The 114,555-nt window shown below is 70.2% G+C and carries 102 protein-coding genes and 2 pseudogenes (1 of these 104 cut by a window edge); 30 read left to right on the forward strand and 74 right to left on the reverse strand.

Features of this window, described 5'->3' with window-relative positions; all coding sequences use genetic code 11:
- The 4 genes from ACIBH4_RS12825 to ACIBH4_RS12840 all read right to left on the reverse strand — a co-directional run.
- Window positions 1-172: the start of an enoyl-CoA hydratase/isomerase family protein gene (locus ACIBH4_RS12825; protein ID WP_362514092.1), read on the reverse strand. The gene continues 632 nt to the left of window position 1, outside the view; only the first 172 of its 804 coding nucleotides appear in the window; it begins with the start codon at window positions 170-172; its stop codon lies beyond the left edge, outside the window.
- Between the two features lie 132 nt (window positions 173-304).
- Window positions 305-520, reverse strand: a complete 216-nt coding sequence (locus tag ACIBH4_RS12830; RefSeq protein WP_030904785.1) for a helix-turn-helix domain-containing protein — start codon at window positions 518-520, stop codon at window positions 305-307.
- A gap of 114 nt (window positions 521-634) precedes the next feature.
- On the reverse strand, window positions 635-2,233 hold the full coding sequence (locus ACIBH4_RS12835; protein WP_362514087.1) for an ABC-F family ATP-binding cassette domain-containing protein: 1,599 nt from the start codon (window positions 2,231-2,233) through the stop codon (window positions 635-637).
- A 332-nt stretch (window positions 2,234-2,565) separates the two neighbouring features.
- Window positions 2,566-3,222, reverse strand: a complete 657-nt coding sequence (locus ACIBH4_RS12840; protein WP_362765045.1) for an acVLRF1 family peptidyl-tRNA hydrolase — start codon at window positions 3,220-3,222, stop codon at window positions 2,566-2,568.
- 131 nt (window positions 3,223-3,353) lie between these two features.
- On the opposite strand from ACIBH4_RS12840, the gene ACIBH4_RS12845 reads away from it, so the two are divergent.
- The 3 genes from ACIBH4_RS12845 (at window position 3,354) to ACIBH4_RS12855 (ending at window position 6,838) form a co-directional block, all read left to right on the forward strand.
- Window positions 3,354-4,451: an EAL domain-containing protein gene (locus ACIBH4_RS12845; protein WP_362514081.1), complete on the forward strand. Its 1,098-nt coding sequence runs from the start codon at window positions 3,354-3,356 to the stop codon at window positions 4,449-4,451.
- 159 nt (window positions 4,452-4,610) lie between these two features.
- Window positions 4,611-5,939, forward strand: coding sequence for an aminotransferase class V-fold PLP-dependent enzyme (locus tag ACIBH4_RS12850; protein WP_362765043.1), 1,329 nt, complete (start codon window positions 4,611-4,613; stop codon window positions 5,937-5,939).
- A gap of 50 nt (window positions 5,940-5,989) precedes the next feature.
- On the forward strand, window positions 5,990-6,838 hold the full coding sequence (locus tag ACIBH4_RS12855) for a siderophore-interacting protein (protein WP_362514075.1): 849 nt from the start codon (window positions 5,990-5,992) through the stop codon (window positions 6,836-6,838).
- A 123-nt stretch (window positions 6,839-6,961) separates the two neighbouring features.
- Here ACIBH4_RS12855 and hisG read toward each other — a convergent pair whose 3' ends face one another.
- The 8 genes from hisG to ACIBH4_RS12895 all read right to left on the reverse strand — a co-directional run bounded on the left by hisG (window position 6,962) and on the right by ACIBH4_RS12895 (window position 16,275).
- Window positions 6,962-7,807 (reverse strand): ATP phosphoribosyltransferase, encoded by an 846-nt coding sequence (gene hisG, locus ACIBH4_RS12860; protein ID WP_362514072.1) that lies wholly within the window; start codon window positions 7,805-7,807, stop codon window positions 6,962-6,964.
- A 61-nt stretch (window positions 7,808-7,868) separates the two neighbouring features.
- A complete protein-coding gene (locus ACIBH4_RS12865; protein WP_362514069.1) occupies window positions 7,869-8,138 on the reverse strand; it encodes a phosphoribosyl-ATP diphosphatase in 270 nt (89 codons plus the stop codon).
- Between the two features lie 91 nt (window positions 8,139-8,229).
- A complete protein-coding gene (locus tag ACIBH4_RS12870; protein WP_362765040.1) occupies window positions 8,230-10,608 on the reverse strand; it encodes a glycosyl hydrolase 2 galactose-binding domain-containing protein in 2,379 nt (792 codons plus the stop codon).
- 1 nt (window position 10,609) lies between these two features.
- Window positions 10,610-11,497, reverse strand: coding sequence for an ABC transporter ATP-binding protein (locus ACIBH4_RS12875; protein ID WP_362765037.1), 888 nt, complete (start codon window positions 11,495-11,497; stop codon window positions 10,610-10,612).
- Window positions 11,498-11,514: 17 nt separating this feature from the next.
- Entirely contained in the window at window positions 11,515-12,456 is a 942-nt protein-coding gene (locus tag ACIBH4_RS12880) for an ABC transporter ATP-binding protein (RefSeq protein ID WP_362514060.1), read from the reverse strand.
- A complete protein-coding gene (locus ACIBH4_RS12885; protein ID WP_399172022.1) occupies window positions 12,457-13,362 on the reverse strand; it encodes an ABC transporter permease in 906 nt (301 codons plus the stop codon).
- The gene (locus tag ACIBH4_RS12890; protein ID WP_362514056.1) at window positions 13,359-14,354 is read right to left on the reverse strand and encodes an ABC transporter permease; all 996 of its coding nucleotides are present in this window, start codon (window positions 14,352-14,354) and stop codon (window positions 13,359-13,361) included. Before ACIBH4_RS12890 ends, ACIBH4_RS12885 begins: the two co-directional genes overlap by 4 nt.
- A 139-nt stretch (window positions 14,355-14,493) precedes the next feature.
- Window positions 14,494-16,275: an ABC transporter substrate-binding protein gene (locus ACIBH4_RS12895; RefSeq protein ID WP_362514053.1), complete on the reverse strand. Its 1,782-nt coding sequence runs from the start codon at window positions 16,273-16,275 to the stop codon at window positions 14,494-14,496.
- Window positions 16,276-16,440: 165 nt separating this feature from the next.
- On the opposite strand from ACIBH4_RS12895, the gene ACIBH4_RS12900 reads away from it, so the two are divergent.
- The gene (locus ACIBH4_RS12900; RefSeq protein WP_362514050.1) at window positions 16,441-17,619 is read left to right on the forward strand and encodes a LacI family DNA-binding transcriptional regulator; all 1,179 of its coding nucleotides are present in this window, start codon (window positions 16,441-16,443) and stop codon (window positions 17,617-17,619) included.
- A 239-nt stretch (window positions 17,620-17,858) separates the two neighbouring features.
- Here ACIBH4_RS12900 and ACIBH4_RS12905 read toward each other — a convergent pair whose 3' ends face one another.
- The 10 genes from ACIBH4_RS12905 to ACIBH4_RS12950 all read right to left on the reverse strand — a co-directional run bounded on the left by ACIBH4_RS12905 (window position 17,859) and on the right by ACIBH4_RS12950 (window position 27,847).
- Entirely contained in the window at window positions 17,859-19,550 is a 1,692-nt protein-coding gene (locus tag ACIBH4_RS12905; protein ID WP_362765034.1) for a DEAD/DEAH box helicase, read from the reverse strand.
- 368 nt (window positions 19,551-19,918) lie between these two features.
- The gene (locus ACIBH4_RS12910) at window positions 19,919-20,302 is read right to left on the reverse strand and encodes a metal-sulfur cluster assembly factor (protein WP_362514044.1); all 384 of its coding nucleotides are present in this window, start codon (window positions 20,300-20,302) and stop codon (window positions 19,919-19,921) included.
- Window positions 20,299-20,736, reverse strand: a complete 438-nt coding sequence (gene sufU / locus ACIBH4_RS12915) for a Fe-S cluster assembly sulfur transfer protein SufU (protein WP_362514041.1) — start codon at window positions 20,734-20,736, stop codon at window positions 20,299-20,301. The genes ACIBH4_RS12910 and sufU overlap by 4 nt, the downstream gene beginning before the upstream one ends.
- A gap of 118 nt (window positions 20,737-20,854) precedes the next feature.
- Complete coding sequence (locus ACIBH4_RS12920; protein WP_362514038.1) at window positions 20,855-22,114, reverse strand: cysteine desulfurase; 1,260 nt, start codon at window positions 22,112-22,114, stop codon at window positions 20,855-20,857.
- A complete protein-coding gene (gene sufC / locus ACIBH4_RS12925) occupies window positions 22,114-22,884 on the reverse strand; it encodes a Fe-S cluster assembly ATPase SufC (protein ID WP_386207977.1) in 771 nt (256 codons plus the stop codon). The genes ACIBH4_RS12920 and sufC overlap by 1 nt, the downstream gene beginning before the upstream one ends.
- 1 nt (window position 22,885) lies before the next feature.
- On the reverse strand, window positions 22,886-23,203 hold the full coding sequence (locus tag ACIBH4_RS12930; RefSeq protein ID WP_350947742.1) for a non-heme iron oxygenase ferredoxin subunit: 318 nt from the start codon (window positions 23,201-23,203) through the stop codon (window positions 22,886-22,888).
- The gene (gene sufD / locus ACIBH4_RS12935) at window positions 23,200-24,321 is read right to left on the reverse strand and encodes a Fe-S cluster assembly protein SufD (RefSeq protein ID WP_362765032.1); all 1,122 of its coding nucleotides are present in this window, start codon (window positions 24,319-24,321) and stop codon (window positions 23,200-23,202) included. Before sufD ends, ACIBH4_RS12930 begins: the two co-directional genes overlap by 4 nt.
- Entirely contained in the window at window positions 24,321-25,733 is a 1,413-nt protein-coding gene (sufB, locus tag ACIBH4_RS12940; RefSeq protein WP_344920891.1) for a Fe-S cluster assembly protein SufB, read from the reverse strand. Before sufB ends, sufD begins: the two co-directional genes overlap by 1 nt.
- A complete protein-coding gene (locus tag ACIBH4_RS12945; RefSeq protein ID WP_362514369.1) occupies window positions 25,730-26,509 on the reverse strand; it encodes a metalloregulator ArsR/SmtB family transcription factor in 780 nt (259 codons plus the stop codon). The genes sufB and ACIBH4_RS12945 overlap by 4 nt, the downstream gene beginning before the upstream one ends.
- Window positions 26,510-26,614: 105 nt before the next feature.
- Window positions 26,615-27,847 (reverse strand): multidrug effflux MFS transporter, encoded by a 1,233-nt coding sequence (locus ACIBH4_RS12950; RefSeq protein WP_362514031.1) that lies wholly within the window; start codon window positions 27,845-27,847, stop codon window positions 26,615-26,617.
- A 244-nt stretch (window positions 27,848-28,091) separates the two neighbouring features.
- Between ACIBH4_RS12950 and ACIBH4_RS12955 the strand changes: the two genes are divergently transcribed.
- From ACIBH4_RS12955 to ACIBH4_RS12970, 4 genes are all read left to right on the forward strand, one after another.
- Window positions 28,092-29,000 (forward strand): ABC transporter ATP-binding protein, encoded by a 909-nt coding sequence (locus ACIBH4_RS12955; protein WP_362514028.1) that lies wholly within the window; start codon window positions 28,092-28,094, stop codon window positions 28,998-29,000.
- A 148-nt stretch (window positions 29,001-29,148) separates the two neighbouring features.
- Window positions 29,149-29,916 carry an ABC transporter permease gene (locus tag ACIBH4_RS12960; protein WP_362514025.1) on the forward strand — a complete coding sequence of 256 codons (768 nt, stop codon included), beginning with the start codon at window positions 29,149-29,151 and terminating at the stop codon, window positions 29,914-29,916.
- Between the two features lie 180 nt (window positions 29,917-30,096).
- On the forward strand, window positions 30,097-31,524 hold the full coding sequence (locus ACIBH4_RS12965) for a glycosyltransferase family 39 protein (RefSeq protein ID WP_362765029.1): 1,428 nt from the start codon (window positions 30,097-30,099) through the stop codon (window positions 31,522-31,524).
- Window positions 31,525-31,651: 127 nt separating this feature from the next.
- Window positions 31,652-32,569, forward strand: a complete 918-nt coding sequence (locus ACIBH4_RS12970) for a DMT family transporter (RefSeq protein WP_362765026.1) — start codon at window positions 31,652-31,654, stop codon at window positions 32,567-32,569.
- 122 nt (window positions 32,570-32,691) lie between these two features.
- On the opposite strand, the gene ACIBH4_RS12975 is transcribed toward ACIBH4_RS12970, so the two are convergent.
- The 11 genes from ACIBH4_RS12975 to ACIBH4_RS13025 form a co-directional block, all read right to left on the reverse strand.
- Window positions 32,692-33,408: a GntR family transcriptional regulator gene (locus ACIBH4_RS12975; RefSeq protein WP_362514011.1), complete on the reverse strand. Its 717-nt coding sequence runs from the start codon at window positions 33,406-33,408 to the stop codon at window positions 32,692-32,694.
- Window positions 33,409-33,522: 114 nt separating this feature from the next.
- Window positions 33,523-34,248, reverse strand: a complete 726-nt coding sequence (locus ACIBH4_RS12980) for an ABC transporter ATP-binding protein (RefSeq protein ID WP_362514007.1) — start codon at window positions 34,246-34,248, stop codon at window positions 33,523-33,525.
- Window positions 34,241-35,104, reverse strand: a complete 864-nt coding sequence (locus ACIBH4_RS12985) for an ABC transporter ATP-binding protein (protein ID WP_362765023.1) — start codon at window positions 35,102-35,104, stop codon at window positions 34,241-34,243. The genes ACIBH4_RS12980 and ACIBH4_RS12985 overlap by 8 nt, the downstream gene beginning before the upstream one ends.
- Window positions 35,101-36,108, reverse strand: coding sequence for a branched-chain amino acid ABC transporter permease (locus ACIBH4_RS12990; RefSeq protein ID WP_362513997.1), 1,008 nt, complete (start codon window positions 36,106-36,108; stop codon window positions 35,101-35,103). Before ACIBH4_RS12990 ends, ACIBH4_RS12985 begins: the two co-directional genes overlap by 4 nt.
- Window positions 36,105-36,998 (reverse strand): branched-chain amino acid ABC transporter permease, encoded by an 894-nt coding sequence (locus ACIBH4_RS12995; RefSeq protein WP_362513993.1) that lies wholly within the window; start codon window positions 36,996-36,998, stop codon window positions 36,105-36,107. The genes ACIBH4_RS12990 and ACIBH4_RS12995 overlap by 4 nt, the downstream gene beginning before the upstream one ends.
- On the reverse strand, window positions 36,995-38,167 hold the full coding sequence (locus tag ACIBH4_RS13000; RefSeq protein WP_362513989.1) for a branched-chain amino acid ABC transporter substrate-binding protein: 1,173 nt from the start codon (window positions 38,165-38,167) through the stop codon (window positions 36,995-36,997). The genes ACIBH4_RS12995 and ACIBH4_RS13000 overlap by 4 nt, the downstream gene beginning before the upstream one ends.
- A gap of 216 nt (window positions 38,168-38,383) precedes the next feature.
- Complete coding sequence (locus ACIBH4_RS13005) at window positions 38,384-39,385, reverse strand: proline racemase family protein (protein WP_362765020.1); 1,002 nt, start codon at window positions 39,383-39,385, stop codon at window positions 38,384-38,386.
- Window positions 39,386-39,420: 35 nt separating this feature from the next.
- Window positions 39,421-40,314, reverse strand: a complete 894-nt coding sequence (locus tag ACIBH4_RS13010) for a dihydrodipicolinate synthase family protein (protein ID WP_362513978.1) — start codon at window positions 40,312-40,314, stop codon at window positions 39,421-39,423.
- On the reverse strand, window positions 40,311-41,813 hold the full coding sequence (locus ACIBH4_RS13015; RefSeq protein WP_362765017.1) for an FAD/NAD(P)-binding oxidoreductase: 1,503 nt from the start codon (window positions 41,811-41,813) through the stop codon (window positions 40,311-40,313). Before ACIBH4_RS13015 ends, ACIBH4_RS13010 begins: the two co-directional genes overlap by 4 nt.
- Complete coding sequence (locus ACIBH4_RS13020; RefSeq protein WP_362513970.1) at window positions 41,810-42,163, reverse strand: (2Fe-2S)-binding protein; 354 nt, start codon at window positions 42,161-42,163, stop codon at window positions 41,810-41,812. Before ACIBH4_RS13020 ends, ACIBH4_RS13015 begins: the two co-directional genes overlap by 4 nt.
- A gap of 100 nt (window positions 42,164-42,263) precedes the next feature.
- A complete protein-coding gene (locus tag ACIBH4_RS13025) occupies window positions 42,264-43,508 on the reverse strand; it encodes an FAD-dependent oxidoreductase (RefSeq protein WP_362765014.1) in 1,245 nt (414 codons plus the stop codon).
- 243 nt (window positions 43,509-43,751) lie between these two features.
- Here ACIBH4_RS13025 and ACIBH4_RS13030 point away from each other — a divergent pair, with 243 nt between their 5' ends.
- Window positions 43,752-44,756, forward strand: coding sequence for a COX15/CtaA family protein (locus ACIBH4_RS13030; RefSeq protein ID WP_362513964.1), 1,005 nt, complete (start codon window positions 43,752-43,754; stop codon window positions 44,754-44,756).
- A gap of 200 nt (window positions 44,757-44,956) precedes the next feature.
- On the opposite strand, the gene ACIBH4_RS13035 is transcribed toward ACIBH4_RS13030, so the two are convergent.
- Window positions 44,957-46,198, reverse strand: coding sequence for a PrsW family intramembrane metalloprotease (locus ACIBH4_RS13035; protein WP_362513961.1), 1,242 nt, complete (start codon window positions 46,196-46,198; stop codon window positions 44,957-44,959).
- A gap of 358 nt (window positions 46,199-46,556) precedes the next feature.
- The gene (locus tag ACIBH4_RS13040) at window positions 46,557-47,510 is read right to left on the reverse strand and encodes a heme o synthase (protein WP_350947761.1); all 954 of its coding nucleotides are present in this window, start codon (window positions 47,508-47,510) and stop codon (window positions 46,557-46,559) included.
- 303 nt (window positions 47,511-47,813) lie between these two features.
- On the opposite strand from ACIBH4_RS13040, the gene tkt reads away from it, so the two are divergent.
- The 6 genes from tkt (at window position 47,814) to pgl (ending at window position 56,103) form a co-directional block, all read left to right on the forward strand.
- Complete coding sequence (gene tkt, locus ACIBH4_RS13045; protein WP_362513956.1) at window positions 47,814-49,925, forward strand: transketolase; 2,112 nt, start codon at window positions 47,814-47,816, stop codon at window positions 49,923-49,925.
- Between the two features lie 2 nt (window positions 49,926-49,927).
- Complete coding sequence (tal, locus tag ACIBH4_RS13050) at window positions 49,928-51,031, forward strand: transaldolase (protein ID WP_362513952.1); 1,104 nt, start codon at window positions 49,928-49,930, stop codon at window positions 51,029-51,031.
- Between the two features lie 7 nt (window positions 51,032-51,038).
- The gene (locus ACIBH4_RS13055) at window positions 51,039-52,667 is read left to right on the forward strand and encodes a glucose-6-phosphate isomerase (protein ID WP_362765012.1); all 1,629 of its coding nucleotides are present in this window, start codon (window positions 51,039-51,041) and stop codon (window positions 52,665-52,667) included.
- A gap of 169 nt (window positions 52,668-52,836) precedes the next feature.
- Entirely contained in the window at window positions 52,837-54,360 is a 1,524-nt protein-coding gene (gene zwf, locus ACIBH4_RS13060) for a glucose-6-phosphate dehydrogenase (RefSeq protein ID WP_362765105.1), read from the forward strand.
- Entirely contained in the window at window positions 54,361-55,272 is a 912-nt protein-coding gene (locus ACIBH4_RS13065) for a glucose-6-phosphate dehydrogenase assembly protein OpcA (protein ID WP_362513946.1), read from the forward strand.
- A gap of 57 nt (window positions 55,273-55,329) precedes the next feature.
- Window positions 55,330-56,103 carry a 6-phosphogluconolactonase gene (gene pgl, locus ACIBH4_RS13070; RefSeq protein ID WP_362765010.1) on the forward strand — a complete coding sequence of 258 codons (774 nt, stop codon included), beginning with the start codon at window positions 55,330-55,332 and terminating at the stop codon, window positions 56,101-56,103.
- 57 nt (window positions 56,104-56,160) lie between these two features.
- On the opposite strand, the gene add is transcribed toward pgl, so the two are convergent.
- Together add and ACIBH4_RS13080 are read right to left on the reverse strand one after the other, a co-directional pair.
- Window positions 56,161-57,195, reverse strand: a complete 1,035-nt coding sequence (gene add, locus ACIBH4_RS13075) for an adenosine deaminase (RefSeq protein ID WP_362513940.1) — start codon at window positions 57,193-57,195, stop codon at window positions 56,161-56,163.
- Window positions 57,196-57,405: 210 nt separating this feature from the next.
- On the reverse strand, window positions 57,406-58,437 hold the full coding sequence (locus ACIBH4_RS13080; RefSeq protein WP_362513937.1) for a GNAT family N-acetyltransferase: 1,032 nt from the start codon (window positions 58,435-58,437) through the stop codon (window positions 57,406-57,408).
- A gap of 178 nt (window positions 58,438-58,615) precedes the next feature.
- Here ACIBH4_RS13080 and ACIBH4_RS13085 point away from each other — a divergent pair, with 178 nt between their 5' ends.
- Entirely contained in the window at window positions 58,616-60,016 is a 1,401-nt protein-coding gene (locus tag ACIBH4_RS13085) for an FAD-dependent oxidoreductase (protein WP_362513934.1), read from the forward strand.
- 305 nt (window positions 60,017-60,321) lie between these two features.
- Window positions 60,322-61,935 carry an amidohydrolase gene (locus ACIBH4_RS13090; protein WP_362765008.1) on the forward strand — a complete coding sequence of 538 codons (1,614 nt, stop codon included), beginning with the start codon at window positions 60,322-60,324 and terminating at the stop codon, window positions 61,933-61,935.
- Window positions 61,936-61,953: 18 nt separating this feature from the next.
- On the opposite strand, the gene ACIBH4_RS13095 is transcribed toward ACIBH4_RS13090, so the two are convergent.
- The 4 genes and pseudogenes from ACIBH4_RS13095 to ACIBH4_RS13110 form a co-directional block, all read right to left on the reverse strand.
- The gene (locus ACIBH4_RS13095; protein ID WP_362765006.1) at window positions 61,954-62,553 is read right to left on the reverse strand and encodes a DUF4276 family protein; all 600 of its coding nucleotides are present in this window, start codon (window positions 62,551-62,553) and stop codon (window positions 61,954-61,956) included.
- On the reverse strand, window positions 62,550-63,314 hold the full coding sequence (locus ACIBH4_RS13100; protein WP_362765102.1) for an AAA family ATPase: 765 nt from the start codon (window positions 63,312-63,314) through the stop codon (window positions 62,550-62,552). The genes ACIBH4_RS13095 and ACIBH4_RS13100 overlap by 4 nt, the downstream gene beginning before the upstream one ends.
- A 147-nt stretch (window positions 63,315-63,461) precedes the next feature.
- Window positions 63,462-63,845: pseudogene (locus tag ACIBH4_RS13105) on the reverse strand (AAA family ATPase); the annotation flags it as partial.
- Between the two features lie 70 nt (window positions 63,846-63,915).
- Window positions 63,916-65,289, reverse strand: a complete 1,374-nt coding sequence (locus tag ACIBH4_RS13110; RefSeq protein ID WP_362765003.1) for a helix-turn-helix transcriptional regulator — start codon at window positions 65,287-65,289, stop codon at window positions 63,916-63,918.
- A gap of 220 nt (window positions 65,290-65,509) precedes the next feature.
- On the opposite strand from ACIBH4_RS13110, the gene ACIBH4_RS13115 reads away from it, so the two are divergent.
- On the forward strand, window positions 65,510-66,322 hold the full coding sequence (locus ACIBH4_RS13115; protein WP_362765000.1) for an MBL fold metallo-hydrolase: 813 nt from the start codon (window positions 65,510-65,512) through the stop codon (window positions 66,320-66,322).
- A gap of 163 nt (window positions 66,323-66,485) precedes the next feature.
- Here the strand turns inward: ACIBH4_RS13115 and ACIBH4_RS13120 are convergent, their stop codons facing one another.
- Window positions 66,486-67,721, reverse strand: coding sequence for a beta-ketoacyl-[acyl-carrier-protein] synthase family protein (locus tag ACIBH4_RS13120; protein ID WP_362513925.1), 1,236 nt, complete (start codon window positions 67,719-67,721; stop codon window positions 66,486-66,488).
- A 70-nt stretch (window positions 67,722-67,791) separates the two neighbouring features.
- On the opposite strand from ACIBH4_RS13120, the gene ACIBH4_RS13125 reads away from it, so the two are divergent.
- Both ACIBH4_RS13125 and ACIBH4_RS13130 read left to right on the forward strand, forming a co-directional pair.
- Complete coding sequence (locus ACIBH4_RS13125) at window positions 67,792-68,373, forward strand: TetR/AcrR family transcriptional regulator C-terminal domain-containing protein (RefSeq protein ID WP_399172038.1); 582 nt, start codon at window positions 67,792-67,794, stop codon at window positions 68,371-68,373.
- Window positions 68,374-68,679: 306 nt separating this feature from the next.
- A complete protein-coding gene (locus ACIBH4_RS13130; protein WP_362513918.1) occupies window positions 68,680-69,939 on the forward strand; it encodes an MFS transporter in 1,260 nt (419 codons plus the stop codon).
- Between the two features lie 50 nt (window positions 69,940-69,989).
- Here ACIBH4_RS13130 and ACIBH4_RS13135 read toward each other — a convergent pair whose 3' ends face one another.
- Entirely contained in the window at window positions 69,990-71,945 is a 1,956-nt protein-coding gene (locus ACIBH4_RS13135; protein ID WP_362513913.1) for a Xaa-Pro dipeptidyl-peptidase, read from the reverse strand.
- 198 nt (window positions 71,946-72,143) lie between these two features.
- A complete protein-coding gene (locus tag ACIBH4_RS13140; RefSeq protein ID WP_362513909.1) occupies window positions 72,144-72,305 on the reverse strand; it encodes a hypothetical protein in 162 nt (53 codons plus the stop codon).
- A gap of 218 nt (window positions 72,306-72,523) precedes the next feature.
- Here ACIBH4_RS13140 and ACIBH4_RS13145 point away from each other — a divergent pair.
- Window positions 72,524-72,730: pseudogene (locus ACIBH4_RS13145) on the forward strand (hypothetical protein); the annotation flags it as partial.
- Between the two features lie 37 nt (window positions 72,731-72,767).
- Window positions 72,768-75,389: a BTAD domain-containing putative transcriptional regulator gene (locus tag ACIBH4_RS13150; RefSeq protein WP_362764995.1), complete on the forward strand. Its 2,622-nt coding sequence runs from the start codon at window positions 72,768-72,770 to the stop codon at window positions 75,387-75,389.
- A 109-nt stretch (window positions 75,390-75,498) separates the two neighbouring features.
- Here the strand turns inward: ACIBH4_RS13150 and ACIBH4_RS13155 are convergent, their stop codons facing one another.
- Window positions 75,499-76,239 carry an SDR family oxidoreductase gene (locus ACIBH4_RS13155; RefSeq protein WP_362513899.1) on the reverse strand — a complete coding sequence of 247 codons (741 nt, stop codon included), beginning with the start codon at window positions 76,237-76,239 and terminating at the stop codon, window positions 75,499-75,501.
- Between the two features lie 81 nt (window positions 76,240-76,320).
- On the opposite strand from ACIBH4_RS13155, the gene ACIBH4_RS13160 reads away from it, so the two are divergent.
- From ACIBH4_RS13160 to ACIBH4_RS13170, 3 genes are all read left to right on the forward strand, one after another.
- A complete protein-coding gene (locus ACIBH4_RS13160) occupies window positions 76,321-76,932 on the forward strand; it encodes a TetR/AcrR family transcriptional regulator (RefSeq protein ID WP_362764992.1) in 612 nt (203 codons plus the stop codon).
- Between the two features lie 168 nt (window positions 76,933-77,100).
- On the forward strand, window positions 77,101-78,192 hold the full coding sequence (locus ACIBH4_RS13165; protein WP_362513888.1) for a DUF5685 family protein: 1,092 nt from the start codon (window positions 77,101-77,103) through the stop codon (window positions 78,190-78,192).
- Between the two features lie 523 nt (window positions 78,193-78,715).
- A complete protein-coding gene (locus tag ACIBH4_RS13170) occupies window positions 78,716-79,240 on the forward strand; it encodes an SPW repeat protein (protein ID WP_362513883.1) in 525 nt (174 codons plus the stop codon).
- A gap of 192 nt (window positions 79,241-79,432) precedes the next feature.
- Here the strand turns inward: ACIBH4_RS13170 and ACIBH4_RS13175 are convergent, their stop codons facing one another.
- The 6 genes from ACIBH4_RS13175 to gap all read right to left on the reverse strand — a co-directional run bounded on the left by ACIBH4_RS13175 (window position 79,433) and on the right by gap (window position 83,778).
- Window positions 79,433-79,675, reverse strand: a complete 243-nt coding sequence (locus tag ACIBH4_RS13175; RefSeq protein WP_362513878.1) for a DUF6343 family protein — start codon at window positions 79,673-79,675, stop codon at window positions 79,433-79,435.
- Window positions 79,676-79,930: 255 nt separating this feature from the next.
- Window positions 79,931-80,278: an RNA polymerase-binding protein RbpA gene (locus ACIBH4_RS13180; RefSeq protein ID WP_012892502.1), complete on the reverse strand. Its 348-nt coding sequence runs from the start codon at window positions 80,276-80,278 to the stop codon at window positions 79,931-79,933.
- A 77-nt stretch (window positions 80,279-80,355) separates the two neighbouring features.
- Window positions 80,356-80,586 (reverse strand): preprotein translocase subunit SecG, encoded by a 231-nt coding sequence (gene secG / locus ACIBH4_RS13185; protein ID WP_030905020.1) that lies wholly within the window; start codon window positions 80,584-80,586, stop codon window positions 80,356-80,358.
- Window positions 80,587-80,718: 132 nt separating this feature from the next.
- On the reverse strand, window positions 80,719-81,504 hold the full coding sequence (tpiA, locus tag ACIBH4_RS13190) for a triose-phosphate isomerase (protein ID WP_362513869.1): 786 nt from the start codon (window positions 81,502-81,504) through the stop codon (window positions 80,719-80,721).
- Window positions 81,505-81,586: 82 nt separating this feature from the next.
- Entirely contained in the window at window positions 81,587-82,774 is a 1,188-nt protein-coding gene (locus tag ACIBH4_RS13195; protein ID WP_362513864.1) for a phosphoglycerate kinase, read from the reverse strand.
- Entirely contained in the window at window positions 82,774-83,778 is a 1,005-nt protein-coding gene (gene gap, locus ACIBH4_RS13200; RefSeq protein ID WP_362513859.1) for a type I glyceraldehyde-3-phosphate dehydrogenase, read from the reverse strand. Before gap ends, ACIBH4_RS13195 begins: the two co-directional genes overlap by 1 nt.
- Before the next feature lie 215 nt (window positions 83,779-83,993).
- On the opposite strand from gap, the gene ACIBH4_RS13205 reads away from it, so the two are divergent.
- Window positions 83,994-84,512: a hypothetical protein gene (locus tag ACIBH4_RS13205; protein ID WP_362513856.1), complete on the forward strand. Its 519-nt coding sequence runs from the start codon at window positions 83,994-83,996 to the stop codon at window positions 84,510-84,512.
- 52 nt (window positions 84,513-84,564) lie between these two features.
- Here the strand turns inward: ACIBH4_RS13205 and whiA are convergent, their stop codons facing one another.
- From whiA to uvrA, 7 genes are all read right to left on the reverse strand, one after another.
- On the reverse strand, window positions 84,565-85,545 hold the full coding sequence (whiA, locus tag ACIBH4_RS13210; protein WP_362513853.1) for a DNA-binding protein WhiA: 981 nt from the start codon (window positions 85,543-85,545) through the stop codon (window positions 84,565-84,567).
- Window positions 85,546-85,638: 93 nt separating this feature from the next.
- A complete protein-coding gene (yvcK, locus tag ACIBH4_RS13215; RefSeq protein ID WP_362514361.1) occupies window positions 85,639-86,556 on the reverse strand; it encodes a uridine diphosphate-N-acetylglucosamine-binding protein YvcK in 918 nt (305 codons plus the stop codon).
- A gap of 14 nt (window positions 86,557-86,570) precedes the next feature.
- Window positions 86,571-87,443: an RNase adapter RapZ gene (gene rapZ, locus ACIBH4_RS13220; protein ID WP_362513850.1), complete on the reverse strand. Its 873-nt coding sequence runs from the start codon at window positions 87,441-87,443 to the stop codon at window positions 86,571-86,573.
- Window positions 87,440-89,449: an excinuclease ABC subunit UvrC gene (uvrC, locus tag ACIBH4_RS13225; RefSeq protein WP_362514358.1), complete on the reverse strand. Its 2,010-nt coding sequence runs from the start codon at window positions 89,447-89,449 to the stop codon at window positions 87,440-87,442. Before uvrC ends, rapZ begins: the two co-directional genes overlap by 4 nt.
- Before the next feature lie 233 nt (window positions 89,450-89,682).
- Window positions 89,683-90,153 carry a Rieske (2Fe-2S) protein gene (locus ACIBH4_RS13230; protein WP_362513847.1) on the reverse strand — a complete coding sequence of 157 codons (471 nt, stop codon included), beginning with the start codon at window positions 90,151-90,153 and terminating at the stop codon, window positions 89,683-89,685.
- A gap of 223 nt (window positions 90,154-90,376) precedes the next feature.
- On the reverse strand, window positions 90,377-90,802 hold the full coding sequence (locus tag ACIBH4_RS13235; protein ID WP_362513844.1) for a Rieske (2Fe-2S) protein: 426 nt from the start codon (window positions 90,800-90,802) through the stop codon (window positions 90,377-90,379).
- Window positions 90,803-90,891: 89 nt separating this feature from the next.
- Window positions 90,892-93,732 (reverse strand): excinuclease ABC subunit UvrA, encoded by a 2,841-nt coding sequence (uvrA, locus tag ACIBH4_RS13240; protein WP_350947791.1) that lies wholly within the window; start codon window positions 93,730-93,732, stop codon window positions 90,892-90,894.
- A gap of 291 nt (window positions 93,733-94,023) precedes the next feature.
- Between uvrA and ACIBH4_RS13245 the strand changes: the two genes are divergently transcribed.
- On the forward strand, window positions 94,024-94,665 hold the full coding sequence (locus ACIBH4_RS13245; RefSeq protein ID WP_350947792.1) for an MBL fold metallo-hydrolase: 642 nt from the start codon (window positions 94,024-94,026) through the stop codon (window positions 94,663-94,665).
- Window positions 94,666-94,834: 169 nt separating this feature from the next.
- Here ACIBH4_RS13245 and ACIBH4_RS13250 read toward each other — a convergent pair whose 3' ends face one another.
- The 13 genes from ACIBH4_RS13250 to ACIBH4_RS13310 form a co-directional block, all read right to left on the reverse strand.
- Complete coding sequence (locus ACIBH4_RS13250; protein ID WP_362513839.1) at window positions 94,835-95,104, reverse strand: hypothetical protein; 270 nt, start codon at window positions 95,102-95,104, stop codon at window positions 94,835-94,837.
- Between the two features lie 135 nt (window positions 95,105-95,239).
- Window positions 95,240-96,073, reverse strand: coding sequence for a CDP-diacylglycerol--serine O-phosphatidyltransferase (gene pssA / locus ACIBH4_RS13255; RefSeq protein ID WP_350947794.1), 834 nt, complete (start codon window positions 96,071-96,073; stop codon window positions 95,240-95,242).
- Entirely contained in the window at window positions 96,060-96,665 is a 606-nt protein-coding gene (locus ACIBH4_RS13260) for a phosphatidylserine decarboxylase (RefSeq protein WP_362765099.1), read from the reverse strand. The genes pssA and ACIBH4_RS13260 overlap by 14 nt, the downstream gene beginning before the upstream one ends.
- A gap of 169 nt (window positions 96,666-96,834) precedes the next feature.
- Window positions 96,835-97,824 (reverse strand): TerC family protein, encoded by a 990-nt coding sequence (locus ACIBH4_RS13265; RefSeq protein ID WP_362513834.1) that lies wholly within the window; start codon window positions 97,822-97,824, stop codon window positions 96,835-96,837.
- A gap of 389 nt (window positions 97,825-98,213) precedes the next feature.
- Window positions 98,214-99,374, reverse strand: coding sequence for a glycosyltransferase family 4 protein (locus ACIBH4_RS13270; protein WP_362764988.1), 1,161 nt, complete (start codon window positions 99,372-99,374; stop codon window positions 98,214-98,216).
- Complete coding sequence (gene murJ / locus ACIBH4_RS13275; RefSeq protein WP_362513828.1) at window positions 99,367-101,016, reverse strand: lipid II flippase MurJ; 1,650 nt, start codon at window positions 101,014-101,016, stop codon at window positions 99,367-99,369. The genes ACIBH4_RS13270 and murJ overlap by 8 nt, the downstream gene beginning before the upstream one ends.
- The gene (locus ACIBH4_RS13280) at window positions 101,013-101,891 is read right to left on the reverse strand and encodes a hypothetical protein (protein WP_362513825.1); all 879 of its coding nucleotides are present in this window, start codon (window positions 101,889-101,891) and stop codon (window positions 101,013-101,015) included. Before ACIBH4_RS13280 ends, murJ begins: the two co-directional genes overlap by 4 nt.
- A 5-nt stretch (window positions 101,892-101,896) precedes the next feature.
- Window positions 101,897-102,871 (reverse strand): copper transporter, encoded by a 975-nt coding sequence (locus ACIBH4_RS13285; RefSeq protein WP_362513822.1) that lies wholly within the window; start codon window positions 102,869-102,871, stop codon window positions 101,897-101,899.
- On the reverse strand, window positions 102,868-104,079 hold the full coding sequence (gene steA / locus ACIBH4_RS13290; protein WP_362513819.1) for a putative cytokinetic ring protein SteA: 1,212 nt from the start codon (window positions 104,077-104,079) through the stop codon (window positions 102,868-102,870). Before steA ends, ACIBH4_RS13285 begins: the two co-directional genes overlap by 4 nt.
- Before the next feature lie 170 nt (window positions 104,080-104,249).
- Entirely contained in the window at window positions 104,250-105,962 is a 1,713-nt protein-coding gene (gene recN / locus ACIBH4_RS13295) for a DNA repair protein RecN (protein WP_362513816.1), read from the reverse strand.
- 90 nt (window positions 105,963-106,052) lie between these two features.
- Window positions 106,053-106,958 (reverse strand): NAD kinase, encoded by a 906-nt coding sequence (locus ACIBH4_RS13300; RefSeq protein WP_362513813.1) that lies wholly within the window; start codon window positions 106,956-106,958, stop codon window positions 106,053-106,055.
- 177 nt (window positions 106,959-107,135) lie between these two features.
- Window positions 107,136-107,954, reverse strand: a complete 819-nt coding sequence (locus ACIBH4_RS13305) for a TlyA family RNA methyltransferase (RefSeq protein ID WP_362513808.1) — start codon at window positions 107,952-107,954, stop codon at window positions 107,136-107,138.
- Window positions 107,951-108,289 (reverse strand): hypothetical protein, encoded by a 339-nt coding sequence (locus tag ACIBH4_RS13310; RefSeq protein ID WP_362513804.1) that lies wholly within the window; start codon window positions 108,287-108,289, stop codon window positions 107,951-107,953. The genes ACIBH4_RS13305 and ACIBH4_RS13310 overlap by 4 nt, the downstream gene beginning before the upstream one ends.
- A 627-nt stretch (window positions 108,290-108,916) precedes the next feature.
- Here ACIBH4_RS13310 and ACIBH4_RS13315 point away from each other — a divergent pair.
- A complete protein-coding gene (locus tag ACIBH4_RS13315) occupies window positions 108,917-109,264 on the forward strand; it encodes an SCP2 sterol-binding domain-containing protein (RefSeq protein ID WP_362513801.1) in 348 nt (115 codons plus the stop codon).
- 173 nt (window positions 109,265-109,437) lie between these two features.
- Here the strand turns inward: ACIBH4_RS13315 and ACIBH4_RS13320 are convergent, their stop codons facing one another.
- Both ACIBH4_RS13320 and ACIBH4_RS13325 read right to left on the reverse strand, forming a co-directional pair.
- A complete protein-coding gene (locus ACIBH4_RS13320) occupies window positions 109,438-110,457 on the reverse strand; it encodes an HAD-IIA family hydrolase (protein WP_362513798.1) in 1,020 nt (339 codons plus the stop codon).
- A 226-nt stretch (window positions 110,458-110,683) separates the two neighbouring features.
- Window positions 110,684-111,115 carry a tetratricopeptide repeat protein gene (locus ACIBH4_RS13325; RefSeq protein WP_362513795.1) on the reverse strand — a complete coding sequence of 144 codons (432 nt, stop codon included), beginning with the start codon at window positions 111,113-111,115 and terminating at the stop codon, window positions 110,684-110,686.
- 111 nt (window positions 111,116-111,226) lie between these two features.
- Here ACIBH4_RS13325 and ACIBH4_RS13330 point away from each other — a divergent pair, with 111 nt between their 5' ends.
- Window positions 111,227-112,726 carry a DUF1015 domain-containing protein gene (locus ACIBH4_RS13330; protein ID WP_362764985.1) on the forward strand — a complete coding sequence of 500 codons (1,500 nt, stop codon included), beginning with the start codon at window positions 111,227-111,229 and terminating at the stop codon, window positions 112,724-112,726.
- A 149-nt stretch (window positions 112,727-112,875) separates the two neighbouring features.
- Here ACIBH4_RS13330 and ACIBH4_RS13335 read toward each other — a convergent pair whose 3' ends face one another.
- A complete protein-coding gene (locus tag ACIBH4_RS13335) occupies window positions 112,876-113,328 on the reverse strand; it encodes a hypothetical protein (protein ID WP_362513788.1) in 453 nt (150 codons plus the stop codon).
- 97 nt (window positions 113,329-113,425) lie between these two features.
- Between ACIBH4_RS13335 and ACIBH4_RS13340 the strand changes: the two genes are divergently transcribed.
- Window positions 113,426-114,364, forward strand: a complete 939-nt coding sequence (locus ACIBH4_RS13340; RefSeq protein ID WP_386198217.1) for an MBL fold metallo-hydrolase — start codon at window positions 113,426-113,428, stop codon at window positions 114,362-114,364.
- Window positions 114,365-114,555 lie beyond the last annotated feature (191 nt).

Below are 114,555 nucleotides of genomic sequence, written 5' to 3' on the forward strand. Positions count from 1 at the left end.
GCAGGCCGTCACCGATATGAGCCAGAGCCGACCAGGTAGCGAACGTCTGAGCGTTTCGCTTCTCAGGACGGTCCAGCGTGATCGTCGCGATCTCGCCGTCCACCTCGCAGCGCAGACCGACCTCCTCGAGAGAGATCTCCTCCGCACTCCCCCCGAACATCGCTTCCGCCATCGCCTGTTCTCCCGCCTTCGGTATCCGCCTCGCCCGAGCCTATCGATTCCCCAGAATGAGGTTCTACAGGATCGGGCGGGGGCGGCGTCAGCGTGGGGGACGGCGGCTGCGGTCGCGCGTTCCGAGGCGGGGTCAGCGCTTGGACTTGCCTCGGGTGGCGCCACCACGCCCGCGCAGAGTCACACCGGACTCACTCAGGATGCGGTGGATGAACCCGTACGACCTACCGGTCGAAGCGGCCAGGGCGCGGATACTCTCACCCGCGCTGTAGCGCTTCTTGAGATCGGAGGCCAGTTTTTCACGGTCGGCCCCGGTAACCCGGGTGCCCTTCTTGAGAGTCTCGGCCACGAGTACCTCCTGTAGTGCCAGACTTCCGCAGCGTTACACACGCCATGATCAGTCATTTCAGCGAGATCGGCTACCTACTCCACGGGAAAAGATCCGTACCCGCTCAAATTAAGATCAGGCAAGTGCCACAAGATCGGAAAATTCGTCGCTCCACGCGTCTTCAACTCCGTCAGGCAGCAAGATCACCCTATCGGGTCGTAGAGCCTCTACAGCACCTTCATCATGCGTGACGAGCACAATCGCCCCAGAATAGGACGTTAGCGCCGAAAGAACCTGCTCTCTGCTCGCCGGATCGAGGTTGTTCGTGGGCTCGTCGAGGAGGAGGACGTTCGCCGCGGACAACACCAGCGTGGCCAGCGCCAGCCGCGTCTTCTCCCCGCCCGACAGCACCCTCGCGGGCTTGTCCACGTCGTCTCCGGTGAACAGGAACGAGCCCAGAACCTTGCGCAGCTCCACGTCGGGGAGCTCTCCCCCGGCCGAGCGCATGTTCTCCAGCACGGTGCGCTCGGGGTCGATCGTCTCGTGCTCCTGCGCGTAGTAACCCAGCTTGAGCCCGTGTCCGGGCTTGACCGCGCCGGTGTCGGGCTCCTCGATGCCGCCGAGAATCCGCAGGAGAGTGGTCTTGCCCGCGCCGTTCAGGCCCAGGATGACGACCCTGCTCCCCCTGTCGACGGCCGCGTCGACGTCGGTGAAGACCTCCAGGGAGCCGTACGACTTCGACAGCCCCTCCGCCATGATCGGGGTGCGCCCGCACGGGGCCGGCTGGGGGAAGCGCAGCTTGGCGACCTTGTCGCTGCGCCGCTCCACCTCCAGGCCCGACAGCAGACGCTCGGCGCGGCGCTGCATGTCCTGCGCGGCCTTCGCCTTGGTGGCCTTGGCCCGCATCTTGTCGGCCTGCGACATCAGGGCCGAGGCCTGCTTCTCGGCGTTGGCGCGCTCACGCCTCCTGCGCTTCTCGTCGGTCTCGCGCTGGGTCAGATAGGCCTTCCAGCCGACGTTGTAGGTGTCGATCACCGCACGGTTGGCGTCGAGGTGCAGGACGCGGTTTACCGTCGCTTCAAGAAGCGAGACGTCGTGGCTGATAATGATCAAGCCGCCCTGGTGAGATCGTAAAAAATCACGAAGCCACCCGATTGAGTCCGCATCCAGGTGGTTTGTCGGCTCGTCAAGCAGGAGAGTCTCCGCCCCGCTGAAGAGGATCCTGGCCAGTTCCACCCGCCTGCGCTGCCCCCCGGAGAGGGTCTCGAGCGGCTGGCCGAGCACCCGGTCGGGCAACCCCAGGCTGGAGGCGATGGAAGCGGCCTCCGACTCCGCGGCGTATCCGCCCAGGACGTGCAGCCGGTCCTCCAGGCGCCCGTAGGCGCGGACCGCGCGGTCCCTCGTGCGGTCGTCGGCCGAGGACATGCCGAGCTCGGCCTCACGCAGCTCACGCAGCACCTGATCGAGTCCCCGCGCCGACAGGATGCGGTCGCGGGCGAGGATGTGCAGATCACCCGTGCGAGGGTCCTGCGGCAGGTAGCCGACCTCGCCGCTGATGGTGACCGCGCCCGAGGCGGGCGATCCCTCTCCGGCGAGGACCCGGGTCAGCGTGGTCTTCCCCGCCCCGTTCCGGCCGACGAGCCCGATCTTGTCACCGGGGTTCACCCGGAAGGACGCACCCTCGATGAGCAACCGGGCCCCGGCCCGCAATTCGATGTCAGAAGCTACGATCATGGTTGGAGAACACTCCCAGCAGGAAATACACAGGCTCACATCACTGTGGCCGAACCCGCCGCGCCCTGTGTCTCCCGGCTCTCGGCTCGGCCGTCTCGCCTTCATGGGGACGACGGTCAATCGGGAGTGCGCATACCGATCAGTGTACGGCGCGACACCGGTCGGCTTCTCCACGATTACCCGAGCCCCGGCTCCAGCGGGACCGGCTCACACCGGCCCCCGTCACCACACCCGCCCCACGGGGCCCGTAGTGTCCCTCCACGCGACGCCCGCTCACGCGGGAGCCGCTCACCGCACCCACCTCACCGCACGCCCGGCCACGCCGGCCCCGGTCACAGTGGGTCGCTCACCCTGATGCGTACCGCGCGGAACTGGGCGGGGGTGTCCTTGAGGATCACCAGCCGAGGATCGGGGACCGTCAGAAAGGGCTCGGTCTCCAGCGCGAAGACCGGGGCGAGCCTGCGGTCGGGCCGCAGCGCGTCCACCGCGCGCCGGTCCCCGCCCAGCACGACGGCCTCCAGCTCGCCCACGTGCGGGCCGAGGACGCGCAGCGCCACCTCCGCCGCCGCCTCGTGCGCCTGGTCCACCTGCTTCTCCCTGCGCCGGGCGAAGCGCCGCTGTGACCAGCCACCCGCCGCGCTGCGCCCGTGGACCTGCCGTGAGCCGACCTTGGAGGAGAGCAGTTCCTCGCCCTGGAAGATGCCCGCCGCGTAGCCGCCCAGCCGTACGAGCAGCACGCCGATCCTGCGCTCGGTGCGCACGTGGGTGACCAGGCGCGCGATCGGGCCACCCCCGGCGCCGGTGAGCGGAGGGAACGGCACCTGGCACTCGGCGACCGCGCCGTCCGCGCCTTCGAGGCGTACGACGGAGGCCGAGACCGTCACACTCGGCGGACCGTGCCGGTCGACGAAGCCGTCGATCCAGCGGTTCAGGCGTTCGGGCGCCACGGAGACCCAGCGGCCTCCCCCCTTGGCCGGTCGCGACGTCATGGAACGCGACACTACCGGCCGACCTCGCCGACCACACGATCTCCCCGGTCAAGTCCAACGAACGGCGAAAAGTCGGTGAACATCACAGTGCGTCACTTTTGCGCCGTCAAAGGATGTCCCATGCTCGAAACGTGACAACCAGAGCGCGAGCCGTCCCGCAGTCCTCCGCGGCAGGCACGGGTGTCACGCCCGTCGTCGATCTCGACACCGGGGGCGTCATCGCCTTCCAGGCCGACGGCGGAAACCGCGGAAACATATCCTCCACCGTCCAGACGGTGCGCGACGTCGCCGCGAGCGAGATCCTGCTCCCCCTGGTGCTCACCCTGCCGGCGGCCGCGGTGATCGGCGGCTCGGCCGCGCTCGCGCCGCTCCACGAGGCCCTGCGCGCCTCAGGCCGGCGACCCCGCGAGGTGATCCTCACCGTGCGAGGTGACTTCGCCCAGTTCGAGCGCCGCTCCCTGCTCACCGGGCTGGACGGCCTGCGCGCCATCGGCTACCTCATCGCGGTCGGTGACCTGGGCACCGGGCACGTCCCGCTGGACCTGGTCGCCGACGCGGCGCCCTACCTGGCGGTGATCTCACCGGACCTGATCGCCCAGGTTGCCCACGACCCGCGCCGCGCCGCGATCGGCGAAGGCCTGGCGAGGCTCGCGCGGGGGACGGGGGCGCACGTGCTGGCCCCGGGGGTGAGGGACGAGGCGCAGCTCTCCGCGATCCGCGGCTGGGGGGTGCGGCTGGCCCAGGGGCCCCTGCTGGTCCCCGGCCCGTCGGGGCGGGTGCACGTACCGCTCCCGGTCGTCGAGCAGGAGTCCTCCCGAGCAGTCCTCGGGCCCCGCGTCCACGAGTTCCTGCTGCCCGCGGTGACCCTCCCCTACGACGCCACCTCCGAGGCCGTGATCGACGCCTTCGGCAGCGAGCCGTCCATCACCAGCGTGATCCTCGTCGACGAGTACCAGCGCCCGAAGGGCAGTCTCGACCGCAGCCGCTTCCTGCTGTCGATCGCCGGCCGCTTCGGCCACGCCCTGCACGGCAGGAAGGCCGCCGGACGACTGGCCGACCCCGCCCGCACGGTTCCCAGGACCACCCCCGCCATAGCGGCCATGCAGGTCGCCGGCCGTGACGCCGAGCGCGTCTACGACGACCTGGTCGTCACCGACGAGGTGGGCCGCTGCATGGGCGTCGTCCGGGTCTCCGACCTGATTCGCCAGGTCGCGGCCATGCAGAGCTGAGGAGGTCGCGTCCGCGGGCGGTGCGATCTCTTCGATCCGGCCCGGTGCCTTTACATTGTAGATCCGAATATTCGCCGCGATCGCACCGCGCCCCCTTGGCAGACGGGCATGATCACGATAGGAAGGGGCACAGGGCGGGACGACGGCTAGGGGTGCCAGATGGGCGAGCGCGGACCTCGGGTCGGGCGGCGAGGGCTGCTCGGCGCGGGCCTCCTGGCCGGAGCCGGGGCCGCACTGTCCGGATGCACCCCAGGCGAAGAACCCGCCGCCCCCGCCGCATCGCGGCCTCCGTCGTTCGACCCCGCCAGCTGGGAGTCGGTGCGTGCCCAGTTCCCGCTCGACCCCTCCTACGCCCAGTTCGCCGCCTACGTCCTCGCCGCCCACCCGGCCCAGGTGCGGCGGGCGATCGAGGAGCACCGGCGCGGCCTCGACACCGACACCGACGCCTACCTGCACGGCGAGAACAGGGAGAGGGCGGTGCGCGAGGCCGCCGCGGCCTACCTGGGCGCCGACGCACCCGACGTCGCCCTCACCGACAGCACCACGATGGGCCTGGGCCTGCTCTACAGCGGCATGCGCCTGCTCCCCGGTCAGGACGTGCTCACCACCGAACACGACTTCTTCGCAACCCACGAGAGCCTGCGGCTGCTCGCCGCGAGGACCGGCGCCAAGGTCGCCAGGGTCCGCCTGTACGACGATCCGGCCAAAGCCTCCGCCGACGAGATCGTCTCCCGGCTGAAGGCCGCGCTCACACCGAGGACCCGGGTGGTGGCGATCACCTGGGTGCACTCGGGCACCGGGGTGCGGATGCCGGTCAGGGCGATCGCCGACATGGTCGCCGAGGCCAACCGCTCCAGAGACGCCGAGGACCGGGCTCTGTTGTGCGTGGACGGGGTGCACGGCCTGGGCGCGACGGCCGACGGGGTGGAGGAACTGGGCTGCGACTTCTTGGCCAGCGGCACCCACAAGTGGCTGTTCGGACCCCGGGGCACCGGCGTCCTGTGGGGAAAGGGGCGGGCCTGGGACGCGCTGCTACCGGTGGTCGCGAGCTTCTCCAACGTGACCGTCGACCCGGGGACGGGCGACGAACCGTACGGTCCGGGCGGGCTCCTGCACACCCCCGGCGGCTACCACAGCTTCGAGCACCGCTGGGCGCTGGACGAGGCGTTCGCCTTCCATCGGGCCATCGGCAAGGAACGGGTGGCGGCCAGGATCGCCGAACAGGCCACCCGGCTCAAGGCGGGGCTCGCGGCCCTGCCCAACGTACGCCTGATCACCCCGGTCTCCCCCGAGTTGTCGGCCGGCCTGATCTGCTGCGCTATCGACGGCGTGGACGCCCCCACCGCGGTGGGCAGGCTCCGCAGGGAGCACAGGATCATCACCAGCGCCACCCCGTACCGGGACGTCCACCTGCGCTTCGGCACCGGGATCGTCACCACCCCCGAACAGGTTGACCGGGCGGTGAAGGCCGTCGCCACGCTCCGGTGACATATGGTACGAGTTAGGTTCACCTAACTTAGATCCCCACGGAGTGACAGATGGCAGACGAGAAAGCCGAACGCCGCACGCGGAAGGTGACGAGCGGCCTGGTCCGGCGGGTCGAGCGGCTCACTCCCCACATGATCCGGGTCGTGGTCGGCGGCGAAGGGCTCTCCGGGTTCCGCACGGACGGCTACACCGACCACTACGTCAAGCTGCTGTTCGCCCCGGCCGGGGTGAGCTACCCCCGGCCGTTCGACATGGAGGCGGTCCGCGAGCTGCCCCGCGAGCAGTGGCCCACCACCCGCACCTACACCGTCCGCCGCTGGGACGCCGAGGCGGGCGAGCTCACGCTCGACTTCGTCCACCACGGCGACGTCGGCCTGGCCGGACCGTGGGCCGAGCGGGTCCAGCCCGGTGAGGAGGTCCACTTCTTCGGCCCCGGCGGTGCGTACGCGCCCGACCCCGAGGCGGACTGGCACCTGTTCGCGGGGGACGAGAGCGCGCTGCCCGCCATCGCCGTCTCCCTGGAGAACCTCCCCGCCGGCGCCCGCGCCTGGGCCTTCATCGAGGTCGCGGGCCCCGAGGAGGAGCAGAGGATCGACTCCCCCGGTGACGTGAAGATCGTCTGGCTGCACCGGGGTTCCGCCCGGTACGGCGAGAGGCTGGTCAGGGCGGTCCGCGAACTCGACTTCCCCGAAGGGGACGTGCACGCCTTCGTCCACGGAGAGGCGGGCTCCGTCCGCGACCTCAGGCGCCACCTGCGCACCGAGCGCGGCATCCCGCTGGCGAGACTCTCCATCTCGGGCTACTGGCGCCTGGGCCGTGACGACGAGGCGTGGCGCTCCTCCAAGCGCGAGTGGAACGAGCGGATCGAGGCCGAGGAGGCCGCGGCGCTCTCCTCGTGAACCCCGCTCAGAGCCGGCCCTGGGTGCGGGCCCGCTCGACCGCCTCGATGCGGTTTTTGTCAGGTACACCGACACCGCCACGGGGTGGGCGTCCCCGTGGCGGGGAAGATCACGGACGACGGGTCAGAGACGGCAGGCGAAGATGGCGGTCACCAGGATGGCCTTGGCACCCATCTCCCAGAGCTGGTCCATGATCTGCTGGTGTCCCTTGCGCGGGACCATGGCCCGGACCGCGACCCAGCCCTCCCGGTGCAGCGGGGAGACCGTCGGCCCCTCCATGCCCGGGGTGAGGGCGATGGCCTCCTCGATCCGCTCGGCGCGGATGTCGTAGTCCATCATCACGTAGTCGCGCGCCACCAGTACGCCCTGCAGGCGGCGGATGAGCTGCCGCAGGCCCGCGCTCTCCTCGGTGCCGACCCCCTTGATCAGCACGCCCTCTGAGCGGGTGATCGGCTCGCCGAACACCTCCAGGCCGATGTTGCGCAGCGTGGTGCCCGTCTCCACGACGTCGGCCACGGCGTCGGCCACGCCCAGCCGGATCGCGGTCTCGACCGCACCGTCCAGCTTGATCACCCGGGCCTCGACGCCCTGCTCGGCGAGGTATGCCTCCAGCAGGCCCGCGTAGGCGGTGGCGATGCGCCTGCCCTTGAGATCGGCGACGGCGTCGAAGTCACCGGGGTTGGCGGCGAAGCGGAAGGTGGAACGGCCGAAGCCCAGCGGGATGATCTCCTCGACCCGCGCCCCGGAGTCGTGGAGCATGTCGCGGCCGGTGATCCCGGCGTCCAAGGTGCCCTCGCCGACGTAGACGGCGATGTCCTTGGGCCGCAGGAAGAACAGCTCGCAGGAGTTCTCGGGGTCGGCGACCACGAGCTCCTTGCTGTCCTTGCGGACGCGGTATCCGGCTTCCTTGAGGATCGTCTGGGCACCCTCGGTGAGGGCGCCCTTGTTGGGTACGGCGAGACGCAGCATGGCGGGATTTCCTTACGTGTGGACGAGATTGCCTACGAGACCGGGAGCCGGGCGCACCGGCTCACAGATGCTTGTAGACCTCGTCCAGCCCGATCCCCTTGGCGATCATGAGGACCTGCACGTGGTAGAGGAGCTGGGAGATCTCCTCGGCCGCCCGCTCGTTCGACTCGTGCTCGGCCGCCATCCAGCTCTCGGCGGCCTCCTCCACGACCTTCTTTCCGATGGCATGGACCCCGGCGTCCAGCGCGGCCACGGTGCCCGAGCCCTCGGGCCGGGTGCGCGCCTTGTCGGACAGCTCGGCGTACAGCTCTTCGAAGGTCTTCATGATCACTCTCGGAATCGTCGGATGTGCCCGTCAAGCCTAATGGGCCACCGGCCCCGCCGCGCGCAGGTCCACTCTCTGGGACACGCGCCGCCCGCGCTCAGTCGTTGACGCAGCGCAATACCGGGCGGGTGACGAGGGCGGCGGGGTCGGGCGAGCCGGTGACGTGCAGGGTGACGCTCTCGCCGGGAAGCAGGGTGATCAGCATGTCGTCGACCGAGGAGGCCGGATCGAGGCGGTCGGGGAAGAGGGCGAGGTCGCGCAGGAGGGTGCGGGCGGTGACGGTGACGTCCAGGCCGCCGCCCTCCGCGGGGGTCACCTCGGTGTCGTAGACGGCGGCGGGGAAGGCGACCTGTGGATCCTCGGCGAAGAAGCGGAGCGCGCGGTGCCCGTCCAGCCGTACGGACAGCAGCTCGGCCGACGGGTCCCGGGGGACGGCCACCGGGTCCGGGAGCGAGATCCTCGCCACCGATCGGGGCGCCACCTTGACCTGAACGCTCTCCGTGGCCAGCGGCTCCCCGTCCAGGGCGAGCCGCTGGAGCTCCAGCTCGCCCGTCCAGGGCTCGGGGCCGTCGTTGACCACGGCCACCGCGCCGTCCTGGACGGTGAGCAGGCGGTCGGCGTAGACGCGGCGCAGCGCGTACCACAGCGGCTTGCGCCGTCCGCGCCCGTCGACGGCCGACCAGGAGGTGACCGGCCAGCAGTCGTTGAGCTGCCAGACGATCGTGCCCGCGCAGTAGGGCGCCAGGGAGCGGAAACGCTCGATACCGAAGGTGATGGCCCTGGCCTGGTTGAGCTGGGTCAGGTAGTGCCAGTCGTCGTAGGTCCGCGGGGCGGGCAGGTGGTCGCCGAGACCGCGCAGCAGCTTGGCGTTGCCCTCGTGCGCCTTCTGGTGGTGCAGGACCAGGGGCGCGTCGGGGGTGAGTTCGCCGCTGACGGCGTCGCGCAGGGTGGTGTGGACGGGCGGGCCCTGGAAGCCGAACTCGGCGACGAAGCGGGGGCGGTAGGCGCCGTAGCGGGTGTAGTCCTCGCGGTTCCACACGTCCCAGATGTGTATGGTGCCGCGCGAGGGGTCGTTGGGCGCCAGGTCGGGGCGCCCCGAGTAGGGGCTGCCCGGCCAGTAGGGGCGGGTGGGATCCAGCTCGGCCACCAGGGCGGGCAGCAGCTCGTAGTAGAAGCCCGCCCCCCAGGTGCGTCCCTCCAGACCGTCCTGCCAGCCCCAGTCGGCGTGGCCCTCGATGTTCTCGTTGTTGCCGCACCACAGCACCAGCGAGGGGCGCCAGGACAGCCGGGTGACGTTCTCGCGCGCCTCGGCCTCCACCTCCGCGGCGAACGGCTCCTCCTCCGGATAGGCCGCGCAGGCGAACGGGAAGTCCTGCCACACCAGCATGCCGAGCTCGTCGGCCAGGTCGTAGAAGTCCTCGCTCTCGTACAGGCCGCCGCCCCAGACGCGCAGCAGGTTGACGTTCGCGTCGGCGGCCTGGCCGAAACGCTCGGCCAGCCGCTCGCGGGTCACCCTGGCGGGGAAGCAGTCGTCGGGGATCCAGTTGGCGCCGCGCACGAAGACCGGCACGCCGTTCACGACCACGGTGAAGGCCTCGTCCGTACGGTCGAGGCGGACGTCGCGAAAGCCGATCCGCCGCGTCCACGGCTCCCCCAGCGCCTCGCCGGTCCGCTCGGACAGGCGTACGGCCAGCTCGTAGCGGTCCTGACCGCCGTAACCGCGCGGCCACCACAGCCGGGGGTCGGGCACCCGCAGCGCCAGCACCGCCTCGCACTCGCCGGGGGCCAGCACCGCCTCCACCGGGATCCCGGCCACCTCCGCGGTCAGCGTGAGGGGCGCGGCCGACATGTCGTCGGCGCGCTCGACCGTGACGTGCACCTCGACCCGTCCGTCCCCGCTCACCAGCGGACGCACCGACGCGAGCCTGGCCACGCTCCAGCTCTCCAGGCCGATGGGGCGCCAGATGCCGGAGGTGACGACGGCCGGCCCCCAGTCCCAGCCGAAGTTGCAGGCCATCTTGCGGATGAACTGGTAGGGCGCCTCGTAGGCGCCCGGCCGGTCGCCCAGCTCGGCCCTGCGCGCCTCGGCGTACTCCACCGGAGAGGCGAAGCGCACCCGCAGCGAGTTCTCGCCCTCGCGCAAAAGCTCCCGCACCGCGAAGCGGTAGGAGCGGTGCTGGTTGGCGACGCGGGCGACCTCCACGCCGTTGAGCTCGATCGTGGCGACGGTGTCGAGGCCCTCGCAGACCAGGTCGGTACGGTCGTGCCCGTCGGCCTGCCAGGCGAAGACCGTCTCGTAGTCCCAGACGGAGTCGCCTATCCAGGTCAGCCGACTCTCGTTGTCGTCCAGGTACGGGTCCTCGGCGAGCCCGGCCGCCAGCAGGTCGGTGTGCACGCACCCCGGCACCGTGGCCGGGACGCGCGAGAGGCTCCCGCCCACCTGGTGAAGGGTCCAGCCGTCGTGTAGTGCCCTCAACTCACGCTCCCGCGGATGCCGTGGATGTGCCCTCGCCCCGCCGGACGAGGTGACCGGGTTCGGCCTCCACCAGCGTGGAGGGTCCCTCTCCTGTGTCCCCCGCGGGGGCGGTGGCGGGTTCGCCGTCCCACCGGGCGGTGAGTCTCGGCACCGACGACAGCAACCTGATCGTGTACGGGTGGAGGGGATTGCCGAACACCAGGTCGGTGGGGCCGGACTCGACCACCTGTCCCCGGTACAGGACCACGGCCCGCTCGCTGATGTAGTTGCCCAGCGACAGGTCGTGGGTGACGAACAGCACCCCGAGGCCGCGCGACTTCAGGTCGGCGAGCAGGTTGAGGACGTCGATCCTGGTGGACGCGTCGAGCATGCTGGTGATCTCGTCGGCGACGAGGTATCTGAGGTCGAGCAGGAGCGCTCTGGCGATCAGCAGGCGCTGCAGCTGGCCGCCGCTGAGCTGGTGCGGATAGCGGCCCAGGATCTGTCCGGGGTCGAGGCCGACGTCCTTGAGCGAGGTGTCGATCCTGCCGGCCCACTCGGAGTCGGCGACGCCGGGGAAGTACTCGTTCCTGATCATCTGGAGCACCCGGTCGGCCTTGAAGACCGGGTTGTAGCAGCTGAACGGATCCTGGAACACCCCCTGCACGTGCCGGTAGTAGGCCTTGCCCGGCCTGGCCTGCGCGCCGTCGAGGGTGATCCGGCCCTTCGTGGGGCGGACCAGCCCGAGTACGGTCTTGCCGAGGGTCGTCTTGCCGCTTCCGCTCTCACCGATGAGGGAGACCACCTCCCCCGGTGCCAGGTCGAGACTCACGTCGTCCACGGCGGTGAGGGTCGCGGTGCCGAAGGCACCCACCCGGTAGGTCTTGGTGACCCCTTCGAGGCTCAACATCGTCCGAATCCTTCGAGTCAGGCCTTCCAGCAGGCGACGTGATGGCCGGGGGTGACCTCGACCGGCGGAGGGTCCTCCGCGCACCGCTCGAAGGCGAGCGGGCAGCGGTCCCTGAAGCGGCAGCCCGAGGGCGGGTCGAGCAGCGAGGGCGGTCTGCCGGGGATGCCCGACAGCCTGCGCTCGGCGTGGCGGACACCGACCTCCGGCAGCGAGGAGATCAGCATCCGGGTGTACGGGTGGCGCGGCTCGCCGACGATCACGCCCGCCGGCGCCTTCTCGGCCAGCCTTCCCGCGTACATGACCATGATCGTGTCGGCGATCTGGTAGGTGAGCGAGATGTCGTGGGTGATGAAGATCATGCTGCGCACGAAGCCCCGGTCCCTGAACTCCACCAGGGTCCTGGCCACGGCCTTCTGGGTCGACACGTCGAGCGCGGAGGTGATCTCGTCGGCGATGAGCAGGGACGGGTCGAGCAGGGTGGACACGACCATCACCATCCGCTGTTTCATCCCGCCCGACAGCTCGATCGGGTAGCGATCCAGGACGTCGCGGGGCAGCTCGACCAGGTCGAGGCGTCGCTCCAGCTCGGCGACGTCGAGGCGCTCCCCCCGGGAGGCGAGCAGCTCGGTGACCATCCGGCCGATCTTCCTGGTGGGGTTCAGCGCGCTCATGGAGTACTGCGGGATGAGGGAGACCCGGCTGAAGCGGAAGGGGTTCATCCGGCGGTCGTCGCCGATCGGCAGCTCCTCGCCGTCCAGCTCGGCTCCGCCCCCGGCCAGCCGCATCCGCCCGTCCATCCTGATGAGGCTCTTGCCGAGGGTCGTCTTGCCGCAGCCGGACTCACCCGCCAGGCCGAGGATCTCACCGTCGCCGACGTCGAAGCTGACGCCGTCGAGCGCCTTCACCTCGCCGCGCAGAGTCCTGTAGTGGACCCGCAGGTCGTTCACACGCAGAGTCATCTACAGCTCCCGCAGTTTCGGGTTGAACACCTCGTCGAGACCGACGTTCATCACGTAGAGGGCTCCGACGATGGCGGTGATCCCGGCCCCCGGCGGAATGAACCACCACCACATGCCCAGGTGAAGGGCGCTCCAGCGAGCCGCGTTGTTGAGCATCAGGCCGAGCGAGACGCCCTCGCTCGGACCGAGCCCGATGAAGTCGAGCGAGGCGGCGATCAGGATCGACCCGCCGAACAGCAGGATGAAGGTCATGAAGAGGTAGGAGCTCATGTTGGGCGCGATCTCCCTGGCGATGATCTTCCAGGTGCGCACGCCGCTGAGCCTGGCCAGGTCCACGAAGTCACGTGAACGCAGCGAGAAGGTCTGGGCCCTGATCGCCCTCGCCGCCCAGGGCCAGGAGGTGAGCCCGATGAAGAGCGCCTGCACGCCGACGCTGCGGACACCGAGGTAGGCGTTGACGATCAGCAGCACCGCCAGCGCGGGCAGGACCAGGACGATGTTGGTGATCATGTTCAGCACCTCGTCGACCAGCCCGCCCCGGTATCCGGCGGTGAAGCCGACCGCCATGCCGATGATCGCGGCCAGCCCGCCGCCGAGCACCCCCACCTGGAAGGTGAGACTGAGGCCGTAGACGAACTGGGCGAAGATGTCCTGGCCGAACATGGTGGTGCCGAACCAGTGCTCGGCCGAGGGCGGCGAGGCGGGGGCGGCGACGTAGGCGTTGGGGTCGCCCCCGACGATCACGGGGGCGGCCACGGCCAGGACGAGCAGCGGGACCAGCACGGCGAGCCCCGCCAGCAGTTTTCCGTTGCGCATCGCGAAGTACAGACCCTCGCGGCGCCTGGCGGGCACGACCGTCACGACGGCCTTCCCCTCCTGGCGCGGGTCCGCGGGCACGGCGGTCACGCGGCCTCCCCTCCCATCCCGGTCCTGGTACGCGGGTCGACCAGGACGTAGACGATGTCGATGATGAAGTTGGCGATCAGCACTCCCACGACGATGAACAGGAAGGTCCCCTGCAGCAGGAAGAAGTCCTGGTTCTGGATCGCCTTGAGGATGAGGTGCCCCAGTCCCGGATAGGAGAAGACGATCTCGGTGACGAGTGCCCCGGCCACGAGCACGCCGAGCTGCAGCGCCAGGCCGGTGATCTGCGGCAGGACCGCGTTCCTGAACGCGTAGCGCCGGATGAGCCGCTGGGACGCTCCGAGGGAGGACAGGTAGGTGGAGTAGTCGGCCTCCAGCTCATAGATGATCATGTTGCGCATCCCGATCGCCCAGCCGCCGAACGCGACGAGGAAGAGCGAGACGAACGGCAGGAACCAGTGCAGCGCCAGGCTCCCGAGAAACTCCCACGACCAGTTGGGCCGCATGGAGAAGCTGTAGCCGCCGGAGACGGGGAAGATCCCGGCCACGATGCCCAGTCCCCAGGCCATCAGGATGGCGAGCCACATGTAGGGCGTGGCGGTGAGCACGTACCCGATCGGCAGGGCCGTGTTGTCCAGCCACTTGCGCCTGGCCGCGAAGGCGCCGAACCTGTTGCCCGCCCACCAGCTGAGCAGGATGGAGGGGATGAGCAACGCCAGCGTGTACGGCACCGCCCGCACGATGACGTCGGTCACCGGGGTGGGGAACAGCCAGATACTGGTCCCCAGGTCGCCCCGGAAGAGCGCCGCCCAGAAGTTGGCGTACTGCTCCCAGAGCGGCAGGTCGAGCCCGAACAGGTTCGTGTAGTGGGCCCGCATCGCCTCCACGGCGGCGGGCTGTGACACGTTCGCCCTGGCCAGCATGCTCTGGACCGGGTCGCCAGGCATGAAGCGCGGGATCATCCAGTTGATCGTGACGGCCACGAGGAAGGTGAGCCCGTACACGAGCAGCTTCCGGCCGAAATAGCGTCGCACGCGATCCTCCAGAATCGGCGAGATGGGCCCCTCCCCGCGCGGCCACGGAACCGGGCGGCCGGTCGTCCCGCCCGGAGACCGGGCGGCGCGTCCGGCCGGGCGGCCGGGCGGCGTGGGGAGGGGGCGAGGATCGCGGGGATCAGCCTCCGGCGGGCTTCAGCTCGGTCAGGGTGAGCACCCCGCCCAGCTCAAGCCAGTTGCGCCACATGGTCGGCGGGCTCTTGGGCGTCGCGGCGTCGGAGGAGGGCCAGTTGGTCCAGACCGCGTTGCTGGTCTGCGCCCACAGGCCGTTGTACCAGAGCGGGATCACCGGCAGATCGTCCAGCTGGATCTTCTGGATCTCCGAGGCGACCTGCTTCATGCCCTCAAGGTCGTCGGCCTTCTTGCCGTCGAGATCCTGGACCAGGTCCCAGACCTTCTTGTTCTCGTAGCGGCCGAAGTTGACGGTGTTCTGCTGCTTGTTGATCGGCAGCCGGAACATGTAGTCGTAGTACATCCAGGGGGTGTTGGACAGCTGCCGCTCGTTGTTGAGCAGCAGGTCGAACTTGCCGGACGTGCGCTGGTCGACGAGCGCGTTGTAGTCGGGGAACTCGGGGGTGAGGTCGATCCCGGCCGCCTTGGCGCCCTCGGCGATCACCCGGCTCGCCTCCATCCAGTCGGTCCACCCCGCCGGGACGATGACCTTCAGCGAGACCTTGGAGCCGTCCTTGTTCTCCACGAACCCGTCGCCGTCACCGTCCTTGTATCCGGCGTCGGCCAGCAGCTTCTTCGCCTTCTTCGTGTCGAAGGAGAAGCCCTTCTCGCTCACCACGGCCTGGTCGACGTACTTGTCCCACTGGGGCAGCAGCCCGGTGGGGCCGGCCGCCTTGACCAGGTTGCCGTAGACACCCTCGACGATCTTCTTGGTGTCGACGGAGTTGGCGATCGCCTTGCGGAAGGCGGGGTCGTCCAACGGCTTCTTCTTGGTGTTGGGCACCAGGAAGGCGGTGTTGGCCGAGAGCATGTAGGGCGGCTCCGGATAGTAGGTCTTGATGCCGAAGTTGCCCTTGACCAGGTTGGCCACGCCGGGCAGGAAGTTGTTGCTGAGGTCCAGGCCCTTCTGCAGCAGCAGGCCCATCGCGACCTCGTTGCTGGAGTTGACGATGTCGACGATGTACTTGGGCTTGACGTCCTTGCCCAGCGCGGCGGTGGCCCACCAGCCGTCGCGCTTGACCAGGGCCATCCGGTCCTGGTCGTGGCTGTGATAGGCGTACGGCCCGGTGCCGACCGGCTTCTCGTTGACGCCGTTCAGCACCTCCTCCTCGGAGAGGCCCTCCCAGATGTGCTTGGGGACGATCGCGTTGCCGTAGACCCAGTTGGCCCACTGCTGGTAGTTGGCCTTGGAGAAGGTGAACCTGACCGTGCTCTGGTCGACCGCCTCGACCTTCTCCAGCCAGTCCCACAGGTTGGCGTAGGGAATGGTCTTCATCTTGCCGAGCTCGACCGTGAAGACCACGTCGTCGGCGGTGAAGGGCTTGCCGTCGGCCCAGGTGACCCCCTGCCTGAGCTTGAGGTCGTAGGTCTTGTCATCGGTCCAGGTGCCGCTCTCGGCCAGCCAGGGGGTGAACTCGTCCGTCTGGGGGTCGTACAGGAACAGGGTCTCGTAGATGAGCCCCTTGGTGCCGACGGCCGAGTCCCAGGTCCGCAACGGGTTCCAGTTCGCGGGGGGACCCCACTGGGTGCCACTGGTGTACAGGGTCTCGTTGCGGGGGAACGCGGCGTCCGCGCCGCCCGCACCACCCGCGCCGCCGGACGGGGCCGCGGCGCCGGAACCCTGCGGCGCCGCGCTCGGGGCGGACGGCGTCGTGGACCCTCCGGTGCACCCGGTCGCGACCATGCAGGCCGCCATCCCGAGGATCGCGAACCTTCGTCGAATCCGCATCGACAGTCTCCTCTCCAGCATGGGAGCGCTCCCAACCGATCTAGACGCGACCGCATGCGCTGGCTGAACCGGATAAGTAACGCGACCGTAAAGTCAATGTGTCGGCACTGTCAATAGGTGACTGGACCGGTTCAGTTACAATCACCCCGATCGGGGAGAGTGGACATGAGAAGACCGACGATCACGGATGTCGCCAGACAGGCAGGGGTCTCCAAGGGGGCGGTCTCGTACGCCCTCAACGGGCAGCCCGGCGTCTCGGAGAGCACCCGTGCCAGGATCCTGGCGATCGCCGAGGAGATCGGCTGGCGCCCCAACAGCGCGGCCCGCGCCCTGAACGGCGCGCGGGCCAACACCGTGGGCCTGGTCCTGTGCCGCCCGGCCCGCGCCCTCGGCATGGAACCCTTCTTCGTGACTCCTCCGCTCCCCGAAGGGAGCGGCTTCTCGCCTCCCCCGGTCGAGGTAGGCGACGGCCAGGCCCTGACCGTTTCAACCACGGAAACGGCAACAGGGAGGCGACCCACCTGCCGGGTAAACCCGGCAGCCCTCTCGCTTGGAACGCTGGAGCTGATCAGCGGCATCGAGAGCGAGCTGTCCGCCCGCTCGTACGCGCTCACGCTGCAGGTGGTCGCCGACCACAGGCAGGAGGTCTCGGTCTACCGCCGCTGGTGGGCGGAGGGCCGCGTCGACGGAGCCATCCTGGTCGACCTGCACGTGGACGACCCGCGGATCCCCGAGTTCGAGGCACTGGACCTGCCTGCCGTGGTGGTCGGCCATCCGTCGGGGTCCGGGTCGCTGGTCTCCGTCTGGTCCGACGACGACGGCGCCGTCCGCGAGACGGTGCGCTACCTCGCCGCGCTCGGCCACCGCAGGATCGCGAGGGTCGCCGGGCTGCCACGCCTGCTCCACACCGTGCTGCGCGACCGTGCCTTCGCCCAGGCCTGCGAAGGCGTCGCCGAGCACGTGACCGTGCACACCGACTACACCGGCGAGGAGGGCGCCCGCGCCACCCGGCGACTGCTCAGCTCCGCCGACCGGCCCACCGCGATCGTCTACGACAACGACATCATGGCCGTCGCCGGGCTGTCGGCCGCCCAGGACCTGCGCCTGGACATCCCCGGCGACCTGTCCATCGTCGCCTGGGACGACTCCCCCCTCTCCCGCGTCGTCCGCCCGCCGCTCACCGCCCTGAGCCGTGACATCTCCGCCTACGGCGCCCACGCCGCCCGCAGGCTCCTCGCCCTCGTCACCGGGGAGGCCGGGGAGGAGGCGGGCCCGTACGAGGACGAGATCGCCCGCCTCACCCCCAGGGCCAGCACCGCTCCCCCGCCCTCCGAGGCCCCCTGAGGGGCCTTCGGGTCGGGGCCGCGAGCTCTTTCAGGGCCTGGTCAGGGTGACGAGCGGCGCCGGATGCCCCGTACCTCGGTGCGTTCGAAGCCCATGCTCGCCGCGAAGACGTGCCCGTCGCCCTTCCCGCACAGGATCCAGCGGCTGCCCCCGCCCAGCACAGCAGAAGGGCCGGTACGACGGATGTCGTACCGGCCCTTCAGGGGCTCGCGGTGGAACCCTCGGGTCCTACTTGATGATCAGCGCCCGTAGCGGCCGCGCGAGGAGGAGCCGCGACCGTCGGCGCGGAACTCCCCGCCGCGGAAGCCGCCCTGGCGCTCGCCGCGGAACGACTCGCGCTCGCCGGCCGGACGCTCGGAACGGTGACCGCCGGCCGGAGCCGAACGGTCGGCGCGGAACGGCTCGCGCCGCTCGCCACCGCGGTAGCCACCGGCGGGACGCTCGGAACGGAAACCGCCGCCCGAGGGACGCTCAGAACGGTAACCGCCACCGGCGGGGCGCTCGGAGCGGTACTGGCCGCCGCCGGAGGCGCCACGGCTGTCGTCACCGAAGGAACGCTCGCGGGACTGCTGGCCCTCGCCGCCGTGGGCGGGACGGTCGGAGCGGAAGCGGCGCGGGCCACGCCCACCACCGTTGCCACCGAAGCCACCGCGCCCCTGACGCTGCTTGGCGGCCGGCGCCGAAGGCTCCCAGACCGGGATCGGCTCGCCGCTGGGCATCCGCGCGCCGGCGACCTCTCCCAGGCGCGGGTGGCCCGGGGTGGCCTTGATGCGGAACGGCTTGATGCCCGCGCGGCGGGTCATCGCGTCGGTGGAGCGGCGCTCGTTGGGGAGCACCAGCGTCATGACGGTGCCCTTCTCCCCGGCGCGGGCGGTACGGCCACCGCGGTGCAGGTAGCTCTTGTGGTCCTGGGGCGGGTCGACGTGCAGCACGAGGCTGATGTTGTCGACGTGGATGCCTCGGGCCGCGACGTCCGTGCAGACCAGGACGTTGATCGCGCCTTCCTTGAACTCGGCCAGGATGCGGGTGCGCTGGTTCTGGCGCTTGCCGCCGTGCAGGCCGCCGGCACGGATGCCGACCTGGGCGAGCTGCTTGCACAGCCGGTCGACCCCGTGCTGGGTGCGCACGAAGATGATGGTCCGGCCCTCGCGGTTCGCGATCTCGGCGGTCACCGGGAACTTGTCGTCGCGGTGCACCTCCAGCACGTGGTGCTCCATGGTGTCGACCGAGGAGGCGGCCGGAGCCATGGAGTGGGTCACCGGGTTGGTGAGGAAGCGGCGGACCAGCTTGTCGACGTCGCCGTCGAGGGTGGCGGAGAACAGCAGGCGCTGGCTGTCGGCCGGGGTCTGCTGCAGGATCGCGCTGACGACCGGGAAGAAGCCGAGGTCGCACATGTGGTCGGCCTCGTCGAGGATCGTCACCTGGACCTCGTCCAGCATGCACTCACCCTGCTGCATGAGGTCGGTGAGGCGGCCCGGCGTGGCGACGATGACCTCGACGCCGCGGCGCAGCGCCTCGATCTGGCGGCCCATGGACATGCCGCCGACAACGGTCTTCATCCGCAGCGACAGGCCGCGGCCGAGCGGCTCGAGGGCGTCGGTCACCTGCATGGCGAGCTCGCGGGTCGGCACCAGGACGACGGCGAGGGGGTGGCCGGGACGGGCCTTGGCGCCGGCGATGCGGGACATCATGGGCAGACCGAAGGCGAGCGTCTTGCCGGAGCCGGTCTGGCCACGGCCGAGAACGTCGTGACCGGCGAGAATGTCAGGGATCGTGGCCCGCTGGATGGGGAAGGGACTGTCGATGCCCGCACGGGAGAGACCGGTCACCAGCGGCTTCGGCAGACCGAGGAGGGTGAACTCGGACGGACCTGCGGGGGCCTGGGAGATCTCGGTGATGTCGGTGATTTCGGGCAGAACAGCGTCAAGCATGGTCACGAAGACTCGTGCCTTTCGATAGAAGAACGGGGCACGTCACTTCTGCGAAAGGACGAGCCTGGAACGCACGGCCTGAGGCCGCGCTGGATCAACGCCCACATGAAGGGCGGTAGTGCGGTGCAAGTCGAGGCGCACCGCACGGGGCGGGTCTAGCTTACCCGCACGCAGTCAAACCACGATCAAGCATACCCGGCGTTCGCAGTGCCGAGTTCGGTCGGGGCGTCCGGCATGGGCCGTCCGCTTGTCCGTCGGTTGGAGTCAACACTCCGAGGCCGGGCTTTTCTTCCCGGCCTCGGAAATCCTCTCACACAATTGGCCACAGCCCGAACCGAGGGGGTGCGAGCCGTGCCGCGAAGCGCCGCTCAGACGTTGAAACCCAGCATCCGGAGCTGCTCGCGCCCCTCGTCGCTGATCTTGTCCGGGCCCCACGGCGGGAGCCACACCCAGTTGATCTTGACGTCGGAGACCATGCCCTCCAGGGCCGAGTGCGCCTGGTCCTCGATGACGTCGGTGAGCGGGCAGGCCGCGCTGGTCAGCGTCATGTCGATGGTGGCGACCGGCAGGGCGACCCCCTCGCCGCCCTCGGCGCCCTCGGCGGCGTCCAGGTGGAGCCCGTAGATCAGGCCCAGGTCGACGACGTTGATGCCGAGCTCGGGGTCCACGACGTCCTTGAGCGCCTCCATGACCTCGTCATGGGTGGCGTCGCCGTCGTACGCCGTGGTGGGGGTCTCTACAGCCTTGCTCATTTGGTGCTCCTCACGACCGCGTCCTTGTAGGCCATCCACGCCAGTAGCGCGCACTTCACCCGGGCGGGGAACTTGGCGACCCCGGCGAAGGCGACGGCGTCGCCCAGCACGTCCTCGTCCGCCTCGATCTTTCCCCTGCCCTGCATGAGCCGGGTGAACTCGTCCACGACACCGAGGGTCTCGTCGACGGTCGAGCCGGTGGCCAGCTCGTGCAGCACGGAGGCCGCGGCCTGACTGATGGAACAGCCCTGCCCGTCGTAGGAGACGTCCTCGACCTTGCCGCCGTCGCCCAGCTTCACGCGCATGGTGATCTCGTCACCACACGTCGGGTTCACGTGGTGGACCTCGGCGTCGTACGGATCGCGGAGTCCCCTCCCCTGCGGGTGCTTGTAGTGCTCCAGGATCAGCTCCTGGTACATGGACTCGGCGATCATAGGGTCGAGCTCACCTTCTCGTTCGCTGCGCCGTGCGCTCGTGCGTCGCCGGACGCCGTGCGGCGGGCGTCCGCCGCCCGCCGTCCGCCCGTACGCCGTCTCGACTGCTCGGGCATGGCTAGGCGAACACCTTCCGCACGTGGTGGAGGCCGCGGACCAGTGCGTCGATCTCGGCCGGTGTGTTGTAGAGGTAGAAGGACGCCCGCGTGGTCGCGGGAATCCCGAATCTGAGGTGGAGCGGGCGGGCGCAGTGGTGTCCCACGCGCACGGCCACCCCGAAGTTGTCATCCAGGATCTGCCCGACGTCGTGCGGGTGAATCCCCTCAAGGGTGAAGGAGACCGTACCGCCCCGGTCGGCGAGGTCCAGCGGGCCGATGACCCGCAGCCCGGGGATCTCCCCCAGGGCGCCGAGCGCGTACGCGGTGAGCTCGCGCTCGTGGCGCACGACGGCGTCCATCCCGATCTCCGACAGGTAGTCGACCGCGGCACCGAGGCCGATGGCCTCGACGATCGGCGGGGTGCCCGCCTCGAACTTGTGCGGCGCGGGCGCGTAGGTCGAGTGGTCCATCCAGACCGCCTCGATCATCTCGCCGCCGCCCATGAACGGGGGCATCGCCTCGAGCAACTCGCCGCGGGCCCACAGCACGCCGATCCCCGAGGGGCCGACGACCTTGTGACCGGTGAAGGCGAGGAAGTCGACGCCCAGCGCGGCCACGTCCACCTTCTGGTGGGGCACCGACTGGGAGGCGTCGAGCATCATCAGCGCGCCGACCTCGCGGACCCTGGCGAGCACCGGGGCGACCGGGTTCACCGTGCCCAGCACGTTCGACTGGTGCACGATCGAGACGATCTTCGTGCGCTCGGTGACGAGCTCGTCGAGGTTGGACAGGTCAAGGCGGCCCGAGTCGGTGACGGAGAACCACCGCAGGGTCGCGCCGGTGCGCTGCGCGAGCATCTGCCACGGCACGATGTTGGAGTGGTGCTCCATCTCCGAGACGACGATCTCGTCGCCGGGGCCGAGCCGGAAGCGGGGGTCCTCGCCGGCGGGGTTGCCGAAGGCGTACGCCACCAGGTTGATCGCCTCGGAGGCGTTCTTGGTGAAGACGACCTCGTCGCGGTCGGGCGCGCCGATGAAGGCTGCGACCTTGTCGCGGGCGTTCTCGTACGCCTCGGTGGACTCCGCGCCCAGCACGTGCATGGCCCGGCCGACGTTGCTGTAGTGCATCGCCATGTGCTCGCGCATCACCTCGACCACCTGGGTCGGCTTCTGCGCGGAGTTTCCCGAGTCGAGGTAGATCAACGGCCTGCCGCCGGGAAGCTCACGGGAGAGGACGGGGAAATCCTTCCTGATCCTCTCCACGTCAAGGCCGGTGTCCATCAGGCCGACGCCTTCGTGTAGGCCTCGTAGCCCTCCGCCTCAAGCTTCTCCGCGAGCTCGGGGCCGCCCTGCTCCACGATCCGCCCGGCGGAGAAGACGTGGACGAAGTCCGGCTTCACATAGCGCAGGATGCGGGTGTAGTGGGTGATGAGCAGCACGCCGGTCTCGCCGGAGCGGAAGCGGTTGATGCCCTCGGAGACCACGCGCAGCGCGTCGACGTCGAGGCCCGAGTCGGTCTCGTCGAGAACGGCGATCTTCGGCTTGAGCAGCTCCAGCTGGAGGATCTCGTGGCGCTTCTTCTCACCGCCGGAGAAGCCCTCGTTCACGTTGCGCTGGGCGAAGGCCGCGTCGATGGACAGGGCGTCCATGCCGGACTTGAGGTCCTTGGCGAACTCGCGAAGCTTGGGAGCCTCGCCGCGGATGGAGGTGACGGCGGTGCGCAGGAAGTTGGAAACGCTGACACCGGGGACCTCGACCGGGTACTGCATCGCGAGGAACAGACCGGCGCGGGCGCGCTCGTCGACCGTGAGCTCCAGCAGGTCGACCCCGTCGAGCAGGACCTGGCCGCTCGTGATGGTGTACTTGGGGTGGCCCGCGATCGCGTACGCGAGCGTGGACTTGCCCGAGCCGTTGGGACCCATGATGGCGTGGGTCTCGCCGGCCCGCACGGTCAGGTTCACGCCGCGCAGGATCTCCTTGTCGGCGACGGTGACGTGCAGGTCGCGGATCTCCAGGGTGGACCCCGAGGGGACTCGGCTCGTGTCAGACACTTTATGACTCCTTCGAGAGCGAGACGAGGACGTCATCGCCGTCGATCTTCACTCGGTATACGGGAACGGGCTTGTTGGCGGGCGGGCCGGTGGGCTTGCCCGAGCGCAGGTCGAAGCACGAGCCGTGCAGCCAGCACTCCAGGGTGCCGTCGTAGACCTCCCCCTCGCTGAGTTTCACCTCGGCGTGGGAGCACACGTCGTGGAGCGCGTGGACCTCCTCGCCCTGGCGGACCAGGGCGACGGGGGTGCCGTCGACCTCAAGGCCGATGACTCCCTCGTCGGGGATGTCCGCGAGCTTGCAGACCTTCTCGAACGTCACTTCTCAAGCTCCGCCTCGACCCGGGCGAGCACCCGCTCGCGAAGCTCGGGAACCTCGATCTTCTCCAGCAGCTGCGCGAAGAAGCCCCTGATGACGAGTCGGCGCGCGTCCTCGAAGGGGATGCCGCGGGCCTGGAGGTAGAAGATGTGCTCGTCGTCGAGACGGCCCGAGGCGCTGGCGTGGCCGGCCCCGGCGACCTCACCGGTGAGGATCTCCAGGTTGGGCACCGAGTCGGCACGGGCGCCGTCGGTGAGCAGCAGGTTGCGGTTGAGCTCGTAGGTGTCGGTGCCCTCGGCCTCGACCCGGATGATGACGTCGCCGATCCAGACCGCGTGGGCGTCGGTGCCCTGCAGCGCGCCGCGGTAGTCGACGTTGCTGCGGCAGCCGGGCTTGGAGTGGTCGACGAGCAGGCGGTGCTCCAGGTGCTGGCCGGCGTCGACGAAGTAGAGGCCGTTCAGCTCGGCGTCGCCGCCGGGGCCCTCGTAGGCGACCGACGGTGACAGCCTGACCAGGTCGCCGCCGAGGGTGACCACGAAGCCGCGGAAGGTCGCGTCCTTGGCCAGCAGGGCGTGGTGGTGGGAGACGTGCACGGCGTCGTCGGACCAGTCCTGCAGGCTGACGACCTTGAGCGTGGCGCCCTCGCCCACGACGAACTCGACGTTGTCGGCGTAGACGGCACTGCCCTGGTGGTCGAGCACGACCACGGCCTCGGCCATCGGCTCCAGCCTCACGACCGTGTGGCCGTACGCGGTGCCCTGACCCGACCCGAGGAAGGTGATCACGGTCGGCTTGGAGGCGACCGCCTCGCGCGCGACCGTGAGCACGGTGGCCTTCTCGAAGGAGGAGTATGCCTGGGCGCTCACCCGGTCGGCGGGCACGTAGGCCTTACCGACCCGCTCGTCGTCGCGGCCGACGGTCTCCACGGTGACCTCAGGGGCGGCGTCGACGTGCACGACCACGTTCGCCGAGGCCGCGGCGCCCTCGTGCAGACCCTTGAGCCGGGAGAGCGGGGTGAAGCGCCACTCCTCCTCCCTGCCGGTCGGTACCTCGAAGTCGGCCACGTCGTACGAGGCCTTCTCGTGGAGGGTCGACAGGGGCTTTCCTGTGTCGAGACCCATCAGCCGACAGCCCCTTCCATCTGCAGCTCGATCAGGCGGTTCAGCTCCAGGGCGTACTCCATCGGGAGCTCGCGGGCGATCGGCTCCACGAAGCCCCGGACGATCATCGCCATCGCCTCGTCCTCGCCCAGACCGCGGCTCATCAGGTAGAAGAGCTGGTCGTCGGAGACCTTGGAGACGGTGGCCTCGTGCCCCATGGAGACGTCGTCCTCGCGCACGTCCACGTAGGGGTAGGTGTCGGAGCGGCTGATCTGGTCGACGAGGAGCGCGTCGCACTTGACGGTGCTGGCGCTGCCGTGAGCGCCCTCCTCGATCTGGACCAGGCCGCGGTAGGAGGTGCGGCCGCCGCCGCGGGCGACGGACTTGGAGATCACCGAGGAGCTGGTGTTCGGCGCGAGGTGCACCATCTTGGCCCCGGCGTCCTGGTGCTGGCCCTCACCGGCGAAGGCGACGCTGAGGGTCTCGCCCTTGGCGTGCTCACCCATGAGGTAGACGGCCGGGTACTTCATGGTGACCTTGGAGCCGATGTTGCCGTCGACCCACTCCATGGTCGCGCCCTCGTACGCCACGGCGCGCTTGGTGACGAGGTTGTAGACGTTGTTCGACCAGTTCTGGATGGTCGTGTAACGGCAGCGCGCGCCCTTCTTCACGATGATCTCCACGACGGCGCTGTGGAGCGAGTCGGAGGAGTAGATCGGCGCGGTGCAGCCCTCGACGTAGTGGACGTAGGAGTTCTCGTCCACGATGATCAGGGTCCGCTCGAACTGCCCCATGTTCTCGGTGTTGATCCGGAAGTAGGCCTGGAGCGGGATCTCCACGTTGACGTTCGGCGGCACGTAGATGAAGCTGCCGCCGCTCCAGGTGGCCGTGTTCAGCGCGGCGAACTTGTTGTCGCCGACGGGGATCACGGTCCCGAAGTACTCCTTGAAGATCTCCTCGTGCTCCTTGAGGGCGGTGTCGGTGTCGACGAAGATGACACCCTTCTCCTCAAGGTCCTCACGGATCTTGTGGTAGACCACCTCGGACTCGTACTGGGCGGCGACGCCGGCGACCAGGCGCTGCTTCTCCGCCTCGGGGATGCCGAGCTTGTCGTAGGTGCTCTTGATGTCTTCCGGCAGGTCCTCCCAGGAGGCGGCCTGCTTCTCCGTCGAGCGCACGAAGTACTTGATGTTGTCGAAGTCGATGCCGCTGAGGTCGGAACCCCAGTTGGGCATGGGCTTCTTGCCGAAAAGGCGCAGCCCCTTCAGACGAAGGTCCAGCATCCACTCCGGCTCGCTCTTCAGCGCGGAGATGTTGCGGACGACCTCTTCGGACAGGCCACGCCGGGCCGTCGCTCCCGCGGCGTCCGAGTCGGCCCAGCCGAACTTGTAATTCCCGAGGCCTTCCAGCTCCGGGCGGTCGGTGACAGTCACCTTCCGGTCTCCTTGCTCGATGTGTCGATCGTTTCGTGGATTGCCGGCGATCGCGCCGGATCAGGTGCCGGGGGGTCTCCTGCGCCCGGCCCCGGTGTTCTGTGGGGGCTGACGTGCGTGGTGCACACGCCGTCGCCGTGGGCGATGGTCGCGAGCCGCTGCACGGGGGTGCCGAGAATGCGCGCGAACGCCTCCGTCTCGGCCTCGCACAGCTGCGGGAACTCCGCGGCCACGTGCGCGACCGGGCAGTGGTGCTGGCACAGCTGCTCGCCGCCCAGGCTCGCCTTGCTCGCCGAGGCGGCGTAGCCGTCGGCCGACAGCGCCTCGGCGAGGACACGGACCCGCTGGTCGGCGGGGACCTCGCTCATCCTCGGTCTCAGGCGGTCGACCAGGCCGGCCACCTGGGAGTGGGCGAACTCCGCCACGGCCTCGGGGCCCACGCGCTCGGCCAAGAAGCGCAGCGCGCTCCCGGCGAGGCCGTCGTAGGCGTGCTCGAAGGCGCTGCGGCCGGCGTCGGTTATCGCGAACAGCTTCGCCGGTCGCCCGCGCCCGCGCTGGCCTCGCGGCCTCGCGGTGCGGGCCTCGGCCATCCCCTCGGCCAGCAGGGCGTCGAGATGCCTGCGAACGGCGGCGGGGGTGAGGCCGAGCCGCTCGCCGAGGGCGGCGGCGGTGATGGGCCCGTGTTCCAGGATGAGCCGGGCGACACGCGCTCGCGTGCTGCGCTCGGCGGACACGCCGGAGGGCCGCGCGATGGCGGCTCCCTCGGTGTCCTGCATCCCGGTCACGTATTTCACAACATCAGTGTGCCGTAATTGCTTCCCGAGTTACAAACCCGATGTACGGTCGTCCGGAATGTGGTTCATCACGCAGGTAAGGCTTACCTAAGCTGGGGAAACGCTCCGCGCGGTCCCGCGCAGCCCGGCGAAGGCGGCGAGCGCGGCGAGAGTGAAACCGGCCAGTACGACGGCCATCGGCAGAGCGGATCCCTCCCCGCCCAGACCCACCAGCGGTGCGGCGACGGCGCCGAGCGCGAACTGCAGCACGCCCGTCAGCGCGGCCGCGCTCCCGGCGATCCGCGCGGGCTGACCGGCCAGGGCGAGCGCGCCGCTGCCCGGCAGGACGAGGCCCGCCCCGCACATCATCACGAACAGCGCGGTGACCAGCACCGGCAGAGGCAGGTGGAACAGGGCCGCGGCGAGCACCCCGGCGGCTCCGGCCACGCCCAGGAACAACCCGGCGAGGATGAGCCCGGCCGGGTCCAGGCGCCCGGCGAGGCGCCCGCCGACCTGGGCGGCGATGGTCAGGCCCAGCGCGTTCAGCCCGAACACCAGCGAGAAGGTCTGCGCCGAGGTGCCGTAGACGTCCTGGAGCACGAAGGGCGACCCGGAGATGTAGGCGAACATGGCCGCGAAGTTCAGCCCCCCGGCGAGGGTCGCGGCCATGAAGGGGCGGTCGCGGAGCAGGTGCCAGAAGGTGGTGAGGGTGTGCCTGAGCCCGCCCCTCTCGCGCCGCTCGGCGGGAAGCGTCTCGCGTACCCCGGACAGCGCGAAGACCAGCAACAGCAGGCCCGCGACGCTCAACGCGACGAACACGCCCCGCCAGGAGGTGTGGGCGAGCAGTTGCGCGCCCGCGATCGGGGCGAGGATCGGGGCGAGGCCGGTCACCAGCATGAGGGTGGCGAAGATGCGGGCGATGGCCGCCCCCTCGTACAGGTCGCGGACGATCGCGCGGACGATCACCAGCGCGGCGCCGCCCGCGATGCCCTGGAGCAGGCGGAAGCCGACCAGCCCGTACACCGAGGGCGAGAAGGCGCACAGCAGGGAGGCCGCGGCGTAGGCGGCGATGCCGATCAGGAGCGGGCCCCGACGGCCGCGCGTGTCGCTGATCGGGCCCGCGATGACCTGCCCGACCGAGAATCCGATGAGACAGGCGGTGAGGGTGAGCTGCACCTGCGCCTGCCCGCTGCCCAGGTCGGCGGCGATGGAGGGGAAGGCGGGAAGGTACATGTCGATCGCGAGGGGGCCGACCGCCGACAGCGCTCCCAGGATGGCGAGCAACAGCCCCCTGCGCCGTACGATCGGCGCCACCTCCGGCTCAACGGCGGCCGCGGTCATACCCGTATCCCCTTTTTGGTCGCAGGCCACGCCCTCCACTTACGGGCGATGACGGCCCACAGGGGCCGAAACCTCCCAACCAACAGCTGTTCATCCGAATTCCTGCTTTTCGGAAATTTTCTCGGAAAAACCTTTAGGTGGGAGCGAGGGGCGGCCGGGCACCGCGCGGAAAACGGGTTCCCGGCGGCTGCGGACGCGTGGTCCGGGAGCGTGACCGGCGGACACAGTCCCTAAACTCGTGGCCATGGACTCCCCAGCCGTCGAGATCGTCGACCTGGTCAAGAGATACGGCGGGACGACCGCGATCGACGGCCTGACCTTCAACGCCGCCCGCGGCGCGGTCACCGCGGTGCTGGGCCCCAACGGGGCCGGCAAGACCTCCACCCTGGAGATCTGCGAGGGGTTCCGCCGGGCCGACGGCGGCACCGTGAGGGTGCTCGGGCTCGACCCGTCGAGGCCGGAACTGCGGGCCAGGGTCGGGGTGATGCTCCAGGCGGGCGGCGTTCCCCCCGCGTCCCGTTGCGGGCAGTGGCTGCGGCTGATGGCCCGCTTCCACGCCCACCCGCTCGATCCCGCGGCGCTGCTGGAACGGCTGGGGCTGAGCGAGCACGCCCGCACCCCGTACCGCAGGCTGTCGGGTGGCCAGCAGCAGCGCCTGTCACTGGCCGGAGCGGTCATCGGCCGTCCGGAGCTGGTCTTCCTCGACGAGCCGACCGCGGGCCTGGACCCCCAGGCCAGACACGCCTGCTGGGAGCTGGTCAAGGACCTGCGCTCAAGCGGGGTCTCCGTGGTGCTCACCACCCACCACATGGACGAGGCGGAGAGGCTCTCCGACCAGATCGTGATCATCGATCGCGGCAGGGTCGTCGCCGAGGGCACGCCCTCCTCCCTCACCGGCGCCGAGCGGCAGCTGCGCTTCCGCGCCCGCCCCGGCCTCTGCCTGGACGAGTTGCTCGCCGCCCTGCCCGCCGGCAGCGCGGCCAAGGAGTCGCCGGCCGGGCACTACATCATCGAGGGGCAGGTCGTGCCCGGTCTCCTGGCCACGGTGACGACCTGGTGCGCCGCCGAGGGCGTGACCGCCGACGACCTCAGCATCGAGCGGCGCACCCTGGAGGACGTCTTCTTGGAACTGACCGGGCGTGAGCTCCGGTGACGCCCCCGAAACCCGCCCTCGAACCCACCGTCGCGGCGACGCCCCCGGAGCCCTCCGCCCCGGTGACACCTTCACACCCCCTTCGCCACCCCTCACGCGTCCGGGCGCGGCCCGAACCGGAGCGCGCATCAGACCGCTGGAGAGCCCCATGACGACCCTGGACCTCACGCCGGCCCCCGGAGCCGCGCCGCTGGGCCGGATGGTGGCGGCCCAGACGGGAGCGGAGATCCGGGCGATGCTCCGCAACGGCGAACAGCTGCTGCTCACGATGATCATCCCGGTGCTGCTGCTCGTCGGCCTCTCCTCCGCCCCGATCATCGACGTGGGCGGCGGTTCCCGGATCGACTTCATGACCCCCGGCGTGCTCGCGCTCGCCGTGATGTCCACCGCCTTCACCGGGCAGGCCATCGCGACGGGCTTCGAGCGCCGCTACGGCGTGCTGAAGCGGCTGGGCGCGACCCCGCTGTCGCGGACCGGGCTGATGCTGTCCAAGACGCTCGCGGTGATCGCGGTGGAGGTCGTCCAGGTGACGGTCATCTGCGCGGTGGCGCTCGCCCTGGGCTGGCACCCCACGGGCTCGCCGCTCGCGGTCCTGGCGCTCATCGTGCTGGGCACCGCCGCGTTCAGCGGGCTCGGCCTGCTGATGGCGGGGACGCTGCGCGCCGAGGCCACGCTCGCCGCGGCGAACCTCGTCTACCTGCTCCTGCTCGCCTGCGGTGGGGTCGCCTTCCCGCTGGCGAGGTTTCCCGAGGCGGTGCGGCCGGTGCTGGAGCTGCTGCCGATCTCGGCGCTGACCGGAGGGCTCCGCGCGGTCCTGAGCGACGGCGCGGGGGTGCCGCTCGCCGCCGTGGCGATTCTCGCGGCGTGGGCGGTGGTGTCGCTCTTCCTCACCTCCCGGACGTTCCGCTGGGAATGATCCGTCCGGAAATCGGTTACCGGGGATCGCCTAAATCAGGATTTTCTCCACCTCTTCCCCGCAAAAGATCAACCAGGGTGATCGTCAAGATCTACCATCCTCCAGGTGATCATTACCGGAACGCGATCTTCATCCCGGCCGGCGACACGGCATACGGGGCGAATCTGGCCAAGTTTGGCCATGGGGATCGTTGCCACGCTTGTCTCCGTCGCCGGCTCGTCCACGGTCTCCCAGTCGGGGGACGAACTCGCCACTCTCAGCGCGGCCCGCCGCGGCGCCGGAGGACTCTGGGAGCTGGCCCAGCACATCGACGGGCACTTCCTGCCCTACTACGGCTTCATGCACCTGTGGCTGGAGTTCGGGCAGGCCGAGTGGTGGATGCGCCTGCCCTCGGCGCTCGCGACGGGCGCGGCCACCGCGCTCATCGCCGACCTGGGCCGCCGGCTGAGCTCGCAGCCCGCCGGACTGGCCGCCGCCGCCGTCTACGTCTTCCTGCCCTCGGTCTCCTATCACGGGCAGAACATCCGCTCCTACGCGTTCGCCGCCGCCGCCGCGGTCCTGGCCACCTGGACGCTGTACCGGGCGATCGAGGAGCCGGGACGGCGCGGCGCCTGGTGGAGGTACGCGGCCGCCGTCGCGCTGCTGGGCTGCACGCAGGTGTTCGCGCTGCTCGTCCTCGCCGCCCACCTGCTCGCGGTCGGGTCGTACGGGCGGGGCGTCCTGCCCAGGGTGCTCGCCTGCATGGCCGTGGGCTGCGTCCCGGGGGCCGTCTGGACGGTAGTCGGCTTCGCCGAGCGGCACGCGATCAGCTGGATCACCCTGCCGGGACCCGACGTGTTCCTCGCCCTGCCCAAGATGGCCGGGGGCACCGCCCTGGCCGGGTGCGTGCTGCTCGCCGTCGCCGCGGCCGCCCCGTTCCTGGGCCGGAGACACGGTGCCGACCGGCTCTGGATCGTCCTGCTCGGCTCATGGGCGATTCTGCCGCCCCTGCTGCTGTTCGCCCTGTCCCACCTGGTCTCGCCGGTCTACGTCGACCGCTACCTGTTCGCGACGGTGCCCGCGTACGCGCTGCTGGCCGGACTCGCCCTCGCCGCGCTGCCCCACCTCGCCACCGGGATCGCGCTGGCGGGCGTCCTGGCGGCCGGGCTCCCCGGTCAGCTGGACCTGCGCGGGGAGGACGGGCACCACGAGAACTTCCCCCGGGCGGTACGGATCCTCGCGAGCGAGGGCCGGCCGGGCGACGCCCTCCTCTACGGGCGCTCCTCCCTGCGCGAGGGCTTCCGCTACTACGACCAGACGCGGCACGGCGGCAAAGGGCTGCCCGACGACGTGCTGCTCGCCGGGCCCGCGCCCCTGCCCCACTCCTTCGGCTACCCGGAGCGCTCCGACGTGGCCGCCGCCGTGGCCGGGCGCGAACGGGTCTGGGTGATCTGGCGGGGCGGGTCAGAGGCGGCCTCGCGCGTCGGCCGGGTGGTCACCCTGGTCAAGGAGGGATTCGTCCGGACCAGGTCCTGGCGGACGGGCCGCGTACCCGGCATGACCGTCGCGCTCTACACCCGCGCGCCGGACGCCGGACGCCGCACGACCGGCGAGACTCCCCTCCCCTGACCTTTCGGCGGGGCGAACCCTCGGAAGGGCCCTCCACGGAGCCGTCTCGCATCACGGACAGCCGTGAAGACGGCGACCTCGGCAAGTAAGGTGTCACTTGTTATTTTGCACATGACCGAGGAGAGTCGTGACCGCCGACGCCCTGGACGGGCCCGCCGAGCCGTACAAGCCGAGGCTGCCCAGGCCCGGAACGCTGCTGAGAGCGGCCTCCGACGCCATCCCGCCGTCGGGGCTGGTGCTGCTGGCCATCATGTCGGTGCAGGTGGGCGCGGGTCTGGCCAAGGACCTGTTCTCCCAGCTGCCGCCGAGCGCCGTGGTGTTCCTGCGGATCGCGACGGGTGCCCTGATCCTGGGAGCGGTCGTCAGACCCCGGTTGCGCGGGCTGTCCAGGGCGGACATCGGCGCCGGGGTGGCGTTCGGCGTGACGCTGGGCGTGATGAACCTGTCGTTCTACGAGGCGCTGGCCCGGCTGCCGATGGGCATCGCGGTGGCGATCGAGTTCCTCGGCCCGCTCGGCGTCGCGGTGGCGGCCTCGCGCCGCCGCCTCGACCTGTTCTGGGTCGTGCTCGCCGGGTCGGGCGTGGTGCTGCTCGCCCCGTGGGGCGGGGGCGCCTCCAGGATCAGCTGGGCCGGGATCGCCTTCGCCCTGGTGGCTGCGGTCTGCTGGGCCGGCTACATCCTGTTGTCGGCCTCGGTCGGCAGGCGTTTCCCCGGAACGAGCGGCCTCGCCCTGGCGATGATCGTCTCCTGCCTGCTGGTCGCCCCCGTCGGGGTCGCCTCGGGTGGCGCCGACCTGCTCCAGCCCGAGCTGCTGCTGATCGGGCTCGGGGTGGGACTCCTGTCGTCGGTCATCCCCTACTCGATCGAGCTGGAGGCGCTGCGCAGGATGCCCAAACGGGTCTTCGGCATCCTGATGAGCCTGGAGCCCGCGATGGCCGCGCTGGCCGGGCTGCTGATCCTGGGCGAGGTGCTCCAGATGCGCGAGTGGGCCGCCATCGGCTGCGTGGTCATCGCCAGCGTCGGCGCCACCCGCAGCACCGGCTGACCCTCGGCTCCGGCATCGGTTCCACAGATCCGGTTACGGCGCCACCCACGGCCCTCCTGCCCCGCCCCGAGGCCTCTCCGGAGCATCGCCACTCCCGGCGGCCCGCTCTCAGGCCGCTCCGTTCATTCCTCGGGCCCCTCCGGCCCGCTGGCCCAGATGCCGCGGACGTGCCGGATGTGGTCGCGCATCAGCCGCTCGGCACCGCTCGCGTCTCCTTCGGAGAGCAGCGCGAGCAGCGTGAGGTGCTCTCGGGCGGAGTCGGTGAGGGCGCCCCGCCGGTGCAGGGAGGACAGGCCGTACAGACGGGCCCGGTTGCGCAGGTCGCGGACCACCTCCACGAGGCGGGAGTTGCCCGCCAGGGCGAGCAGGTCCAGGTGAAAGCGGATGTCTGCGTCGACGTACGCGAGAAGGTCGCCGCGCTCGGCGGCGTCGACGATCGCCTGGGCGAGCGGGCGCAGTGTCTCGAAGCTCGGCGCGCGCCCGGCGTCGGCCAGCTGGGCCACCGTGGGCACCTCGATGAGCCTGCGGATCTCGGTCAGCTCGTCCAGATCCCTGTCGGAAAGCTCCGTGACCCGGAAACCCTTGTTGCGTACCGCCTCGACCAGGCCCTCCTTGGCCAGGTCGAGCATGGCCTCGCGCACCGGGGTCGCCGAGACGCCGAACTGGGCGGCGAGCACCGGGGCCGAGTAGACCATGCCCGGCCTCATCTCACCGGTGATCAGGGCCGCCCTGAGCGCGTGGGCCACCTGCTCCCGCAGGCTCTGCCGCTCGCTCACGGTCGGCAGATCGAGCCGGCCGTCCGCCCTAGGAGCCATACCGGAGCCTCTCGTGTCGCTCACGTCCACGCCTGATCGGCGGAACCCGCCACCCTCCCATCCTCCCAGGCCATACGCCTGCCTCCGAACACCCGGGGGCCGATCTCCGGGGTACGGCGCCGGTGGTGGGTCCGCCGGTCACCCGCGTTCGCTCCCTCCGGTTCCGCCGAGGTAGGCCTCGACCACCCGAGGGTCTCTGCGCAGCTCGGCGGCGGGCCCTTCCAGGACGCACTCCCCGCTCTCGATCACGTAGCCGCGGTGGGCGATCCCGAGGGCGGCGACGGCGTTCTGCTCGACGAGCAGTACCGAGGTGCCCTGGGCGTTGATGCCCGCGATGAGCTCCATGATCGAGGCGACCACCAGGGGCGCCAGCCCCATGGAGGGCTCGTCGAGCAGCAGCAGCCGGGGGCCGGTGACGAGTGCCCTGCCGATCGCGAGCATCTGCTGCTCGCCGCCCGACAGCGTGCCCCCCTGCTGTGCGCGCCGCTCGGCCAGGCGCGGCAGCAGTTCGTAGACGCGGTCGATCCGCGTGCGGACCTCCGCCTGGTCGCGGACCAGATAGCCGCCCAGCTGGAGGTTCTCGTGGACGCTGAGCGTGCTGAAGATCCTGCGGCCCTCCGGCACGTGCACCAGGCCTCGCGCGGTGATCCTGTGCGGTTTCCGCCTGGTGATCTCCTTCCCTTCGAAGAGCACCCTGCCGCCGCTGGGCCGCAGCAGTCCCGAGACCGCGCAGAGCGTGGTGGTCTTGCCCGCGCCGTTGTTGCCCAGCAGGGCGACGATCTCGCCTTCGGCGACGCCGAGGGACAGGCCGCGCAGGGCGTGTACGCCGCCGTAGTGGACGTCCAGCCCGTCGATGTCAAGCATCGGTGTCTCCCCCGGCCGCGCTGTCCTTCCCCGTGACCTCTTCGCCCGCGCCGTCCTTCTTCACCGTCACGGCTTCGCCGGTCCCGTCGTTCGCGGAGGTGTCGCCACCGAGGTAGGCCTCGATGACGGCCGGATCTCGCCGGACGTCCTCTGGCCGGCCGTCGGCGATCTCCCTGCCGAAGTTGAGCACGACCACGCGTTCGGAGACCTCCATGACCAGGCCCATGTCGTGTTCGATGAGCACGATGGCCACCCCCAGCGCCTGGATGCGCCGGATCAGGTCGAGCATCTCGGCCTTCTCGCCGTGGTTGAGCCCGGCCGCGGGCTCGTCGAGCAGCAGCAGGTCGGGACGCCGGGCGAGCGCACGGGCTATCTCGGTGCGGCGCTGCTCACCATAGGGAAGGTTCCTCGCCTGTCCGTACCTGTCACCGCGCAGGCCGACGAAGTCCAGCCAGTGGTGGGCCTGCTCGGTGCACTCGCGCTCGGAGCGCCGGTAGCGCGGGGTGTGCAGCAGGGCGTCCAGGACGCTCTGACGCAGCCACAGGTGCGATCCGGCGCGTACGTTGTCCAGGACCGACAACTCGCCGAACAGCCGCAGGTTCTGGAAGGTCCGCGCGACGCCCAGACCCGCGATCGCCGAGGGCCGCAGCCCCGGCAGGTCCCTGCCGCGCAGGGTGATCCGGCCCGAGGTCGGCCGGTAGAAACCGGTGACGCAGTTGAAGGCCGACGTCTTGCCCGCCCCGTTGGGCCCGATCACGGAGACGATCTCCGCCTCGCGCACCGAGAACGACAGGCCGTCGATCGCCACCAGCCCGCCGAAGGTCAGGCGCAGGTCGGTCACGCTCAGCAGGCTCACGGGACCTCCTTGGAGCGGGCCGGCCAGATGCCCTGCGGCCGCAGCAGCATGAAGGCGATGAGCAGTACGCCGAACAGGAAGAACCGGTAGTCGGCGAGGTCGCGCAGGATCTCCGGCAGGATGCTGATCACCACGGCCCCGACGACGACGCCGGGCGTCGATCCCATGCCTCCCAGGACCACGGCCATGAGCACCAGCGCCGACGACAGGAAGGTGAAACTGCCCGGCGAGATGGCCGACAGCTGCGCGGCGAACAGCACCCCGGCCATGCCGCCCCAGACCGCCCCGGCGATGTAGGCGGCGAGCTTGACCCGGTAGGTGTGCACGCCCATCGCCTCGGCGGCGTCCTCGTCCTCCCGGACGAAGCGCCAGGCCCTGCCCAGGCGGGAGCGGCCCAGCCGCGCCGCGCCGAGGACGGCCAGCGAGACGACGGCCACGGTGACGTAGTAGAAGAGCGCCGGGCTCTCGACCAGGTGCGGGATGCCGTAGATCCCCGAGGGGCCGCCGGTGACGTCCAGGTTGTTGGCGGTGATCCGGATGATCTCGCCGAAGCCGAGGGTGACGATGGCGAGGTAGTCGCTGCGCAGGCGCAGCGTGGGGGCGCCGATCACGATCCCCGCGATGACCGTGGCCACGAGCACGGCGGGCACCGTGGCCAGCAGCGGCAGGTCGAAGCGGGTGGCCAGCACGCCGCTGGTGTAGGCGCCGACCGCGAAGAAGGCGACGTAGCCCAGGTCGAGCAGGCCGCAGTAGCCGACCACGATGTTCAGCCCGGCGGCGAGCATCACGGCGATGGCCGCGCTGGTCATGACCGACAGCGCGTACGGCGTGGCGTTGACGAAGGGCGCCAGCAGCGCGATCAGCAGCCCGGCGAGCCCTGCCCACCGGTTCTGCATCAGCTTCGACGCCCGGCTGGGCGGCCTGTCGGTGCCGAGGCGGCGGACCTTGGTCGTCCTCGCTCCCGCAGGCCCGGCGGGTCCGGTGGGGCCGACGGTCCCGGTCATACGCGCTCCGTGACGCGCTCGCCGAGCAGGCCGGTGGGCCGCACCGTCAGGAACAGGATCAGCACCCCGAAGGCGAACACGTCACGCCACTCACCGCCCAGCCAGAACGTGCCGAACGACTCCAGCAGCCCGAGCAGCAGGCCGCCGAGCATCGTGCCCGGGATGTTGCCGATACCCCCGATGACGGCCGCCGTGAAGGCCTTGAGCCCGATCAGGAAGCCCATCATGAAGTCGATCTTGCCGTAGTAGGCGCCTGCCATCACGCCCGCGGCCCCCGCCAGCGCCGAGCCGATGAAGAAGGTGCGGGAGATGACCGCGTTGACGTCGATGCCCATCAGCGCGCTGGTGCGCGGGTCCAGCGCGATGGCCCGCATCGCCCTGCCCTCGCGGGTGCGGGTGACCAGCAGGTTGAGCCCGGCCATGAGGAGCACCGCCACGCCGATCAGGACGACCTGCTGCACGGTGAGCCTGGCGCCGAGGATCTCCAGCGAGGTGCCGCCCAGCCGCACCGGGTAGACCCGCGGGTCGGCCCCGGCCACCGCGCGCATCCCGTACTCCAGCGCGAAGGAGGCCCCGACCGCGGTGATCAGCAGGGACAGCCTCGGGGCGCGGCGGAGCGGACGGTAGGCGATCCGCTCCAGCGCCACCCCTGCCAGGCCGGTGGCGAGCATGGTCGCCAGGAGCACCGCGAGCAGCAGCGGCAGTGCCATCGAGGAGGACACGCCGCCGACCGCGCCGAGGATGGCGAAACCGGCGAACGCGCCGAGCATGTACAGGTCGCCGTGGGCGAAGTTGAGCAGCTTGATGATCCCGTAGACCATGCTGTACCCCAGGGCGACCAGGGCGTAGAACGAGCCGACGAACAGCCCGTTCCAGACGAGCTGCGTCATTTAAGGGCGTCCTGCAGGGCGAACCTGTCGTCCTTGACGACGAGGATCTGGAAGCCGCCGTTCGCCAGGGTGTGCTCCGGGGTGAACTTCAGCGGCCCGGAGAACATCGAGAAGCCGTCGATCGCCTCAAGCGCCGCGATGACCTTGTCGCCGTCGGTGGCGCCCGCCTTGGTGACCGCCTCGGCGGCGAGCCGCACCGCGTCGTAGGCCTGGTTGGAGTACGGGCCCGGCTCGGAGGAGTACTTCTTCTTGTACGCCTCGATCCAGCCCTCGGCGCCCTGGAGGGTGTCGGGCGTCTGGGTCATCGTCGCGTACAGGCCCTCGGCGGCCTCGTCTCCGGCGATCTCGACCAGCTTGGGGGAGACCGAGCCGTCGCCGACCATGATGGAGCCCTTGTATCCGGCCTGCCTGAGCTGGCGCGCGATCAGTCCGCCCTCCTGGAAGTAGCCGGTCCAGTAGACGAAGTCGGGCTTCTTGGCCAGCACGTTGGTGATGTTGGCGCTGTAGTCGCTCTCCTTCGGGGTGACCGCCTCGGTGATCACGGCCTCGGCTCCGCCGGGGGCCTCCAGGAGTGCCTGGGTGCGCAGCGCGATGTCCTTGGAGTAGCTGGTGTTGTCGTGCATGAGCGCGACGCTCTTGGAACCCTGCTTGGTGATCCACTTCTCCGCGGCCGCGGCCTGCTGGGAGCCCGTGCCGTTGATCAGGAAGACGTGCTTGAGCTTCTGGTCGACCAGTTCCTGGGAGTTGGCGGCCGGGATGATCATCGGGATTCCGGCCTTGCCGAAGATCGGCAGGGTGGGGAGCGTCGCACCGGAGCAGTAGCCGCCCACGGAGACGTCGATCCCCTCGGTGACCAGCTTGTTCGCGCCCGCCGCCGCGGACTGGGCGTCACAGGCGTCGTCGGCGGTCTTCAGTTCCAGTTGGCGGCCGAGCACGCCGCCCTTGGCGTTGATCTCGTCGATCGCGAGCTGCGCCGCGTTGCTCATATAGGGGCCGATCGCGGCCTCGCTGCCCGACTGCGGGATCAGCATGCCGAGGACGATCGGCTCGTTCTTCTCCGCGGTCGCCTGGCCCGCGCCTCCGTCACCGAGCAGCCCTTGGCCGCATCCGGTGACCAGGAGACCGAGGACGGCCAGCGACGTGAAGCACTTCAGGGGGGTGGCACGCATGTGCGGCTCCTCACATCTAGTGATGTGTGATATTGCACGTGTAATGCAAGTGCACGTCAAGGGCCGAAACAAGACCGTTAACGTTGAGACGTCGTTTCCCCGCGATGCGGCACCCAGCGTGAGGAGCGCCGGGAAAGGCGGCGTATCCGCAGCTCAGGCGGCTCGTATCGAGCCGGCACGCTCCGGTGTCACAGCCCTGGCGTCACAGCCCTGGCGTCACAGGAGGAAACCTTCGGGGAACGGGTCGCGGGGGTCGAGGAAGTACTGGGCGGTGCCGGTGACCCACGCACGCCCGGTGATCGTGGGAACCACCGCGGGCAGGCCCCCCACCTCCGTCTGGGCCACGAGCCGCCCGACGAAGCGGGTGCCGATGAACGACTCGTTCACGAAGCCCACCTCCAGGGGGAGCTCGCCCCTGGCGTGCAGCTGGGCCATCCGGGCGCTGGTGCCGGTGCCGCACGGCGAGCGGTCGAACCAGCCGGGGTGGATCGCCATCGCGTGCCGCGAGTGCCGGGCGTCGGAACCTGGCGCGGTGAACTGCACGTGGTGGCAGCCGCGGATGCCCGGGTCCAGCGGATGGACGGGCTCGTCCCGCTCATTGATCGCCTCCATGATCGCCAGGCCCGCGTCGAGGATCCGCTGCTTGTGCGAGCGGTCGAACGGCAGGCCCACCGACTCGATGGGCAGGATCGCGTAGTAGTTGCCGCCGTAGGCGAGGTCGTAGACGACCTCCCCGACGCCGGGCACCTTGACCGCGCGGTCCAGCCCGGCACTGAAGGAGGGCACGTTGGTGATGGTCACCTCCGCGGCGGCGCCGTCCTCGACCCTGACCTCGGCGACGACCAGCCCGGCCGGGGTGTCCAGCCGGATGACGGTGACCGGCTCGGCGACCTCGACCATGCCGGTCTCGACCAGGACGGTGGCGACGCCGATGGTGCCGTGCCCGCACATGGGCAGGCAACCGGAGACCTCGATGTAGAGCACGCCGTAGTCGGCGTCGGGCCGGGTGGGCGGTTGCAGGATGGCCCCGCTCATCGCCGAGTGGCCACGCGGCTCGTACATGAGCAGGGTGCGGACGTGGTCCATCTCGGCGAGGAAGTACTCGCGCCGCTCGGCCATGGTCGAGCCGGGGATGGCCCCCACTCCCCCGGTGATCACCCGGGTGGGCATGCCCTCGGTGTGGGAGTCCACCGCGTGGAAGATCCTCTTCGTTCTCATCGACGCTCCTCGCGGGAAGGGGGTACGGGGACGATCTAGCGCAGTCCCTCGGCGAGGGCCTTCTCCGTCGCGGCGCGTACGGCGGCCTCCTGCTCGGGGACCAGGGCGAGCCTGGGCGGGCGGCACGGGCCGCCCCGGCGTCCGGCCAGGTCCATGGAGAGCTTGATCGCCTGGACGAACACCGGCCTGGAGTCCCAGCGAAGCAGCGGGTGCAGCGCGCGGTAGAGCGGAAGCGCGGTGGCCGTGTCCCCCGCGGCCGCCGCCCGGTACAGGGCGACGGTCGACTCGGGCAGCGCGTTGGGGAATCCGGCCACCCAGCCGACCGCCCCGGCGGTGACCAGCTCCAGCAGTACGTCGTCGGCCCCGGCCAGCACGTCCAACTCGGGGGCGAGCTCGGCGATCTCGTAGATCCGCCGGACGTCACCGCTGAACTCCTTCACCCCGACGATCAGACCCTCGGCGTGCAGGGTGGCCAGCAACCGGGGGGTGAGGTCCACCCGGGTGTCGAAGGGGTTGTTGTAGGCCACCACCGGCAGACCGGCCGCGGCCACCTCGCGGTAGTGCTCCACCACGGTCCTGTCGTCGGCGCGGTAGGCGTTCGGCGGGAGCAGCATCACCGCACGGCACCCGGCCTCCCCCGCCTGCTCGGCCCAGCGACGGGCCTCCAGGGCGCCGTAGGCCGCGACACCCGGCATGACGCGGTCGCCGCCCACGGCCGCGACCGCGGTCTCCACGACCGAGGCCCGCTCCCGGGGGGTGAGCGTCTGGTACTCGCCCAGCGATCCGTTCGGCACGACGCCGTCGCACCCGGAGGCGACCAGCCACCGGCAGTGTTCGGCGTAGCCGTCCAGGTCGACGGAGAGGTCGGCGTCCAGGGGCAGCGCGGTGGCCACCGTCACACCGTGCCAGGGCTTCGCGGGGGTCGTCATCGTTCGTCCTTCCGAGGGGGTTCGGGCCGATCCGTCGCCGGGGCCGAGGGAGGTTCGGCACGTGCCGGACGCGAGAGAACCTCCGGTGCGCCCGTCTCCGCCTCCTCCGGGGCCGGGAGTGCCTCCCCTCGGCCGGGGGAGGCGAACGTCGCCTCGGCGAGGTCGCCGAGCCTGACGGGCTGGGCGATCGGGCGCCGGGGCGGCGCGGGATCCTCCCCGACGAGGCACGCGACCGCGTAGCCGCACATCCTGCCCTGGCACCATCCCATCCCCGGGCGCGCGAGAAGCTTGACGGAGCGCGCGTCGACGGCACCCATGGCCTGTGCCTGACGTACGGCCGCCAGGGGCACCTCCTCGCAGCGGCACACGAGGGTGTCGTCGCGGAGCCAGTCCCGCCAGCCGGCCCGTACCGGGTAGGCCTCCTGCAGGGCGTGCGCGAAGGCGGAGAGCCGGGCCGCGCGCCGGGTCAGGGCCGGATCGGGAGCGACCGGGCGGCCCAGGTCGGCGGCGGCGGACCGGCCCGCGACGCGTCCCTCCACCTCGGCGAGCACGGCTCCGCCGACACCGGTGGACTCCCCCGCCGCGTAGACACCGGGCACGCTGGTGCGCATGCCCGCGTCCACCGCGACGACCGGGCTGCCGTCGGGGTCGCGGCGGGTGGCGCAGTCCAGCTGGACCGGCAGGTCGAGCTGGGGGACGAATCCGTAGCCGCAGGCGAGGGTGTCGCACTCGACGGTTCTCGTCGAGACCGGCCGCCAGTCGCCGTCCAGGCTCGCCACGGTGACGTGGGTCAGTGCGCTGTCGCCGTGCGCGGCGACCACCGCCTCGCGGCGGCGGTACGGGATCCGGTGGCGGGCCAGGCGCGCCCCGTACCCGAGGGCCTCCCCTACCCGGCCCGCGGCGAGCAGCGGGTGCCTGGCGAGCCCGAACCCGCCGTTCGCCTCGTGGACGCCGAGCACCCGCGCCCCGGCGTCCGCCAGGCCCGCGGCGACGGGCAGCAGGAACGGGCCGGTGCCGGCGACCACGACCCTGCTTCCCGCACCGACAAGGTCGCCCTTGAGCAGTGCCTGCGCGCCGCCCGCGGTGAGCACCCCCGGCAGGTCCCAGCCGGGGAACGGCAGCGGCCTGTCGTACGCGCCGGTGGCGATCAACAGCCCTCGCGCGGTCACCGTGCGGGGCCGCTCCTCGCGGTCTCCCTCCAGGCACCGTACGGTGATCGCGCCGTCCGTGCGTTCGACCGCCCAGACCCGGTGGCGCAGGAGCAGCTCGGCGCGCTCGCGAAGCGTCTCCCACTGGCGGGTGAACCTGTCGAGCCCGCGGTGGAGCGCGCCGGGCCGTGCGGCGCGGAAGCCCTCGGCGGGGTGCCGGAAGTACTGGCCGCCCGGCCTGGCGGCCCCGTCGACCAGCACGACGTCCAGTCCCGCGAGGGCCGCGGTGAGCGCGCCCGCGACCCCGGCGGGACCCGCGCCGACCACGGCGAGATCGTAGATCCGCGTCATCGGCCGCTCACCCCCGGTCCGGCCTCGCCCTCCGGGGCCTCCGGCAGGTCCTGGGACGCAGGTGGGGAGCCGCCGGTGGTCACCCGGTCTCCCGGGAGCGCCTCGGTCAGGCAGGCGCGCAGGGAGGGGGTTCCGTTCACCGTGACCAGGCAGTCGAAACAGACCCCGATGCCGCAGAACAGCCCGCGCGCTCTCCCGCCGAACCTGGTGGTGCGCCAGGAGCGGATGCCCGCGCCGTGCATGGCGGCGCCGACGCTCTGGCCGGGGATCACCGGGACGGGAGCGCCGTCCACGCTGATCTCGAACTCCGGCTCGGGCCGCGCTCCCACCAGGCGGTACGGATCCCTCATCGGGCACCTCCGTGGGAAGGATCCCGGTTGTGGCTTCGGTTCGAGCTCGGACTCCGCTCCGGCCCCGGACCTCGGCTCCGGTTCAGGCTCGGGGAGCAGGTCAAGACGCCTCCCGGGTGAAGCGGTCAGGACGGAAGGGAGTGAGGTCCAGGTCGGGGCTGAGGCCGGCCAGGAGCTGGGCGATCAGGTGGCCGGTGGCCGGGGCCAGGCCGATGCCCGCCCCCTCGTGACCGCAGGCGTGGTAGAGCCCCCGAGCTCGGGGATCCTCCCCGATCACCGGGAGATGGTCTGGGCAGTAGGGGCGGAAACCGCAGTAGGCGCGGATCACCCGGTACGCCGCCAGGGCGGGGAACAGCTCCACGGCCTGACGGGCGAGACGTTCGAGCACCGGGACCGACATCGTGCGGTCGAAGCCGACCCGCTCGCGGCTGGCGCCGATGAGCACGGGCCCCGGCGGGGTGCTCTCCACGACGGCGGACGTCTGCAGCCCCTCCGAGTCGCTGGCCACCGCGGTGACGTAGGCGGCCGTGTAGACCTTGTGCCTGATCAAGGGCCCGGCGAGCGGCTCGGTGACCATGATGAAGCCGCGCCTGGGCAGGATCGGGACGTGCGCGCCGGCGAGCGCGGCGAACTCGCCGCCCCAGGTGCCCGCGGCGTTGACGACGGCTCCGGCGAGAATGTCACCGTGGTCGGTGGTGACCCCGGCGATCCGGTCGCCGTCGCGGACGAAGCCGGTCACCGTAACGCCCGTGCGCAGCATCAGGGCGCCGCGACCGAACCGTTCCGCGCCTCTCCGGATGAGGGAGGCCGCCGCCAGCATGGGCTGGACCTGGGCGTCCTGCGGGTAGAACACGCCTCCGGCGAGTCCTTTCGCCAGGTGGGGCTCGTAGTCGCCGAGCTCCCCCGCGGCGACGGCGACGTGCTCGACCCCCTGTTTTCCCGCCAGGTCGGTGAGCGTCTCCAGGATCTCGTCCGTCTCGGCCACCACCAGGCCGCCCTTGGCCTCGAACTCGAACCCGCCGCCCGTGACGGGCCGGTCCATGACGCCCGCTCCCCCGCCGCCCGGTCCGGCGTCGACGCGCTCGTCCCTCGGCGCGCCGTTTCGGACCCCGCCCTCTGGCGCGGCCCCCGCCAGGTCACGCCAGAGCCGGTTGGAGAGCAGTGCCAGGTCGAGTTCGGGTCCCGGCTCCTTGTCGGAGACCAGGATGTTGCCCTCGCCCGCACCCGTCGTACCGCCCGCCACCGCCCCCCGGTCGACGACCACGACGTCCAGGCCCGCGCGGGCGGCGTAGTAGGCGCAGGCGGCCCCCACGACCCCGGCACCGACGACCACGACGTCCGGCATCTCTCACCTCGCTCCCGCACCTCGGGCCCGCCAGTAATATGTCACATACCTTTTAACGGATCAAGGCATCTAAACGGACATCACACGCAAAACTTCGGTTCAAGCCCACCCCTACCCCCGGGGGCGTACGGCACGCCGTCCCATGGCCCGCGCCTCGCACCGGTGGCCGCCATCCGGGGTCCCCCCGGGGTCCCCCCGGGGTCCGCGGCGGGACCACCCCCCTCGCCGCCTAGCATGTGAGCCGTGAACCACCTCCTTGACCAGGCTCGCCGTCATGCCGCCGGATCGGCGCGAATCGTGGGGCCGCCGACCTTCCTCACCCTGCGCCGCTGGGCGCTGGCGGCGGTCGTCGTCAACGTCGGGATCACGGTGACGGGCGCCGCGGTGCGGGTCAGCGGGTCCGGCCTGGGCTGCCCCACCTGGCCACGGTGCACGCCGGAGAGCTTCATCCCGGTGGCCCACGACGAGATCTCACCGCTGAACATGGCGATCGAGTTCGGCAACCGGATGCTCACCTTCCTGGTGCTCGCGGTCGGCGTGGCCTGCCTGATCGCCGCCCTGCGGCTACCGGCCCGCCGCCCCGACCTGGTGAGGCTGGCCTGGCTGCAACCGATCGGCGTGGCCTTCCAAGGACTTTGGGGCGGCCTGGTCGTGCGCAGCGCGCTCAACCCGGTCACCGTGAGCGTGCACTTCCTCGCCTCCATCGGCATGATCGCCGCGGCGTACGCGCTGTACGCCCGCGCCGCCCTGAACGAGAGCCCGGGCGACGACTCCCCGCCCCGGCAGCGGATCCACCGCCATGTCCGCACGCTCGTCTTCGGGCTCGTCGCCGCCGTGTTCACCCTGCTCGTCGTGGGCGTGGTGGTGACCGGCACCGGGCCGCACTCGGGCGACGAGATGGCCTCCCGGTTCGGCTTCGACATCGAGACCGTGGCGAGGATCCACGCCGACGTCGCCTACGTGGTGATCGGCCTCACCTTCGCGCTGGCGTTCGCGCTGCACATCACCGACGCGCCCGGGTACACCCGGCGGGCCGCGTGGACGCTGCTGGGCGTGGAGGCCGCGCAGGGGGTCATCGGATACGTCCAGTACTTCCTGGGCGTGCCCGCGGCTTTGGTCAACCTGCACGTGCTCGGCGCGACCCTGGTCTGGATCTGCACGCTGCGGGTGGTCTTCGCGACCGGCTCACATGGGCCGCGAAAGGCCTCGGAGGCGGTCACCGGCGAGCTCGATCCCGTCCGCGTCTGAGGCCCCTGTGACGCGCGCCCGCGACGCGCCCCCCGCAGGCGAAGGCCCCCCATGCATGAGCCGACCGTGACACACGTCCGCGTCTGAGCCGATCCGAGGCCCGACCCCGCGCTCCGATCCGGTACGGAGAAGATGATCCTCCGCATCGGATCGAACACGGCCCCCCGACGAGAGGGCGGGTTTCGCGGGTGCGAACGCGCCTAGTGGAACGGCCCGCCCGGCGGCGGGTGACCGGGGAGGCCACCCTGCGGATAAGGAGGGCCGTCCTGCGGGTGGGACGGGCCGGAGGCGTGGCTCGCCGGAGCGTTCCCCGTGACGGGCGGCCCGGGAAACTGGGCGCGGGCACCGGCCATGCACTCCAGCAGCGCCCGCTGCTCCTCGTTGAAGGTGCGCTCGTCGATCACGTGGCCCCTCGCCCGCTCGTGGAGCAGGCCGAGCTCGGTGGCCGCGAGCTGGTAGTCGCTCATCGCCCGCAGGGACGTCCTGCCCCCGTGCTGCTTGGCCCACTGCCGGGCGTGGCGGCGCCCCTGCAGGGAGGAGAGCATCACCACGTCGCCCGAGGACACCAGCCCCGTCGCCCAGTAGGCGGGCAGGTAGGTCTGGATGAGCCCGATGATGCGCTTGCGGTCGCGGAAGATGATCCAGATCAGCACGAACAGCACGACCATCAGCAGCAGGTAGGCGACGGCCAGGCCGCCGAGGCCGACGTAGGAGACGAAGCCGTTCCAGATGCCGTGCAGCAGCATCGCACCGACCCACCCGGCCGCGATGACGAAGATCCGCCCAGGCCCCCGGCGCTGCGCCGCGTAGGCCACCGCGACACCGATCATGGAGGTGAACAGCGGGTGCGCGAACGGCGAGAGGACCCCGCGCAGCACCACGGTCACCGCCAGGCCCTGCGCGCCCAGCTCGTTGAGCGCGGCCACGTAGTAGCTGACGTTCTCGCTCATGGCGAAGCCGAGGCCGACCATGCTGGCGTAGATGATGCCGTCGGTGGGCCCGTCCAGCTCGGCGCGCCTGAACCTGAGCAGGCCCAGCAGGACCAGGCCCTTCATCGTCTCCTCGACCACGGGTGCGCCGAAGGTGGCGGCGATGTTGCGCGCGTAGTCGTAGCCCAGCTGGACGGTGTTCTCGATGTAGACGAGGTTGAAGGAGTTGATCACTCCGGCGACCAGGACCGCGACCCCCGCGCCCCAGGCGAACGCGAAGATCAGGTTGCCGCGCGGCTCGGGCTCGATGCGGTCGAGCGCCAGCACCGCGGCCAGCAGCACCGGGACGGGCGCCAGCGCGAGGCACAGGGCGATGAAGAAGTAGACCGGATCGCCGTTCAGCACGTCGAAGGAGAACGACACCAGGGCGCACACTCCGGTGAGGACGAGCCCGACGATCAGTCCGACCGACGGACGGTCCCTGAGCACCCAGCGGGGGTCACGGCCGGCCATGTGGCCACCGTAACCCTTGGTGTCCACCCTACGACTCGAATCGGGAGATTATCGGCCGAAGGTTGACACACCTCGCCCCACCGCCACCCCTCGGCCACCCTCCGCCGAAAAGCAGGTGAGGCCCGCGAACCGGGCCGGCCACCTCGGATCCGTAGACCATGCCGAGCGATGAGCCGCGCTCGCGGCCGGAACCGGAATCAGGCTCCCGGGATTTACCGAAGACCACGAAACACCCTCCCCACGGTCAGGCCCACCCCAGGCCGGTCAAGAGAACATCTTCCCCCGGGAGACGTCTCCCCCGCCGCCGGGGCACGGAAACGGGCACAGCCCGAGGAGACCGCGCGAGACGATCCGGGTCTCAGACGAGCATCGAGTCGATGGCGACGGCCAGGAAGAGCAGCGCCAGATAGGCGTTGGACCAGTGGAAGAAGCGCATCGGGCGCAGGTCGACACCGGTCTTGCCCGCGTTGACCCGGGCCAGGAGGCGGTGGACCTCCCACAGGCAGGCGGCGCCGAGGACGACGGCCACCGCGGGGTAGAGAAGGGTGGTCCCGGCCACCGGCCACAGCAGCAACGAGCACAGCACCGTGGCCCAGGTGTAGACGATGCTCTCCAGCACCACGCGGCGCTCGGTGGCGACCACGGGAAGCATTGGCACCTTCGCCGCCGCGTAGTCCTCCCTGTAGCGCATCGCGAGGGTCCAGGTGTGCGGCGGCGTCCAGAAGAACACCACGCCGAAGAGCACCACGGGGGCCCAGTCGAGGCGGCCGGTGACACCCGCCCAGCCGATCAGCACGGGCATGCAGCCGGCGAGGCCTCCCCACACCACGTTCTGCGAGGTCCGGCGCTTGAGGATCATCGAGTAGACGAGCACGTAGAACAGGTTCGCGGCCAGCGACAGGCCCGCGGCGAGCCAGTTCACCGCCAGGCCGAGTCCAACGGTGGACACCACACCGAGGATGAGCCCGAAGATCAGCGCGTTCGTCGGCGGCACCAGGTCGCGGGCGAGCGGGCGGCGCCGGGTGCGGCGCATGGCGGCGTCGATGTCGCGGTCGATGTAGCAGTTCAGCGCGTTCGCGCTGCCGGCCGACAGGGTGCCGAACACCAGGGTGTTGACGGCGATCCACAGCGGCGGCAGCCCCTTGGCGGCCAGGAACATCACCGGCAGCGTCGTTATCAGCAGCAGCTCGATGATCCGCGGCTTCGTGAGGGCGACGTAGGCCTTCACGACGTCGCCGAAGGAGCGCGGCGCGGCCTCGGTGGCCGTGCCCGCCTCGGGCGGGGCCGTCGATTGCTTGTCGGTGAGCACCATCTAAGGTGCTTCCAGCACGTGCGGGGTCAACGCGTAACCTCTGATTAGAGCGGATCCGAGAATGCGGGCACCAGCCGGCCCTGAGGACTCACTGTAGTTGCAGGGGAGGCCGGTCCCGGCACGGGGTGCGGAAGCGGCGCGAGAGGACTCCCCGAGGGGGAGGCACGCCGCCTGCCGATCCCCCGGACCCGCCTCGGGCCGACCTACGCCCCGGTAGCCAGGTCGAACCCGTTAGGGTCCGGTGTGGGCGGGAAATACCAGACCGGCGCCACCATCACACGATTAGATCCGGAGATCGAGCACTTGAGCACTGAACTCGTGCCAGCCCTCGAATGGAGCGACCTGGACCGCCGTGCGGTCGACGTCGTACGCACCCTGGCCATGGACGCGGTAGAGAAGGCGGGATCGGGTCACCCCGGCACCGCGATGAGCCTGGCGCCGGCCGCTTACCTGCTGTTCCAGCAGGTGATGCGACATGACCCGTCAGACCCCTCGTGGGCGGGCCGTGACCGGTTCGTCCTTTCGGCGGGTCACAGCAGCCTGACTCTCTACATTCAGCTCTTCCTCTCCGGCTACGGTCTGAGCCTCGACGACATCAAGGGGCTCCGCCAGTGGGAGAGCCTCACGCCCGGCCACCCCGAGCACGGCCACACCGTCGGCGTCGAGACCACCACGGGCCCGCTCGGCCAGGGCCTGGGCAACGCGGTCGGCATGGCGATGGCCGCCCGCCGCGAGCGCGGCCTGTTCGACCCGGACGCCGCCCCGGGCGCGAGCCCGTTCGACCACAACATCTGGTGCATCGCCTCCGAGGGTGACATCGAGGAGGGCATCAGCCACGAGGTGAGCGCCCTCGCGGCCCACCAGAGGCTGGGCAACCTCACCGTCGTCTTCGACAGCAACCACATCTCGATCGAGGACGACACCCAGATCGCGCTGAGCGAGGACATCGTCGCGCGCTACGAGGCGTACGGGTGGCACACCCAGACGGTCGACTGGACGCGGACGGGCGAGTACGTCGAGGACGTCCAGGCGCTGTACGAGGCCCTGGAGGCCGCCCGCGCCGAGACCGGCAGGCCGTCGTTCATCCGGCTGCGCACGATCATCGGCTGGCCCGCGCCCAACAAGCAGAACACCGGCAAGATCCACGGCTCGGCGCTGGGCGCCGACGAGGTCGCCGCCACCAAGAAGGTCATGGGCTTCGACATCGAGAAGAGCTTCGACGTCCCCTCCGAGGTGCTGGAGCACGCCCGCGAGGTCGTCGAGCGCGGCCGGGCCGTGCGGGCAGAGTGGGACAAGCTCTACCAGAGCTGGCGTGAGGCCAACCCCGAGCGCGCCGCCGAGTTCGACCGCATCTCCGCGCGACGGCTTCCCGCGGACTGGACCGGGGCGCTGCCGACCTTCGAGATCGGCTCCTCCGTCGCCACCCGCAAGGCCTCCGGCGAGGTGCTCAGCGCCCTCGCGCCGGTGCTGCCCGAGCTGTGGGGCGGCTCGGCCGACCTCGCCGAGTCCAACAACACCACGATGAAGGGCGAGCCGTCCTTCATCCCCGAGGAGTTCCAGACCAAGGACTTCCCCGGCGGCCCCTACGGCCGCACGCTGCACTTCGGCATCCGCGAGCACGGCATGGGCGCGATACTCAACGGCATCGCGCTGCACGGCGGCACCCGCCCGTACGGTGGCACGTTCCTGGTGTTCAGCGACTACATGCGCCCGGCCGTGCGGCTGGCCGCGCTGATGAAGCTGCCGGTCACCTACGTGTGGACGCACGACTCCATCGGCCTGGGCGAGGACGGCCCGACGCACCAGCCCGTCGAGCACCTGTGGGCGCTGCGCGCCATCCCCGGTCTCGACGTGGTCCGCCCGGCCGACGCCAACGAGACGGCCGCCGCCTGGCAGGTCGTGCTGGAGCACAACGACCGCCCTGCCGCGCTCGCGCTCACCCGCCAGAACCTTCCGGTCTACGAGGGCACCCGCGACGCGGACAAGGTCGCCCGCGGCGGTTACATCCTGCGGGACGCCTCCGACGGGCAGCCCTCGGTGATCCTGATCGGTACCGGCTCCGAGGTCGAGCTGGCCGTCGAGGCCCGCGAGCTCCTTGAGGCGCAGGGCATCGCCACCCGGGTCGTGTCGATGCCGTGCGTGGAGTGGTTCCAGGCCCAGGACGCGGCCTACCGGCAGACGGTGCTGCCGTCGGCGGTGCGCGCGCGCGTGGCGGTCGAGGCGGGAATCGCGCTGGGCTGGCGGGAGTTCGTGGGAGACGAGGGTGTGGTGGTGAGCCTGGAGCACTTCGGTGCCTCGGCCCCCTACAAGACCCTCTACGAGCAGTTCGGCCTGACCGCCGAGCGCGTGGCCGCCGCCGCCAAGGCGAGCCTCGCCAAGACCGGAGCCGACAAGGGCGAGACGACGGGAAACTGATCATGAGTGAGATCCTGAAGAAGCTCTCCGAGCAGGGTGTCTCCATCTGGCTGGACGACATCAGCCGCGAGCGCCTGCGCACGGGCAACCTGCAGTCCCTGATCAACGACAGGCAGGTGGTCGGCGTCACCTCCAACCCGACGATCTTCGCCTCGGCGCTGAGCAAGGGCGACGCCTACGACGGCCAGTTGCACGACCTGAAGATCCGCGGCGTCGACGTGGAGGAGGCCGTGCGGGCGATCACCACCTACGACATCCGCTGGGCCGCCGACGTGCTGCGGCCGGTCTACGACACCACCGGCCAGGTGGACGGCCGGGTGTCGATCGAGGTCGACCCCCGCCTGTCCAAGGACACCGACAAGACCGTCGCCGAGGCGCGCGCGCTGTGGTGGCTGGTCGACCGGCCCAACCTGTTCATCAAGATCCCCGCCACCGTCGAGGGCCTGCCCGCCATCACGCAGGCGATCTCCGAGGGCATCAGCGTCAACGTCACGCTGATCTTCTCCCTTGAGCGCTACCGCGCCGTGATGGACGCCTGGCTGACCGGCCTGGAGAAGGCCAAGGAGGCCGGCCTGGACCTGTCGGCCATCGAGTCGGTCGCCTCGTTCTTCGTCAGCCGCGTGGACGGCGAGATCGACAAGCGCCTGGACAAGATCGGCACGCCCGAGGCGCTCGCGCTGAGGGGCAAGGCCGCGGTCGCCAACGCCCGCCTCGCCTTCGCCGCCTTCGAGGAGGTCGTCGCGTCCCCGCGCTGGCAGGCGCTGGCCGAGGCCGGCGCGCGGGCGCAGCGCCCGCTGTGGGCCTCCACCGGGACGAAGAACCCCGACTACCCCGACACCCTCTACGTGGACGAGCTGGTCACCTCCGGAACGGTCAACACGATGCCGGAGAAGACCCTGGAGGCCACGGCCGACCACGGCAACATCACCGGCGACACGGTCCGCTCCTCCTACGAGGAGGCCTGGAACACCATGGCGGCGCTCAAGGACGCCGGCATCGACTACGACGATGTGGTGCGCTTCCTGGAGGAGGACGGCCTGAACAAGTTCGAGGCCTCCTGGAAAGAGCTGCTGGAGACCGTCTCCTCCGAGCTGAAGAAGGCGTGAGGACCATATGTCAGTGTCCGTGACGTTCAGCGAGGACGACTTCACCGAGCAGGCCTCGGAGACGGCAGGACAGCTCGCCTCCGAGGGGGTCCCCCAGGCCCTCGCCTCCGGCGACTCCACCCTGTGGGGTCCCGAGGCGGAGGCCGAGGCGGCGATCCGGCTCGGCTGGCTCAACCTCCCGCTGACGAGCAGGCAGCTGCTCCCCGAGATCGGCGCGCTGGTGGAGCGGGCCCGCGCCGAGGGCCTGGACCACGTGGTCCTGGCCGGCATGGGCGGCTCCTCCCTCGCCCCCGAGGTCATCACCACCTCCGACGACGTACCCCTCACCGTTCTCGACACCACCGACCCCGGCCAGGTGCGCCGGGCGCTCGAGGACCGGTTGGAGAGCACGATCCTGGTCGTCGCGAGCAAGAGCGGCGGCACGGTCGAGACCGACAGCCACCGGCGGATCTACGAGAAGGCCTTCCGTGACGCCGGGATCGACCCGGCGAAGAGGATCGTCGTCGTCACCGACCCCGGCTCGCCCCTGGAGGCGAGCGCCCGCGAGGCGGGTTACCAGGTGATCCTCGCCGACCCGAACGTGGGCGGCCGCTACAGCGCCCTGACGGCGTTCGGCCTGGTGCCCAGCGCGCTGGCGGGCGCCGACGTCGAGCGGTTGCTCGACGACGCGGCCGAGGTGGCGCCGCTGCTGTCGCGGACCGAGGGCAACCCCGGCCTCGACCTCGGCGCCGCCCTGGGCGCCGCCGCCGAGGCCGGGCGCGACAAGCTCGTGATCGAGGACAGCCTGTCGGAGATCAACGGCCTGCCCGACTGGATCGAGCAGCTGGTCGCCGAGTCCACCGGCAAGTCCGGCAAGGGCATCCTGCCCGTCGTGGGCGCCGACCCCGGTGACGCCGACGACGAGCTGCTCGCCGGGATCGACACCGACGGCGTCGTGACCGTCGCCGGCCCGCTGGGCGCGCAGTTCCTCGTCTGGGAGTACGCCACGGCCGTCGCGGGCCGCGTCCTCGGCATCGACCCGTTCAACCAGCCGAACGTGGCCGAGTCCAAGGAGAACACCGCCAAGCTGCTCGACCAGGCCGAGCTGCCGGTCGGCACCCCGATCCTGGTCGACGGCCCGGTGGAGGTGTACGGCGAGTTCCCCGGCTCCGAGGACGTCAAGGACCTGTCGGACGTGTTCACCCGGCTGCTGGAGGCGATCCCCGAGCGCGGCTACCTCGCGGTGATGGCCTACCTCGACCGTGAGGCGGCCTTCGACGCCCCGTACGCCGAGGGCGCCTCGTTCGAGGAGATGACGGACGTGTGGAGCGGCGCCGACCCGGCGACGCTGCGCGGGCTGCTCGCCGTCCGCACCGACCGCCCGGTCACCTTCGGCTGGGGACCCCGCTTCCTGCACTCCACCGGCCAGTACCACAAGGGCGGCCCGCAGAACGGGGTGTTCCTGCAGATCACCGGCGCGGTCGAGGATGACGTCGAGGTCCCCGGCAAGCCCTACACCCTGGGCCGGCTCCAGCTCGCCCAGGCCCTGGGCGACCTGGGCGCGCTGGCCAGCCGCGGGCGTCCCGCCGTACGGCTGCACCTGACCGACCGCGCCGCCGGAGTCGCGCGCCTGCTCGCCGCCTCACGGGAGGTCTGATGGACCGCCGGAGGTTCGCATGAGCAAGGGGAGCCCCCGGACGGGTGACGCGGCCGGTGCCCCGGCATCGGCCGCCGACACGGTCGTCCCCGCGACGGACGCGCAGGGGGAGAAGACACCCACGACCACCACGGCCACCGACGTCGCAACCGCCGGCGTCACCGAGGCCATGATCGAGGCCAACCCGCTGCGCGACCCGAGCGACAAGCGCCTGCCCCGCGTGGCCGGGCCGTGCGTGCTGGTGCTGTTCGGCGTGACCGGCGACCTGGCACGCAAGAAGCTGCTGCCGGCGATCTACGACCTCGCCAACCGAGGGCTGCTGCCCCCGGGCTTCTCCCTGGTCGGCTTCGCCCGCCGCGACTGGAAGGACCAGGACTTCGCGCAGCTGACCCACGACGCGGTCAAGGAGCACGCGCGGACGCCGTTTCGCGAGGAGGTCTGGAAGCAGCTGTCGGAGGGCATCTTCTTCTGCCGTGGCGAGTTCACCGACGACGGTGCGTTCGACACGCTGGCGATGATGCTCAAGGAGATCGACCAGACCCGGGGCACCGGCGGCAACTACGGCTTCTACCTCTCGGTGCCGCCGAAGTTCTTCCCGGTCGTGGTCCAGCAGCTGAAGCGGACCGGCCTCGCCGACGGCCCTCCCGGATCCTGGCGCCGAGTGGTGATCGAGAAGCCTTTCGGGCACGACCTGCAGAGCGCCCAGGAGCTCAACGCGATCACCAGTGCGGTCTTCCCGGAGAGCTCGGTGTTCCGCATCGACCACTACCTGGGCAAGGAGACCGTCCAGAACATCCTGGCGCTGCGGTTCGCCAACAACCTGTTCGAGCCGATCTGGAACCGCGGCTACGTCGACCACGTGCAGATCACGATGGCCGAGGACATCGGCATCGGCGGCCGGGCGGGTTACTACGACGGCATCGGCGCGGCCCGCGACGTGATCCAGAACCACCTGCTGCAGCTGCTCGCCCTGGTCGGCATGGAGGACCCGACGTCGTTCGGGGCCGACTCACTGCGCAGGGAGAAGGAGAAGGTCCTCAAGGCGGTGCGGCTGCCGTCCGAGCTGTCCCAGGCCACCGCGCGCGGCCGCTACGGGCCCGGCTGGCAGGGCGGCGAGCCGGTGATCGGCTACACCCAGGAGGAGGGCATCCCGCCCGACTCGATCACCGAGACCTACGCGGCCATCAAGCTGGAGATCGCCAACCGGCGCTGGGCCGGGGTGCCGTTCTACCTGCGCACCGGCAAGCGGCTGGGCCGCCGGGTCACCGAGGTGGCCGTGGTGTTCCAGCGGGCGCCGCACCTGCCGTTCAGCAAGGACGACACCGAGATCCTGGGGCAGAACGCGCTGGTCATCCGGGTTCAGCCGGACGAGGGCATCACGGTGCGCTTCGGCTCCAAGGTGCCGGGCACCGCGATGGAGGTGAGGGACGTCTCGATGGACTTCGCCTACGGCGAGTCGTTCATGGAGTCCTCCCCCGAGGCCTACGAGCGGCTGCTGCTGGACGTGCTGATCGGCGACCCGCCGCTCTTCCCGCACCAGCGCGAGGTCGAGCTGTCATGGAAGATCCTCGACCCGATCGAGGACTTCTGGAGCTCCCAGGGCCCGCCGGAGGAGTATCCCTCGGGCACGTGGGGGCCGGCCTCGGCCGACGAGATGATGGCCCGCGACGGGCGCGTCTGGAGGCGGCTGTAGATGACCAGCTTCATGCTCAGCGGCACGACCGCCTCGAAGATCTCCTCGCAGCTCACCCATCTGCGCCACCAGATGGGCACCCCGGCGGTCGGCATGGTGCTGACCCTCGTGGTGGTCTGCGGCGAGAGCGACCAGTACGACGCGGTCCGGGCCGCGACCGAGGCCGCCAGGGAGCACCCCTCCCGGATCCTGGTCGTCATCCCCCGCGACTCCGAGGAGCCGAACCGGCTCGACGCCGAGATCCGGTTCGGCGAGTCGACCCCGGGCGAGGTGATCCTGCTGCGCCTGTACGGGGAGCTGACCAGGCACGCCGACTCGGTCGTCAGCCCGCTGCTGCTCACCGACACCCCGGTGGTGGCCTGGTGGCCCACCGACGGCCCCGAGGTGCCGTCCAAGGACCCGATCGGCATGCTGGCCCAGCGTCGCATCGTCGACGCGCGGTCGGCGGCCGACCCGGTCAAGGCGATCGTCGGCCGGGCCCGCGGTTACGTGCCCGGTGACACCGACCTGGCCTGGACCCGGCTGACGACGTGGCGGAGCCTGCTGGCCGCCGCGTTCGACCAGCCGGTGGGCAAGGTCAAGCGGGGCGCCATCGATGCCGTGCCCGGCCATGCCAGCGCCCTGCTGCTCGGGGCCTGGCTCGGCGAGCGCCTCGACGCTCCCGTGAAGGTCTCCGACTCCGCCGGGCCCGGCCTGACCATGGTCAAGCTGATCGCGGCGGACGGCGACATCACCATCACCCGCCCTGACGGCCGGCTGGGCACGTTGTCGCGTCCCGGTCAGCCTGACCGCAGGGTCGCCCTGGCCCGGCGCCCGACGTCGGAGCTGCTCTCCGAGGAGCTGCGGCGGCTGGACCCCGACGAGATCTACGCGTCGGCGATCCGGCGACTCGCCCGGACCCACAAGTCCTGAGCCGTGAGCGCCCCGCGGCGATCGCCGCGGGGCGCCTCCTTTCGAAAGAGAAGCCCCGTGAGCGTTCCCACTGTGATCACCCACCGCGACGCCGACGTGCTCGCCAAGGCCGTCGCCGCCCGGGTGATCGTCCGAGTCGTCGACGCCCAGTCGGCCAAGGGCTCGGCCCACCTGGTCCTGACCGGCGGGACCGTCGGCATCGCCACCCTCGCCGAGATCGCCGCCTCCCCCGCCAGGGACGCCGTCGACTGGCGCAAGGTGGACATCTGGTGGGGCGACGAGCGTTTCCTGCCGGATGGCGACCCCGAGCGCAACGAGACCGGTGCCCGCGAGGCCCTGCTCGATCAACTCGACCTCGACCCCGAGCGGGTCCACGTGATGCGCGGCCCCGACTCCGGTATGACCGCCGAGGAGTCGGCCGAGGCCTACGCCGAGGAGCTCCGCAAGGCCGCGCCTCCCGAGGAGCACGGCCCGGCCCCTGCGTTCGACCTCATGATGCTGGGCATGGGCCCCGACGGCCACGTCGCCTCGCTCTTCCCCGGCATGCCCGCCCTGCACGACACCCGGCCCGTGGTCGCGGTACACGACTCCCCCAAGCCCCCGCCCACCCGTATCTCGCTCACGCTGCCGGTGATCCAGGGTGCCCGCGAGGTGTGGGTGATCGCCGCCGGCGAGGAGAAGGCCGAAGCGGTACGGCTCGCGCTGTCGGACTCGGGGACGATGCAGGTCCCCGCGGCCGGCGCCCGAGGCAGCCGGAACACCCTCTTCCTGCTGGACAGGGCCGCCGCCTCCAAGATCCCCTCCTCCCTGAGCCGGATCTCCTCCCCCTGAGCCGCGCGTCTGTCGCGAATCGGCATGACCTGACGATCGCGATCTTCGAGATGGCCGTCAGGGTGCGGTCTCGGAGTGCTGGGCGGCGACGGCGTCGATCTCGGTGAGGATCTCCTGCTTGCCCGCCGGGTCCATGGACGAGGCCTCGACGGCGTTGCGGGCCAGGGTGGCGAGGGTGGCGCGGTCCAGGCCGAGTTGGTCGGCGGCGACGCGGTACTCGCGGCTCAGGGTGGTGGCGAACATGGGCGGGTCGTCGCTGTTGAGGGTGACGAACAGGCCCTCCTCGATCATGCGGGGCAGGGGGTGCTCCTCGATGCGGGCGACCTGGCCGGTGCAGACGTTGGAGGTGGGGCAGACCTCCAGGGGGATCTGCGTCTCGCGCAGGTGGGCGACGAGGCGGGGGTCGTCCATGCAGGCGATGCCGTGCCCGATCCGCTCGGCGCCCAGGAGGTCGAGGGCCTCCCAGATGGTCTCCGGGCCGCTCATCTCGCCCGCGTGCGGCAGGCTGCGCAGCCCGGCGGCGGTGGCGGCGCGGAAGGCGTCGGCGAAGACGTCCCGATACTTCGGGCGGTCCTGTTCGATGCCGGCCAGCCCGAAACCTACCAGCTCCTGGGGAGGTTCGCCGAGCGCGTGGTCCAGGGTGACGCGGGCCGCCTCGGCGCCGTACTCGCCGGGGATGTCGAACACGTACGCCATCCGCACCCCGTGCTCCTCGTGGGAGCGCCGGGCGGCGAGGTCGAGCGCCTCGGTGACCTCGCGCATCGGCATGCCCACGACGTGGTGCGCGTACGGCGTGACGGTCAGCTCGACGTAGCGGCCGTTCTGCGCCGCGAGGTCGGAGGCGAGGCCGAGCACCAGGGTGGCCACGTCCTCCGGCTCGCGGACGAGGGCGTTGATCGCCTGGTAGATGCGGGCGAAGTGCGGGAAGTCGGTGAACCTGTAGAAGGCGCGCAACTCCTCCTCGTCCGTGGGGACGCCGCCGCCGGGGTGGCGGCGGGCGAGTTCGAGCACGGTGGGGACGGAGGCGGAGCCGACCAGGTGGACGTGGAGTTCGACCTTGGGAAGCGCGTCGATGAAGGCGTTGATCGTCATGCGGGGACCCTACGCACGCCGCCCTCGGCCGCGAAAGGCATTTACCATGAAGCTGACACTAAAATGTCATCTTTCCCCGGGAGAGGCCGAGGCCGCGCACCCCGACCTCTCCCGGGGAGGACTGTGGTCCCACGGAGAAACCGAAAAGTGCGACCTCCCCGCTTCGGGACCCCTGAGCGATCTCGAAACGGGAAGGTCGCGTGATGGGGTTCAGCTCGGGGATGCCGTCGCCATCACGCCCACGGCCAGCCTGGCTTCCACCACGCCGGGGTCCTCGGTGTAGTTCAGGGTCGCGCCGAGCGAGACCAGGAGCCTGCGCATGCGGATGTTGTCGGACAGCAGCGTCGCCCTGACCTCGGCGAAGCCCAGGTCGCGGGCCTGGCGGACGAGCATCCCCGCCAGGGCCGTCCCCAGGCCCCTGCCCTGCCAGCGGTCCTCGATCAGGAACGCCATCTCGGCGGTGCCCGGGTCGGAGGTGAACATCAGGTTGGCGAGACCGACGACCTGGCCGTCGTGTCCGGCGACGATCGACTGGCCCCGGGCGCGGTCGCAGAGCCGCTCGAAGACCTTCGGCGGCAGCACCGGCGCCGAGGTGAAGTAGCGGAACCTGCGGGCCTCGGGCGAGCAGCGGTCGTGCAGGTCGCGTACGGCCTCGCGGTAGAGGCGGGTGAGCGGGCGGACGTTGACCTCGACGCCGTCGGAGAGCGTGATGTCGCGGTCGGCCCCGGACTCCTCGACGGGGGGCTGCGCCAGGCGGACGAAGGAGGCCGCGCGGGCGGCCTCGGTCAGGGTGAAGGGCAGCTCGGCCCTGCGGACCCTGATCGCGCGGCGCGGGGCCACGGGTACGGTCAGCAGGGTCGGGTCCGGAAGATCACTCATCTCCGAACCGTAGACCCAGCGGGAGTCGTCGGCGCGCAGCAGCTCTCCCAGCAGCTCCGGCAGGCGCCAGGGCGTCATGCGCAGCCGGGAGGCGAGCAGCAGGACGCGGGTGGGCTCGTCGGTCAGCTCGTGGGCGGTGGCGGCGACGACCTGGACCTGCCGTCCCCCGGCGGCCTCCAGCGCCTCGCGTACCGCCTCGGCTCCCGCGGGGATGTCCGTGACGAACTCGTCGACCGTGCCGTCCACGTCGGTCTGCACGCTCAGGCCCAGAATGTTGCCACCCTTGGCGGCGAGCGCGGCGGTCAGCGAGGCCAGCCGTCCCGGCCTCTCGTCAACGGTCGTACGAATCCTCAGAAACCCCATCAGAATGCCCCTTCCGTCAGGGCATAGCCTGTCCCGGAGCTGTTACGGGACTGCTACACATGAGTGAGCCCATCGTTACGTTTGAGAAGATCGCTCATTACGCGGCCGGACGGCGTTTCTACAACGGTTTCCGTTGACAGGTACACCCATATAGACGGATACAGCAGAATGTGAGGCCATGAGCACGCGCGTTCCCCTGGCCGGGGACTTCGTCAACGGAGACGTCTCCTTCTGGTACCGCTCCCTCGGCATCCCCTCCCCCGGCGCCCCTCTCACCGGAGACCTCGACGCCGACGTCGCCATCGTCGGCGCCGGATACACGGGCCTGTGGACCGCCTACTACCTGAAGAAGGCGAGCCCTGACCTGCGGATCGTCGTGCTGGAGAAGGAGTTCGCCGGATACGGCGCCTCCGGACGCAACGGCGGCTGGCTGGTCGGCGAGCTGGCCGGCACCCCCGAGCGCTACGCCAGGACGCACGGCGTGGACGCGGCCAGGCGGCTGCAGCGGGTGATGTTCGACACGATCGACGAGGTCGTCGCCGTCGCCCAGGACGAGAACATCGACGCCGAGATCGTCAAGGGCGGCGTCACCACGGTCGCCACCAACGCCGCCCAGGACCGGCGGCTGCACCGGCTGCTCGCCCACGAGCGCCACTGGGGCTGGACCGAGGAGGACGTGCGGCTGCTCGACCCCGCCGAGCGGGAGGGACGCCTGCGGGTGAACGGCGCGGTCAGCGCGATCTGGAGCCCGCACTGCGCCAGGATCCAGCCCGCCAAGCTGGCCAGGGGCCTGGCAGAGACCGTGCGAAACCTCGGGGTGGAGATCTTCGAGCGCACCCCGGTCACCGAGATCGCCCCTCGCGAGGCCCGCACGCCGCACGGGACAGTCCGCGCCGAATACGTCATCCGCGCCACCGAGGGCTTCACCGCCGAGCTGAGGCAGTATCACCGGACGTGGCTGCCGATGAACAGCTCCATGATCGTCACCGAGCCGCTGGGCGCGCTGTGGGACGAGATCGGCTGGGAGGGCAACGAGCTGCTCGGCGACATGGCGCACTACTACATGTACGCCCAGCGCACCGCCGACGGCCGGATCGCGTTCGGCGGGCGCGGCAAGCCCTACCTGTACGGATCCCGCGTGGACGACCGGGGCCGCACCCACGAGTGGACGATCGAGGCGCTCTGGGAGCTGCTCACCGGGATGTTCCCCGCGGTCAGGGCCTCCCGCGTGGCGCATGCCTGGTCCGGCGTACTCGGCGTGCCCCGCGACTGGTGCGCCACCGTGCACGTCGACCACGCCACCGGCATCGGCTGGGCGGGCGGCTACACCGGCCACGGGGTGACCACGACCAACCTCGCCGGCCGTACCCTGCGCGACCTCGTCCTGCGCGAGGACACCGACCTGACCTCCCTGCCCTGGGTGGACCGCAAGGTGCGCGGCTGGGAGGTGGAACCGCTGCGGTGGATCGGCGTGCACGCCATGTACGACCTCTACCGCCGGGCCGACGCCAGGGAGAAGGCCGGGCTCGGCCGCACCTCGGTGCTGGCCCGCGTCGCCGACTCCATCACCGGACGCTGAGCGCCGGGGAGAGGTCCCCGGACGGCACCGCCCGTCGAACGCCCGACGCCCGCGTACGGGCGATGGACGTCGGCGGACGTCGGCGAGTGTCGGCGAGTGTCGGTGAACGGGCGCCGGACATCGGCGCACATCGGCAAGACGAGCAGTGGACGTCGGCGAGTGTCGGCGGACGTCTCCGGGTCTCGGCCGACACCCGGGGAAAACTCACGCTGGACCTCGGCCGGTCGAGCGTGCAATGTAGGTGATCAAGCGGCATCTCGGGGCGCCAGCGGCCTCCGGGACATCGGCAGAAGGATGGTACGAAAGTGAGCGACCTGCTCTTCCGGGGCGGCCGGGCCTTCCTCGCCGCGGACGCCTTCGCCGAGGCGGTGCTGGTCCGTGACGGCCGGATCGCCGCCGTCGGCACGGAGACCGACGTCATGCGGCTCGCCGCCCCCGGCCACGAGGTGGTCGACCTGGACGGCCGCCTGCTCACCCCGGCGTTCACCGACGCGCACATCCACCCGGTCCAGGCGGGCCTGGAGCGGGCCAGGTGCGACCTGTCCGGGGTCTACGGCCTGCCGGAGTATCTGGAGCGGATCACCACCTACGCCGCCTCCCACCCCGGCCACGAGTGGATCGACGGCGGCGGCTGGGACATGTCGGCCTTCCCCGGCGGCCTGCCGCACCGCTCCCAGCTCGACGTCGTCGACCGCCCGGTCTACCTGATCCAGCGCGACCACCACGCCGCCTGGGTGAACAGCCGGGCCCTGGAACTGGCCGGGATCACCCGCGACACCCCCGACCCCGCCGACGGCAGGATCGAGCGCGACGCCGACGGCACGCCGAGCGGCGTGCTGCACGAGGGCGCGATGGACCTGGTCGGCCTGCTCACCCCCCGCCCCAGCGCCCAGGACATGCACGAGGCACTGCTGACGGCCCAGGACCACCTGTTCTCCCTCGGCGTCACCGGCTGGCAGGACGCCATCGTCGGCTCCTACGCGGGCTACGACGACCAGCTGCCCACGTACGTCTCGGCGGCGGCCTCCGGCGCGCTGCGCGCCCGCGTCGTGGGCGCGCTGTGGTGGGACCGGGCGCGCGGCGCCGAGCAGATCCCCGAACTGCTGGAGCGGCGCCGCTCCGCCGAGGGCCTGGAGCGGTTCCGCGCGACCTCGGTGAAGATCATGCAGGACGGCATCGCCGAGAACTTCACCGCGGCGGTGATCGAGCCCTACTGCCGCTGCGGCGGTACCGGCCTGTCGTACGTGGACCCCGTGCTCTTGAAGGAGTGCGTCGCCGAGCTGGACCGGCACGGCTTCCAGGTGCACTTCCACGCCATCGGCGAGCGGGCCGTCCGCGAGGCGCTGGACAGCTTCGAGGGGACCGACCCGGCCAACCGGCACCACATCGCGCACCTGCAGATCGTCGAGCCGTCCGACGTGCCGCGCTTCGCCAAGCTCGGCGTGACCGCCAACCTGCAGCCGCTCTGGGCCACCCACCACGCCCAGATGGACGAGCTCACCCTCCCCTTCCTGGGCGAGGAGCGCTCCACCTGGCAGTACCCGTTCGCCGACCTGCTGCGCAACGGCACGCTGTTCTGCGCGGGCAGCGACTGGCCTGTCTCCGAGGCCGACCCGATCCAGGGCATGCACGTCGCCGTCAACCGCACCGAACCCGGCGGCTCACTGCACGCGGGCTACCCGACGGCGCAGACCCCGTTCCTGCCCGGCCAGAGACTCACGCTGGACACCGCGCTCACCGCCTACACCGCGGGCTCGGCCAGGATCAACCGCGACGACGACGCCGGCACCATCGTTCCCGGCAACCGCGCCGACCTCGTCGTCCTTGACCGCGACCCGTTCACCGAGCCGGAGTCCGACATCTGGCGCACCAAGGTCGCGATGACCTTCCTCGACGGCGAACAGGTCTACCAGCGCTGACCTCGCGAGCTCGGTCGCCTACAGACCGCTCCGTATGAGGCGTTCGACATCCCGCCAGAACTTGTCGAAGGAAGGCGCGTTCTTGCGCGCCTGTGCCATGTCGAAAATCGCGGTCAGGGCCGCCTGATCAGCCGTTGGACGGTAGGAGGTGCCGTCGGTCTTACGGGCCGAGAGCCATCCCTTCGCATCGCGAGGCCCCTCGGGATCAGCGGGTGGTTCGAGAGAGTCCGCCAGTCCTCGTCGGCCCGCGAGCGAGGTGGCTGCGGCGAGGAACCACGCCTCGAACTCCCGGTTGGCGAGGACCATCGAGATCTCCTGATCACCCCGCGCCCGCCGGGCCCGCTCCAGGAGCGCCGGACCGGTCGTCGCGGGACAGTCGTCGTCAGCATCGATCAGCAGCAGGATCCCGCCTCGCCCGTCGACCTGGTAGGAGGCCTGGAGTACGGCGCTCTCGATCCCTCCCGGAGCGACCAGCTTGGAGCGCGGAACCCGGCGCGGTGTCGGAATCCGTACCGCCCAGACCGAGAGTTCCTCCGCGATCCTGCGGAGCAGGACGGGAAGCGCGGCGACCTCCCCCTCTCCCTCGACGATGGCGGCGATGGTGACCGCCCCGGTCATTCGGCCTCCCCGGTGCTGGGCCGGAGCTGGTTGCCGCGCATCAACTCTCCGATGGTGGCTCGCCGGTCGTTGACGAGGCGGCGGCTCACGTCGTCGATCTCGCCGATCGTCGTGAGCCCGTCCGTCATGGTCACGACGCGTACGGACGCCGGATCGAAGTCGTCGCGGTCGAGCAGGTCCGCGCTCTGCGTGGTGACCACCACCTGGACGTGCTCGCTCGCCTCGCTCAGCGCGTCGAACAGCACTCCTGCCGCCGCCGGGTGCAGTGAGGTCTCCGGTTCCTCGATTCCCAGCAGGGTCGCCTCACCTTCGAGTACGGCAGGCTGGAACAGTGCGGCCAGCAGCCCCGCCGCACGCAGCGTCCCCTCGGACATGGCCTCAGGACCGAACACCGTCTCTCGGTCCGCGTGACGGGTGAGAAGCTCGACGGTGGAGTAGGTGTCCAGAAGCCGCTGATCGACTCCGGTGGCCCCGGGAACGATGGCGCCCATGTAGTCGTCGATCCGCGCCTTGAACGCCGGATACCGCTGTGTGAGAGCCCCGAGCACCGATCCCAGTTGCCTTCCGGCGTCGTCCAGCGTGATCCCGGCGGACCTGGACTGAACCTGTCGCATCAGGCCCACGTCCAGGTGATAGAAGAGCATGCGGCGCAGGCTGCGGTAGACCTCGCTGAAAACGCCCTGGGTGGCGGCCAGCGGGAGATAGAGCCGGTCCGGCTCGACACCGCCCTCGCCTTTCTTGTTGAAGAAGCCATGGGTCATGACGAAGCCGGCTTCTTTGAAACTCGACTGCGGTCGCGTTCCCCGGACGAGGCACTGCTCTCCGAGCACCAGAAGTGGACGGCGACCGGCAGGGTCCCGGTTGATGGTGAAGCTGTACGTGACTGACAGCGGCTCTTCATCCGGCTGGATCACGAACTCCAGCAAGATACCGAAGCCCTCCGTATCTCCCTGACCTCGTCGGCTCACCTCATCCAGGCCACCGCGCCTCATCAGGGCGTCGGCTGGCGTCATCTCCAGCGCGTCCGCCACAAAACTGAGCATGTCAAGGAAATTGCTCTTCCCCGCCGCGTTGGGGCCGAGCAGCACCAGAAGGGGTGTGAAGGTGACATCACACGACGCGATGCTCTTATAGTTCTTCGCCTTCACACGTCGCAGAAACGGTACGGCCTGCCCCATCACACCCCCGCCATCTCGATCTGTCCTGCGGCGGCGGCCACGACCGGCGCCCACCTGCGTTCCGCCAGGAAACCGGCACCACGATAGCGGTTCGACCGGTCCGGAGATCGGCATGGCGGTCTGGTTCCAGGCTCCCTTGGATCTCCCTCCGGGAACGATGCGCGCCGGATCGGAGGACACCTCCTCAGGAGGCGAGTTCACTGTCCAGATAGGCGCGAAACTCCCGGACCTGAATGGTGTCGTACGGCTCAAGGCGCTTGGCGAACTTCCGGATGCGTTCGACGGAGCGGGCCGAGGTCAGTGATTTGGCCATCGGGATCGCGGCCCGAGCCGAGTCGACCGCCTGTTCCAGCTCGCCCATGCCGAGGTATGCCTCAGCCGCGCTCATCCGGTTGAGCTGGGCCGAGCGAGGGCGTTTTTCCGTGAACTCACGTACCGCCGACTCCGCGCAGCCGACCGCTTTCCGGTAGTCGCCGAGCAGCTTCCAGCACCTGCTCATCCTCGCGGTCAGCTCGAACTCGTTCTCCCAGGCAACCCAGGCCGGGTCACGGTCGGTGGCTCCCTGAGCGTATGCCCGCTCGGCCTCGGTGAGCAGCCGCTCGACCTGCTTGGCGCTGTGCCCGTCACCGGTCTCGGCCGGTCTCGCCTGCATGGCCGTCGCCCGCGCCTCGTCGACCAGCAGCATCGCCATCACTCGGGAAGGCGCCTGTGCCCGGCGGGCCGTGTCAGTGGCAGCTCTGGCCAGCCAAACCCCCTGGGCATCCTGCTCCAGGTGAATCGCTTGGTGCGTCATGGTCGCCAGCACCCAGGCACCCGTCAACGAGTCGTCACCGGCCTTCGCCAGTTTGAGCGCCTGACCGAAGTAGTGCTGGGCCTGGCCGTGGCGGTTCAGATCGAAGGCGGTCCATCCTGCTTGGAGAGTCATCCCTGCCGCTGCCGTCATCAACTCGGCTCCGACCTTGTCGTCGTAACGACCTCGCAGCAGCGGTGCGACGGCGGTGTTCAGATAGTCCACCACCGCCGGACGCACCAGCCCGGCACCGAACTGATAATCCATCTGTGTAAAAGCCCGCTGTGCCTCGACGATCCGCTGGACGTCGGAGAGCCCGACAACCGGCCCCGCCCCCTGATACGCCGCCGATGCCTCCGGGACGCCATAGCTCCACGCCGACAGCCAGCTGGCAAAGGCCGCGGGCACGAACGGGAGTGCGGCCAGCACATGACGCCGCTCCGGATCCACGTCACACCTCCACAGACGGTCCGCCGTCCTGACCGTAGTCCCGAGCGAGAAGTCGCTGAAGTCCGGAATCAGCCAGGCTTCCGTATCGACCGGGGCAGTGCCCTCGATCCACCGCTCGACCTCGGCCGGGTCCACCCCGAACACCTCGGCCATCCGCGCCCGATACACCGGACGGATCTCCTGGCTCCCCCGCTCCCAGCGGCTCCACGTCGTCGCCGACACCCACAGCGCCGCCGCGATCTCGTCCTGGCTCATCCCCATCCGCTTACGGGCCCGCACCAACTCCGGACGCCCCTCACCGCGACCCGCCTCATCCATGACGACTCCTGTCACCCAGAGCGATGAATCATCAACCCATTGTCAATAAAAGCGTCCCTCACACCTAGCCCGCCAATGGAAACGACCAGAAAACGACCAGCCGACACGACGACCCCCGCGACGGGCGGCGACGCCCCCTGCGCCACACGGAGCGGCGTAACGACGACTGCCACAGGAGGGCGCCGTACCATTCCCCAACAGCCGATCAGCGGAGGACGTCGTGAACGATCTGCCCATCTGCCTCACCTGCGGGGTGCAGTACGCCGAGGCGCGGGACGACTGCCCGATCTGCGAGGACGAGCGACAGTACGTCGGCTGGGAGGGCCAGCGCTGGACCTCCCTCAACGAGTTGCGCGAGAGCGGGCACAGGGCACACCTCGCCGAGGAGGGCACCGGGGTCGTCGGTATCGGCACCGATCCCGCCACCGCCATCGGGCAGCGCGCCCTGCTGGTCCGCACCCCCGCGGGCAACGTGCTGTGGGACATGGTCACCCACCTCGACGACGACCTGATCAGGCAGATCGGCGAGCTCGGCGGTATCGACGCCATCGCGATCAGCCACCCGCACTTCTACGGCTCGATGGTCGAGTGGGCGCACGCCTTCGACGCGCCGATCCACCTCCACGCGGCCGACCGCGACTGGGTGGCCCGCCCCGACGAGTCGGTGCTCTTCTGGGAGGGCGACACCCACGAGATCCTCGAAGGGGTGATGTTGGTCAACGCGGGTGTGCACTTCGTCGGCGGCCAGGTCATGCACTGGCGCGACGCCGAGGAGGGCCGGGGCGCCCTGTTCTCCGGCGACATCCTCCAGGTCGTCCAGGACCGCCGCTGGGTCAGCTTCATGTACAGCTATCCGAACCTGATCCCCGAGCGTCCGGCGACCATCCGCCGCGCCCTGTCGCTGCTGGAGCCGTACGCCTTCGACCGCGTCTACGGCGGCTGGTGGAAGCGGATCGTACGCGCCGACGGCGCCGAAGCCGTCCGCCGCTCCGCCGACCGCTACCTCTCCTACGCCCTGGACGACTCCCCTTAGCCCTGCGCTTCTGCAAGAGGTTCAGCCTCAAGCCGCACCTGCGGGAATCCTTCAACTCTCCACCGATCCATTGAGCCGGTACGACTCCGGCACTGCGGATGTGCATCGCAGCGCCAGGTGAGGAGCGGGTCCGCTCTACGGACCGTTCCTCGTCCGGACACGGTCAAAGGGCGGTGAAGAGCAAAGAGACGTTCTGGCCGCCGAACCCGAAGGAGTTGCACACCGCCGCGCCGAGATGCTGCTTGCGGGGCTCGCCACTGACGACCTCAAGCTCGACTTCGGGGGATTTCCGGTCAAGGTTGAGGGTGGGCGGGATGACGCTGTTGGCGACCGACAGCAGGGTGATGATCGCCTCGACCGCGCCTGCGGCGCCGACGAGGTGACCGAGGCCGGACTTGGGTGCGGTGAGGACGACGTCGTTCCCGAGCGCCCGCTGGATCGCGGAGGCTTCACCGACGTCGCCCACGACGGTGGACGTGGCGTGACAGTTGACGTGATCGACGTCCGCCGGTCGGAGTCCGGCGGACGAGACGGCCCTGAGAATCGCCCGGGTTTGGCCGGAGCCCGCCGGGTCCGGGCCGGTGATGTGATGGGCGTCCGAGGTGATGCCGAACCCGGCCAACCGGCCGATCGGGCGGGCGCCCCGCGCGGCCGCGAAGTCCGCCCGCTCCAGGATCATGACACCGGCGCCCTCACCGAGTACGAAGCCGTCACGGTCGACGTCGAACGGCCGTGAGGCGCGCTCGGGGTCGTCGTCGCGCTTCGACAGCGTGCGCACCTGGGCGAAACCGGCGATGGTCAACGGCGTGATGGCGGCTTCCGTGCCGCCGGCAATGACGACGTCGACCTCGCCGGATCGAATGAGCCGGGCGGCGAAGGCGAGGGCTTCGGCGCCCGACGCGCACGCCGAGACAGGTGTGTACGCACCGGCGCGGGCACCGTACTCCAGGCTGATCCAGGCGGCCGGTCCGTTCGGCATCAGCATGGGGACCGCGAGGGGAGAGATCCGCTGAGGCCCCTTCTCCTCGATCAGATCGTCCTGGTCCAGGAGGGTGTTGATGCCGCCGATGCCGGTGCCGATCACCACCGCGAGGCGGTCCGGATCGACCTCGGGCGTGGCGGCGTCGGCCCAGGCCTGCTGGGCGGCGACGAGCGCGGCCTGCTGGCAGCGGTCCATGCGCCGGGTCGTGACACGGGGCAGCACCTCGTCGGGGGAGACCGCCATGGGAGCGGCGATCTTCACGGGCAGTTCGCCAGCGTGGGCGAACGGAGCCACGAGGTCGTCGATCCGGCGGACACCGGAGCGCCCGGCGAGGAGCCCCTCCCACAGAGAGGCGACGTCCCCGCCGAGAGGTGTGGTCGCTCCCAGGCCGGTGACAACGATGTCCTGAACGCTCATGTCGATCTCCTCACCACGGAAACGGTGTCCGAGCTTGATCTCGCGGAGTTGTATCGCATACAAATATAGGATGTCCACGAGCGATCCCCCCCGAAGCCGCGGTCGACGCACCCGGGCGCAGCTTCTCGAACAGGCCGTGACGATCTTCTCCGGACGGCACTTCGGCTCCGTGAGCGTGGCCGAGATCGCGGCCGCGGCCGGCGCCCACCCGAACCAGATCACCTACTACTTCGGTTCCAAGGACGCCTTGTTCGTCCACGCGGCGTTCCTGATGCTGCTCCGCGACGCCGAACGCCTCAAGCCGGTCGGACACCGGCAGCGCACCCCCAGGGCGTTCCGCGAGGCGATGGCACGCACCGCGCTGGCGCTGCCGGCCGTACCGATCGCCGTCCAGGCGATGTCGATCACACGGCATCGACCCGAGTTGCAGCCGCTGGCGCAGCACGACCTCGATCTGCTCTTCCGTCTGGCGGAGCGTTACCTCACCGCGGTCCTGGAGCGCCATGACTGGGTCATCGATCGCCCTGCCCTCGTGGAGGCACGGACCTTCTGGAGCGCCGTCCTGGGGGCTCGGCTGATCTCGGAGTCCGGTTTCGGCGGCCGCTCCAGCGACATCGATCTCGCCGGGGTCCTGACGGTTCGCACGAGGTAGACCCCGGGAAATCCACCGTTCACAACCACGAACATCACGTCACCCACCGAGGTGGAATGCGAGGGTGTCGCGCTGCCGATAGCGCTCCGGATCGAAGACGAGGAAACGACCGGATAGCCGCCACCGGCGGATACGGCTCGACCAACGCCCGCTCGGCATCCGTCACCTCAAGGCGCGCCACATCCGGGTTCCACCGGCCACGGCCGGATCGCCACCGGGCCTCACCCAGATCCACACCCAGGAACAGCTCCCAAATGATCCTTTAATCACTGGAAAGGCCCGCCCGAGATGAGCGATAGTCGCTTCGTGGCACAGGCAGGGGGGCCGGGGAGCGGGGGCGGGCGCCCGCTGTGGCGCGATCGCAACTTCAACGTCTTCTGGGTCTCGCAGACGCTCTCCGTCGCCGGGGACTCGTTCGCCTACATCGCCATCCCGCTGCTGGTGCTGAACGTGACCGGGTCGGTCGCGCAGATGGGCCTGCTGACCGGTGTGGCCGGTGCCGCGTCGGTCTTCGCCGGGATCTTCGCCGGCATCCTGGCCGACCGGCTCGACCGGCGGACCCTGCTCATCTGCTGCGATCTCGCCCGCCTGGCGCTGTACGGGCTCATCCCGCTCGTCTGGGCGTTCGGCCCGCAGGTCTGGCTGCTGTACGTGGTGCTGCCGCTCAGCGAGGCGATCGGGATGGTCTTCCAGGTCACCTACGTGACCGCGGTGCGCAACCTGGTCGAGGGCGACCGCATCACCGAGGCGAACGGGCGGCTCTACGCGACCGCGGCGGCGGCCGGTGTCGGCGGCCCGCTGCTCGCCGGCGTGGTCTCCGGACAGTTCGGCCCGACCGCGGCGATCGCCATCAACGCGGCGAGCTTCGCGCTGTCGGCGGCGGCCCTGTACTTCGTCCGGTTCAAGCGGCCCGAGGCCGGTGCGACGGCGCCGCCGCGCCAGCGGCCCTGGCAGGAGATGCTGGCCGGTGCCCGGTTCCTCTGGCGGCACCCGGTGCTGCGCTCCCTGACGATCCTGCTCTCCTTCTTCATCTTCTTCACGCTCGGCATGACCGATGTGCTGATCTACCACCTGAAGCACGACCTGGGCCGCTCCGACGGCACCGTCGGCACGGTCCTCGCGGTCGCCGCGGTGGGCACGATCGCCGGGGCCGTGCTCGTGGCGCCCGTCCGCCGCAGGCTCGGTTTCGGCGTCACCTGGATCGGCGCCCTCGCGACGAGCGGGCTCGCGATGGCGGGCGTCGGCCTCTCGGGCCGCGTCCCGGTGATCGCCGCCCTGATGGCCGTCTATCTCTGCGGCGTCAGCGTGGCCGGGATCTGCTCGATGTCCCTGCGCCAGCAGGTGACCCCCGACCATCTGCTCGGCCGCGTCACCTCGGCGTTCTGGACGATCCACTTCTCCCTGGGCCCGGTGGGCGCGGCCGTCCTGACCTGGGGCGCGGGCGGCTACGGCGTCACCGTGATCTGCCTGCTCGCGGGCACCGCCTGCCTCCTGCTCGCAACGGTCGCGCTCTTCACTCCCATCCGCCGGTCCGCCCCCGAACACCCGGGGCCCGCCACCTCATGAGGCATGCTCCCGTCGACAGGGCGGGCCGCCCTGTCGACGGGAGCGACGGATCAACCGTTCGCCGCGGTGAACGAGGCCGCCCCGCCGACGAGCGGCAGCGTGACCGTGCTCTTCGTCGTGTCGAGGTGCAGCTTCGCCCCGGGGGTGGGCCGGATGGTGTACTCGTAGTCGCTCGACAGCAGCACGACGCCGATGCGGTGCCCCGCCGCGAACACGTAGTCGTGCGGCTGCATGTCGAAGTCGAGGCGGTACGGGCTGCCCGGCTTGACCGGCTCGGTCTTCGAGATCGACTTACGGTTCTGCGGGTCCGTCCAGCCGCGAGTGATGATCTTCGCCTTGCCGTTCTGGTCGTAGTCGACGAGCAGCGCCGTGACGTTGGCGGCCGGCTGGCCGAAGGACATCCGCAGTGACACCTGCGGCGTGCCGCTGAGCCGGACCGCGTCGGTCAGCGCCCCCGACTTGTAGGCCAGGCGGTTGGGGGACGTCACCGCGTCGGCGAGGGCCAGTGCCCGCTTCGAGGCGTCGTCGACGATCGTCTCGGTCACCGGCTTGCCCTGGCGGGTCTTGTCGGCGGTGAGGGCACCCGCGGTGCCGTCCGTGCTGGGCGCCAGGTTGAGCTCGGTGTCCGCCGCGGTCGGTTCCGGCCACTCGGGGTATTCCACCAGCGTCCTGTTCTCGCGCTGGATCAGCGCCCGCTGGTCGTTCTCCACGCCGTTCTGCTGGCCCCACAGGTAGCGGGTGAACCAGCGGTTGAGCACGTTGACGCTCGGGGAGCCGCCGTGCCCGCCCTGGTGCAGATAGATCTTGTGCGGCACTCCGCGCGCCTTGAGCGCCTCGTACCACTGCGCGGCGTGCTTGGTCTTGACGTTCCAGTCGTTGAGCCCGTGCGCGACCAGCGTCGCGGCGCGGACCTTGTCGACGTCGTTCAGGTAGTTGCGCTCGTCCCAGAAGGCGCTGTAGTCGCCGGTGACCCGGTCCTGCTCCTTGGCGAGCCCTTCGATGACGCTCCGGCAGACCTGCCTGTCCGCGCGGGTGTAGACGTACTCCGCGAGCACGTCGGCGTCCTCGCCCTGGTAGCCGCCTGGGGCGACGACGGCGCCGTTCGCGCGGTAGTAGTCGTACCAGCTGGAGATCGCCGAGATCGGCACGATCGCCTCAAGTCCCTCGACGCCGGTGCTCGCGACCGCGTTGGGCAGGGTGCCGTTGTACGACGTGCCGATCATGCCGACCTTGCCGGTCGTCCAGGTGGCGCTGACCTCCCTGCCCGCGGCGTCGTACGCCTTCGCGCGACCGTTCAGCCAGTCGACGACCGCTTTCGCGCCGATGGTCTCGTTGCGCCCACCGGTGGTGGGACAGCCGTCGGACTTACCGCTGCCCAGCGACTCGGCGTGTACCACCGCGAAACCGCGAGGCAGCCAGTTGGCCTCGTGGCTGGTGCTGATGACGGGCTGCGGCCCGGTGCCCGTGACGGCCTCGTCATCCCTGGCCGCCTCGGCCACACCGGCGGCGGCGAGCCGCTCGTCGGCCGCCGGATCCTTCACCGAACCACCGCGGTTCATCCAGCCCTTGCCGGGGCGGAGCGCCTCGTGGAGCTCGTGATCGACGTTGTGGTTCGCGACCGCGTTGCCGCCCGCGTAGTAGGGGCTCACCTCGTACACGACGGGCGATTTCAGACCCGCCGTCTCCGTCTCCCGCAGTCGGGTGACCTCGGCGTGTACCCGATCGTTCCGCCCGTCGCCGTCACTGTCGATCGAGGTCTCGACCCACATCTCCTCGCGGATCCAGTCGTTGCGGTTCGACGAGAACACCGGCTGGGCCATGCCGTCCACGAAGACCGGTCCGACGGAGGGGTCGGCGACCGCGCCGACGGAGACCGAGGGCGCCGCGACCCCGGCCAGGGTCATGGCGACGGCGAGACCCAACGCCGCCGCGCCGCGACGCACCGATCTCGAACTACGGAGGGTGGCCGGCGCCTCAGGGCCCGTCACCAGAGGTGGTACAGACATCAAAAACCTTCCAGAACGATCAGTTCGGGGCGGGAAAAAACCCCGACCAAAGTTCAAGGGACAGTAAAGACTGCCCCAAGAAGGCTTGATGTTATGGGCAGGAAGTACGAAATGTCTATGGATGGGCACCCTGTCTTGATCAAGATAATTTCGATACATATCGAGCTAGATATCAGCGAATCGGCCACCCCGTGGAGATCAGGAACCGAGCGCGCCCGAGGTTGAGCGGGCCGTCGCCTTCGAGGCGCCCGCGGCCCGTGCCGCGGCCGTGAGCTCCCGGGAGAACGAGGTCGCGCCGGCGGGAACGGGAGCGGCGGTGACCATCACCGCCGCCGCGATCCCGGTTACGCGCTTGAACATGAGATGCCCTTCCTGTCGCGTGAGGATCAGCGGGACGTGCCGCCCCGCCGTCACGCACACCGTCCTGCACACCACTCACCCGATGGCCACCTGACGATTACTCAGAGTTACGATCAACCTTCGCCGGAGCCCGTCCCGCCAAGCGATTGCCGCGCACCCAAGGCGCATTTGACGTACACCCCTGATCGCGAACAGCGATTTTATGATTACATTGAGTAATGGAAACGGGAGGCTCGGATCTCGAGTTCAGGATTCTGGGGCCGTTCGAGGTGCTGCGGGACGGCGTCCCGGTGCCGATCCGGGCGGCCAAGCTGCGGACGTTGCTCGTCTCGCTGTTGCTCGACGCCAACAAGACGGTCTCCGTCGAGACGTTGACGAACCATCTGTGGGGAGACGACCCGCCGGGCGGGGCGAGAAACACCCTGCAGAACTACGTGCTGCGGATCAGACGCCTGCTGGGGTGTGCCGGGGACGAGGGCCCGCTGCTCACCTGCCCGCGAGGTTATCTGCTCAAGGTGGCCGACGACCGGCTCGACCTGCACCGCTTCGAGACCCTCACCCTCCGCGCCAGAGCCGCCTCCGCCGCGGACGCGACGGAGGCGGGCCGCCGCGCTGCTGGCCGAGGCACTGCGGTTGTGGCGCGGGGAGCCGCTGCAGGACGTGCCGTCCGAGACCCTGCGGCGAGAGGTCGCGCCCGTGCTGGCCGAGCGCGGGCTGGACGCGCTCCAGTCCCGCATCGAGGCCGACCTCGCACTGGGCCGCCACGAGGAGGTGCTCGCCGAGTTGCGCCGGCTGACCGCCGCGTATCCGCTCAGGGAGCGGTTCTGGGCGCAGCGGATGCTCGCGCTGTGCAGGTCGGGACGCCAGGCCGAGGCTCTGCGCTGCTACCACTCCCTCAGCGAGGTCCTCGTCGAGGAGCTCGGCGTCGACCCCGGCGCGGAGGTACGGAAACTGCATCAGCGGATTCTCGACAACGATCCCGCGCTCACCGCCAGGAGATCTTCCGGCAACCTCCCCGGCGAGATGACCACGTTCGTGGGCCGACAGCGGCAGCTCGACGACGCCGCGCGGCTGCTGGAGACCAGCCGCCTGGTCACGCTGACCGGGGTGGGCGGGGTGGGCAAGACCCGGCTGGCGCTGCGACTGGCCGCGCGGGTGTCGCCCGCCTTCCCCGACGGGGCGTGGATCGCCGACCTCGCCCCGCTGACCGACCCCGCTCTGCTCGACCGGACCGTGGCCCAGGCTCTCGGAATCCGCGACCAGTCCGCGCGCCCCTGTCTGGACATCCTCGTCGAGCACCTGAGCGACGGCAGGGCGCTGCTGGTGCTGGACAACTGCGAGCATCTGGTGAACGCCGCCGCGACACTGGTGACCGCGCTCCTGCGCGCGGCGCCCGGTCTGCGGGTGCTCGCCACCAGCCGACAGCGGCTCGGCGTCCAGGGCGAGCACGTCCTGCCGGTGCCGCCCCTCTCCGTACCGCCCATGACGCCGGCGGACGCGGACCCCGAGCCGGCGCTGACCCGCTACGAGGCGGTAAAGCTGCTCGCCGACCGCGCCGCGGCCTCGGCACCGGACTTCCGGATCACGCGGCACAACCGCGACGTCGTCGCACAGCTGTGCGGACGGCTGGACGGCGTGCCACTCGCGATCGAACTGGCCGCGGTCCGGCTGGGAACGCTCTCCGCCCAGGAGATACTCGACCGGCTGGACGACCGGTTCCGGCTGCTCGCCGACACCGACGCCGAGAACTCCCCCCGCCACCACCGGACCCTGGGCGGCGTCGTCGACTGGAGCCACGACCTGTGCACCGAGCACGAACGGCTGCTGTGGGCCCGGCTGTCGGTCTTCGCCGGCGAGTTCGACCTGGAGGCGGCCGAGGCGGTGTGCTCGGGGACGGGCGTCGACCGCCACGAAGTCCTCGACATCCTCACGGGCCTGGCGAACAAGTCGATTCTCGTCGTGAACGGCCAGGACGGCAGCACGCGCTACAGCCTGCTGGAGACCATCCGCCAGTACGGCAGGCGGCGTCTCATCGACCTCGGCCAGGAGACCGTGATGCGACGGCGTCACCGTGACCACTACCGGAGCACCGCCGCACGGGCCGCGGCCGACTGGTGCGGCCCCCGCGAGGTCGGGTGGCTGTCGCGGCTGCGGCAGGAGCTCCCCAACCTGCGGGCCGCGCTGGATTTCTGCCTCACCGAGCCCGGCGAGGCGCGGAGCGGGCTGGAGATCACCGTCAACCTCACCCGGACCCGGTTCTGGTTCTTCAGCAGCACCATCGGCGAGGGCCGCCACTGGCTGGAGCGCGGACTCGCGCTCTCTCCTCGCCGGCCGGACCCCCTCCAGGTCGGCGCGGTGGCCATGGTCGCCTGGATCGCCCTCTGCCAGGGCGACAGGCAGGGTGCCGACGCCTTCATGGCCCGCTGCCGCCGCCTCGCCGCACAGCTTCCCGACACCGACGTCCCGGCCGCCGTCACCTGCGTCGAGGGCGCCCACGCGATGCTCGTCCACGGCAGCCCTCGCTCCATCCCGCTGCTGGCGCAGGCGAGAGACCGGTTCCTCGCCGACGGCGCGATCGGTGACGCCCACATGGCGACCATGCTCTGGGCGATGGCCTGCGCCTTCCTCGGAGACCGGGAACTCGCCGTCACCGCCGCCGAGGCCTACCTCGCCGACGCCGAAGCCCTCGGCGGGACCTGGGCCCACTCCTGGGCATTGTGGGGCCTCGGTCTCGCCGAGTCGCGCCACGGCGACCCGGTACGTGCCGCCACCCTGTTCCGCGACTCGCTGCGCCGCCAGTACGACATCGACGACCGCTGGGGACCGGTGTGGGGCCTTGAGACACTCGCCTGGACCATCGCCGCCACCGGCCGTCACGACCGCGCCGCCGAACTACTCGGCGCCGCGCACCGGCTACGGCGCACGACCGGGGTGGCGCTCATCGGCCTGCGGCCGTTTCACGACGCCCACGCCGAGGCCGAACGGCTGATGAAGAACGCGCTCGGGGCGTGCGGATACTCCCTGGCCTTCGAACGGGGGGCGAGGAACACCGACGTCATCGGCCTCGCGTGCGCACCCCCGTGAGCCGGCACGGCCGACGACCACCACGGTGATGAGCGGTGTCGTCTCCGCCCTGGATCGATGTACGACGAGCGGCAGGTCCTCCGCTCAGCCCTTCCGGACCGGTTTCGGCTCAGACGAGTCCGCCGTTGACCCGCAGCACCTGACCGTTGACCCAGCGGGCGGGGCCGGCGAGGAAGGCAACCGCCTCGGCGATGTCCGCAGGTCGGCCCAGCCGCTCCAGCGGCGGCTGGGCGGCCAGCCTGGCGACGGTCTCCTCGTCCTTGCCCTCCAGGAAGAGGTCGGTGGCGGTGGGCCCGGGGGCGACCGTGTTGACCGTGACGTCCCTGCCGCGCAGCTCGCGGGCGAGGATGAGGGTCAGACCCTCGACGGCGCCCTTGGATGCGGCGTAGGCGCCGTAACCGGGAGCGGCCAGTCCGATCACCGAGGTGGAGAAGGTGATCAGCGCGCCGCCCTCGCGCAGCCTCCTGGCGGCCTGCTGGGCCACGGCGAAGGTGCCGCGTACGTTGACGCGGAGCACGCGGTCCAGCACGTCCAGGTCGAGTTCGGCGACCGGGGTGGGCGGGTTCATGATCCCGGCGGCGTGCACGACGACGTCGACGCCGCCGAAGGTCTGCTCGGCCGTGTCGAAGAGCTCCGCGACCGCCCGCTCGTCGCCGACGTCGGCTCGGACCGCGATCGCCTGGCCACCCTTGTCGGCGACCTCCGCGACGACGGCCTTGCCCTCGGTGTCGTTGCTCGCGTAGTTGACCACGACCGCGTAGCCGTCGGCGGCGAGCCTGCCCACGACCTGACGCCCGATGCCGCGTGAGCCTCCGGTGACGACGGCGACGCGGGCTGCTGTGCTGCTCATGATCGGTCACTCCTCCAAGAGTTTGTGTACACTATGTATATATATGGATATAAACACAATGTCCATATCTCGTGGAGGTAGATGGTGACGCAGCAATCCCCCGCACCCGCACGTCGCGGACGCGGACGCCGTCCGGCCGCCGAGGTTCGCCGCGAGATCCTGCGGGCGGCCGGCGAACTCCTGCTCACCGAGGGGATGGCCGCCTTCACCATCGAACGGGTCGCGGCGCTGGCGGGCGCGAGCAGGGTGACGCTCTACAAGTGGTGGCCCTCCAAGGGGGCGCTCGCGTTGGACGGCTACTTCGACGCCGTCGGCCCAACCCTGGCCTTCCCCGACACCGGCGACATCGCCGCCGACCTCACCGCGCAGTTGCGGGCCTTCGTCCACCTGATGCGCGACACCCAGGCCGGGCGCGTGATGCCCGAGCTCGTCGGCCACGCCCAGACCGACCCCGAGCTGTCGGCGCTCCTTCGCGAGCGCTACTCGGCACCGCGCAGAGCACTCGCCGTCGAGGCGCTGGAGCGCGCCAAGCGGCGCGGGCAACTCCGCGAGGACGTCGACCCCGAGGTGGTCGTCGACCAGCTCTGGGGCGCCTGCTACCACCGTCTCCTCATCCCCGACCAGCCCCTTACCGACGAGTTCGCCGAGGCCCTCGTCCGGAACCTGCTGGCCGGGATCGGTGGTGCCCGATAAAACGGCTTACAGGAAACATCAGCCCGATAATGTACGTTTTGCGGCCCCGATAATGAGTCCAGGCAACCGAGCGGCATGGGCGCTTCAGCGGGCTGATCCGCCATCCGCAAGTGTGTGACAAGTGGGGACCGTCAGGCTGGGCACCGGTCGCAGGCGGAAGAGGGGCATATGTTTGGAATCGTTCGCCCATGCAGGCACGGGATGTGCGGCGGGCTGTTCAAGGAGTGGATGGCGCACCTGTGCGGGCTCTGCCTGGCCCTGCGGGATGAGCACGGGCACGCCTCCCGGCTGGTGACCAACTACGACGGTCTGCTGGTGTCCGTACTCACCGAGGCACAGGCACCGGCCCCCTCACCGTACCGACGTGCGGCCGCCTGCGCGCTGCGCGGGTTCAAGGGCGCGGACGTCGCCCAGGCCGAGGGGGTACGGCTGGCCGCCGCGGTCTCGCTGATCCTGGCCGCGGGAAAGGTCAAAGACCACGTCGAGGACGGCGACGGCATCTACGCCCGCCGGTTGGTGGCGGCCGGTGCGGGGCGGGTGGCCGCCCGCTGGTCGGCCGCCGGATCGGGTACGGCCGCCGCCCTCGGATTCGATCCCACCCCACTCCTCACCGCGGTCGAGGAGCAGACCCGGCTGGAGCGCCTGCCGAACCCGAGCCTGCTCCAGCTCACCGCCCCCACCGAGGCCGCGGTCGCCGCCGCCTTCGGGCACACCGCCGTACTGGCCGGCAAGCCGCACAACCGGGAGACCCTGGAGGAGGCCGGACGCTACTTCGGCCGCCTGGCACACCTGCTGGACGCCGTCGAGGACCTCGCCCGCGATCGCGAGCGCGGAGCCTACAACCCGCTGACGGCCTCGGGCACCGACCTGGCCGCCGCGCGGCGGCACTGCGACGACGCCGCGCACGGACTGCGCCTCGCGGTGGCCGAACTGGACCTGGAACGACGTCGCCTCGTCAACGCCCTGCTGGTCGCCGAGACCGGCCGTGCCGTCGACCGGGTCTTCGGCGAGGCCGAGCGGGAGAGCCCCGAGGCACCCCCTCGCGACCCGCGGCTGAAGCCGGATCCCGGCGGGTTGCTGTCGCTGCTGTGCATGTCGGCGGCCTGCTGCACCTGCGGACTGTACCGGCCGCCGTGGGACGAGGACCGCTACAGGTCGTGCGGCGAGCGCTGCGACGGCAGCGGCTGCGACGCCTGCGGGCAGTGTTGCAACGGCTGCTCCGGGTGCTGCGAGTGCTGCAACTGCAGTTGCGACTGCTGACAGACGCCTCCACCCGCCCGGCCCCCCAGTTCGGTCCGCCAGACCGGCGCGCTGCTTTCTGGACCCGGGGCGGTGTTTTAGCCGTCCCGGTCGTGTCCGGTTGCGGCAGAGGGGTCCGTCAGCAGGAGACGGGCTGAGTGGCGGCCCAGGCGGAGGCGACGAGGACAGGCCAAGCCAGGTCACCTCCTTCGCTTCGCCTGCGGAGTCCTGATCTCCCCAGGAGGGGTCACAACGTGCTTCCCAGGGCCATGTACTCGTTGTACTCGTTCAGCTTCGGCCAGGGTCCTCATCGCCCCTGAGAGGGGTCGCAACGTCGGTTCCCGGAGCGCCGCCGATACCCGGTCCATGGGTGTAAGACCGGAACAGCGCGCCTGAGGACTACTTCGGATCTCCGTAACCTAAGGATTTCATTATCTAGATTTGTGGCCATTTGGGCTGTTTGGAGCTTATGTCGGGTATATCGGTAGGAGTTCGCTTTCACAGCGGATCGTATTTCGCGTGAAACCGGAAGGGGGCATGGGTCATGACGAGACCCGCAAGCCTGGAACATCACCCCGATCTCATCGAGATGCGGGAGAGGTACGAACGAGCGGGCTCCAGTTCGGTGGCCCAGGCCATCGAAGGACTGGGCCTTCTGGCGGGCCTGTATCTGGCGATCTCACCCTGGGTGGTCGGCTTCAACGGCCTGTCCAGGCTCTCGGTGAGCAACCTCGTCACCGGTATCGTGGTCGCCGCGCTGGCCCTGGCCTTCGCGTCCGCCTACGGCCGGACCTACGGGGTCAGCTGGGTCGCGCCGGTCATCGGAATCTGGACCATCATCGCTCCCTGGATCACCGGCTCGGCGACGAGGGGGAGCATCTGGAACAACGTCGTCACCGGCATCGTCATCCTCCTGCTCGGCCTGGGAGCGGTGGCGATGGGTACCAAGAAGATGGCCGGAATGTCACACAAGGGAAACACCTCCCACCGAGGAGACACTTCCCACAGGACAGACATGCCCGGTCGGGCGGACATGCCCAACCGGCCGGACTTCCCCAACAGGCCATAAACAGATGGATGTGAGATCAGCGCGACGGCTGCTCAACCCGGCCAGGGACCGGGTTGAGAGCACCGTCTCCGGATAAGCCCGGCCTCGGCCGGGCTTCCGTCGTCTTCGGGCTCATCCGTCCCCGGCCGCGAACCCACCAAGAAGGCCCACCAAGAAGGCGGGGAGCCCGGCGAAAAGGCCGGGGCGGACGGTTCACTCGAACAGAGTGTGCCGCTCACCGCGTCGGCGCCTGCGGACGATCCTGATCCCGACCACCACGATGTCCACCACCGCGACGGCCGCCAGGACGGCGAGGGCCACGGTGAGCAGGGTGAATCCGCCCTGTGCCGCGAACACCGCCAGAACCGTGCAGACCACCAGGCCGAAGATCGCCAGAATGAGCCGCAGGTTCAGCGCGCTCTTCGGATGGTCGTGCGTACCTGGCTGCTCCTTCATGGGACCACCTCCGGGGCGATGTCGACCCCCCCACCTGCCCATATCTGCGCAAGGGGGTATCTCTTTCAGGCCCTACCCAGGACATCCCTGACCATCCACGGCACCAGAGCTCGCCGAGAAAACGCGGCGGCCGGCCCGGCAGCCGGTTTCCGGCGATCGTGAAAGCCACCCGGAACGCAAAAAGACCTCCGCGGGTGATTTCACCCGCGGAGGTCTTTCCGCGTGCTCGCCGTCGAGCCGTACCCGAGGGTCCGGCTAGTAGATCGGGCGTGAGGAGGAGCGCAGCCGCTCCAGGGCCTCGGCGAGGATCTGCGCACCATCCTTGTCGCTGCGGCGTTCCTTCACGTACGCGAGGTGCGTCTTGTAAGGCTCGTTACGCGGCGGGGCGGGCGGGTTCGCCTCGTCCTGACCGGCGGGGAGACCACACCGGGGGCAGTCCCAGAACTCGGGGACGGCCGCGTCGCTGGCGAAACTGGGGCGCGTCTCGTGCATGTTCGCGCACCAGAAAGGCACCCGCACACGGGGGGCCGCCTCGCCGCGCTCCGCCTCCCCCATCGGGCCGGCACCGACACGGCTGCCACGGATCGCGTTGCCACTACCCACGGATGAACTCCTTGCTCGATGGCCCCGCCGCTTGGGGATGCGGGGACTGAACCACTGTCACGCCTGTCGAAGCCAGGTCAGGGCCGCAGAAGCAGGCCCAGCGCGATGATGCAGACGAACCAGACGACACCGGTGATGACGGTGAGTCTGTCAAGGTTGCGCTCCACCACCGAGGAGCCTCCGAACGACGACGAGAAACCGCCACCGAACAGATCCGAGAGGCCACCGCCCTTGCCCTTGTGGAGCAGGACGAGCAGCATCATCAGCAAGCTCGACAGGATGAGGGCGATGGAGATTCCGATTGTCACCGTTGACCTGTTCCCTATGTGCGCGTGACCCGCGTCCGGGCACGACCCTTGTGTACGCCGATGGCGTGACGATTCAAACCTGCTCTAAGAGGGTATGACGTGCTGTCAAGTCGCACCCACCGAATGGCTCAGTCAGTTCGACAATTCGCCAAAACGGCAAATCTTGACGAACTCCCCGGGGTCGAGGCTCGCGCCACCGATCAGGGCACCGTCGACATCAGGCTGCGCCATGATGCCCGCGATGTTGTCAGACTTGACCGACCCACCGTAAAGGATACGGACACCGGCGGCCACTTCTGCGTCGTACAGCTCGGCGAGTCGCGCCCGGAGTGCCCCGCAGACCTCCTGCGCGTCGTCCGGGGTGGCCACCTCGCCGGTGCCGATCGCCCACACCGGCTCGTAGGCGAGCACGATGGAGGCGACCTGCTCGGCGCTCACCTTGCGGAGCGCGCCGTCGAGCTGCGCGACGCTGTGGGCCACCTGGTCGCCCGCCCTGCGCACCTCCAGGCCCTCACCCACGCACAGAATGGGGGTGAGCGAGTGCCGGTAGGCCGCCTGCACCTTGGCGTTGACGACGTCGTCGTCCTCGCGGTGATACTGGCGGCGCTCGGAGTGACCGGCGAGCACGAAGGTGCAGCCGATCTTGGAGAGCATCGCCCCGGAGATCTCGCCGGTGTAGGCGCCGCCGTCGTACTGCGACAGGTCCTGCGCACCGTAGACGATCCGCAGCTTGTCGCCGTCCACCAGGGTCTGCACGCTGCGCAGGTCGGTGAACGGCGGCAGCACGGCCACCTCGACCCGGTCGAAGTCCTTGTCGTTCAGCGCGAAGGCGAGCTTCTGGGTGTGCGCGATGGCCTCAAGGTGGTTGAGGTTCATCTTCCAGTTGCCGGCCATGAGCGGCTTACGAGGTGTGCTCATCGTTCGCTCACCACTCCTTGTTCACTGGGCGGGCGGCGTCGGTCGTCGACCGGCCGCTCCGCTCGTCGCGTGGGTTCACTTTCTACCGCTCCAGCGCCACGAGTCCGGGGAGGGTCTTGCCCTCCAGGTATTCGAGGCTGGCCCCGCCACCGGTGGAGATGTGGGAGAACCCGTCCTCCGCCAGGCCGAGCCTGCGCACGGCCGCGGCCGAGTCTCCCCCGCCGACGACGGTGAAGGCCTCAGAGGCGATCAACGCCTCGGCGACCGCGCGAGTTCCCCCGGAGAAGGCCTCGAACTCGAAGACGCCCATCGGGCCGTTCCAGAACACCGTCCTGGCGTCGGCCAGCCTGCCCGCGAACAGCTCGCGGGTGCGCGGGCCGATGTCGAGCCCCTCGCGGTCGGCCGGGATCGCGGTGGCGTCGACCACCTCGTACTCGGCGTCCTCGGCGAACTCGACGGCCGCGAGCACGTCGACCGGCAGGACGATCTCGACCTCGCGCTTGCGCGCCTCGTCGAGGAAGCCCCGCACCTTGTCGAGCTGGTCCTCCTGGAGCAGCGACCTGCCGACCTCGTAGCCCTGGGCCTTGAGGAAGGTGTAGGCCATGCCGCCGCCGATGAGGAGCCGGTCGACCTTGGTGAGCAGGTTGCCGATCACGCCGAGCTTGTCGGAGACCTTGGCGCCGCCGAGCACCACGGCGTACGGCCGCTCGGTCTCGTCGGTCAGCTTCCTGAGCACCTCGACCTCGGCCAGGACGAGCCGGCCCGCGGCGTGCGGCAGCAGGCCGGGCACGTCGTAGACGCTGGCGTGCTTGCGGTGCACCGCGCCGAAGCCGTCGCCCACGTAGACGTCGGCGAAGGCGGCGAGCTTGGCGGCGAAGGCGGCCCGCTCCTCGTCGTCCTTGGACTCCTCGCCCGGCTCGAAGCGCAGATTCTCCAGAAGGGCCACCTGACCGTCCTGGAGGGCCTCCACGACGGCCTGGGCGGACTCGCCGACCACGTCGGTCGCGAAGGCGACGTCGGCACCCAGGAGCTCACCCAGCCGCTTGGCGACCGGGGCGAGGGAGTATTCCGGGTTCGGCTTGCCCTTGGGGCGTCCCAGGTGCGCGACGACGACCACGCGGGCCCCCCGGCCCGCGAGCTCCTTGATCGTCGGCACCGAGGCGCGGATGCGGCCGTCGTCGGTGATGACGTCCCCCTCCAGGGGGACGTTGAGGTCGGCGCGCACCAGGACGCGCCGGCCGTCCACGTCGAACTCGGAGATGTCCTTCATCAGAGGTCGGCGCCGACCAGCTCGATGAGGTCGACGAGGCGGTTGGAGTAACCCCACTCGTTGTCGTACCAGCCGACGACCTTGACCTGGTTGCCGATCACCTTGGTGAGGGGCGCGTCGAAGATGCAGGACGCCGGGTCGGTCACGATGTCGGAGGAGACGATCGGGTCCTCGTTGTAGGTGAGGTAGCCCTTGAGCTCGCCCTCGGCCGCGGCCTTGAGCGCGGCGTTGACCTCCTCGACGGTGGTCTCGCGGCCGACCTCGACGGTGAGGTCGGTGGCCGAGCCCGTGGGGATCGGCACGCGCAGCGCGAAGCCGTCGAGCTTGCCCTTGAGCTCGGGCAGCACCAGGCCGATGGCCTTGGCGGCGCCGGTCGAGGTCGGCACGATGTTGATCGCGGCGGCGCGGGCGCGACGCAGGTCGCTGTGCGGGGCGTCCTGCAGGTTCTGGTCCTGCGTGTAGGCGTGGATCGTGGTCATCAGACCCTTCTCGATACCGAAGGTGTCGTTGAGGACCTTGGCCATCGGCGCCAGGCAGTTGGTGGTGCAGGAGGCGTTGGAGATGACCGTGTGGTTCGCCGGGTCGTACTTGTCGTGGTTGACGCCCATCACGACGGTGACGTCCTCGTTCTTGGCCGGAGCCGAGATGATGACCTTCTTCGCGCCGTTCTCGGCGTGCACGCGGGCCTTGTTGGCGTCGGTGAAGAAGCCGGTCGACTCGACGACGACGTCCACGCCCAGGTCGCCCCAGGGCAGCTTGGCGGGGTCGCGCTCGGCGAACGCCTTGATGGTCTTGCCGTCGACGATGATCTCGTCGGCGGTGCTCTTGACCTCGTACGGCAGACGGCCGAGGATGCTGTCGTACTTCAGCAGGTGGGCGAGCGTGGCGTTGTCGGTCAGGTCGTTGACCGCCACGATCTCGATGTCCTTGCCGCTGGCAGCGACCGCGCGCCAGAAGTTGCGGCCGATGCGGCCAAATCCGTTGACGCCTACGCGGATGGTCACGGTGCCGATCTCCTCGTACATCGATGCGCCGGTCTCTCGGATCCGGCGACTTGGTGCTGGCTGAAACCTCAACCACGAACCTTATCGGACCCAAATTGGCCTAGACCACTTGAGGGGGTGCTCCGTTATTCGCTAACCCACGAACAGGTATCGCACCATTCAAGTAAAGTGCCCGACTCGTCACTACAAACACCACAACCCCGGGAGAACCCGCTGTGACAGATAACGACCCACACCTGGCGAACGGGCTTCTACCCGGCATCCTCACCGGTCTGCTGGGCACCGCCGTCGGCGCCGCGGCCTACGGCGCGCTCATCGCCTTCAGCGGGTACGAGATCGGCTTCGCCGCCATCGGCGTCGGTCTCCTCGTCGGCCTCGCCATGATCGCGGTGAAGCCGACCAGCCCGGTACTGCCGCCGCTCGCCGCCTTCTTCTCCCTCGCCGGCGCCGCGCTCGGCCAGGTCGTCGGATCCACCATCGCCTGGGCGCAGGTGTCCGGCGAGGACTACGGCCCCGCCCTCGCCCGGGTGCTCGACGCCTTCCCCGAGCTTCTGCGCCAGGACCCCATCTCGCTGCTGTTCTGGGTGGTCGCCGCCTACGCGGGCTTCAGCTTCGTGAACAGGCGCGTCAAGGCCGCCCGAGAGGCCCACGACGCCCGCGCCGCCTCGCCCGTCCCGCAGCCGGGCGAGGCCGCCGACCACACGAACTACTTCGAGCCCAGGAAGCAGCCCTGAGCCACGGGCCTTCCGGCCGAACGACCGCTGCCGCCGGCGCGATCCCGACGACCTAGGGGGCCAGCATGTCGACGGTGAGATTGGCCTCGGTGTTGGGAACGCCGATGTCCTGGGCCCGCTTGTCGGCCATGGCCAGCAGGCGGCGGATGCGACCGGCGATGGCGTCCTTGGTCAGGGGCGGGTCGGCGAGCTGACCCAGTTCCTCCAGGGACGCCTGCTTGTGCTCCACCCTCAGGCGACCGGCGATCACCAGATGCTCGGGGGCCTCCTCCCCGAGGATCTCCAGGGCCCGCTGGACCCTCGCCCCCGCCGCGACCGCGGCACGGGCCGAACGGCGCAGGTTGGCGTCGTCGAAGTTGGCGAGCCGGTTCGCCGTCGCGCGAACCTCGCGGCGCATCCGCCGCTCCTCCCAGGCGAGCACGCTGTCGTGGGCGCCCAGCCGGGTCAGCAGCGCGCCGATGGCGTCGCCGTCGCGGACCACCACCCGGTCGACGCCGCGCACCTCCCTCGCCTTGGCGTGGATCTTCAACCTCCGCGCGGACCCGACCAGCGCGAGCGCCGCCTCGGGCCCCGGACAGGTGACCTCGAGCGACATCGAGCGCCCCGGCTCGGTCAGCGAGCCGTGCGCCAGGAACGCCCCCCGCCAGGCCGCCTCGGCGTCACAGGTCGCCCCCGCGACGACCTGGCGGGGCAGGCCCCTGACCGGGCGCCCGTGGTTGTCGATCAGACCGGTCTGGCGGGCGAGCGCCTCCCCGTCGCGGTAGACCCGCACGAGGTAGCGCGAGCCCTTGCGCAGCCCGGCCGGGGCCAGGACGAGCACCTCGGCCTTGTGCCCGAAGACCTCGCCGATGTCCTTGATCAGCCGCCGAGCGGTGACGTTGGTGTCGAGCTCGGCCTCGATCACGATCCGGCCGCTCACCAGGTGCAACCCGCTCGCGAACCGCAACAGCGTCGACACCTCGGCCTTACGGCAGCAAGGCTTCAGGATCTGCAGCCTGCTCAGCTCGTCCTTGACCACACCTGTCATCGCCATGCGTGTTCGTCCTCCCCCATACAGACCCCTTGCGACCCGAGATAAATCGGGCTCACAGAAGTTTCTCGCACTCCTGAGCACCGCTGACCAGGATCAACGCTTCTCACGGAAAATCTCGTCCAGGACGGAGGCAAGACGTTGTGCATCGTGTCGCGGGGAGCCGTCCTCGTCCGCCACGGAGGCGAGGACCAGCCTCCCCCCGAGATCGGCCGCGGCCTTGTCCAGCTCATCACGGTCGTCGATCACCCCGGTGTCGGCGACGACGACGTCGATCTCCAGGGAGGGCGCGTGCTCGCGCAGCACCTCCAGGTGCTTCTGGGGGGAGAATCCGTCGGTCTCCCCCGCCTGCGGGGCGAGGTTCAGCGCGACCAGGCGGCGGGCGCGGGTGGCGTGCAACGCCTCGGCCAGCTCGGGCACCTTCAGGTGGGGCAGCACGCTGGTGAACCAGGAACCGGGACCGAACACCACCCAGTCGGCGTCCAGGACCGCACGGACGGCCTCGGGGCACGCCGGCGGGTCCTCGGGGAGCAGCGAGATGGCCCGGACCCTGCCGGGCGTGAGCGCGCAGGCCACCTGACCGCGTACCGTGCTCACCTCGCCGTCCAACTCGACCTCGGCGGCGATGTCGAGCGGCACCGAGGCCATCGGCAGCACCCGCCCGTGCGCGCCGAGCAGCCGCCCGAGCCAGTCGAGTCCCAGCACCGTGTCGCCGAGCCGCTCCCACAGCGCCACGATCAGCAGGTTGCCGATCGCGTGGCCGTGCAGGTCGCCCTCGCTGCGGAAGCGGTGCTGGACGACCTCGCTCCAGGTGCGCCCCCACTCGTCGTCACCGCACAGGGCCGCCAGGGCCATCCTCAAATCCCCCGGGGGGAGCACACCGAGCTCGCGGCGAAGACGGCCGCTGGAGCCCCCGTCGTCGGCGACGGTCACCACCGCCGTCAGCCGGGAGGTGACCCTCCGCAGCGCCGACAGCGAGGCGTACAGCCCGTGTCCCCCACCCAGCGCGACGATCTTGAGACCTTCGTTCACTCCCGGCCCACATCCCGATGGCTCACCTGCACCTCCATGCCACCCCTGTCGCGCAGCCGCCCGCCGATCTGCTCGGCCATGGCGACGCTGCGGTGCTTGCCGCCGGTGCAGCCAACGGCGAGCGTGGCATAGCTCTTGCCCTCGCGGGTGTAGCCGGAGGCGATGATGGTGAACACCTCCTCGTAGGCGTCGAGGAGCTCCTTCGCACCCGCTTGGTTGAGAACGTACTCCCGTACGGGAGCGTCCAGTCCGTTCATCGGGCGGAGTTCGGGGACCCAGTGGGGATTGGGCAGGAACCGGCAGTCGACGACCAGGTCGGCGTCGACGGGCAGGCCGTACTTGTAGCCGAAGGAGACGACGTTGACCCGCAGCCCTGGGCGGTCCTCGCCGCCGAAGAAGGCGACGATCTTCCCCCGGAGCTCGTGGACGTTGAGGTTGGAGGTGTCGATCACCAGGTCGGCGTTCGCCCGCACCTCGCGCAGTATGCCGCGTTCGCGGGCGATCCCGTCGACCAGGCGGCCGTCGCCCTGCAGCGGGTGCGGGCGGCGGACGTTCTCGAACCTGCGGACCAGCTCCTCGTCACTCGCCTCCAGGAACACCACGCGCACTGCGACGCCGCGCCCCTCCAACTCCTCGATCGCACTGTTGAGGTCGCTGGTGAAGGCGAGGCTGCGCACGTCGACCACCGCGGCCACCTTGTCCGCGGCCAGCTTGACCCGCCCCGCCTCCTCGGCCATGGCGAACAGCAACCCGGGCGGCAGGTTGTCGATGACAAACCACCCCAGGTCCTCCAGGGCCTTGGCGGCGGTGCTCCGCCCCGCCCCCGACATTCCGGTGACGAGGACGAACGCGGGCTCTCTTTCGCTCATGGGTTCTGCCCCTTCAAGGCCGACACGATCGTCTCGGCCGTCGAGGGGCCGATCCCGGGAACCTCGCAGATCTGTGCCGCGGTCGCCTCCCGCAGCCGCTTCACCGATCCGAAATGCTTGATCAACGCCTGCCTGCGGGCCGGGCCGAGACCGGGGACCTCGTCCAGAGCGCTTTCCTTGACACTCTTCGACCGTTTGGATCGATGGTAGGTGATGGCGAAGCGGTGGGCCTCGTCGCGTACCCGCTGGAGCAGGTACAGGGCCTCGCTGGAGCGGGCGAGGATCACCGGCAGGTCCTCGCCGGGCAGCCAGACCTCCTCCAGTCGCTTGGCCAGCCCGCACACCGCCACGTCGTCCACGCCCAGCTCGTCGAGCGCCCTGCGGGCCGCCGCGGCCTGGGCTGGACCTCCGTCGACGACGACGAGGTTGGGCGGGTAGGCGAACTTGCGCGGCTTGCCGGTCTCCGGGTCGATGCCCGGTGACGTGCGGGTCGGCGGCCCGTCGCCCGCGCCCGGCCCTCCGCTCGCGCCCTCGGCCGCCTCCTCGGCAGGGCCTGCGGCCGGCCCGTCGGCGGGATCGGCCCCGGTGTCCGTGTCGAGCTCTCCGGTGGCCGAGCGCTCCTCCAGGTAGCGCTTGAACCGGCGGGAGATCACCTCGTAGATGGAGGCGACATCGCCCTCGGTGGAGCGCACGGAGAACCTGCGGTATTCGCTCTTGCGTGCCAGGCCGTCCTCGAAGACCACCATGGAGGCCACCACGTCGGTGCCCTGGATGTGGGAGACGTCGTAGCACTCGATGCGGAGCGGCACCTGGTCCAGGTCGAGGGCGTCGGCGACCTCCTGCAGCGCCCTGCTGCGCGCGGTCAGGTCGCTGGCCCGCCTCAGCTTGTGCTGCTTCAGGGACTCGACGGCGTTGCGCTCGACGGTCTCCATCAGCGATCTCTTGTCGCCGCGCTGGGGGACCCTGATCTCCACCCGCGCCCCGCGGTGCTCGCCGAGCAGCTCGGTGACCGCTCCGGCGTCGGGGGGCAGGACCGGAACCAGCACCTCCCTGGGCAGCGCCTCGGCGGCCGCCTCGCCGTACATCTGCAGCAGGAACTGCTCGACCAGCTCGCCCGGCGCGGCATCCTCGACCTTGTCGACCACCCAGCCGCGCTGGCCCCTGATGCGCCCGCCGCGGACGTAGAACACCTGGACGGCGGCCTCCAGCGGATCCTCCGCGAGGGCGACCACGTCGCAGTCGGTGTTGTCGCCGAGGACCACGGCCTGCTTCTCCATCGCCTGCCGCAGCGCCTGGATGTCGTCGCGCAGCCTGGCGGCCCGCTCGTACTCCTGCTCGACGGCGGCCTCGCGCATCTCACGCTCCAGCCGCTTGATGAACCGGCCGGTGTTGCCCGCCATGAACTCACAGAAGTCGTCGGCCAGCGCCCGGTGCTCCTCGGCCGTGACCCGGCTCACGCAGGGGGCCGAGCACTTGTCGATATAGCCGAGCAGGCAGGGGCGGCCGATCTGCGCGGCCCGTTTGAAGACCCCGCCCGAGCAGCTCCTGATCGGGAAGACCCGCAGCAGCAGGTCGACGGTCTCCCTGATCGCCCAGGCGTGGGAGTAGGGGCCGAAGTAGCGGGTGCCCTTGCGCTTGGCGCCTCGCAGCACCTGGACCCGGGGGAACTCCTCCCCCATCGTGACCGCGAGGTAGGGGTAGGACTTGTCGTCGCGGTATTTGACGTTGAACCGCGGGTCGTACTCCTTGATCCAGGAGTATTCGAGCTGGAGTGCCTCGACCTCGGTGCCGACGACCGTCCAGTCGACGTCCACGGCGGTGGTGAGCATGGTCTGGGTGCGCGGATGCAGGCCCGCGAAGTCGGCGAAGTAGGAGTTGAGCCGCTGGCGCAGGCTTTTGGCCTTGCCGACATAGATGACCCGGCCTTCCGCGTCCTTGAACCGGTAGACGCCGGGGGACTCGGGGATGGACCCCGGCTTCGGCCGGAAACTCACCGGACCACCCACAGATCTCGCCACACGGAAAGCCTATCGGCCCGGACCGACACGTTTCCTTACAGCTTTCCGCTCAGACAAGGTCGGTGGCCGGGCCGTACCCCGGCCCCCGCCCGGGACCGGGGTACGGCCTCACGCGACGCCCGTCGCTTCCTACAGGTGCTCCTGGCCGTACTGGAACCGCCGCGTGAGACGCCCGCCACCGCCGGGACGTTCCCCGGCGGCAGGCTCGCGGCGGACGGGGATCAGGCGAGGACGATGGAGTCGCCGTCCACCTTGATCGCCTTCTCCTCCAGGGGGTCGGTGGCCGGGCCGTTCGCCACGGAACCATCGGTGATCTTGAACTTGCTGCCGTGGCAGGGGCAGTCGATGGTGTCGCCCTCGATCTTGTCGACGTCGCACCCCTGGTGGGTGCAGACGGAGCTGAACGCCTTGAACTCGCCCGCGGCCGGCTGGGTGATCACGATCTTCTGGTCCTTGAAGATCTTGCCGCCTCCCTCGGGGATGTCCGAGGTCTTGGCCAGGGCGTTCGCGGAGCCGCCCGAGTCGGCACCCGCGCTCGTCTCGGCCGCCTCCGGCGCCTGCGACGCGGAGGTCGCGGAGGTGTCCCCGCCGCTCTCCGCCGGCTCCCCGTAGCCCCCGCACGCGGTCAACACCGCGGCCATCCCGGCCCCACCGGCGCTGAATATCACCGTACGACGTGTCGTCTCAGTCATCTATATCCTCCAGAATCATCATCTTCAGGTACGGCTCGCACCCCGATGACGGTTCAGCTTGCCGCACATCGTGTCAGGAGACTGTGAAGAATTACTCCCTCGGCCCTCTTCATGGACCATCCGGAGAACCCCCTCCAAACCCTCGGCACGGGCCTCGGCCCCGGCGAACCAGGCCCGACCCGGCGGATCCGCGCCTCCCCGGAGGAGAGGTCGGCACGAACCGTCAGAGCACGATGATTCCGTCGCCCTCGACCTTCAGCGCGTACTGGACCAGCGGCGCCTCAGCCGGGCCCTTGAGGCATTCTCCGGAGTCGACCGCGAACTCACTGCCGTGACAGGGGCAGCGGATGACGCCGTCCCCGATCCTTCCGACCGCGCACCCCCGGTGCGGGCAGCTCGCCGTGAACGCCCTGAACACCCCCGAGGTCGGCTGGGTGATCACGATCTTCCACTTGGTGATCACCTTGCCACCGCCCACCGGGATGTCGGCGGTCCGCGCGATGACCTTCCCCTTGATCCCCGGCGGCACGATGGCGGCGGCGGACTCCCCGCTCGCGCACCCCGCCAGCGCCGCACCGCACGCCACGGCCCCCGCGGCGGCGATCACCTGCCTGCGCGCGGGCATGGCGGAGGTTTCCTGCATGCTCATCGCGGCCCTTCTCGCAATGTCATCCCCGATCGGAACCGGGCTCCCTCGTCCAGGGTATTGACGGGGGAACCCGGTCCCGAATCCGGCCCTCAGCTGCCGAGGATCTTGCGCAGGAAGCGGCCGGTGTGGCTCTCGTCGACGAGGGCGACCTCCTCGGGCGTCCCGGTGGCGAGCACGCTGCCGCCCCGCGAGCCACCCTCGGGCCCCATGTCGATCAGCCAGTCGGCGGTCTTGATCACGTCGAGGTTGTGCTCGATGACGATGACCGTGTTGCCCCCGTCGACGAGCTTGCCCAGGACGCCCAGCAGCCTGCGGATGTCCTCGAAGTGCAGGCCGGTGGTGGGCTCGTCGAGCACGTAGATCGTGCGGCCGGTGGAGCGGCGCTGCAGCTCCGAGGCGAGCTTGACGCGCTGTGCCTCGCCGCCGGACAGAGTCGTGGCGGGCTGGCCGAGCCTGACGTATCCCAGGCCGACGTCGTTGAGCGTCTTCAGGTAGCGCTTGATCGCCGGAATGGAGTCGAAGAAGTCCAGGGCCTCCTCGATCGGCATGTCGAGCACCTCGGAGATCGTCTTGCCCTTGTAGTGAACCTCCAGGGTCTCCCGGTTGTAGCGCGCCCCGTGGCAGACCTCGCAGGGCACGTAGACGTCCGGCAGGAAGTTCATCTCGATCTTGAGGGTGCCGTCTCCCGAGCAGGCCTCGCACCGGCCGCCCTTGACATTGAAGCTGAAGCGGCCCTTCTGGTAGCCGCGGACCTTGGCCTCGGTGGTCTGCGCGAACAGGTCGCGGACCTTGTCGAAGACGCCGGTGTAGGTCGCCGGGTTGGACCGGGGCGTGCGGCCGATCGCCGACTGGTCGACATGCACGACCTTGTCGACCAGGTCCATCCCGTTGACCCGGGCGTGGCGGCCCGGGACGGTGCGCGCACCGTTCAATTCCTTGGCGAGCGCGTTGTAGAGGATGTCGTTGACCAGGGTGGACTTGCCTGAGCCCGAGACACCGGTGACCGCGGTCAGCAGTCCGAGCGGGAACTCCACGTCGACGCCCTTGAGGTTGTGCTCACGGGCACCCTTCACGGTGATCTGCCGCTTCCTGTCGCGCTTGCGGCGGGTGGCGGGAATCGCGATCGTCCTGCGACCCGACAGGTAGGCACCGGTCATCGAGTCTTCCGAGGCGAGCAGGTCGGCCACGGTGCCGGAGACGACGACCTGGCCGCCGTGCTCCCCCGCCCCGGGGCCGATGTCGACCACCCAGTCGGCTGCGGCGATGGTGTCCTCGTCGTGCTCGACCACGATGAGCGTGTTGCCCATGTCGCGCAGCCTGATCAGGGTCTCCAGCAGCCGCTGGTTGTCACGCTGGTGCAGGCCGATGGAGGGCTCGTCCAGCACGTACAGCACCCCGACCAGTCCCGAGCCGATCTGGGTGGCGAGCCGGATGCGCTGCGCCTCGCCACCGGCGAGGGTGCCGGAGGCCCGGTCCATGGTGAGGTAGTCGAGGCCCACGTCGAGCAGGAAGCCCATCCGGGCGTTGATCTCCTTGACCACCCGCTCGGCGATGTGCATGTCGCGCTCCGACAGCTTCAGCCCCGCCAGGAACGTCGCGCAGTCGCCGATCGACATCGACGAGACGTCGGCGATCGAGCGGCCGTCGACCGTGACGGCCAGCGAGACCGGCTTGAGCCTCGCCCCCTTGCAGGCCGGGCACGGGATCTCCCGCATGTAACCTTCGTACTTCTCGCGCATGCCGTCGCTGTCGGACTCGCCGTGGCGGCGCTGCACCCAGGGGATGACCCCCTCGAAAGTGGTGTAGTAGGAGCGCTGGCGGCCGTAGCGGTTGCTGTAGCGGACGTGGACCTGCTCGTCGTGGCCGTACAGCAGGGCCTTCTGCGCCTTCTTGGGGAGGCGCTCCCACGGGGTGTCGAGGCCGAACCCCATGGTCAGGCCGAGCGCCTCGACGAGGCGCTCGAAGTAGTCGCTGGTGTGGCCCCCGGCCCACGGCGAGAGCGCGCCCTCGCCCAGCGGCCTCTCCGGGTCGGGCACGATCAGGTCGGGGTCGACCTCCATCCGGACGCCCAGGCCCGTGCACTCGGGACAGGCGCCGAAGGGTGAGTTGAACGAGAACGAGCGGGGCTCCAGCTCCTCGAACGACAGGTCGTCGTAGGGGCAGTAGAGGTGCTCCGAGTAGAAACGCTCGCGGTTGGGGTCGTCCTCGGGCAGGTCGACGAACTCCAGGGTGATCGTCCCGCCCGACAGACCCAGGGCGGTCTCCACCGAGCCGGTCAGGCGGCTGGCCGCGCCCTCCTTCACCGCCAGACGGTCGACGATCACCTCGATGTCGTGCTTTTCCTGCTTCTTCAGCGTCGGCGGCTCGTCCAGGCGGACCACGGTGCCGTCGACGCGGGCGCGGGCGAACCCCTTGGCCTGGAGCTGGCTGAACAGCTCGGCGTACTCGCCCTTGCGGCCGCGGACCACCGGGGCGAGCACCTGGAAGCGGGTGCCCTCCTCCAACTCCATCACCCGGTCGACGATCTGCTCGGGGCTCTGCCTCGCGATCGCCCGCCCGCACTGCGGGCAGTGCGGCTTTCCGATGCGCGCCCACAGCAGGCGCAGGTAGTCGTACACCTCGGTGATCGTGCCGACGGTGGAACGGGGGTTGCGGCTCGTCGACTTCTGGTCGATCGACACCGCGGGTGAGAGTCCTTCGATGAAGTCGACGTCGGGCTTGTCCATCTGCCCGAGGAACTGCCGCGCGTACGCCGACAGCGATTCGACGTAGCGGCGCTGACCTTCGGCGAAGATCGTGTCGAAGGCCAGGCTTGACTTGCCCGAGCCGGACAGCCCGGTGAAGACGATCAGAGCGTCTCGCGGAAGATCCAGCGAGACGTCCTTGAGGTTGTGTTCACGTGCACCACGCACGATGAGGCGGTCAGCCACAGCAGTCCCGACGTCGTTGATAGAGGGTTGGAAGTAGTCGCGGGAAGACTAGCGAGAGGGGCCGACAATTTTCCGGACCGGCGTTCGGAGTCTTTCCGGACCGGCGTCCGGAGTCGTTTTCCCGCCGCCTCCAGAGTACGGTCTCCCCCCGGATATGGCAGGTGGCCCACGATTTCAACGACGTGAACACCCCCCTTATGCCCCGTCCCGCCCGCCGGGCGCGATGATGATGGTGACGAGGGCGGAGCGCGTGCCGCCCCGCCTTCCCGCGACCCCGTCCGAGGAGAATCCGTGACGTACACCGGTGATGTACAGGTCGGCGGCCCCGCCGACCTGCGCGAACTGCCCGCCCTGACGATCGCCAAACTGGCCGTCGGCCCGTTCGACAACAACGCCTACCTGATCCGGTGCACCCAGACCGGTGACGGCGCCCTCATCGACGCGGCCGCCGAGCCCGACCGGCTGCTTGAGCTCATCGGCGACCAGCCGATCAGCAAGATCGTCACCACCCACCAGCACGGCGACCACTGGCAGGCCCTGGAGGAGGTCGCCAGGGCGACCGGTGCCTCGGTGATCGCCCACCCGCTCGACGCGGGGGCACTGCCGGTGCCGGTGGATCTGGAGGTGGAGAACGGCGACGGGGTCACCGTCGGCGTGGTCAGCCTGGAGGTGATCCACCTGCGCGGGCACACCCCCGGTTCGATCGCCCTTTACTACCCCGGCCACCTGTTCACCGGCGACTCGCTCTTCCCCGGCGGCGTCGGCAACACCAACAAGGATCCCGAGCGGTTCGCCCAGCTCTTCGCCGACGTGTCGGAGCGGATCTTCGACAGGCTGCCGGACGACACCTGGGTCTACCCGGGCCACGGCAAGGACACCACGCTCGGCGCCGAACGCCCCTCGCTGCCCGAGTGGCGCGAACGCGGCTGGTGACCGTCTCGCCACGCTCCCTCACCCGGTGCCACCGGACGCGGGCGTGGCAGGCCTCCGCGTGATCGGCCCCTCGGCACCGCCCGGACACGGCCGGTGACCGCCACCGGAGGCCGAGACCGACGCCCGCCCGGCGGGAAGACCGTGGCCGCTCCCTCCGGGCTTCCGGGCGTCAGCCGCCGAAGACCCGGAGGATCCGATCCGCGGCCTTGGAGGGGTCCTCCACCCGCTCGACCAGATCGCCCCATGACCAGCGGTAGAACCAGCCCTCGGCGAGCGGTACGCAGTCGAGGGTCTCGCTGAACATCGCGGCCTCGGGATCGGTGACCCGCAACGACGGCGGGCTCCGCCTGAGCGTCACGTTCATGCCTCTCAGCTCCAACTCGCGAGCGAGCATGCCGAGGAAATAGGTGCGTGTGTGCTCATGTGGCTCGGTTGCCATGAGGCAATTGAACGCACCCGCGCCGGACGGGGAAAGCAGATCGGGACATTCCAGGGCGAGAACGGGTCGCGGCATGGGGTGTCCGCGACCATCGCCCCACCGCCCGGGTGAACATCCTCCGGGCGGCCTCAGGCCTCAGCCGACCCCGGCGGACGCCTTGCGCTGCTCCTTGCGCTTCTCCCGCTTGAACATCAGAACCCGCAGCGGGATCGCCGCCACGATCGTCATCTGCATGACGGCCCCGACCTTGATCAGCGTGTCGCCGCCCGCCAGGCCCGCGACCCAGATGGTGAGGCAGGCAACATTGATCATCATCCAGGCGAGCACGGCGGCGGCGAGGTTGCCCTTGGGCTTGGGGTACTCGATCCGGCTCACCATGAGGTACGCCACGCCGAAGACCGGCAGGATCGTCCAGACCGACGGGGGGAAGAGCAGCACGACCGAGACCACGGTCATCGCGCCCATCGGGATGGGCAACCCCATGAAGTCACCGCTCTTGGTCTTCACCGAGGCGAAGCGCGCGAGCCGGATGACGCCGGCCAGCAGCACCGACGACGCCGCCGCCATCACGAGCAGAAAGGGGATCTGCTGGTTGAACCCCGCCCAGATGACCACCATGAAGGCGGGAGCGAAGCCGAAACTGATCACATCGGCGAGGTTGTCCAGCTCCGCGCCCATCGCCGAGGCGCGGAATTTCCTCGCCACCAGGCCGTCGAACAGGTCGCAGGTGGCGCCGATCAGCAGGAGCACCACGGCGGTGCCGAAGAACCGGGGGTCCGCCGCGAAGGGCTTGGCCTCCTGCAGCGAGCTGATGGCCGACCAGGCGAGCACGCAGACCGCGAGGAAACCGCAGAGAGCGTTGCCCAGGGAGAGGGAGTCGGCGGCCGAGAGGCGAAACGCCTTACCTACCGGTCCTCGCGGCTCGTCGTCCGTCTCGTCCATCGGCCAGCTCGCGTCAGCCGTGGTCAAGGCTCGTCACCCCCGCGACCGTCTTCTCGCCCACGGAGACAGCGGGCGCGACTCCTTCGGGAAGGTAGACGTCGACCCGAGAGCCGAGCCTGATCAGGCCGATCCGCTCGGCCTTGGCCACCTTCGCCCCCTCGGCCACGTAGGGCACGATGCGGCGCGCGACCGCGCCGGCGATCTGGACCATCTCGATGTCGCCGAGAGCGGTGTCCAGGTGCCAGACGACCCGCTCGTTGGTGTCGCTGTCCTTGTTGAACGCGGGCAGGTATCCCCCGGACACGTGCTCCACCGAGGTGACCGTGCCGGCGAGCGGCGCCCGGTTGACGTGCACGTCGAGCGGGCTCATGAAGATCGCTACCCGGGTGCGGCCGTCCGGCCACGGGTCGATGCTCTGCACCACGCCGTCCGCGGGCGACAGGATCCGCCCGGTGCCCGGAGTGCGATCTGGATCGCGGAAGAACCAGAGCATCCCACCGCTGAGCGCGGTCAGCGGAACCGCAGCCAGCGCCCAGCGCCGGTCACGGTGGCTGAGCAGTGAGGTCACGGCGGCGGCGGCGACGGTCGGGAGCAACCACGGGGAGACGCCACGTGCCAGGCCCAACGGACCTGGTATGTGGCTTGCTGAATCGTGGGACACAGGGAACCTTTGTGATGTCTTGCGGCATTAGACCGGTATGTCTACCCGCTCTGGGGCAGGATGTTACCCATCTCTTAGCCTTTATAAGGCGCAATGAGACAAGCAAAGCGCCTCACACGCCGATTCGCTAGCCTTGCTCGACACTCGCCGGGGCGGTGTTTTCCTTGCCCGCGCGGGCGTCACGCCGGACCTTGATCAAGCTGATCACCGTGGTGACGGCCATCGTGACGACGATCACCGACAGCGACACCCAGATCGGCACCTCGGGGGCCCAGGAGACACCACTGGAGTGCAGCGCCTCGAGGATCAGCTTAACCCCGATGAAACCGAGGATGAACGCAAGACCGAAGCTGAGGTAGACCAGCTTCTGAAGCAGTCCACCCAGCAGGAAGTAAAGCTGGCGCAATCCCATGAGGGCGAACGCGTTCGCGGTGAAGACGATGAAGGCGTCGGTGGTGAGGCCGAAGATCGCCGGAATCGAGTCGAGCGCGAACAGCAGGTCGGTGGTGCCGATCGCGATCATGACGATCAGCAGCGGGGTGACCAGGCGCTTGCCGTCGACCTTGACGGTGATCCTCGCGCCCACGTAGTCGTCGGTGTGCGGGAGCACCCGCCGGGCCCAGCGCAGCACCGCGTTCTCCTCAAGGTGCTCCTCCTCGCCGAACTGACGGACGAGCTGGACGGCGGTGTAGATCAGGAACGCACCGAAGACGTAGAAGAGCCAGCCGAAGTTGGCCAGCGCCGCGGCACCGATCGCGATGAAGATGCCGCGCATGACCAGCGCCATCACGATGCCGATCAGCAGCACCTTGTGCTGGTATATCTTCGGCACCGCGAAGCGGGTCATGATGATGTAGAAGACGAAGAGGTTGTCGACGCTCAGGCTGTACTCGGTGAGATACCCGGCGATGAACTGGCCCGCGGGGGTGGGACCCGCGATCACCCACAGCCCGATGCCGAAGAGCACCGCGAGTGTGACGTAGAAACCGACCCAGAACCCGGCCTGTCTGAGGGAGAACTCCCGGGGCTCGCCTCGGTCGACTATCCACAGGTCGAAGGCGAGGACGACCAGGAGGCCGCCGATCACGGCGAGCCAGACCCAGACAGGAACATTCACGGTTGATAAACCTCCGGCGGCGCGCATGACAGACTGCCGGAGGTCTCTCCCGCCCGCGTGGAACCAGGTCGATGTGAAGCGGATCGACGATGCGGACCGACAGCCCCGGGGGCCTCGTGGAGCGAGACAACACCGTGATGACGAGACTGCCGCGAAGGGATACTCCCCCCCTAACCACGCCAGTATAGGCGTCTGGCATGGTGTCGCCTAATCCAACCTCGCGCCCCCTCCGCTTGTTCCATCGGCCCCGAAATCGCCTGTAGGCGGCCCCTTCCGGCTCTTTCGGCTCCCTCCGAGGACCGGGCGCATGCCTTTTTCTCCCCGCGGAACCGAGTGCCCTCCTTCTGCGGTTCTCTGATCGAACGAGCCACGCGAAACCCCGCGCGCTCTCAGCCGGAGAGCCCCGCGTAGACCGCGAGCACCGCCCCAAGCGCCTCTGCCGCGCCCGGCAGCTCGCGGCCCCGCAGGGCGGCGGCCCCGGCCAGTTCCCCGGCGAGCTCGTCGTCGGCGAGCACCCTCGCGACCGCGTCGCGCATCGCGGCGACATCCCCGTACGGCACCAACAGCCCGGCCTCTCCCACCATCGCGGGGACGCCCCCCACGGCGGTGGCGACGACCGCCGTTCCCGCCCGCAGGGCCTCCTGCACGGTGAGGGGTTGCCCCTCCCAGCGGCTCGGCACCACCAGCGCCCTCGCCACCCCGAGCAGATCCCCCACGTCGGCGCGGTCGCCGAGCAACCGCACCGGCAGGTTCTCCCGGTCGATCCGCCCCTGCAACTCCCCCCTCAGCGGCCCCTCCCCCGCCACCAGGAACACGACTTCGGGCGCACGCTCCCGGGCGATCCGGCCGTACCCAGGCTCGACGAGGGTCGCTCCCCGCGTAGGTTCCGCCTCCTGAGCCCCGCGCAGGGTCTTCGCGACGTCGAGCAGGGTCTCCAGGCCCTTCTGCTGGGCGAGCCTCGCGACCGTGAGGAAGATCACCCGATCTCCCACCCCGAGCTCTCGTCGCATGTCGCCGGGCTCGCGTCCCGAAAGGGGCAACGGGGGTGCGGGTACGACCGCGGCCTCGACACGCGTGGCCCCCAGGCGGGCCATCCGCTCCCCCAGGTCGGGGGAGACGACCAGGATCCGGTCGGCGCGGCGGGCCACGATCCGTTCCAGGAGGCCGTAGACCGCGCCGACGGCACCGCCCGCGGTGGCGGCGTTGTGCAGGGTCACCACCAGGCCTGTCCCGGTCCCTGCCAGCGCGATCGCCGCCAGAGCCCCGGCCCGCAACCCGTGGGCGTGCACGACGTGCGCCCCGCGCAACGCGCGAAGCGCCAGGACCGCCCGCAGGTCGCCGGCCGGGCGAGGCCGGTCGGAGATCGGCACGGGCACGAAGCGCGCACCGAGCGCGGCGAAGCCGAAGGCCCGCTCCGTACTCGGCGGGCCCGCCACGACCACCCGGTGGCCGCCGCGCACCAACCCTCCGGCCAGCATCGCCACGTGCCGGCCGACCCCTCCCGCGCTCGTCCCCAGTACGAGTGCCACCCGTCTGCCCTGATCAGCCATCGGAAAGGCCCCCCTCCTTCGCTGCCCCTCGGCGGAGCCTCGCCGCCAGCGCCTGGACGTCCTGTCTGTCGATCATCACGGCCACGGCCGCGAAAGCGACCACACCTGCCACACCGGCGGCCAGGCCCGCCGCCACGAACTCCCACGTGGACACCGCACCCAAGGCGTTGACCAGGGTGAGCCCCGCTCCCCAGGCGGCGGCACCGCCGGCCACGGTCGCGAGGAGAGTGCGTGGCGCCCCCGCCAGCGCGGCCGCTCCCCTGGTGCGAAGCACCGCGACGACCAGGAGCAGCCCGCCGACGGTCATACCGACGGTGCTGCCCAGCCCGAGCAGCCCGACCACGTCGGCCGGATTCCCCGCGGTGCGGGCGAGCGCGATCTGGGCCACCAGTGCGACGGCCCACCCGGTCACCGAGGCCACAGCCGCCGACCGGCCCCGCCCGCAGGCGTACAGGACGCGGGCGAGGTGCAGCATGAGCGCGTAGCCGGCCAGGCCCGGCGCGAACAGCGCGACACCCCTCGCCATCTCGGCGGGGTCGCCGCCCGGGGTCCCCTCAAGGAACACGCTCGACACCGGTACGGCGACCGCCGCCATCACCCCGGCCGCGAGCCCCGTGACCAGGAGCACGGCCCGGGTGGTGGAGGCGGTCAGGGTGTCGAAACCCGGCGCGTCCCCCTCGGCCGCGCGGGTGGACAGCACGGGGAACGAGCTGGTGGCGATCGGCATCACGAGCACCGCGTACGGCAGCTGGTACAGCGCCCAGGCGTAGGTGTAGGCGGCGATCGCACCCTCGCCGCCCAGTTCGTTGGCGAGGCGGATCACGACGATCAGCGCGATCTGCTGCGCGATCAGCACGGCGAGACCCGCGGTGGCGAGACTCCGCGCTCTGGCCGCGACGCCCGGCGGGAACGACAGCGAGGGCCGCAACCTCAGCCGCAGCCGGGCCACCGGGCCGATCACGGTGAGCACCATCGCGGCGGCGGCGACGGTCGCGCCGAGGGAGAGCGACAACTGCCCGGCGCCGCTGAGCTGCGACAGGTCCCTCGCGGCCTCCTCGTTGACCGCCTCGAACAACAGGTTGGAGGCGACGATGAGCAGGCTGGAGACCAGCGGCGCCAGGGCCGGGCCCATGAACCGCTGGTGGGCCTGGAGCACCCCGTACAGCACCACGGCCAGGCCGAAGAAGATCATCCGGGGGGCGAAGACGACGAGCAGGCCGGTGCCGGCCTCGACGACGTCCGCCAGGTCGCACGGGGCCGGATTCGCCACGAGCAGAGCGACGATCGGCCCCGCGAACGCGACGATGAGCAGCGTGAGCGGCACCAGGACGAGCATCGACCAGGTGAGCAGCGCCGAGGTGGTCCTGCTCACCTCCGCCCTGGCCTCGGGGTCGTCATCGGACCTGGAGGCCGCCGAGGCCAGCACCGGCACCACCATCCCGGCCAGTACACCGCCCGCGACCAGCTCGAAGACGATGTTGGGCACGTAGTTGGCGGTGTTGTAGGCGGTGCCCAGGCAACTGTTGCCGACGCTCTGCGACTGGACGAGATAGCGGCCGAAACCGACGAGCCTGGCCAGGACGGTCACGACTCCGATGAGGAGCGCCGCTCCCGCGACCCCTCGTGCGATCCTCGTGCTCATCGGGTGGCGGGTGCCTGCTCCACAGGGCGACGGCCGAGCATGTCGAGGCGGTGCAGGACGGGGTTGCCCGCGATCACCTTGGTGAAGCTGATCTTCTCCGAGGCCGCGGTCAGCGCGACCACGGTGCCGAGCACGACCAGGCGCCCCGGACGCCCCAGGGTGATGGTCGCGGCCAGCCCGAGCAGCGCGCCCAGCGCGTTGGCCCCCGCGTCACCGAGCATCGCCCGCTCGCCGAGGTCCTCGGGCAGCAACGCGGCGGCGGCCCCCATGGGAAGCGCGACCACGGTGGCCGAAACCGGATCGTTTCCGAGCAGCCCCGCGGCGAGCAGGGGCGCTCCGGCCAGGAGGCCCACCTTGACGGCGCGACCTGGCCGCAGGTCGAAGAGGTTGGCCAGGTTCGCGCTCCCCGCGATCAACACGCCGTTGACGGCGACGTCGAGGGGATGACGGGAGGTGAGGGCGGCCGCGGCCAGGCCGGTCGCGCCGATACCGAGGAGCTTCACGGCCCCGCTGGTGACCTCGCCCTTGGCCAGGGCGCTCAGATGCCCCTTGAACCCCTTGGACGAGGTCGCGCCGTACAGGTCGTCGTAGGCGCCGAGCCCACCACCGCCAGCCACCGCCAGCAGCGCCGCCACGCGGACCCTGCCGGGCAGCCCGGGGATCGCCGCCGCGGCGGCACCGGCACCGGCGACGAACGCCGGGCCCTCAAGCAGGGTGATCGGCTCACCCCTGTGGTTCGTGCGGGCCCAGGTCTCCGTGTCGCCGACCGGAGGCCTGCGGGTGAAGGCGGCGTACGCGGCGCGCGCGGCGACCGCGCCGAGGAACGCGCCGGCGAGGGCACCCGCGAGGGCGCGGGGAAAAGCGCGACGAGCCATTCGGATCATCCTCCGGAGGTGGCCGTGGGGACCGTGGGGGTCGGCGTCGCGCTGGGCTCGATGCCGGAGACACCGGAGCCGATGCCGTACTGGCCGGCCAGCCCGGTGAGTTGCTCTCGGAGAGCGTAGACCACCACGACCCGTCCCGCGGGCATATCGGCGGTGTCGACGCTGGAGACCTTCTCCGTGAAGGCCGCGTCCTCGCGGAGCGCGGCGATCACCCCGCCGGGCGCGACGGAGGTCTGCGTGCCGGCCAGCACGGTGCCCTGGCCCGCGTCGTCGAGGCCGAGCGCCAGCGTCACGAGCGTGCCCGCCTGCGCACTCGCGGTCTCCCCCGCGTACGCCTCCGCCGGGGCGATCATCAGGGCCGTCTCCGCGCGCCTGGCGGGCTCGCCGGTGACGGTGAGCAGACCGGCACGCTGGAACGCGTCGAGGATGCCGGCTCCGGACGGGTGCTCCTTGCCCACCTGGCTGGAGTCACTGGTCAGGATCGCGCCGGCGAGCACCTCCGCCGCCTTGTCGTGCGCCGTGTCCTCGACGGAGAAGACGGTCTCGGCGGCCTTGGCCCCGACGGCCAGCTTGTCGACGAAGCCCGCCTGGGCGGGGTCGGTGTATCGCTCGGTGAGAGTGATCCGGCCGGTCACGCTCCCCCCGGCCTCCTCGATCACCTGCTGCGCCGCCTCGCGCACGCTCGCGGTGCTGCCCGGGGCCTCGACGATCACGACGCTCCTGCCGACGAGCGCGTCCTGGACCATCCGGGCGGTGCCGCCGGTCACGAAGGCGTCGTTGGCGGCCTCGCGCTTCTGCAGGGCGTCCACCTGGTCGCGAAGCTCGTTGTTGCCCTCGCGAAGCTGGTTGGCCAGCGACTCGCTCGCCTTGATGACGGGATCTTCGAGCAGGGTGGTGCCGAGCACGATCCCGACCGACAACGCGAGGAAGATCGCGACGATGGAGACGAGGTGATAGCGGAAATCGATCACGAGAAGAGTCCGACCAGCCAGAAGATGAAGCCACTCCAGACGTCGCGGACGCTGTCCAGCCAGATCTTGCCCACCGGGGAGACGACGATCGCCACTCCCATGGTGATCAGCGTGGTGGCGACGAGCAGGAGCAGGGACGGTGTGGAGATCCGGCTGCGATAGAGCCGGCTGACGCCTTTCGCGTCGACGAGCTTGCTGCCCACCCGCAGGCGGGTGAGGAAGGTGCTGGCCATGCCGGAGCGGCCCTTGTCGAGAAACTCCACCAGGGTCGCGTGAGTGCCGACGGCGACGATGAGATCGGCGCCCTTGTCGTCGGCGAGCAGCATCGCGATGTCCTCGCTGGTGCCGATCGCCGGGAAGAGCACCGCGGTGCGGCCCAGCTGCTGGACCCGCTCCAGTCCGGGCGCCCTGCCGTCGCGGTAGGCGTGCACGACCAGCTCGGCACCGGTGGTGAGCGCCTTGGTGGAGACGGAGTCGAAGTCGCCGACGATGATGTCGGGCAGGTAGCCGGCCTCCAGCAGCGCGTCGGCGCCGCCGTCCACCCCGATCATGATCGGGCGGTATTCGCGGATGTAGGGGCGGAGGGCGGCGATGTCCTCCTTGTAGTGGTAACCGCGCACCACGATGAGGACGTGCCTGCCCTCCATCACGGTCCGGACGTCGGGAACGCCGATCCCGTCGATGAGGAGGTCGCGCTCGCGGCGGACGTACTCCATGGTGTTGGCCGCGAACGCCTCGATCTGCACCGTCAGCCCTGCACGGGCCTCGCTCATCGCGGCCTCGATGGACTCGGCCGTCTGCACATCGCCCTTGCCGACCACCTCGTCGTCGAGGTGAAGGACGCCCTCGTGCAACCTGACCAGGTCACCGTCCTTGATCCGCTCGAACAGCTCGGGGGTGGCGTTGTCGACGAACGGCACCCCGGCCTCGACGATGATCTGCGGGCCGAGGTTGGGGTAGCGGCCGCTGATGCCGGAGGCGATGTTGACGACACCCGCCGCACCGCACGCGACAAGAGCCTCCGCGCTCACCCGGTCAACGTCAACGTGATCGATAATCGCGATTTCCCCGGCCCTGAGGCGCTTGGTCAGCCTCTTGGTCCGCCGATCGATTCTCGCCACTGCCGTCACCCCGGGAAGGTCCGTGACCTTCCTGCGGCGGAGGTACCTTGCGAGCCTGTCTTGAAGCTCTTCAGTCGGCACCTTCATCACGCCCATCCTGCCAGAGTGAACGACCGGGAGAGCCAAACAGGCGGCAGCGTGTTAGATACGTCACCCGATACTCCTGAGACCTGCTCCCCTGGAACGCGAGGATTACTCCTTCAATCCCTCACGTACTGCCTCGCTTCTCGAATCCGGCGTGTTCGGCCTGTTTCGGGTCACGCCTTGTCGGCGGCGGCGATCGAGAGGAGCTCCTGCGCGTGCGCGCGGCCCAGCTCGGAGTCCTCAAGCCCGGCGAGCATGCGGGAGAGCTCCCTCGCCCGGCCGTCCTTGTCGAGGGCGATCACGCCGCTGCGCACCACGCTCCCGTCGTCGGCCTTCTCCACGACGAGATGCTGGTCGGCGAAGGCCGCGACCTGCGGGAGGTGAGTGACGACGATCACCTGGGAGGTGCGGGCCAGCCGTGCCAGCCTGCGGCCGATCTCCACCGCGGCCTTGCCGCCCACGCCCGCGTCGACCTCGTCGAAGACGAACGTCGGAACCGGGTCGGCGCCGGCGAAGACCACCTCGATGGCGAGCATCACCCGGCTCAGCTCACCGCCGGAGGCGCCCTTGTTCAGCGGCAGGAGCGGCGAGGCCGGGTGCGGCGCCATGCGCAGCTCGACCTCGTCGACGCCGTGCGGGCCGAATTCGGAGGCGGCGGTGATCGTGACCGCGACCCTGGCGTGCGGCATGGCCAGCGCGGTGAGCTCCTCGGTCACGGCCTGCCCGAACCGCTCCGCGGTCGCCGTCCTGACCCGGGTCAGCTCGGCGGCCAGCTCGGTGAGGCGCGCGGTGAGCTCCTCGTGCTCGCGGGTGAGCTCGCCGATGCGGTCGTCGTCACCGTCGAGCTCCGCCACCCGGGCGGCGGCCCGGGCGGCCCAGGCGAGCACCTCCGCGGTGTCCTGGCCGTATCTGCGGATGACGTGGATGAGCGCGGCCCGTCGCTCCTGCACCACCGCGAGCCTGCCCGGGTCGGCGTCGACCGACTCGGCGTACGCGGCCAGCTCGGTGGCGACGTCGGAGATCAGATAGCCCGCCTCCGCGAGCCGGTCGGCGATCCCGGCGAGCGAGGGGTCGAAGTCGCGCACCGCCTCGATGGCCCCGCGGGCCTCGCCGACCAGCGCGATGGCGTCCGGCATGGCCTGCTCACCCGACATCGGATCGCCGAGCAGCGCCCGGTGCGCCGTCTCCGCGGCGCTCCTGAGGGAGTCCGCGTGGGAGAGCCGCTCCTCCTCCTCGCGCAGCTCGATCTCCTCGCCGGGCTTGGGGTCGGCCTTCTCCACCTCGCCGAGCCCGAACCTGAGCTGGTCGGCCTCCTGGGCACGCTCCCTCGCCTTGGTGGTCAGCTCGGCCAGCCTCTCCGCGGTCTCCCTGTGCCGCTTGTACGCCTGCTCGTAGGCACGCAGCGGCTTGACCAGTTCCTCACCGGCGTAGCGGTCGAGGGCGGCCCGCTGACGGCCCGGCTGCAGCAGCCGCTGCTGGTCCATCTGGCCGTGCACGGCGACGAGGTCCTCGGCCAGGTAGGTGAGCGTGCCGACGGGAACCGTCCGCCCGCCCAGCCAGGCGCGGCTGCGCCCCTCGACGGAGACCGTGCGCGAGATGATCAGCTCGCCGTCCTCGACCACGCCTCCCACGTCCTGCACCTGCTGGGCGACCCGCCCGGCGGGGTCGACGATCAGCGTGCCCTCGATGGTCGTCTTGCCGGAGCCTGGACGGACGCGGGCGGGGTCGGCACGGCCACCGAACAGCAGCCCCAGGCCGGTCACCACCATGGTCTTACCCGCGCCCGTCTCGCCCGTGACCACGGTGAATCCCGGCGCCAGCTCCAGGACGGCCTCATCGATCACGCCGAGCCCCTGGATACGGACCTCCTCGACTCCAGGTCGCACTGGTCCCTCCCGTCACATCGAATTCACCGAACATCAGTGCGGTGCGAGGGCACGATCCTACGCGCTTGAGGCGTCGCCCGCCCGGACGAACTAGGGCCTCACGCGACCCCGCCACCCCTGTACGGGGAGATCGAACTTCGCGACCAGCCTGTCGGTGAACGGCGCCCCGGTGTCCTCCAGACCGTGCAACCGCGCCAGCCGTACCGGTAGCTCCGCCCGCCGCAGTTCCACCCTCGCACCGGCCGGCAGGTCGAACCTGCGGCGGCCGTCGCACCACAGCACCGCGCCCGCCGTCTCCGGCTGGACCTCCAGTGCCAGCTTGGAGCGGGGAGAGACGACCAGGGGCCTGGCGAACAGGGCGTGGGCGCTGATCGGCACGAGCAGCAGCGCCTCCACCTCCGGCCACACGACCGGGCCTCCGGCGGAGAAGGCGTACGCGGTCGAACCGGTCGGCGTGGCACAGATCACCCCGTCGCACCCCCAGCGTGACAGCGGGCGCCCGTCGATCTCGGCGACCACCTCGAGCATCCGCTCGCTCTTCTCGACGGTGACCTCGTTCAGCGCCCAGCTGTCGGCGAGCAGCTTGCCGTTGAGGCGGGCGGTGACCTCGATGGTCATCCGCTCCTCGACGTCGTAACGGCCGTCCACCACGCTGTCGACCGCCTCCGCCAGGTCCTCCACCTCGGCCTCCGCCAGGAAGCCCACGTGGCCGAGGTTCACCCCCAGCAGCGGCACTCCCGCCGGGCGGGCGAGCTCGGCCGCCCGCAGGAGGCTGCCGTCGCCACCCAGCACGATCATCATCTCGACGGCGTCGACCGCCGCCGGACCCGCGGGTACCACGTCGGTCCCCGCGCAGGCGATCTCCTCGGCCTCGACGCTGAGGACCCGCACGGTCAGCCCGGCGTCCACGAGCCGCTGGATCACCATCCGGGCGCTGTCGACGGCCGCCGTCCGCCCGGTGTGCGCGGTGACCAGCACGGTGCGCTTGGCAGTCATCGACTCTCCTTGAACGTGGAGATCCTCGCCCCGGGGCGGGGGGAGGAAGCTGAGGTCTGGGTGGCAGAGGATTTGGGAGTTGAGGTCTGGATGGCCAGGAGGTTTCCGAGTGGTGGAGGTCTGGAGGGCCGAGGCCGGGTTCTGAAAGGCTGGGAGCCGGAGGGCTGAGGAGCGCGGCTACCGGGGGCCTTCCGCCACCGCTCGATCGATCTCCGCGTCAAGGTCGGGGACCGGCGGAGCGCCCTCTCCCTTGCCCAGCCAGATGACGTACTCGACGTTGCCGGACGGGCCCGGCAGAGGGCTCGCGGTGACCCCTCGAACGGTCAGGCCGAGCGTTCGCGCGGCTTCGGCCACGCCCCTTACCGCCCCGGCGCGAAGCTCCGGATCACGGACGACCCCTCCGGCGCCGACCCGCTCCCTGCCGACCTCGAACTGGGGTTTGACCAGCATCGCGAAGTCGGCCCGTTCCGCGGCGCACAGGGCGAGGGCCGGCAGCACCAGGCGCAGGGAGATGAAGGAGAGGTCACCGACGATCAGCGTGGGTGCCTCGCCGAGCATGTCGGGTTTCAGATCCCTGACGTTGACCCGCTCCATGACCGTGACCCTGTCGTCGGTCCGCAGCGACCACGCGAGCTGGCCGTACCCGACGTCGACGGCCAGGACGTGGGCCGCTCCCGCCCGTAGCAGTACGTCGGTGAAACCCCCGGTCGAGGCTCCCGCGTCCAGGCAACGGCGTCCCTCCACGGTGAGGCCGAGGGGACCGAAGGCCTCCAGCGCGCCGAGGAGCTTGTGCGCGCCCCGCGAGACATAGTCTGGTCCCTCGGCCGCCTCCGCGACCACGATCGCCGAGGCCGTGTCGACCTGGGTCGCGGCCTTAGCCGCCACCTGGCCGCCGACGCTGACCCGGCCTGCCTCGATGAGATGGGCCGCCTGCTCGCGGGATCGCGCCAGCTTCCGGCGGACGAGCTCGCTGTCGAGGCGTGTCCGCCGGCTCACGGGCACCGGTCCCGGGTGCCGTCCACCGAGGCGCGCCCCTGCCAGGGAAGAGCGTGTGCCAGGGCCGGTCCCGGCCTTGGCACACCACCCGGTGAGGTCGGTTCCCGCTCCGGGGCACCGTGCGCCGGGACGGTGGCCCGCTCCGAAGGGCTGTCCTGCGAGGCGGACTCCCGCCCCGAGGTACCGTTCACCGCGGCGAGCGCCTGCTCCAGTCCGGTGAACACCTCCTCGAAGACGTCCGCGTGCGCGGAGACGGGCAGAGCGCCGAGACGGGTGAGCCCGCCCAGCGCGGCGTCCGCCCGCTCGTCGCCCGTCTCCTCCAGCAGGTCCGTCATGCGCCCCCTCCGGAACCGCTCCTGGCCGCTTCGGCCGTCATGGTCGTCTTCGCGGCCCTTGCCGCCGTACGAATGCGGCTTCCACCGTACGAGCACGACGCTCACCGGCGCCGCGCCCGTGGATTCCCCGACCGTATCGGAAGCCGCGCCCCTCGTCGCCTTGGCGGGCTTTCCCGCCTTTCCGGCTTTCCTCCGCCCATACGCGGGTTCCCCTCCTCGACAGGCTCTCCCCACGCCATGAATCCGGCCCCCGTCTTCCCCTCAAACGCAGGGGGGCCGCGAGGGCCGATCCGCACAGACGCGGGGCATTCGCAGCGGCCGATCCACACAGACACGGGGGGATCCGCAGCGGCCGATCCACACAGGTCGGTCCAGCGCGGGCGAGGAAGGGAGAGATCTTCCAAAGATGGGTAAACCGCGAACTATCGCGGGAACCTCGATCGTTGTCATCCCATTAAGGTCGGCGACCGTCGGCGCATAACCCTGCGATGTTTTGAACGCCATTGCGGAAGCCTCTTTCTCCGGTGCCCCCGCGCCGGATTGCATGCCGTACTCATGTGGAACGCTACCGTCCGTACCTGAAAGGGATTCGGATCGGTCAGGGAGAAGAGAAGGGAGCGCCACGCGATGGCGACCGTCGACGAGTGCCGGGTGGCACTGCGCAAACTCGGCGAGCAGTTCGACGAGGTTGACCGGGAGAGCCGCGACAAGCACGTGGTCGAACGCAGTATCAGCTGCCACATCAAGGATCTCGGCGTCACCTTCTACGGCCACATCCACCACGGCGGCCTCGGCCCCTTCGAGGATCTTTCCTCGGACGACCGCAGACAGGCCGAGGTGAAACTGACCATCGGCAGCGATGATCTCATCTCGCTGGTCAACGGGGACCTCGACATGGGACGGGCCGTTTTCGGCGGCCGGATCAAGGTCGACGCCAGCTTCGGTGACCTTCTTCGCCTGCGCAAGCTCCTTTGAGGATCCCGCCCGAGGGCGGGATCACACGGGCGGAGAGGGTCACGGGGGGCGACGGCCCGCTCGGCACCGGCCTCCCGGCCTGGGCGCGGCATCAGGCGGAAGCACGTGAGGTCGCGACGAGGGGGGATGACGAGGGCTGGGCGGCCGTTGAGGCCCGGGGCCGAGCGGCCGTCTCAGCCGGAGCGCGAGGCCCGCGGCGAGAGCGCGGAGTCGAGTGCCGCCTTCACCGCGTCCTCGTCCGCCCGCCCCTCGCCCACGGCCTCCCAGGTCGCCGCGGAAGCCGCGCGGAGCCCGTCAAGCGACTCACCCCCGCCTTCGAGGGTGAGCGCGCCCTCCTCCCAGCGGGCCTTCCACCCCTCGCAGGCCCACCCGTCTGCGATCCTCCGCACCTCGGGGTAGGGCCGGTGCAGGTCGGACAGATCAGCGGCGACGTAGGTGGGCCGGTGCCGGGGAGCGGCGGTCAGCATGTCGAGCGGGCCCGCCACCCCCGTCAGGACCAGCAGGCTGTCCACTCCCGCGTTGGTCGCTCCCTCGATGTCGGTGTCGAGCCGGTCACCGACCACCAGAGGCCGCTGCGATCCGGTACGGAGCATCGACTCGCGGTGCAGGGGCGGCTCGGGCTTTCCCGCGACGATCGGCTCCACCCCGGTCGCCGTGGCGATGACCCTGACCATCGAGCCGTTGCCGGGAAGCTCCCCCCTGCCCGTCGGCATGGTCGAGTCGGCGTTCGCGGCAACGAAGAGGGCTCCCCCTCTCACCGCGAGCGTACCCTCGGCCAACAGGCCGTAGGAGAGATCGGGAGCGATGCCCTGGACGACCGCGACCGGACCCTCCAGGGCGGTGCTGACCGGGCGCAGTCCGTGGACGCGCAGTGCGGAGCGCAGCCCCATCCCACCGACCACCAGCACCGCGGCGCCCGGTTCGACCCGCTCGGCCACGACCCGCGCGGCGGCCTGGGCGGAGGTCACGACGTCCTCGGGTTCCGCTGGGGCGCCCAGCGCGCGCAGGTGCTGGGCGATGGCCGCGGGGGTGCGTGAGGCGTTGTTGGTGACGTAGGCGAGACGTACACCACGCTCCGCCGCCCGGCGCAGGGACTCCGGGGCCGCCGGTACGGCGTTGCGCCCGAGGTACACCACCCCGTCAAGGTCAAGGAGAAGGGTGTCATACGGGTCGATCAGTGTATTCGTGTCCACCGACCCATTTCATCACCCACGTTCCATCGCCCGCACCGCTCCCATGCGGCGGAACCGCCTGGATCACGTCCTGCGAACCCACACGGATCAACCGGGCGAGCATTCTCGGGGCGTATCGGCAGGGCACCCACCGGTCGCGCCGGCGGCAGGTACCGATCACGCCGGCAAGGTCGGCACCGATCACATCCTGCGGGCGTTCGGGATCACAGCGGCGAACTCGTCCAGATCACATCCTGCGGGCGCGCAACGTGGCGCGAACACTTTTCAGCGCGGAAACATAGTGCCGCAGGTCGGGCCGCATCGCGACGGCGATCGCCAGTGGCTCCTGAGCCCCTTCCATGTCCCCGGTGCGCCACAGGGCGAGCCCAAGACCGAAATACGCGTAGTCCTCAGCCGGATTGGCGTCGATGATCCATCGAAAGCTGTCGACGGCGTCGGCGTACTGCCGGGAGTTGAACTGCGCTCGGGCGAGGGCCTCCCGGATGCTCCGCGACTCCGGCTCCGCGTCGGCCGCCCGCTCCAGCAGCGCGACCGCCGCCGCCGGACTGCCCTCGGCCAGCAGCTTCGTCCCTCGTTGGAACCATTCGTAGACGTCCCCGGCCGGAGCGCCCGTCTCGGGGCTGGGGGAATCAGACGGACCGCCACGTCCTTGGACCATTGTGTGAGGCCTCCTTCATCGACAGACGACAGATCTGGCCGATTCCCTGACGGACCAGGCACCATCGCAGACTCGAAGCGGCCCCCGGCCGTTTCAGGCCTTTATGGCAGCATGCCCTCTATGGCGAATCCTGAACTGCCGATACCCGGCGGGCTGGTGCTGCGCCCGTTTCACGGCGTGCGGTTCACGGTCGACGATCTGGCCGGAGTCACCTCGCCGCCGTACGACCTCATCGACGAGGCCGAGGTGCGGAAGCTGCTCGACCTTCACCCCAACAATGTGGTGCGTTTGATCCTTCCCGGCACCGACCATCACAAATACGCCGAGGCGCGGGAGACGCTTCACCAGTGGCTCTCCTACGGGGTGCTGACCGCCGACGAGACACCCGCGGTCTACGTCTACGAGCAGTCGGGTCCTGGCATCCTGCAGCGCGGGATCATCGGCGACGTGGGCCTGGCCGGTCCGGAGCTGGGCATCATCCTTCCTCACGAGAACGTGATGCCCGGACCGGTCGCCGATCGGCTCGCGCTGATGCGCACCACGCAGGCCAACCTGGAACCCATCTTCCTGCTCTACGACGGTTCGGGCGGCGCCACCACACACCTCGTCGACCGCATCGCCGCGTCCCGGCCCCCTCTGGCGGAGACGGAGACCGAGGACGGGGTCAGGCATCGGCTGTGGGCCGTCACCGACACCGGCGAGCTCGCCTCCATCGATGCCGACCTCCGCCCCCGCCAGGCCCTCATCGCCGACGGGCACCACCGCTACGCCACCTACCTCGCGCTCCAGCGGGAACACCGCGCCTCCGTCACGAGTGACGCCGCGACAACCACGTCCATGGAACCCACGACAGCCGTGGAATCGATGACGCCCATGGCGGGCGTCACCCCCGTGGAGTCGGTGGAAGCCGCGAGTCCTGAGGAACCCGCGGAAGCCGCAGCCCCGGGGAGCCCGGTGGAGTCCACGAAAGTGGTGATCCCGATGAGTCCCCCGGAGCCCGGTCCGTGGGATTTCGGTCTCGCGCTCCTGGTGGACTCCAGCGCCTACCCACCGGATCTGAAGGCCATCCACCGGGTCATTCCCGAACTGCCGCTTGAGGAGGCGGTGGCCAAGGCGAGGGGCTCGTGGCAGGTGCACGACCACGCGGACCTGGCCGAAGGTCTGGCCGCGCTGGAGGAGACCAGCGGACCGGCCTACCTGTTGTCCGCCGGCGGGCCCACCCACCTTCTCACCGACCCCGACCCCGACCAGCTCGAACACGCCATGCCGTCCGAGCACTCGGCCAGGTGGCGGGCGCTGAACACCTCTATTCTCGCGGAGTTCCTTCTGCCGAAGGTGTGGGGGATGCGGGACGACGAACAGTCGGTGCGCGTCGTCCACCACGACCCTGAGGCCGCCGTACGGCTCGCGCGGACATCCGGTGGAACCGCGGTGCTTCTGCGCCCGCTCGCGGTCGACGAGGTGCTCGCGGTCGCGGCCCAGGGAGAACGAGTGCCTCGCAAGTCCACCTCCTTCGGTCCGAAGCCCAGAACCGGTCTGGTTCTGCGCACGCTCCCCTCGGGACGGACACCTTCCGGAGAAAACCCGCCCTCCGCGAAGTCAGGGTCCTGAAAAATCAGGGGAGCCGGAACCCTGAGAAGAGCCGGATCCCTCGGAAACTCCGAAATCGTGCGTTTCCCAGGTCTTGGAAGTCGGTCCGAGATCTCGGAAAATCAGTCTGACATTTCGGAATCCGGCATGCCCTGAAAGTAGGTAGGGCGTCAGTTACCCGACCTCGCCTGGATGAGCCGCGGCCCCCCTCCCCGTACCGTGGCCCTCTTTCTCACAGGCAGGAGTGAGCGCACCGGCCGAGGCGGGACGGGCGCAGGAGCCTCCTCGTCGCAGGCCAGGATCGTGATGACCTTGCGCTCAAGACGTCTCACCGAACGCACTTCGACCTCGTAGCCGGACGATTTGGCCCCTTCGCTTCCCCACCATCTCCGACGCAGCGAACCCGTCACCTCGACGATGTCATCGGGAAGCCAACTGGCCACGGCCTCGATGACATCGGTCTCGAACGACGCGCACGGAATGGTGTCGACCCGGGCGCCACGCCCGCGATGTCGCCGCCGGACGATGAGCCGCCAGGTGCCGAGCGTGCCTCCGCTCTGCAACGGCCTGATGTGGACCACCTCAGGTAGGCGGCCCACGAGAATGACCTCGTTACGATCCATGCGATCCTCCCTCGATCCTGCCTGTCGAGGACGACTCTCTACGATGTGAGCTGCGACGGAATGGCCGAATACTGTTCTGTGGATACCGGTTCCAGTTATGAGGTGGCCTGTGGACAACATCACCGCCCTCGGTGGGGACGTCTATGAGATCGATACGAGGATGGCCGGGTACTCCAGCATCACGGCCGGATACCTGATCCTCGGAGACCGTCCCTGCCTGGTTGAGACCGGTACCTCCACCTCCGCTCCCGTGGTGCGTGATGCCCTCACCTCGCTGGGCGTCGGACCCGGAGATCTCGCCACGGTCGTCGTCACGCACATCCATTTGGATCACGCGGGCGGGGTCGGCGACATCGCCGGTTTCTACCCGAATGCGGAGATCGTGGTTCACGAGAAGGGTGCCCGTCATCTCGCCGATCCATCCAGGCTGATGGCGAGCGCGCGAATGGTCTGGGGCGACAAGCTCGACACCCTGTTCGGCGAACTCTCCCCGACGGAAGCCTCACGGATCCGCGCGCTCGACGACACCGACACGATCGACCTCGGCAACGGGCGTACCCTGAACAGCCACTACTCGCCGGGGCACGCCAAACACCATGTCGGACTCATCGACTCCGGCACCGGAGACCTCTACGTCGGCGACGCGGCCGGGGTCTACCTCCCTGAGACGGGCGACCTGCGTCCCGCCACGCCTCCGCCGGACTTCGACCTGCGGACCGCGTTGGACTCGATCGCCCTGTTCAAAGCACTGGGCCCGCAAAGGCTGCTCTTCAGTCACTACGGACCGGTCACGGATGTGGAGGAGATCCTGGGACGCTCCGCCGAGGAGCTTCGTGTCTGGGTCGACCTGACCCGTCAGGCCCACACGGAGGGCATGGACCTGGATCACGCCGTTGCCATGGTCAGAGAGCGCACCCGCGACCGTTACGCGGCTTTGAAGGCGGACGAGGCGACCGCTGAACAATTCGAGCTGCTGAGCGGCGCCCCGTCCAACGTGGCCGGAATCCTGCACTGGCTGGATCGAATCCAGCCGTGAAAACGTGCCCTGCAAAGCTCGGGGCCGTTGTGACTCCTCCGCTCCTCGAAAGGAGCGGCTTCTCGCCTCCCTCTGTGGAGGTAGGCGACGGCCAAGCCCTGACCGTTTCAAACATAGGAACGGTGACAGGGAAGCGATTCACCCGCCAGGTAAACCTGGCATTCCCCTCGCTAAGAACGATGGAGACACCT

Source organism: Streptosporangium sp. NPDC050284, from assembly GCF_044459525.1.
In the GTDB taxonomy this organism is placed as follows: domain Bacteria; phylum Actinomycetota; class Actinomycetes; order Streptosporangiales; family Streptosporangiaceae; genus Streptosporangium.

Bases quoted from the DNA above. Each gene is read 5' to 3' on its own strand.
- ACIBH4_RS12835 (WP_362514087.1), bottom strand. From the start codon at position 2,233: ATGATCGTAGCTTCTGACATCGAATTGCGGGCCGGGGCCCGGTTGCTC.
- ACIBH4_RS12840 (WP_362765045.1), bottom strand. From the start codon at position 3,222: ATGACGTCGCGACCGGCCAAGGGGGGAGGCCGCTGGGTCTCCGTGGCG.
- ACIBH4_RS12850 (WP_362765043.1), top strand. From the start codon at position 4,611: ATGGGCGAGCGCGGACCTCGGGTCGGGCGGCGAGGGCTGCTCGGCGCG.
- ACIBH4_RS12855 (WP_362514075.1), top strand. From the start codon at position 5,990: ATGGCAGACGAGAAAGCCGAACGCCGCACGCGGAAGGTGACGAGCGGC.
- hisG (WP_362514072.1), bottom strand. From the start codon at position 7,807: ATGCTGCGTCTCGCCGTACCCAACAAGGGCGCCCTCACCGAGGGTGCC.
- ACIBH4_RS12875 (WP_362765037.1), bottom strand. From the start codon at position 11,497: ATGTTGAGCCTCGAAGGGGTCACCAAGACCTACCGGGTGGGTGCCTTC.
- ACIBH4_RS12880 (WP_362514060.1), bottom strand. From the start codon at position 12,456: ATGACTCTGCGTGTGAACGACCTGCGGGTCCACTACAGGACTCTGCGC.
- ACIBH4_RS12895 (WP_362514053.1), bottom strand. From the start codon at position 16,275: ATGCGGATTCGACGAAGGTTCGCGATCCTCGGGATGGCGGCCTGCATG.
- ACIBH4_RS12900 (WP_362514050.1), top strand. From the start codon at position 16,441: ATGAGAAGACCGACGATCACGGATGTCGCCAGACAGGCAGGGGTCTCC.
- ACIBH4_RS12905 (WP_362765034.1), bottom strand. From the start codon at position 19,550: ATGCTTGACGCTGTTCTGCCCGAAATCACCGACATCACCGAGATCTCC.
- ACIBH4_RS12910 (WP_362514044.1), bottom strand. From the start codon at position 20,302: ATGAGCAAGGCTGTAGAGACCCCCACCACGGCGTACGACGGCGACGCC.
- sufU (WP_362514041.1), bottom strand. From the start codon at position 20,736: ATGATCGCCGAGTCCATGTACCAGGAGCTGATCCTGGAGCACTACAAG.
- ACIBH4_RS12920 (WP_362514038.1), bottom strand. From the start codon at position 22,114: ATGGACACCGGCCTTGACGTGGAGAGGATCAGGAAGGATTTCCCCGTC.
- sufD (WP_362765032.1), bottom strand. From the start codon at position 24,321: ATGGGTCTCGACACAGGAAAGCCCCTGTCGACCCTCCACGAGAAGGCC.
- ACIBH4_RS12945 (WP_362514369.1), bottom strand. From the start codon at position 26,509: ATGCAGGACACCGAGGGAGCCGCCATCGCGCGGCCCTCCGGCGTGTCC.
- ACIBH4_RS12950 (WP_362514031.1), bottom strand. From the start codon at position 27,847: ATGACCGCGGCCGCCGTTGAGCCGGAGGTGGCGCCGATCGTACGGCGC.
- ACIBH4_RS12955 (WP_362514028.1), top strand. From the start codon at position 28,092: ATGGACTCCCCAGCCGTCGAGATCGTCGACCTGGTCAAGAGATACGGC.
- ACIBH4_RS12960 (WP_362514025.1), top strand. From the start codon at position 29,149: ATGACGACCCTGGACCTCACGCCGGCCCCCGGAGCCGCGCCGCTGGGC.
- ACIBH4_RS12965 (WP_362765029.1), top strand. From the start codon at position 30,097: ATGGGGATCGTTGCCACGCTTGTCTCCGTCGCCGGCTCGTCCACGGTC.
- ACIBH4_RS12980 (WP_362514007.1), bottom strand. From the start codon at position 34,248: ATGCTTGACATCGACGGGCTGGACGTCCACTACGGCGGCGTACACGCC.
- ACIBH4_RS12990 (WP_362513997.1), bottom strand. From the start codon at position 36,108: ATGACCGGGACCGTCGGCCCCACCGGACCCGCCGGGCCTGCGGGAGCG.
- ACIBH4_RS12995 (WP_362513993.1), bottom strand. From the start codon at position 36,998: ATGACGCAGCTCGTCTGGAACGGGCTGTTCGTCGGCTCGTTCTACGCC.
- ACIBH4_RS13000 (WP_362513989.1), bottom strand. From the start codon at position 38,167: ATGCGTGCCACCCCCCTGAAGTGCTTCACGTCGCTGGCCGTCCTCGGT.
- ACIBH4_RS13005 (WP_362765020.1), bottom strand. From the start codon at position 39,385: ATGAGAACGAAGAGGATCTTCCACGCGGTGGACTCCCACACCGAGGGC.
- ACIBH4_RS13010 (WP_362513978.1), bottom strand. From the start codon at position 40,314: ATGACGACCCCCGCGAAGCCCTGGCACGGTGTGACGGTGGCCACCGCG.
- ACIBH4_RS13015 (WP_362765017.1), bottom strand. From the start codon at position 41,813: ATGACGCGGATCTACGATCTCGCCGTGGTCGGCGCGGGTCCCGCCGGG.
- ACIBH4_RS13020 (WP_362513970.1), bottom strand. From the start codon at position 42,163: ATGAGGGATCCGTACCGCCTGGTGGGAGCGCGGCCCGAGCCGGAGTTC.
- ACIBH4_RS13025 (WP_362765014.1), bottom strand. From the start codon at position 43,508: ATGCCGGACGTCGTGGTCGTCGGTGCCGGGGTCGTGGGGGCCGCCTGC.
- ACIBH4_RS13035 (WP_362513961.1), bottom strand. From the start codon at position 46,198: ATGGCCGGCCGTGACCCCCGCTGGGTGCTCAGGGACCGTCCGTCGGTC.
- ACIBH4_RS13040 (WP_350947761.1), bottom strand. From the start codon at position 47,510: ATGGTGCTCACCGACAAGCAATCGACGGCCCCGCCCGAGGCGGGCACG.
- tal (WP_362513952.1), top strand. From the start codon at position 49,928: ATGAGTGAGATCCTGAAGAAGCTCTCCGAGCAGGGTGTCTCCATCTGG.
- ACIBH4_RS13055 (WP_362765012.1), top strand. From the start codon at position 51,039: ATGTCAGTGTCCGTGACGTTCAGCGAGGACGACTTCACCGAGCAGGCC.
- zwf (WP_362765105.1), top strand. From the start codon at position 52,837: ATGATCGAGGCCAACCCGCTGCGCGACCCGAGCGACAAGCGCCTGCCC.
- ACIBH4_RS13065 (WP_362513946.1), top strand. From the start codon at position 54,361: ATGACCAGCTTCATGCTCAGCGGCACGACCGCCTCGAAGATCTCCTCG.
- add (WP_362513940.1), bottom strand. From the start codon at position 57,195: ATGACGATCAACGCCTTCATCGACGCGCTTCCCAAGGTCGAACTCCAC.
- ACIBH4_RS13080 (WP_362513937.1), bottom strand. From the start codon at position 58,437: ATGGGGTTTCTGAGGATTCGTACGACCGTTGACGAGAGGCCGGGACGG.
- ACIBH4_RS13085 (WP_362513934.1), top strand. From the start codon at position 58,616: ATGAGCACGCGCGTTCCCCTGGCCGGGGACTTCGTCAACGGAGACGTC.
- ACIBH4_RS13095 (WP_362765006.1), bottom strand. From the start codon at position 62,553: ATGACCGGGGCGGTCACCATCGCCGCCATCGTCGAGGGAGAGGGGGAG.
- ACIBH4_RS13100 (WP_362765102.1), bottom strand. From the start codon at position 63,314: ATGACCCATGGCTTCTTCAACAAGAAAGGCGAGGGCGGTGTCGAGCCG.
- ACIBH4_RS13110 (WP_362765003.1), bottom strand. From the start codon at position 65,289: ATGGATGAGGCGGGTCGCGGTGAGGGGCGTCCGGAGTTGGTGCGGGCC.
- ACIBH4_RS13120 (WP_362513925.1), bottom strand. From the start codon at position 67,721: ATGAGCGTTCAGGACATCGTTGTCACCGGCCTGGGAGCGACCACACCT.
- ACIBH4_RS13125 (WP_399172038.1), top strand. From the start codon at position 67,792: ATGTCCACGAGCGATCCCCCCCGAAGCCGCGGTCGACGCACCCGGGCG.
- ACIBH4_RS13135 (WP_362513913.1), bottom strand. From the start codon at position 71,945: ATGTCTGTACCACCTCTGGTGACGGGCCCTGAGGCGCCGGCCACCCTC.
- ACIBH4_RS13140 (WP_362513909.1), bottom strand. From the start codon at position 72,305: ATGTTCAAGCGCGTAACCGGGATCGCGGCGGCGGTGATGGTCACCGCC.
- ACIBH4_RS13155 (WP_362513899.1), bottom strand. From the start codon at position 76,239: ATGAGCAGCACAGCAGCCCGCGTCGCCGTCGTCACCGGAGGCTCACGC.
- ACIBH4_RS13160 (WP_362764992.1), top strand. From the start codon at position 76,321: ATGGTGACGCAGCAATCCCCCGCACCCGCACGTCGCGGACGCGGACGC.
- ACIBH4_RS13165 (WP_362513888.1), top strand. From the start codon at position 77,101: ATGTTTGGAATCGTTCGCCCATGCAGGCACGGGATGTGCGGCGGGCTG.
- ACIBH4_RS13170 (WP_362513883.1), top strand. From the start codon at position 78,716: ATGACGAGACCCGCAAGCCTGGAACATCACCCCGATCTCATCGAGATG.
- ACIBH4_RS13175 (WP_362513878.1), bottom strand. From the start codon at position 79,675: ATGAAGGAGCAGCCAGGTACGCACGACCATCCGAAGAGCGCGCTGAAC.
- tpiA (WP_362513869.1), bottom strand. From the start codon at position 81,504: ATGAGCACACCTCGTAAGCCGCTCATGGCCGGCAACTGGAAGATGAAC.
- ACIBH4_RS13195 (WP_362513864.1), bottom strand. From the start codon at position 82,774: ATGAAGGACATCTCCGAGTTCGACGTGGACGGCCGGCGCGTCCTGGTG.
- whiA (WP_362513853.1), bottom strand. From the start codon at position 85,545: ATGGCGATGACAGGTGTGGTCAAGGACGAGCTGAGCAGGCTGCAGATC.
- rapZ (WP_362513850.1), bottom strand. From the start codon at position 87,443: ATGAGCGAAAGAGAGCCCGCGTTCGTCCTCGTCACCGGAATGTCGGGG.
- ACIBH4_RS13230 (WP_362513847.1), bottom strand. From the start codon at position 90,153: ATGACTGAGACGACACGTCGTACGGTGATATTCAGCGCCGGTGGGGCC.
- ACIBH4_RS13235 (WP_362513844.1), bottom strand. From the start codon at position 90,802: ATGAGCATGCAGGAAACCTCCGCCATGCCCGCGCGCAGGCAGGTGATC.
- ACIBH4_RS13250 (WP_362513839.1), bottom strand. From the start codon at position 95,104: ATGGCAACCGAGCCACATGAGCACACACGCACCTATTTCCTCGGCATG.
- ACIBH4_RS13270 (WP_362764988.1), bottom strand. From the start codon at position 99,374: ATGGCTGATCAGGGCAGACGGGTGGCACTCGTACTGGGGACGAGCGCG.
- murJ (WP_362513828.1), bottom strand. From the start codon at position 101,016: ATGAGCACGAGGATCGCACGAGGGGTCGCGGGAGCGGCGCTCCTCATC.
- ACIBH4_RS13280 (WP_362513825.1), bottom strand. From the start codon at position 101,891: ATGGCTCGTCGCGCTTTTCCCCGCGCCCTCGCGGGTGCCCTCGCCGGC.
- steA (WP_362513819.1), bottom strand. From the start codon at position 104,079: ATGAAGGTGCCGACTGAAGAGCTTCAAGACAGGCTCGCAAGGTACCTC.
- ACIBH4_RS13300 (WP_362513813.1), bottom strand. From the start codon at position 106,958: ATGACTGCCAAGCGCACCGTGCTGGTCACCGCGCACACCGGGCGGACG.
- ACIBH4_RS13310 (WP_362513804.1), bottom strand. From the start codon at position 108,289: ATGACGGACCTGCTGGAGGAGACGGGCGACGAGCGGGCGGACGCCGCG.
- ACIBH4_RS13315 (WP_362513801.1), top strand. From the start codon at position 108,917: ATGGCGACCGTCGACGAGTGCCGGGTGGCACTGCGCAAACTCGGCGAG.
- ACIBH4_RS13325 (WP_362513795.1), bottom strand. From the start codon at position 111,115: ATGGTCCAAGGACGTGGCGGTCCGTCTGATTCCCCCAGCCCCGAGACG.
- ACIBH4_RS13330 (WP_362764985.1), top strand. From the start codon at position 111,227: ATGCCCTCTATGGCGAATCCTGAACTGCCGATACCCGGCGGGCTGGTG.
- ACIBH4_RS13335 (WP_362513788.1), bottom strand. From the start codon at position 113,328: ATGGATCGTAACGAGGTCATTCTCGTGGGCCGCCTACCTGAGGTGGTC.
- ACIBH4_RS13340 (WP_386198217.1), top strand. From the start codon at position 113,426: ATGAGGTGGCCTGTGGACAACATCACCGCCCTCGGTGGGGACGTCTAT.